106 protein-coding genes, 1 other RNA gene and 1 pseudogene are annotated in these 105,554 nt (G+C 41.1%); 22 read left to right on the top strand and 86 right to left on the bottom strand.

Annotation, left to right across the window (positions count from 1 at the left end; all coding sequences use genetic code 11):
• Nucleotides 1-327: 327 nt before the first annotated feature.
• Together WFH04_RS03545 and istA are read right to left on the bottom strand one after the other, a co-directional pair.
• On the bottom strand, nucleotides 328-885 hold the full coding sequence (locus tag WFH04_RS03545; protein WP_336822680.1) for an ATP-binding protein: 558 nt from the start codon (nucleotides 883-885) through the stop codon (nucleotides 328-330).
• A 4-nt stretch (nucleotides 886-889) separates the two neighbouring features.
• The gene (gene istA / locus WFH04_RS03540; protein WP_408020160.1) at nucleotides 890-2,140 is read right to left on the bottom strand and encodes an IS21 family transposase; all 1,251 of its coding nucleotides are present in this window, start codon (nucleotides 2,138-2,140) and stop codon (nucleotides 890-892) included.
• 474 nt (nucleotides 2,141-2,614) lie between these two features.
• Here istA and WFH04_RS03535 point away from each other — a divergent pair, with 474 nt between their 5' ends.
• Nucleotides 2,615-3,097: a DinB family protein gene (locus WFH04_RS03535; protein ID WP_336822679.1), complete on the top strand. Its 483-nt coding sequence runs from the start codon at nucleotides 2,615-2,617 to the stop codon at nucleotides 3,095-3,097.
• A gap of 315 nt (nucleotides 3,098-3,412) precedes the next feature.
• On the opposite strand, the gene WFH04_RS03530 is transcribed toward WFH04_RS03535, so the two are convergent.
• Both WFH04_RS03530 and menC read right to left on the bottom strand, forming a co-directional pair.
• On the bottom strand, nucleotides 3,413-4,204 hold the full coding sequence (locus WFH04_RS03530; RefSeq protein WP_336822678.1) for a DUF6612 family protein: 792 nt from the start codon (nucleotides 4,202-4,204) through the stop codon (nucleotides 3,413-3,415).
• 102 nt (nucleotides 4,205-4,306) lie between these two features.
• Nucleotides 4,307-5,431, bottom strand: a complete 1,125-nt coding sequence (gene menC / locus WFH04_RS03525) for an o-succinylbenzoate synthase (protein WP_336822677.1) — start codon at nucleotides 5,429-5,431, stop codon at nucleotides 4,307-4,309.
• A gap of 113 nt (nucleotides 5,432-5,544) precedes the next feature.
• On the opposite strand from menC, the gene WFH04_RS03520 reads away from it, so the two are divergent.
• On the top strand, nucleotides 5,545-6,084 hold the full coding sequence (locus WFH04_RS03520) for a transcription repressor NadR (protein WP_336822683.1): 540 nt from the start codon (nucleotides 5,545-5,547) through the stop codon (nucleotides 6,082-6,084).
• Between the two features lie 36 nt (nucleotides 6,085-6,120).
• On the opposite strand, the gene WFH04_RS03515 is transcribed toward WFH04_RS03520, so the two are convergent.
• A complete protein-coding gene (locus WFH04_RS03515; protein WP_336822676.1) occupies nucleotides 6,121-6,747 on the bottom strand; it encodes an HD domain-containing protein in 627 nt (208 codons plus the stop codon).
• 129 nt (nucleotides 6,748-6,876) lie between these two features.
• On the opposite strand from WFH04_RS03515, the gene WFH04_RS03510 reads away from it, so the two are divergent.
• Nucleotides 6,877-7,086 (top strand): cold-shock protein, encoded by a 210-nt coding sequence (locus tag WFH04_RS03510; protein WP_336822675.1) that lies wholly within the window; start codon nucleotides 6,877-6,879, stop codon nucleotides 7,084-7,086.
• A 210-nt stretch (nucleotides 7,087-7,296) separates the two neighbouring features.
• On the opposite strand, the gene WFH04_RS03505 is transcribed toward WFH04_RS03510, so the two are convergent.
• The gene (locus WFH04_RS03505; protein WP_336822674.1) at nucleotides 7,297-7,485 is read right to left on the bottom strand and encodes a zinc-finger domain-containing protein; all 189 of its coding nucleotides are present in this window, start codon (nucleotides 7,483-7,485) and stop codon (nucleotides 7,297-7,299) included.
• Between the two features lie 77 nt (nucleotides 7,486-7,562).
• Between WFH04_RS03505 and WFH04_RS03500 the strand changes: the two genes are divergently transcribed.
• Complete coding sequence (locus tag WFH04_RS03500; protein WP_336822673.1) at nucleotides 7,563-7,958, top strand: ribonuclease HI family protein; 396 nt, start codon at nucleotides 7,563-7,565, stop codon at nucleotides 7,956-7,958.
• Nucleotides 7,959-8,034: 76 nt separating this feature from the next.
• Here WFH04_RS03500 and WFH04_RS03495 read toward each other — a convergent pair whose 3' ends face one another.
• Genes WFH04_RS03495 through WFH04_RS03485 form a run of 3 tightly spaced genes read right to left on the bottom strand, consistent with a single transcriptional unit; the run spans nucleotide 8,035 to nucleotide 13,081 of the window.
• On the bottom strand, nucleotides 8,035-8,631 hold the full coding sequence (locus WFH04_RS03495; RefSeq protein WP_336822672.1) for a metallophosphoesterase family protein: 597 nt from the start codon (nucleotides 8,629-8,631) through the stop codon (nucleotides 8,035-8,037).
• A 16-nt stretch (nucleotides 8,632-8,647) separates the two neighbouring features.
• Nucleotides 8,648-9,475: a sulfurtransferase gene (locus WFH04_RS03490; RefSeq protein ID WP_336822671.1), complete on the bottom strand. Its 828-nt coding sequence runs from the start codon at nucleotides 9,473-9,475 to the stop codon at nucleotides 8,648-8,650.
• Nucleotides 9,476-13,081, bottom strand: coding sequence for a dynamin family protein (locus WFH04_RS03485; RefSeq protein WP_336822670.1), 3,606 nt, complete (start codon nucleotides 13,079-13,081; stop codon nucleotides 9,476-9,478).
• A gap of 192 nt (nucleotides 13,082-13,273) precedes the next feature.
• On the opposite strand from WFH04_RS03485, the gene WFH04_RS03480 reads away from it, so the two are divergent.
• Nucleotides 13,274-13,732, top strand: coding sequence for a chemotaxis protein CheX (locus WFH04_RS03480; protein ID WP_336822669.1), 459 nt, complete (start codon nucleotides 13,274-13,276; stop codon nucleotides 13,730-13,732).
• 54 nt (nucleotides 13,733-13,786) lie between these two features.
• Here the strand turns inward: WFH04_RS03480 and WFH04_RS03475 are convergent, their stop codons facing one another.
• From WFH04_RS03475 to WFH04_RS03445, 7 genes are all read right to left on the bottom strand, one after another.
• The gene (locus tag WFH04_RS03475) at nucleotides 13,787-15,691 is read right to left on the bottom strand and encodes an ATP-dependent DNA helicase (RefSeq protein WP_336822668.1); all 1,905 of its coding nucleotides are present in this window, start codon (nucleotides 15,689-15,691) and stop codon (nucleotides 13,787-13,789) included.
• Between the two features lie 356 nt (nucleotides 15,692-16,047).
• Nucleotides 16,048-17,175, bottom strand: a complete 1,128-nt coding sequence (locus WFH04_RS03470) for a THUMP domain-containing class I SAM-dependent RNA methyltransferase (RefSeq protein ID WP_336822667.1) — start codon at nucleotides 17,173-17,175, stop codon at nucleotides 16,048-16,050.
• Between the two features lie 148 nt (nucleotides 17,176-17,323).
• An RNA gene (gene rnpB / locus WFH04_RS03465) (RNase P RNA component class B) lies at nucleotides 17,324-17,700 on the bottom strand.
• A 65-nt stretch (nucleotides 17,701-17,765) separates the two neighbouring features.
• Nucleotides 17,766-18,062: a cell division regulator GpsB gene (gpsB, locus tag WFH04_RS03460; RefSeq protein WP_336822666.1), complete on the bottom strand. Its 297-nt coding sequence runs from the start codon at nucleotides 18,060-18,062 to the stop codon at nucleotides 17,766-17,768.
• A gap of 99 nt (nucleotides 18,063-18,161) precedes the next feature.
• On the bottom strand, nucleotides 18,162-19,418 hold the full coding sequence (locus WFH04_RS03455) for a ribonuclease H-like domain-containing protein (RefSeq protein ID WP_336822665.1): 1,257 nt from the start codon (nucleotides 19,416-19,418) through the stop codon (nucleotides 18,162-18,164).
• The gene (locus tag WFH04_RS03450; protein ID WP_408020161.1) at nucleotides 19,408-21,633 is read right to left on the bottom strand and encodes a DEAD/DEAH box helicase; all 2,226 of its coding nucleotides are present in this window, start codon (nucleotides 21,631-21,633) and stop codon (nucleotides 19,408-19,410) included. The genes WFH04_RS03455 and WFH04_RS03450 overlap by 11 nt, the downstream gene beginning before the upstream one ends.
• 31 nt (nucleotides 21,634-21,664) lie before the next feature.
• Nucleotides 21,665-22,054: a YppE family protein gene (locus tag WFH04_RS03445; protein WP_336822663.1), complete on the bottom strand. Its 390-nt coding sequence runs from the start codon at nucleotides 22,052-22,054 to the stop codon at nucleotides 21,665-21,667.
• 157 nt (nucleotides 22,055-22,211) lie between these two features.
• On the opposite strand from WFH04_RS03445, the gene recU reads away from it, so the two are divergent.
• Together recU and WFH04_RS03435 are read left to right on the top strand one after the other, a co-directional pair.
• Entirely contained in the window at nucleotides 22,212-22,844 is a 633-nt protein-coding gene (gene recU, locus WFH04_RS03440) for a Holliday junction resolvase RecU (RefSeq protein ID WP_336822662.1), read from the top strand.
• A complete protein-coding gene (locus WFH04_RS03435) occupies nucleotides 22,841-25,507 on the top strand; it encodes a PBP1A family penicillin-binding protein (protein ID WP_336822661.1) in 2,667 nt (888 codons plus the stop codon). The genes recU and WFH04_RS03435 overlap by 4 nt, the downstream gene beginning before the upstream one ends.
• A 68-nt stretch (nucleotides 25,508-25,575) precedes the next feature.
• Here the strand turns inward: WFH04_RS03435 and WFH04_RS03430 are convergent, their stop codons facing one another.
• The 7 genes from WFH04_RS03430 to dinG all read right to left on the bottom strand — a co-directional run bounded on the left by WFH04_RS03430 (nucleotide 25,576) and on the right by dinG (nucleotide 33,401).
• Nucleotides 25,576-25,899, bottom strand: coding sequence for a YpoC family protein (locus WFH04_RS03430; RefSeq protein WP_336822660.1), 324 nt, complete (start codon nucleotides 25,897-25,899; stop codon nucleotides 25,576-25,578).
• Nucleotides 25,892-26,542, bottom strand: a complete 651-nt coding sequence (gene nth, locus WFH04_RS03425) for an endonuclease III (protein ID WP_336822659.1) — start codon at nucleotides 26,540-26,542, stop codon at nucleotides 25,892-25,894. Before nth ends, WFH04_RS03430 begins: the two co-directional genes overlap by 8 nt.
• A 10-nt stretch (nucleotides 26,543-26,552) precedes the next feature.
• The gene (locus WFH04_RS03420) at nucleotides 26,553-27,260 is read right to left on the bottom strand and encodes a DnaD domain-containing protein (RefSeq protein ID WP_336822658.1); all 708 of its coding nucleotides are present in this window, start codon (nucleotides 27,258-27,260) and stop codon (nucleotides 26,553-26,555) included.
• Nucleotides 27,261-27,291: 31 nt separating this feature from the next.
• Nucleotides 27,292-28,587 (bottom strand): asparagine--tRNA ligase, encoded by a 1,296-nt coding sequence (gene asnS / locus WFH04_RS03415; protein ID WP_336822657.1) that lies wholly within the window; start codon nucleotides 28,585-28,587, stop codon nucleotides 27,292-27,294.
• Nucleotides 28,588-28,624: 37 nt separating this feature from the next.
• A complete protein-coding gene (locus WFH04_RS03410) occupies nucleotides 28,625-29,818 on the bottom strand; it encodes a pyridoxal phosphate-dependent aminotransferase (protein WP_336822656.1) in 1,194 nt (397 codons plus the stop codon).
• Between the two features lie 253 nt (nucleotides 29,819-30,071).
• Nucleotides 30,072-30,551, bottom strand: coding sequence for a cell wall elongation regulator TseB-like domain-containing protein (locus WFH04_RS03405; protein WP_336822655.1), 480 nt, complete (start codon nucleotides 30,549-30,551; stop codon nucleotides 30,072-30,074).
• A gap of 33 nt (nucleotides 30,552-30,584) precedes the next feature.
• Nucleotides 30,585-33,401, bottom strand: coding sequence for an ATP-dependent DNA helicase DinG (gene dinG / locus WFH04_RS03400; protein WP_336822654.1), 2,817 nt, complete (start codon nucleotides 33,399-33,401; stop codon nucleotides 30,585-30,587).
• Between the two features lie 265 nt (nucleotides 33,402-33,666).
• On the opposite strand from dinG, the gene WFH04_RS03395 reads away from it, so the two are divergent.
• On the top strand, nucleotides 33,667-33,909 hold the full coding sequence (locus WFH04_RS03395; protein WP_336822653.1) for a DUF2626 family protein: 243 nt from the start codon (nucleotides 33,667-33,669) through the stop codon (nucleotides 33,907-33,909).
• A gap of 45 nt (nucleotides 33,910-33,954) precedes the next feature.
• On the opposite strand, the gene WFH04_RS03390 is transcribed toward WFH04_RS03395, so the two are convergent.
• On the bottom strand, nucleotides 33,955-34,587 hold the full coding sequence (locus WFH04_RS03390) for an MBL fold metallo-hydrolase (protein ID WP_336822652.1): 633 nt from the start codon (nucleotides 34,585-34,587) through the stop codon (nucleotides 33,955-33,957).
• A gap of 159 nt (nucleotides 34,588-34,746) precedes the next feature.
• Here WFH04_RS03390 and WFH04_RS03385 point away from each other — a divergent pair, with 159 nt between their 5' ends.
• Complete coding sequence (locus WFH04_RS03385; RefSeq protein WP_336822651.1) at nucleotides 34,747-34,929, top strand: DUF2759 domain-containing protein; 183 nt, start codon at nucleotides 34,747-34,749, stop codon at nucleotides 34,927-34,929.
• A 56-nt stretch (nucleotides 34,930-34,985) separates the two neighbouring features.
• Here the strand turns inward: WFH04_RS03385 and WFH04_RS03380 are convergent, their stop codons facing one another.
• The 5 genes from WFH04_RS03380 to rpmG form a co-directional block, all read right to left on the bottom strand.
• Entirely contained in the window at nucleotides 34,986-36,089 is a 1,104-nt protein-coding gene (locus WFH04_RS03380; RefSeq protein WP_336822650.1) for a YqgU-like beta propeller domain-containing protein, read from the bottom strand.
• 80 nt (nucleotides 36,090-36,169) lie between these two features.
• Nucleotides 36,170-38,047 (bottom strand): LTA synthase family protein, encoded by a 1,878-nt coding sequence (locus WFH04_RS03375; RefSeq protein WP_336822649.1) that lies wholly within the window; start codon nucleotides 38,045-38,047, stop codon nucleotides 36,170-36,172.
• Nucleotides 38,048-38,191: 144 nt separating this feature from the next.
• On the bottom strand, nucleotides 38,192-38,383 hold the full coding sequence (locus tag WFH04_RS03370) for a YqgQ family protein (RefSeq protein WP_336822648.1): 192 nt from the start codon (nucleotides 38,381-38,383) through the stop codon (nucleotides 38,192-38,194).
• Nucleotides 38,380-38,958: a 5-formyltetrahydrofolate cyclo-ligase gene (locus WFH04_RS03365; RefSeq protein ID WP_336822647.1), complete on the bottom strand. Its 579-nt coding sequence runs from the start codon at nucleotides 38,956-38,958 to the stop codon at nucleotides 38,380-38,382. The genes WFH04_RS03370 and WFH04_RS03365 overlap by 4 nt, the downstream gene beginning before the upstream one ends.
• A gap of 60 nt (nucleotides 38,959-39,018) precedes the next feature.
• Nucleotides 39,019-39,168, bottom strand: a complete 150-nt coding sequence (gene rpmG, locus WFH04_RS03360) for a 50S ribosomal protein L33 (RefSeq protein ID WP_060210366.1) — start codon at nucleotides 39,166-39,168, stop codon at nucleotides 39,019-39,021.
• Between the two features lie 171 nt (nucleotides 39,169-39,339).
• On the opposite strand from rpmG, the gene WFH04_RS03355 reads away from it, so the two are divergent.
• Nucleotides 39,340-39,693 (top strand): DUF433 domain-containing protein, encoded by a 354-nt coding sequence (locus tag WFH04_RS03355; RefSeq protein ID WP_336822646.1) that lies wholly within the window; start codon nucleotides 39,340-39,342, stop codon nucleotides 39,691-39,693.
• Nucleotides 39,690-40,163 carry an endolytic transglycosylase MltG gene (locus tag WFH04_RS03350; RefSeq protein WP_336822645.1) on the top strand — a complete coding sequence of 158 codons (474 nt, stop codon included), beginning with the start codon at nucleotides 39,690-39,692 and terminating at the stop codon, nucleotides 40,161-40,163. Before WFH04_RS03355 ends, WFH04_RS03350 begins: the two co-directional genes overlap by 4 nt.
• A 73-nt stretch (nucleotides 40,164-40,236) precedes the next feature.
• Here the strand turns inward: WFH04_RS03350 and WFH04_RS03345 are convergent, their stop codons facing one another.
• From WFH04_RS03345 to WFH04_RS03330, 4 genes are all read right to left on the bottom strand, one after another.
• Nucleotides 40,237-42,420, bottom strand: coding sequence for a peptidoglycan D,D-transpeptidase FtsI family protein (locus WFH04_RS03345; RefSeq protein WP_336822644.1), 2,184 nt, complete (start codon nucleotides 42,418-42,420; stop codon nucleotides 40,237-40,239).
• A 106-nt stretch (nucleotides 42,421-42,526) separates the two neighbouring features.
• Nucleotides 42,527-43,129 (bottom strand): superoxide dismutase SodA, encoded by a 603-nt coding sequence (sodA, locus tag WFH04_RS03340; RefSeq protein WP_336822643.1) that lies wholly within the window; start codon nucleotides 43,127-43,129, stop codon nucleotides 42,527-42,529.
• Nucleotides 43,130-43,213: 84 nt separating this feature from the next.
• Nucleotides 43,214-43,699: a DUF456 domain-containing protein gene (locus WFH04_RS03335; protein WP_336822642.1), complete on the bottom strand. Its 486-nt coding sequence runs from the start codon at nucleotides 43,697-43,699 to the stop codon at nucleotides 43,214-43,216.
• 86 nt (nucleotides 43,700-43,785) lie between these two features.
• Nucleotides 43,786-45,417, bottom strand: a complete 1,632-nt coding sequence (locus WFH04_RS03330) for a Na/Pi cotransporter family protein (protein WP_336822641.1) — start codon at nucleotides 45,415-45,417, stop codon at nucleotides 43,786-43,788.
• Nucleotides 45,418-45,620: 203 nt separating this feature from the next.
• On the opposite strand from WFH04_RS03330, the gene WFH04_RS03325 reads away from it, so the two are divergent.
• The 4 genes from WFH04_RS03325 (at nucleotide 45,621) to WFH04_RS03310 (ending at nucleotide 48,287) form a co-directional block, all read left to right on the top strand.
• A complete protein-coding gene (locus tag WFH04_RS03325) occupies nucleotides 45,621-46,124 on the top strand; it encodes a DUF1189 family protein (protein WP_336822640.1) in 504 nt (167 codons plus the stop codon).
• Between the two features lie 45 nt (nucleotides 46,125-46,169).
• Nucleotides 46,170-46,496, top strand: a complete 327-nt coding sequence (locus WFH04_RS03320; RefSeq protein WP_336822639.1) for a hypothetical protein — start codon at nucleotides 46,170-46,172, stop codon at nucleotides 46,494-46,496.
• A gap of 85 nt (nucleotides 46,497-46,581) precedes the next feature.
• Nucleotides 46,582-47,706 (top strand): flavodoxin-dependent (E)-4-hydroxy-3-methylbut-2-enyl-diphosphate synthase, encoded by a 1,125-nt coding sequence (gene ispG, locus WFH04_RS03315; protein ID WP_336822638.1) that lies wholly within the window; start codon nucleotides 46,582-46,584, stop codon nucleotides 47,704-47,706.
• Entirely contained in the window at nucleotides 47,703-48,287 is a 585-nt protein-coding gene (locus tag WFH04_RS03310; RefSeq protein ID WP_336822637.1) for a 5' nucleotidase, NT5C type, read from the top strand. The genes ispG and WFH04_RS03310 overlap by 4 nt, the downstream gene beginning before the upstream one ends.
• A gap of 206 nt (nucleotides 48,288-48,493) precedes the next feature.
• Here WFH04_RS03310 and WFH04_RS03305 read toward each other — a convergent pair whose 3' ends face one another.
• From WFH04_RS03305 to WFH04_RS03295, 3 genes are read right to left on the bottom strand one after another with little or no spacing between them, the layout of a single operon-like run.
• Nucleotides 48,494-48,910 carry a Fur family transcriptional regulator gene (locus tag WFH04_RS03305; protein WP_336822636.1) on the bottom strand — a complete coding sequence of 139 codons (417 nt, stop codon included), beginning with the start codon at nucleotides 48,908-48,910 and terminating at the stop codon, nucleotides 48,494-48,496.
• On the bottom strand, nucleotides 48,907-49,773 hold the full coding sequence (locus WFH04_RS03300) for a metal ABC transporter permease (RefSeq protein ID WP_336822635.1): 867 nt from the start codon (nucleotides 49,771-49,773) through the stop codon (nucleotides 48,907-48,909). The genes WFH04_RS03305 and WFH04_RS03300 overlap by 4 nt, the downstream gene beginning before the upstream one ends.
• Nucleotides 49,770-50,540 carry a metal ABC transporter ATP-binding protein gene (locus WFH04_RS03295; RefSeq protein WP_336822634.1) on the bottom strand — a complete coding sequence of 257 codons (771 nt, stop codon included), beginning with the start codon at nucleotides 50,538-50,540 and terminating at the stop codon, nucleotides 49,770-49,772. Before WFH04_RS03295 ends, WFH04_RS03300 begins: the two co-directional genes overlap by 4 nt.
• A gap of 154 nt (nucleotides 50,541-50,694) precedes the next feature.
• On the opposite strand from WFH04_RS03295, the gene WFH04_RS03290 reads away from it, so the two are divergent.
• A complete protein-coding gene (locus WFH04_RS03290) occupies nucleotides 50,695-50,943 on the top strand; it encodes a hypothetical protein (protein WP_336822633.1) in 249 nt (82 codons plus the stop codon).
• Between the two features lie 57 nt (nucleotides 50,944-51,000).
• Here WFH04_RS03290 and WFH04_RS03285 read toward each other — a convergent pair whose 3' ends face one another.
• Nucleotides 51,001-51,903, bottom strand: coding sequence for a deoxyribonuclease IV (locus WFH04_RS03285; protein WP_336822632.1), 903 nt, complete (start codon nucleotides 51,901-51,903; stop codon nucleotides 51,001-51,003).
• A complete protein-coding gene (locus WFH04_RS03280) occupies nucleotides 51,890-53,194 on the bottom strand; it encodes a DEAD/DEAH box helicase (protein ID WP_336822631.1) in 1,305 nt (434 codons plus the stop codon). Before WFH04_RS03280 ends, WFH04_RS03285 begins: the two co-directional genes overlap by 14 nt.
• 113 nt (nucleotides 53,195-53,307) lie before the next feature.
• Between WFH04_RS03280 and vrrA the strand changes: the two genes are divergently transcribed.
• Together vrrA and WFH04_RS03270 are read left to right on the top strand one after the other, a co-directional pair.
• The gene (vrrA, locus tag WFH04_RS03275; protein WP_336822630.1) at nucleotides 53,308-53,772 is read left to right on the top strand and encodes a VrrA/YqfQ family protein; all 465 of its coding nucleotides are present in this window, start codon (nucleotides 53,308-53,310) and stop codon (nucleotides 53,770-53,772) included.
• A 64-nt stretch (nucleotides 53,773-53,836) separates the two neighbouring features.
• A complete protein-coding gene (locus tag WFH04_RS03270) occupies nucleotides 53,837-54,814 on the top strand; it encodes a 4-hydroxy-3-methylbut-2-enyl diphosphate reductase (protein WP_336822629.1) in 978 nt (325 codons plus the stop codon).
• Nucleotides 54,815-54,862: 48 nt separating this feature from the next.
• Here WFH04_RS03270 and WFH04_RS03265 read toward each other — a convergent pair whose 3' ends face one another.
• The 9 genes from WFH04_RS03265 to ccpN form a co-directional block, all read right to left on the bottom strand.
• Entirely contained in the window at nucleotides 54,863-55,981 is a 1,119-nt protein-coding gene (locus WFH04_RS03265; RefSeq protein ID WP_336822628.1) for a Nif3-like dinuclear metal center hexameric protein, read from the bottom strand.
• Nucleotides 55,978-56,676 (bottom strand): tRNA (adenine(22)-N(1))-methyltransferase, encoded by a 699-nt coding sequence (locus WFH04_RS03260; protein WP_336822627.1) that lies wholly within the window; start codon nucleotides 56,674-56,676, stop codon nucleotides 55,978-55,980. Before WFH04_RS03260 ends, WFH04_RS03265 begins: the two co-directional genes overlap by 4 nt.
• 126 nt (nucleotides 56,677-56,802) lie before the next feature.
• The gene (locus tag WFH04_RS03255; protein ID WP_336822626.1) at nucleotides 56,803-57,174 is read right to left on the bottom strand and encodes a c-type cytochrome; all 372 of its coding nucleotides are present in this window, start codon (nucleotides 57,172-57,174) and stop codon (nucleotides 56,803-56,805) included.
• Nucleotides 57,175-57,582: 408 nt separating this feature from the next.
• On the bottom strand, nucleotides 57,583-58,722 hold the full coding sequence (locus WFH04_RS03250) for an acyl-CoA dehydrogenase (RefSeq protein ID WP_336822625.1): 1,140 nt from the start codon (nucleotides 58,720-58,722) through the stop codon (nucleotides 57,583-57,585).
• Between the two features lie 93 nt (nucleotides 58,723-58,815).
• Entirely contained in the window at nucleotides 58,816-59,364 is a 549-nt protein-coding gene (locus WFH04_RS03245; protein WP_336822624.1) for a hypothetical protein, read from the bottom strand.
• A gap of 97 nt (nucleotides 59,365-59,461) precedes the next feature.
• Complete coding sequence (rpoD, locus tag WFH04_RS03240) at nucleotides 59,462-60,637, bottom strand: RNA polymerase sigma factor RpoD (RefSeq protein WP_336822623.1); 1,176 nt, start codon at nucleotides 60,635-60,637, stop codon at nucleotides 59,462-59,464.
• Nucleotides 60,638-60,673: 36 nt separating this feature from the next.
• Entirely contained in the window at nucleotides 60,674-62,488 is a 1,815-nt protein-coding gene (dnaG, locus tag WFH04_RS03235; RefSeq protein WP_336822622.1) for a DNA primase, read from the bottom strand.
• A gap of 445 nt (nucleotides 62,489-62,933) precedes the next feature.
• Nucleotides 62,934-63,746 (bottom strand): pyruvate, water dikinase regulatory protein, encoded by an 813-nt coding sequence (locus WFH04_RS03230; RefSeq protein ID WP_336822621.1) that lies wholly within the window; start codon nucleotides 63,744-63,746, stop codon nucleotides 62,934-62,936.
• Between the two features lie 37 nt (nucleotides 63,747-63,783).
• Nucleotides 63,784-64,413 carry a transcriptional regulator CcpN gene (gene ccpN / locus WFH04_RS03225; protein ID WP_408020159.1) on the bottom strand — a complete coding sequence of 210 codons (630 nt, stop codon included), beginning with the start codon at nucleotides 64,411-64,413 and terminating at the stop codon, nucleotides 63,784-63,786.
• A 383-nt stretch (nucleotides 64,414-64,796) separates the two neighbouring features.
• On the opposite strand from ccpN, the gene WFH04_RS03220 reads away from it, so the two are divergent.
• The gene (locus WFH04_RS03220; protein WP_336822619.1) at nucleotides 64,797-66,176 is read left to right on the top strand and encodes a glycine--tRNA ligase; all 1,380 of its coding nucleotides are present in this window, start codon (nucleotides 64,797-64,799) and stop codon (nucleotides 66,174-66,176) included.
• A 34-nt stretch (nucleotides 66,177-66,210) separates the two neighbouring features.
• Here the strand turns inward: WFH04_RS03220 and recO are convergent, their stop codons facing one another.
• The 26 genes from recO to gpr all read right to left on the bottom strand — a co-directional run bounded on the left by recO (nucleotide 66,211) and on the right by gpr (nucleotide 93,902).
• Nucleotides 66,211-66,996, bottom strand: coding sequence for a DNA repair protein RecO (gene recO / locus WFH04_RS03215; RefSeq protein ID WP_336822618.1), 786 nt, complete (start codon nucleotides 66,994-66,996; stop codon nucleotides 66,211-66,213).
• Between the two features lie 46 nt (nucleotides 66,997-67,042).
• On the bottom strand, nucleotides 67,043-67,960 hold the full coding sequence (gene era, locus WFH04_RS03210) for a GTPase Era (RefSeq protein WP_336822617.1): 918 nt from the start codon (nucleotides 67,958-67,960) through the stop codon (nucleotides 67,043-67,045).
• Nucleotides 67,941-68,354 (bottom strand): cytidine deaminase, encoded by a 414-nt coding sequence (locus WFH04_RS03205; RefSeq protein WP_336822616.1) that lies wholly within the window; start codon nucleotides 68,352-68,354, stop codon nucleotides 67,941-67,943. Before WFH04_RS03205 ends, era begins: the two co-directional genes overlap by 20 nt.
• 22 nt (nucleotides 68,355-68,376) lie before the next feature.
• Nucleotides 68,377-68,727, bottom strand: a complete 351-nt coding sequence (locus tag WFH04_RS03200) for a diacylglycerol kinase family protein (RefSeq protein ID WP_336822615.1) — start codon at nucleotides 68,725-68,727, stop codon at nucleotides 68,377-68,379.
• Nucleotides 68,728-68,733: 6 nt separating this feature from the next.
• A complete protein-coding gene (gene ybeY, locus WFH04_RS03195) occupies nucleotides 68,734-69,204 on the bottom strand; it encodes an rRNA maturation RNase YbeY (protein ID WP_336822614.1) in 471 nt (156 codons plus the stop codon).
• 21 nt (nucleotides 69,205-69,225) lie between these two features.
• On the bottom strand, nucleotides 69,226-71,364 hold the full coding sequence (locus WFH04_RS03190; RefSeq protein ID WP_336822613.1) for an HD family phosphohydrolase: 2,139 nt from the start codon (nucleotides 71,362-71,364) through the stop codon (nucleotides 69,226-69,228).
• 70 nt (nucleotides 71,365-71,434) lie between these two features.
• Entirely contained in the window at nucleotides 71,435-72,391 is a 957-nt protein-coding gene (locus WFH04_RS03185; RefSeq protein WP_336822612.1) for a PhoH family protein, read from the bottom strand.
• Nucleotides 72,392-72,397: 6 nt separating this feature from the next.
• A complete protein-coding gene (locus tag WFH04_RS03180) occupies nucleotides 72,398-73,483 on the bottom strand; it encodes a sporulation protein YqfD (RefSeq protein WP_336822611.1) in 1,086 nt (361 codons plus the stop codon).
• Nucleotides 73,476-73,727 carry a PDZ domain-containing protein gene (locus WFH04_RS03175; RefSeq protein WP_336822610.1) on the bottom strand — a complete coding sequence of 84 codons (252 nt, stop codon included), beginning with the start codon at nucleotides 73,725-73,727 and terminating at the stop codon, nucleotides 73,476-73,478. Before WFH04_RS03175 ends, WFH04_RS03180 begins: the two co-directional genes overlap by 8 nt.
• A gap of 48 nt (nucleotides 73,728-73,775) precedes the next feature.
• Nucleotides 73,776-74,291: a hypothetical protein gene (locus WFH04_RS18300; RefSeq protein WP_381479635.1), complete on the bottom strand. Its 516-nt coding sequence runs from the start codon at nucleotides 74,289-74,291 to the stop codon at nucleotides 73,776-73,778.
• 37 nt (nucleotides 74,292-74,328) lie between these two features.
• Nucleotides 74,329-75,333, bottom strand: coding sequence for a flotillin-like protein FloA (gene floA / locus WFH04_RS03165; protein WP_336822609.1), 1,005 nt, complete (start codon nucleotides 75,331-75,333; stop codon nucleotides 74,329-74,331).
• Between the two features lie 14 nt (nucleotides 75,334-75,347).
• Complete coding sequence (locus tag WFH04_RS03160; protein ID WP_336822682.1) at nucleotides 75,348-76,628, bottom strand: NfeD family protein; 1,281 nt, start codon at nucleotides 76,626-76,628, stop codon at nucleotides 75,348-75,350.
• Nucleotides 76,629-76,866: 238 nt separating this feature from the next.
• Entirely contained in the window at nucleotides 76,867-77,040 is a 174-nt protein-coding gene (gene rpsU, locus WFH04_RS03155) for a 30S ribosomal protein S21 (RefSeq protein ID WP_336822608.1), read from the bottom strand.
• A 183-nt stretch (nucleotides 77,041-77,223) separates the two neighbouring features.
• Nucleotides 77,224-77,895, bottom strand: coding sequence for a deoxyribose-phosphate aldolase (gene deoC / locus WFH04_RS03150; RefSeq protein ID WP_336822607.1), 672 nt, complete (start codon nucleotides 77,893-77,895; stop codon nucleotides 77,224-77,226).
• Nucleotides 77,896-78,228: 333 nt separating this feature from the next.
• Entirely contained in the window at nucleotides 78,229-79,569 is a 1,341-nt protein-coding gene (mtaB, locus tag WFH04_RS03145) for a tRNA (N(6)-L-threonylcarbamoyladenosine(37)-C(2))-methylthiotransferase MtaB (protein ID WP_336822606.1), read from the bottom strand.
• Between the two features lie 16 nt (nucleotides 79,570-79,585).
• Entirely contained in the window at nucleotides 79,586-80,326 is a 741-nt protein-coding gene (locus WFH04_RS03140) for a 16S rRNA (uracil(1498)-N(3))-methyltransferase (protein WP_336822605.1), read from the bottom strand.
• Nucleotides 80,327-80,329: 3 nt separating this feature from the next.
• Nucleotides 80,330-81,274, bottom strand: coding sequence for a 50S ribosomal protein L11 methyltransferase (prmA, locus tag WFH04_RS03135; RefSeq protein WP_336822604.1), 945 nt, complete (start codon nucleotides 81,272-81,274; stop codon nucleotides 80,330-80,332).
• Between the two features lie 15 nt (nucleotides 81,275-81,289).
• Nucleotides 81,290-82,423: a molecular chaperone DnaJ gene (dnaJ, locus tag WFH04_RS03130; RefSeq protein WP_336822603.1), complete on the bottom strand. Its 1,134-nt coding sequence runs from the start codon at nucleotides 82,421-82,423 to the stop codon at nucleotides 81,290-81,292.
• A gap of 220 nt (nucleotides 82,424-82,643) precedes the next feature.
• Complete coding sequence (gene dnaK / locus WFH04_RS03125) at nucleotides 82,644-84,473, bottom strand: molecular chaperone DnaK (protein WP_336822602.1); 1,830 nt, start codon at nucleotides 84,471-84,473, stop codon at nucleotides 82,644-82,646.
• Between the two features lie 45 nt (nucleotides 84,474-84,518).
• Nucleotides 84,519-85,118 carry a nucleotide exchange factor GrpE gene (gene grpE, locus WFH04_RS03120; RefSeq protein WP_336822681.1) on the bottom strand — a complete coding sequence of 200 codons (600 nt, stop codon included), beginning with the start codon at nucleotides 85,116-85,118 and terminating at the stop codon, nucleotides 84,519-84,521.
• A gap of 11 nt (nucleotides 85,119-85,129) precedes the next feature.
• The gene (hrcA, locus tag WFH04_RS03115) at nucleotides 85,130-86,182 is read right to left on the bottom strand and encodes a heat-inducible transcriptional repressor HrcA (RefSeq protein ID WP_336822601.1); all 1,053 of its coding nucleotides are present in this window, start codon (nucleotides 86,180-86,182) and stop codon (nucleotides 85,130-85,132) included.
• Nucleotides 86,183-86,277: 95 nt separating this feature from the next.
• Nucleotides 86,278-87,411: a radical SAM family heme chaperone HemW gene (gene hemW, locus WFH04_RS03110; protein WP_336822600.1), complete on the bottom strand. Its 1,134-nt coding sequence runs from the start codon at nucleotides 87,409-87,411 to the stop codon at nucleotides 86,278-86,280.
• Between the two features lie 335 nt (nucleotides 87,412-87,746).
• The gene (gene lepA, locus WFH04_RS03105) at nucleotides 87,747-89,570 is read right to left on the bottom strand and encodes a translation elongation factor 4 (protein WP_336822599.1); all 1,824 of its coding nucleotides are present in this window, start codon (nucleotides 89,568-89,570) and stop codon (nucleotides 87,747-87,749) included.
• A gap of 187 nt (nucleotides 89,571-89,757) precedes the next feature.
• Nucleotides 89,758-91,758, bottom strand: coding sequence for a methyl-accepting chemotaxis protein (locus WFH04_RS03100; RefSeq protein WP_336822598.1), 2,001 nt, complete (start codon nucleotides 91,756-91,758; stop codon nucleotides 89,758-89,760).
• 199 nt (nucleotides 91,759-91,957) lie between these two features.
• A complete protein-coding gene (gene spoIIP, locus WFH04_RS03095; protein ID WP_336822597.1) occupies nucleotides 91,958-92,809 on the bottom strand; it encodes a stage II sporulation protein P in 852 nt (283 codons plus the stop codon).
• Nucleotides 92,810-92,852: 43 nt separating this feature from the next.
• The gene (gpr, locus tag WFH04_RS03090; RefSeq protein ID WP_336822596.1) at nucleotides 92,853-93,902 is read right to left on the bottom strand and encodes a GPR endopeptidase; all 1,050 of its coding nucleotides are present in this window, start codon (nucleotides 93,900-93,902) and stop codon (nucleotides 92,853-92,855) included.
• Between the two features lie 166 nt (nucleotides 93,903-94,068).
• Between gpr and rpsT the strand changes: the two genes are divergently transcribed.
• Complete coding sequence (gene rpsT / locus WFH04_RS03085; RefSeq protein ID WP_336822595.1) at nucleotides 94,069-94,320, top strand: 30S ribosomal protein S20; 252 nt, start codon at nucleotides 94,069-94,071, stop codon at nucleotides 94,318-94,320.
• Between the two features lie 54 nt (nucleotides 94,321-94,374).
• Here the strand turns inward: rpsT and holA are convergent, their stop codons facing one another.
• Nucleotides 94,375-95,379, bottom strand: coding sequence for a DNA polymerase III subunit delta (holA, locus tag WFH04_RS03080; protein WP_336822594.1), 1,005 nt, complete (start codon nucleotides 95,377-95,379; stop codon nucleotides 94,375-94,377).
• A gap of 148 nt (nucleotides 95,380-95,527) precedes the next feature.
• Between holA and WFH04_RS03075 the strand changes: the two genes are divergently transcribed.
• Nucleotides 95,528-95,665, top strand: a complete 138-nt coding sequence (locus WFH04_RS03075; RefSeq protein WP_336822593.1) for a YqzM family protein — start codon at nucleotides 95,528-95,530, stop codon at nucleotides 95,663-95,665.
• A 53-nt stretch (nucleotides 95,666-95,718) separates the two neighbouring features.
• On the opposite strand, the gene WFH04_RS03070 is transcribed toward WFH04_RS03075, so the two are convergent.
• From WFH04_RS03070 to WFH04_RS03020, 11 genes are all read right to left on the bottom strand, one after another.
• A complete protein-coding gene (locus WFH04_RS03070) occupies nucleotides 95,719-97,932 on the bottom strand; it encodes a DNA internalization-related competence protein ComEC/Rec2 (RefSeq protein WP_336822592.1) in 2,214 nt (737 codons plus the stop codon).
• A 74-nt stretch (nucleotides 97,933-98,006) separates the two neighbouring features.
• The gene (locus WFH04_RS03065; RefSeq protein WP_336822591.1) at nucleotides 98,007-98,573 is read right to left on the bottom strand and encodes a ComE operon protein 2; all 567 of its coding nucleotides are present in this window, start codon (nucleotides 98,571-98,573) and stop codon (nucleotides 98,007-98,009) included.
• A gap of 22 nt (nucleotides 98,574-98,595) precedes the next feature.
• A complete protein-coding gene (locus WFH04_RS03060; protein WP_336822590.1) occupies nucleotides 98,596-99,267 on the bottom strand; it encodes a helix-hairpin-helix domain-containing protein in 672 nt (223 codons plus the stop codon).
• Nucleotides 99,268-99,324: 57 nt separating this feature from the next.
• The gene (locus WFH04_RS03055; protein ID WP_336822589.1) at nucleotides 99,325-100,065 is read right to left on the bottom strand and encodes a class I SAM-dependent DNA methyltransferase; all 741 of its coding nucleotides are present in this window, start codon (nucleotides 100,063-100,065) and stop codon (nucleotides 99,325-99,327) included.
• The gene (gene rsfS / locus WFH04_RS03050; protein WP_336822588.1) at nucleotides 100,062-100,406 is read right to left on the bottom strand and encodes a ribosome silencing factor; all 345 of its coding nucleotides are present in this window, start codon (nucleotides 100,404-100,406) and stop codon (nucleotides 100,062-100,064) included. Before rsfS ends, WFH04_RS03055 begins: the two co-directional genes overlap by 4 nt.
• 29 nt (nucleotides 100,407-100,435) lie before the next feature.
• A complete protein-coding gene (gene yqeK, locus WFH04_RS03045; protein ID WP_336822587.1) occupies nucleotides 100,436-100,996 on the bottom strand; it encodes a bis(5'-nucleosyl)-tetraphosphatase (symmetrical) YqeK in 561 nt (186 codons plus the stop codon).
• Nucleotides 100,989-101,555 (bottom strand): nicotinate-nucleotide adenylyltransferase, encoded by a 567-nt coding sequence (locus tag WFH04_RS03040; protein WP_336822586.1) that lies wholly within the window; start codon nucleotides 101,553-101,555, stop codon nucleotides 100,989-100,991. The genes yqeK and WFH04_RS03040 overlap by 8 nt, the downstream gene beginning before the upstream one ends.
• Nucleotides 101,556-101,567: 12 nt before the next feature.
• Nucleotides 101,568-101,855 carry a ribosome assembly RNA-binding protein YhbY gene (gene yhbY, locus WFH04_RS03035; RefSeq protein ID WP_336822585.1) on the bottom strand — a complete coding sequence of 96 codons (288 nt, stop codon included), beginning with the start codon at nucleotides 101,853-101,855 and terminating at the stop codon, nucleotides 101,568-101,570.
• Nucleotides 101,855-102,685: a shikimate dehydrogenase gene (gene aroE, locus WFH04_RS03030; protein ID WP_336822584.1), complete on the bottom strand. Its 831-nt coding sequence runs from the start codon at nucleotides 102,683-102,685 to the stop codon at nucleotides 101,855-101,857. Before aroE ends, yhbY begins: the two co-directional genes overlap by 1 nt.
• Nucleotides 102,686-102,697: 12 nt before the next feature.
• The gene (gene yqeH / locus WFH04_RS03025; RefSeq protein WP_336822583.1) at nucleotides 102,698-103,813 is read right to left on the bottom strand and encodes a ribosome biogenesis GTPase YqeH; all 1,116 of its coding nucleotides are present in this window, start codon (nucleotides 103,811-103,813) and stop codon (nucleotides 102,698-102,700) included.
• On the bottom strand, nucleotides 103,801-104,316 hold the full coding sequence (locus tag WFH04_RS03020) for a YqeG family HAD IIIA-type phosphatase (protein WP_336822582.1): 516 nt from the start codon (nucleotides 104,314-104,316) through the stop codon (nucleotides 103,801-103,803). The genes yqeH and WFH04_RS03020 overlap by 13 nt, the downstream gene beginning before the upstream one ends.
• Before the next feature lie 178 nt (nucleotides 104,317-104,494).
• Between WFH04_RS03020 and sigK the strand changes: the two genes are divergently transcribed.
• On the top strand, nucleotides 104,495-105,196 hold the full coding sequence (gene sigK, locus WFH04_RS03015) for an RNA polymerase sporulation sigma factor SigK (RefSeq protein WP_336822581.1): 702 nt from the start codon (nucleotides 104,495-104,497) through the stop codon (nucleotides 105,194-105,196).
• 263 nt (nucleotides 105,197-105,459) lie between these two features.
• On the opposite strand, the pseudogene WFH04_RS18435 reads toward sigK, so the two are convergent.
• Nucleotides 105,460-105,554, bottom strand: a pseudogene (locus WFH04_RS18435) (transposase); the annotation flags it as partial.

Here is a 105,554-nt window from a genome sequence, read left to right as displayed (position 1 = left end):
GATGAAGCGCAATGCCTATGGTTTTAGGCGCTTCGATCACTTTAAAGCAAAGATATTATTAAACATTAGATATAAAGAAATTGGGGTTCATTTAGGATAAGAATTATTTGAATACAAAAATCGGTATAAAAGAGATTCGTTGATTGGAGCGAAAGGCGGCGACTCCTGCCGGAATAGCATGAGCTGAAGACCCTGGACTGAGCAAAGCGAGGGAAGCGGCTGAAGCCATGCCGGCGGAAAGCGTCCGCCCTGTAGCGCAAATCAACATTACTCAGCGGTACCTAAGTAAAAGGGTGACGTGCAAATCACATCACCCCAACATTTGATTTAGAACCGAAAAAACAGATTGGCAGTGACTTCGTCAAAGTCGAAATATCCGACTTCATCCAAAATAATGAGATCTGGTTTACATAAACGCTTCATTAAATACGATAGTGTGCCTTTTTGTGAAGCCTTTTGACATTGCTCTCCTAACTCATTGGCCGTAATAAACAAGACGTTGTAACCTTTGGCTAACGCTTCTAACCCAAACCCGATGGCGAGATGTGTCTTTCCCACCCCCGGTGGGCCGAGTATGATGCGGTTTTCTCCATTTGCGATAAAACGGCAGGTACAAGTCTCTTTGACGCGTTGCTCACTAATACTAGGCTGAAAGCTAAAGTCGAATTCATGGATCGTTTTTGTATACGGAAATTTTGCTTTGCGAATTCGTTTGGCCAAAGCCTCTGATTCTCGATGTTCCCATTCCTGTTTTACCAGGGTGTCAAGAAAGTCAAAATATGATAAAGTATTGGCAGAGGCACTCTCGACTAGTTCATCTAGTTGCTGGGCTGTCTGCTGCCACCCGAGCGCTTTTAAGCGTTCTTCGAGTATTGATGAATGCATAACCTTATTCTCCTTCCTCGAGCGCAGCGTATATTGCTAACGATCGACTTTCAACGGTCGGTATTGGAGTAGGGGAATCTGGGGTCGCCAAACCATGTAGATTCTTTTCCTGCTCTTTTTCTGTTCCCGGTAGCCCTTGATAATGCTCGGCATTCATAGTCACTTGATGTCTGCCATCTAGTAGCGGATGTACGGCTATCCGTTCATACTCGTCGTATAGTTCAAGCATTCCTTCATTCGTTTCATGTACCTTCACTTGCTGTCCCGCATATCGATACGGCACTGAATACTTATTCTGCTGATAGGAAATAAAACAATCCTTACTCACTTCCCGGAGTTCCCATTGTCTTACTTGATACAGCGGTTTTGTATTCCATGGAATCAAAAGCGCACGCTCTTCCTCGAACCGATCACATGGGCGTTGTTGCGTCGTTTGATTGCGTTTTTTGTGAACCACCTCATCCAGCCATTTACGCACTTCTGAATTCAAATCTTCCAGGTTTTCAGGTAGGCGACGCTTAAGGAAATTTGATTTTAAATAAGCTACAGCCCTCTCTACTTTTCCTTTTGTCTGCGCCCGATAAGGCTTGCAGGCTTTCGGAATAACTCCATAATAGGATAGAAAATCCTCGAACTTTTTGTTAAAACGAATCTGGCTGACACTGTGTTTCGTGACGACAGTTCGCATATTGTCGTAAAGAAGTTGCTGGGGAATACCATTGAAATAGCTAAAGGCATTCATATGACATTTCATTAGCGTTTCCTGCGTCATATCCGTTGTAAACTCAATGTATCGTTTACGGGAATAACTTAGGATCATAAGAAAGGCGTACAACGGACGCTTCAATCCATCTACAAAAAACTCACCGATATTCTCTTCCCAATCTACTTGCGCCTGTCGTCCAGGAATCGTTTCAAATCGGACAGTTGCTTGTTTCTTCGGCGCCTCCCGAAAGGGTTGGACAAATTCTCGAAGAATGGTGCTTTTTCCTTCGTAGCCTTTCGCTCGGATTTCTTCTATTAAAACTGCACAATTTGTAGTACCTTCTTTAATTCGTTCTAGCAGATACGGCTTGAATGGATCCAACTTACTTCCTCTTTTAGCCCGTTTTTCTGAATACGGTGTAGCTTCTGCCTTTAAATGTTTCCTGATGGTTTTTCGATCAAATCCTGTTTCCCTTGCAATCGCACTGATTGTCCAGCCTTTCTGTTTCAATTCTCTTATCATAAAAAAGTCCTCCAACAATAACGTCATTCCCACACTTCCAATCTATCTCTCTCAAAATAGATTATCCGTAAAAACTGGGGAATTTTAAACCGTTATTATTGAGGATTTTAACACCGATATTCACAGGCATATCCCAATGCAAATTATTCGTCCAAAAAATATTGATTTTTAAATACTATATCCCTACCTACGCTCGCAGAATCTCCATGCGAATCCCTAATAAGCGACGAATATTTACCTATATTATGTAATTCCATTATTTCAATGGCTTGATTGCCAAATATAGATTTTGGTATGATGTAATTCATATATTGTTGAATTTTCCCTCAAATTAAAAAACATCTTTTATTCTAACATGAAAAAATAGTCTATAATGTTGGTTCGGAAATTAATTGAGCTCCAATTGAAGTGACAAAACCAACTTCATATTAATAGAGGGATTTTTGTAGTAGCCATACAGAATAGAGCTTGATATTGTACCAATTTCAGGAGGGAGATCAAATGTATTTAAAAACACCAGAAGACCAAAAGCTAATTGAATCATACAAAAGTGCACCGAGCGAACTTATGCAAGCAATTGCAGGCTTAAATGAGTCTGACTTGAATCAGACAAGAGCACCAGGTACATGGTCAATCAGGGAAATTGTACATCACATCGTAGACTGTGATATGAATTATGTTCAATTTAACCGATACGCCTTAGCGGATACAGGTAAAACCTATTTTTTTAATGAGTTTAATGGAGATAGTTGGAACTTCAAGATGGACTATAAAAACCGTTCCATTGAATCAGAATTAAAGCTTTTCACGATGATGAGGGAATATATCGCATATTTATGTATCATTTTAAATGATTCACTGGACAGGGTACTTGTACATGAGCACGGAAAGGCTACCGTACGAGATGCTCTTCGGCATGATACTCAACATGTTTTACATCATATCGAGCAAATCCTTGAAACCCGTAGAATAAACAACATTTAATCGTTTTTGGGATGAGTTACAAAAGGTAAATGAATTGGGAAAGACAAAATGAAGGGAACTATTGTTCAGTTATGTGCTAAATTATTTATTAGTTCCATAGTTACTTGTGATTTTCACCCGCCTACAGAACCCGTTTGATTGGGGTCTTGTGGCTTGTAGATCATATGTAGGAATGAATCGATTTTCCTTCTTGAATTTTCATTCCTAATTATCGCCTCATATTGAATCCCTTTTTTGATTACGCAAGGTAGTGATAACTTATAAAGTTGAAAAACAGCACCTCCATAAGGAAAGATGCTGTTTTTTTTGATTGATTCATTTCGAAGCAATTTCCTGCACTTCTTTCGGAATTGCAAAATCCTTAATGTCATTAAAATAACTGTATGTCGCATTCATTTTTTGTCGGGAGCGGTATGAATTCCCGTCAGCGAAATGGCGGACATCTGATGACATTTTGAAGCTCGTTACGTATGAAGTGCTTTTATTAAATGTAATGACAAGCTCCATTTTATCGACAATCCTAAAACCATCGTTTACTGGCCCTGCATCTGGAAAGACTTTTTTAAACTCTTTGAATCCATTTCGGTCTAAAGTCAATTTCAGTGCATAACCATATTCGATCGGTTCCAATATGAAATCATCTTTAAATGGTTCAAATTTGGATAAATCAAGCGTAGGATAGACAGCGTCAACAAAGCTTCCGTATTGTTCTTCAATCGTACCGACTTGTTGCCACTCCGCATCGTCCGCTTTTTTAACGATATTCTTGCCGCTTATATTATAAAAGTTTTCTTCATACTTTTTTATGCCTCGTGGCGCAACCGTAGCAGTATGTTTCACTTTTTCAGGATCCAAGTATGCGTCAACTTGCAAGTCGTAAACGACGCCTGCTTTTTCGGGATTTTCAATATCACCGTTATAAACGGTTACTGCATAATCATCAAAATTGATATGGGCATGAACCGATTTTAGCGAGGTCTCTGTCGCTTCATTGGATTTTGCCATTAATTTTTCAGCCGTTAGCTTGTCCTGCGCCTCACTCGAATTACAAGCAGATAGTAAAAGCGCAAGCGAACCCGCCATTACGGCACCGAATATTTTTTTCACAAAAAACTCCCTCTCTTAAAACATACCTTCATTTTACGGTAAAAATCGTTCTTCTTCAATCCATTGGACGGAAATGTCTACGGAAAAGTTCCAAATGATGCCTCAGCTTATAAAATCATTTCGGTTAAACTGCCAAATGCCTGTCGTAAATTTCTCGACCATTTCAATATTCGGTTCGTAGCCAATGCCAAATGCAGTTGGCACTGATATATAACCATCTTCCACTACTACTTCCGGTTGAATAATATCTTGATCCCAATAACGGGAAGATCCAGCAGTATCTCCAGGAAGAATGAAATTCGGAAGCGTCGTCAACGCAATATTATGCGCACGCCCGACTCCTGCTTCAAGCATGCCGCCGCACCAGACTGGAATGCCATGTTCAAAGCAAATATCATGGATCTTTTTCGCTTCCGTCAGTCCACCTACTCTGCCTATTTTAATATTGATGACGCCTGCACTTCCTATTTCAATCGCTTTTCTTGCATCTTCCAATGATGTGATGCTTTCATCTAAGCAGATTGGCGTTTGAATCATTTTTTGCAATTTTGCATGATCGATAATATCGTCATGTGCCAATGGTTGTTCAATCATTAATAGGTCGAGAGAATCCAGCTGTTTCAGCTTCTCCGCATCAGCAAGCGAATAAGAGGAGTTAGCATCTGCCATAAGGGGAACATCTGGAAATGCTTTGCGCAATTGCTTCAACACTTCAATATCTGCATCCGGTTTAATTTTCACTTTTATCCGTTTGTATCCTTCATCTATATATTTTTGGACGATGCTGATTAAATCGGACAAGCTTCCTTGAATGCCTATGCTTATACCAACTTCGATACGTTTTCGCTTGCCGCCCAAAGCTTCTGCCAAAGTCGTGCGATTACGCTTTGCATAGGCGTCCCAAATCGCACCTTCAACTGCAGCTTTCGCCATATTATTTCTTCGAATTGGCGAAAACCGCTCGCTCACATCATCCGGATGCTCAATATGGCAATTAAATAGTATAGGTACCAAAAAATCTTTTATTATATGAAAGTTCGTGTCAACGGTTTCTTCTGTATACCACGGTGCGTCAAATGCGACGGATTCACCCCATCCTCTATTTCCTAATTCATCGATTGCTTCTAATAATAAAAAATGTTTATCGATCATTGTGCCAAAGCTTGTCGTAAAAGGAGTTTTCATTCGCATTTTCATTCTGCGCACAATTATTTTTTCAATCTGCATATATGCTCTCCCCCTGCAATTCAATCCATATTTATTATACACTTATATCAATGATGGAACATACTCAACTGCAAAGGCAAATATGGTAAAATAAGAGGAACGGAGGGATGAAATTGAGTGGAAATGACAGACTTCCGGCAGAAGAACGCCGGAAATGGATACTTGATAAGTTAAAATCTTTAGGGGTACCAATGACGGGCAAAGAACTTGGCGAATTGACGAATGTAAGTCGACAAGTTATCGTCGGCGATATAACACTATTAAAAGCGAAAGAAGAACCGATTATCGCTACGAGTCAAGGCTATTTATACTTGAGCGAACAAAATGGGCCTAACAAGATTGAAAAAACATTCGTCTGCAAGCATGCATCCGAGAAAACAGAGGATGAGCTAAATATTATGGTTGACCATGGATTGACTGTAAAAGACGTAAGAATCGAGCACCCCGTGTACGGTGATTTAAGCGCGTCCATTATGGTTTCCAATCGTCAGGAAGTGAAAGATTTCATTCGACGGATTGATATAGCAAATGCCGTCTATTTATCCAAGCTTGCAGAAGGTGGCATTCATATGCATACAGTTTTATCAGATAATGAAAAACAAATTGCTGATGCAGAGCAAGCGTTAAAAAATGCAGGTATCCTACTTGAATAAGGATACCTGCATTTAATTTGCCGTCAAGTTGGTCATTTACATTATCTCATTTTCCAACTGTTGCAAAAAACTGACCATGAAGTTATGGCGTTCTTTAGCTAATCGTTTCCCTTCGTCTGTCACCATTAGATCTTTTAAAAGTAAAAGCTTCTCATGAAAATGTGTAACTGACGCGGTCTTCTTCGACCGATATTCTGCCTCGCTCATGGAAGATCGGGCAACTTCCTCCACATCATATAATTTTCTCCCTTTCGCTCCTCCATATGCAAAAGTTCTTGCAATGCCAATCGCCCCAATCGCATCCAACCGATCGGCATCTCGAACAATTGCCCCTTCGATTGAAACGATCTCCTTTTCATTGCCCCCGCTAAATGACACACTTTCAATCGTTTTCATCACATCTGCTGCCAGGTGATCGTCCAAATCGATCTTTTTTAAAATTTCCATTGCAGACATATTGCTTTCCGATTGATATTTCGGATCGTCAATGTCATGGAGCAATACAGATAATCGAACAATATCTTCATCGACTTCCTCAACCGTTTTCATTATTTTTTCAGCATTTTTCATCACTCTGTCAATATGATCAAAGTCATGGCTGGCATCAAAGTTGTTGTAAATCGTTTTGACGATATGCTCGCATTGTTGAATCGTCTCTTTCATTATATGTACATCCTTTCAGTCGACAGAAAATTTAGGCATGTCATTGACGTTTTCTGTCGATTCATGTATAGTATATGCATCCATGTTAATAATGGGGAAGACATCGAAACGCCGAGGGAGGAAAAAATCATGTACCAAGGTAAAGTAAAATGGTTCAGTAATGAAAAAGGGTATGGTTTTATCGAAACAGATAATGGAGAAGATGTATTTGTCCACTATACCGGCATTGTTGCAGATGGCTTCAAAACGCTAGACGAAGGACAATCTGTCACCTTTGAAATCATCGAAGGTAATCGGGGCCCTCAAGCGGCGAATGTCTTAACCATATCAGAAAATTGACGTTCAACTATCAATCGTGCCTCAACGCAATTGCGTCAGAATTTTTCGATCGTTTCCGAAAAGTTCTCTACTATAGAGGCTTTACATTCAATCGGCGGAATTCAGATTTCCTTTGATCCGTCGATCTAATTTACTGCTACAGATGGTTTAGCATAGATTCATTCACTGAATCCAATTCAAAATCCCGCCAGTGCTTCAAATGGCGGGATATTATTTTGTCATTTTATTCATTTCATTACCTAAAAAACGTAGTTGCTCCCCAATTGTACATGTTGCAATACAAAATTGGTGGGCGCCTGTTTTGCCAAATTCTTTAATATGTTGCTTTTTAATAAAGCAACCTTCACAATACGTATCCAAAACATCATTAATTTCATTCATGACGGTTAATTTATCCATATGAACCTCCTAACGAACCGTTTCTTTATTTTATTATGAAGGGTAACAATATGCAACTATTGAGAGGATGAGAAAATTTGCTTGAATTATACGTAGACGGCGCAAGCGCCGGTAATCCCGGCAAAAGCGGAATCGGCATTTTTATTAAAGGCGAAGGACATCAAGCGAAAATCTCCGAACCGATTGAGCCGACAAATAACCATACGGCAGAATTTATCGCACTATGCCGAGGTATGGAAGAAGCCGCCAAACTGACTAATGGCATTGTTTCAGCCCGTTCCGATTCGAAAGCAGTCGTATCTGCGGTGGAAAATGAATATGTGAAAAATGAACTTCATCGAACCTATTTGAATAAAATACTTTCCATCGCGAAATCATTTGATTACTTTTTCATCAAGTGGATTCCAGATACAGAAAATAAGGCTGCTGATGCACTTGCGCGTGAGGCAATTCGCATTCAATCCAAACAATAAAAGCATCTGCCATCAGCCTTATTGGCTGTTGGCAAATGCTTGAATGCTTATTGTATCCTAAATTCAAAAGTACATACTAATTCGCTTTCATAAACGTAACTGTAGCTACGTCATCATCAAACAAAACCCATTCCTGATCGTCAACCACTGCGCCGACATTGACTAACGTCGTTCGGCTATCAATAAGATAGGGTTTTCCAAATTCAATTTTTGCTTCCGTTTGTCCATCTCGCATCAAACCTGATTGATGGCTATGACCATAAAAAGTCAATGATTTTGACGGCTCAGCCTCCAAAAGAGACCACGGTTCGCCGCCCCATTTCCATTGATGCCCATGGACAACTTCCGCTCGACCTGCATTAAGCCGTTCCGGCAATGCTTGCAAAAAAGACCGAAGTTCCTCATCAGAATCTGTTATATACAAAATCCGCTCTTCTTGATTCCCTATTACTGAAGGAAATGTCAGCAGCTCTTCAAATCCTTCAGGAAGAATCATTACTTCTGACAGTTGGCTGTATGTACGATCATTAATAAACCGTTTACTAATCGTACATTCAAATAAGTCGCCAGTTCCTATAATCGTTGCTTGTGGAGCGGTTTTTTGAATATGAGATAATACTCGTTGTAAGTCTTCGATCGATGAATGGATATCTCCAATTATTGCAAATTGCATACGTTACAGCACCCCGTTATAATTCGTTTGTCTTCTCAACTGGAGCATCAGCTTTTGAAATCCAATCGCTAAAACTCCCGACATATAGTTTAACATGCTCATAACCATTATGTTTCAGCAATGCATATAAAGGAGCAGCCGTTACTCCGCTGCCGCAATAGACAGCAATATCTTCATTCTTTGAGACGGTCTTCTCTAATTGATCCTTCACCTCTGAACCGAGGTTAAAAGAACCATTTAGCTTTAATTGTTCCCAATCGAAATTCAAAGCGCCTGGTATATGTCCCGCTACTCGGTCGATCGGTTCAACTACACCACGATAACGTTCAGCCGACCGTGCATCCAACAAAATGGCACCCGTTTTGCCTGCAACAGTTTCCTCAATAAAAGAGCGTGGAGCATGAATAGTTTCGTTCCATACAGGAACAACTTCAGTAGGAGGGATAATTTCGTTTTCTGTAGAAATTGGCACACCCGATGCTTTCAACTGCTCAAATCCTTCGATTGCAATAAAAGCGTTTTGAAATCCTGCGTAGCGTAGCAGCCACCAAGCCCTTGCAGCAAACGGACTGCCTCCGTCATCATAAACAATAATGTCATCGTTCAACGATAAACCGCTCTTTCTAAAAAGTGCTGTCAATTTTTCCTTATCAGGGAGCGGATGGCGACCAGCTTTTTTTGTCATATCAGATAAGTCCTCTTCCAAATCCCAATAGACAGCTCCTTCTACATGTCCTTTTGCGAACTTGCGCTTGCCCTCTTCACGGTCATTGAGGGAGAAGCGGGTATCGACCCACTTCACCTTTCCGTAATCAATTTCTTCAATTGATTTGAATACGTCCATTCACACCATCTCCTTTGTACGTATTGAGTCGTAAATTTTACGCCATTCTTCCAATTGTTCCGTACGTTGAAGCAATGTCCTTTCCGATTCGATTTGCTGGATGCTTTGCAATAATAAATGTTGGCGAAGCCCTTCAGCTTCACTATCGATCCATTGGTTCGCCCATTGTTCGATATGCTCTTTTTCTTTTCCTAAATAGTGAGATGCATCCACTTTTAGCCGTTCTTCTAATTTCTCTTTTAAGACGAGACGCTCGCCTTTTTCAAAAAATGCTTTTTGGTTTTTAAAAAGACGGTTTACATCCTTATACACATTGACATCTGTAAATGGCGCACTGAATGACAGCATCTGAGCATCTTCAGGCTCATATGGCGAAGGTGACAGTGAGCTGTCCTTTTCATTCAAAAATCGCATTTCAATATGTTGGCGTTCTTTTAATAGCTTCGTCATGAAATTCAGCATCCTAAGGTTTGTTACTTTCAATTCTTGCGTTAAATCAAACCCAACCATTTGGACAGTTTCTGCCAATGCGATGCTTAAAGCTTTATCGGTTTGATAAGTCGCAAAAGTTGAAGGGCTATACCCTTCTTTGAAGAAATCGCCGAAACGTAAAAACACCCGTTGCAACACATAATAGAGCAATTCATTCAATTCATTGTCTGCCGCTTTACGGATCACTTCTGTAAAGCTTTGTCCGTAATGGATGCGAATGGCCTGTTCTATTTGGTCTAACTCTGTCAATCGCTCAGCTTTGCGAGTCATATTTTGCTCTGTTCGTTCGATTAACGTTCTAACTCGCTCAACAGTTTTAACCGTCTCTTCTGTCAACGCTTGGACAGACAAACCTTTCAAATCATTTTTCAGGAAATGCGCAAAATCAGATTCAAATCTCTCCATGTCACGATTTGCTGTTCCATCCAACTTCGATTGCAAGGCTTGTAAACTGGAAATACCGTGAACACGCGGATTACGTATTCCAAACGTAAGCAATTGCTGTTCAACAAACGATTTGACCGCATTAGCCTCTTCATTGTCGGTAGCTAAATCAATTGCATTGACAATGAAAAACATTTTATCTAATTCAAACGCATCTTTTACACGGCCCAATTGGATGAGAAATTCACGGTCTGCTCTTGCAAATGCATGGTTGTAATACGTGACAAATAGGATTGCATCGGCATTCCGTATATACTCGAAAGCGACATCTGTATGCCTTGCATTAATCGAATCAGCTCCCGGCGTATCAACAAGCGTAATGCCTTGCCTCGTTAAAGGACAGTCAATGAACAGATCGATCGAATCGACAAAACAGCTCCGTTCCTCTTCCGCCACAAAACGCGAAAATTCATCCTGATTGACGTTCATTGTTTGACCAAGTGATTCACTGTAAGTGCTATACCCTTTATGGAATGCACGGATAAATGATTTATGAATGTGCAAGCTTTCATCGACCAATTCCTTCTGGACGACCTCTTCCGCCAAGCGATAAGCTTCATCCAATGAAGAAATCTGTTCGCCTAAAGCTTCAAATGATAATGCAACGTCCTCCGTCATTTGCTGCTCGTTTTTCAAATGGACATCCGCCGTTCGATCTTCTTTTCCTTCAGCAACAGGGCGAATACGATTAATGGCCGCTGTCGTCGGGTTAGGAGAAACAGGCAACACTCGATCGCCGATCAAAGCGTTGGAAAAAGATGATTTACCTGCGCTGAATGCGCCGAACAACGCAACTGTGAATTCCTGATTTTCCAGTCTTTTCGCTTTGTTTTTCAAGTACTGGGCGCTTTCCATGAAGCCTTTAATCGAGCTTACCGCATTTGCGACATGCAACGCGGATTCGATTGTAGAATTTGTATCAAATTGAGCTACTTCGTCGTTATCTTCCCTTTTGTTTTCTGCTACCTTTTCGGAGATTTCAAGGGAAGATGCCTCCTCAAGCTCAGGCGTCAATTCAATTTTTTCGATTTTCGTTTCTTTTTTCCACTCGCTTAGCAGTTCATTGCGTTTACGCAATAGCTCTGTAGGCGGTGAAGCAATCCATGCATCTATATGATCCAATTGCGTATTAAGTTCATTCACTTGCTCAATTGCAGCAACTTTCTCCTCTAAAATACGAATTGATTGCATTAACGGTTCAGTTTTTTCATTGCCTGAAGCAGATGCAATAGAAGACATTTCCTTTTTCCACGGATCCGTCAGCTTCTTATAAAGCGATGCAACAGCCGTTTTCATTTGCTCGGCCATATTTAAAATCGTATCGCCCGTCATAACATCGGCGCCTATTAAATGTTGATCAATTTCCTCGAAAGGAATCCTCATATCCATGCTGTCTATTTCAATTGATCGTTCATCAGTTAACAATCCCGCATTTTTTAAAGATGTTTTCATTAGCGACTTCAAATGCGTTTCAATTTGTGAATGCAACAGCTTCGATAAATTATCTGACAAAGCTTGCTTACGTCTTACTTTCTCTTCAGCTGTCTTTTTTGCTCCAAACAGCAAACCCACTTTAAATTTCGGGGATTTCGCTTCTAAATGGTCTTTCAACAATTCTCGTGTTTCAAAAGGCGTTATTGAGGCATTCCGCAACAGTTCACTTCGATTGCTTTCAAAGGTAGCATAAAATTCGTCTCCCGATAAGAGGGTCAACTGATTTTTTTGAGCAGCCAATTCTTTTTTCAATTCATTGACCTCTGACCACTCATGTTCCGCAACAAGTTGCTCGTATAAAGATTTTCGATCGTCTATTTCTGTTTGAAGGTAGATCGTATGCTCATCTTTCAGCTTCGCTAACGATTGGTCTGCATTGTAATAAAATCGTTCCTCATAGTTTTCAATTGATCCTTCTACAATTTCTTTTACCTTTTCAAAATCATTATACGGGTGATTTTTATCGCGCAATGATGTATAAAAAATGCCTTTTGGATAAACGCCCCAAAGTTCAAATGCGTCTTTCACCGACTTTTTGAAGTCCTCAAATGACAATTCACTATCTCGATGCTTATCGATCATATTTATAATTAAATACATATTCTCATTATATTTCATCAATTCTTTAGTAAATGTGAAATTCAACTCAGATTGAACATGGTTGTAGTCCATCGTGTAAAAAACGAGATCAGCCAAATGGAGTGCGGATTCAGTGGAAAGCCTATGAGCATCATCAGTTGAATCAACCCCTGGTGTATCCATCACCGTAATGCCCTCTGGCAAATGTGATGCAGTATGTCCGATTTCAATTTGATAAATCTCGGCCCCGTCCTTACTGAAAGATTTGATCGCCTCAGGAAAACCATGCCCTTCATATTTCAAGACAGACCCGTCTGTACGGTGAATTATCGCAAAATCTTCATTGGATTTTTTGATTTTAACGATATTGGCGCTCGTTGGAATCGGACTAGAAGGTAAAAGATCCTCCCCTGTTAGCGCATTGATCATAGAAGATTTTCCCGCAGAAAAATGTCCAGCAAATGCGATTACATATTCCTTATCTATAATCTTTTTTGCTAATAACTCAGCCTTTTGCAGTCTTTCATGATCATGGCTTTCTTTAAATATTTGGCCATATGTGGCCGTCTTTTCCAAATAATTATGTTGAGACATCATTTTCGATCCTTCCCCTACGTTGTCTTCCCTATCATACCATTTTTCAAGATTGTATCGGAATTTAATTTAATTTGCTAAGAGAGCCTATACTTTGTTACTTTACTCATGGTATTATAGTACTGTATTCAGTATACTAATTATTATTTGGCTGCATTTGCTACATATCAATTATAGAATGAGGGGAGTGTCGTTATGAGTACGGCTATAAACATACAAAAAATCTTAAATAGCACAATCACATCCTTGAATAATGTTGTACCAGTCAAATTTGACGTTTTATCGCCTGTCCTAACTGCACAACCTTATGAGCAGAAGGAAATTGGCGTCCTTATTAGCCTTGTCGGTGAAGTTAAAGGTCGATTGATCCTTGAGACGACCTACGATGTTATTGATGTAATTGGCCAGTCGATGTTTGGCATGAATATTGAAGGTGAAATGGTAGAATCATTTACTGGAGAGTTAGGAAACATGGTTGCCGGTAACCTATGTACAATTCTTGAAAAAGATCGTTTTTCTCTCGATATTTCCACACCTACCATTATGACAGGATCAACGAAATTTTATGGTTTCAAGCAGGCATTCAAGCTACCGATTCGCTTCGAAAGCGGATCTATGCTCAATATCTTATTAACAATCGATGAAGCATCATAATAAAAAGGAAAGCTGACATGCATAAGAACAGTTGCGTGCCAGCTTTTTATTGTTTTACTTTAAGGATGCTACGTGCGCTTTCACAGGAAACGCTGCTTCTATTTCTTTTCGCAATTTCCCTTCTTTATGATCTAACAGGACATGGATCGTTCCAAAGTCTTCCGAAGTTCTAATGAGACGGCCAGAGCCTTGGCGAAGCCTTAACAGCATGAAAGGTAGGTCAACATCTTTAAACGGATCCTCAGCTTGATTGCGCTTTGCGTTAAAGAGCGGGTCAGCTGGAGGGAAAGGCAAATCATAAATAATAACACGAGTTAACGCATCTTGTGGAATGTCTAACCCTTCCCATAAATGATACGAACATAGATTCATCATTTCTTTTCCTTGAAAATCACGGATGATCGACGATAGTTCCCTTTCTCCTTCAAAACCAATTTTTCCAACCCACTCAATTGGCAATGAAGCTTGAAAGTCTTTCATCGATTGCTCAGATTTAAACAAGATTAGTGTCTGTTCTTCTTCACGCAACATATTCAGTACATATTCTGCTTTCTCTTCCTTTTTCATTTCAGCAATGAACACTTTCATCACTTCTTCATAATCAAATGGAGATTCAACTGAAAATGATAAAAAATCATCAATTCCAAGACTATCCAATAAGTATGTGAAATCTTTACCGACAGAAAGCGTTGCCGATGAAAAAATGATCGGTAAATTTGCGGTAAATAGCTTCTCTTTTAAAATATCAGTAACGAGCCGAGGCATAATGATCAATGTCGTTTCGCCATGCCGCTCTTCCAGCCAATCCACCGCATCATTTTCTGAAGTAAAGAGTTCCATTGAGAAAATATATTGTTCTAAATATTCTTCGACCATTTTCAAGTCGTATTCTGGAATGACAAACAATTCACCTTCAAAAACAAATTCCTCTAATAACGCTGTCGAAATGGAAATCGCTTCTTTACCTGTAGATAAAAGAGCTGCACTTTTTCCGATACTTTTTCTTTCTTCCGTTTCACCGATTGTGCACTGATGCAACAGGCGGAAAAATTCTTCGTGCACATCAATTAATCTTTCCATAAGCTGCAATGTCTCTTCTCGAATGCCATCGACCATAATCCGCTCTAATAATTGAAGAAGAGTGTTGCTTTGCACTTCGTAAGTAAGTGCCCGTTGAGCCGAATATTCAAGGAGATGACCTTCATCAAATACAACCATAGAAACTTCAGGCAGCAAAGGTAGCTGGCCTTGGCGTTTTCGGGAATCTTTCGTCCAAATATGTTCCATATAGAAATCATGTGAACAAATGATCAAATCTGCAGCTTCCCGATAATGATTCCGATGAATTGTCTGACCGCACCGATTGCGAAGATCACAAGCGGCACATTGCTGGATGGGATGGAAATTTATCATTTTCCATTGATCATCATTCAAGTCGGGATAATCGGATCGGTCACCATATGGCTGAATCGACTGCAAAGAAGCATTCCCGCGGACAAAATCAGGCAATGACGATTCCACTTCTTCCGCAAATTCATCATCCGACTCTTCTAATCGCTTCAAGCAAAGATATTGGTCGCGAGCTTTCGCTAAACGGACATCAATGTTCATTTGTAAAGCATCGCTCAGTTTTTTAATATCCCCTTCTTCTTTTACCAATTGGTCGATCAACGTTTCATCGGCACACGAAATAAGCGCTGGTTTTCCGGTATAACGCGCATAAGCGATCGCTGGCAATAAATATGCGATTGTCTTCCCCGTTCCTACCCCTGCTTCGGCAAGCAACACTTTCTTTTCTTTCAACGCTTGCTCAATTTGAAACGCCATGAAAATCTGTTCATCTCGACATTCAAATCCTTTTTCCGTCAGCTCGTCATACAATGTGTCGCCAATCCAGTCATTCAATGATTCATAGAAGGATTTTTCTTTCGATAAGGCGAACGGCATTTTACTTTTCACCGGAATAACTCCTTTCCACATACAAACGGAAGAGGGGCAGCCTCTTCCGTCAAATTTCATAACCTTTTTCTTAATACAATTAAATCATCAAACGAAACGGCGTTCTCCGCTTTTGTTATCATCCAGACCCCGGGCGGCAGCTCCTCGGGTCGCTTAGGCCTGCACGATGCAGGTCATGCAGTCGTTGTCGCAGGACGCGACGGTTTTAGACTGCCTTCCTTTTTCATAAAGCATAAGCGCCTTATGTTCAAGCTCTCCGACATACAGGACGTATTAGTGCCGACGTTGCCGCAGGACGCGGCGTTCTTAGTCGGCCAACGCCTGTAGAAGCTAAACGCCGCCCTCATCTTTTGGTATCATGCTCGTTTTCCCCAGAATTGGTAGTAATCTGTGCGAATGAAGCCGTTGAATAGTTTGCGTTTCTTTGTTGCTTTTTTTCCATACATCTCTTCGAAGTTTTCCAATGAAGAAAGCATATATACAGACCAGCTTGGATACTTTTCCATTATATGTCCCAATACCCGGGCAAGTTCCTCAGCTTCTTCGATTTCTCCAAGACGTTCTCCATATGGAGGGTTTCCGACAAGGACGCCATTCAAACCTTCAAGTGATAAATCTTTGACATTGCGCTGCTGCCAAGTAATCAAATCCGCGAATCCCGCTTCAATCGCATTTTGCTCTGCGATATGCACCATTTTTTGATTGACATCAAACCCTGTAATATTTAAAGGCTGATCATATTTGGCAATGTCTTCCGCTTCTTCTCTAACGCGATCGTATATCGCTTTTTTCATCCATGGCCAATGTTCACTGCTGAACTCTCGATTATAGCCAGGGGCGATATTTTGACCGATCATTGCCGCCTCAATCGCAATCGTTCCAGACCCGCAAAACGGATCGACAAACGGACGATCTGGATTCCAACGGGTTAGCTTTACAAGTGCCGCAGCCAATGTTTCTTTTAACGGTGCATCACCTTGCCCGACACGGTAGCCTCTCTTATGGAGCCCTGTGCCGCTTGAATCGATCGTCAGTGTGACTTTATCTTTCAAAATCGAAACTTCCAATTTAAATAAAGGACCCGATTCATCTAAAAAGCCAATCCGTTTATAAGCCATTTTCAATCGTTCTACAATCGCTTTTTTGACGATCGCTTGGCAATCAGGAACGCTATATAATGTAGATTTCACGGATTTACCTGCTACCGGAAATGCAGCATCAACAGGCAAATATTGTTCCCATGGTATCGACTTTGTCTTTTCAAAAAGTTCATCAAATGTCGTTGCAGTGAATTCTCCCGCAACGACACGTACACGGTCCGCCACACGCAGCCACATATTTGTTTTGGCAATTGCTGTTTCGTCGCCTTCAAAAAATATTTTTCCATTCTCAGTCTGTGTTTCGAATCCTAATTCCTTCACTTCATCAGCTACAATGGATTCTAAACCCATGGCAGATGTAGCGACTAGTTTATATTTCGCCATATCTATTCACTCCTATAACGGACATTCAATACCTTTTGCCTCTATGTAGTTTGATGATCGCCCATACAATTCATACAATCCATATAACGAAGAAATGCTCTCCAAACGAGAAGGAGAGCATCGATTGCTATGTCAAAACCAATGTAAATTCGATAAGCCATGTTTTGTTCCCGTGTACTCAAACAGCTATCGCCTCGTACTTAGGGTGGTAATCATCTATCTACAGAATCGTTCTGTCCCTTCCTCCGTTCAATTCCTTTGGAAGAGCGCCCCTACCATAATTTGGGTTTCTCGCTCGTGGGGTTTACCGCGTTCCACCCGGACCGTTTCCGGACCGGCTACGTCACTGTGGCACTTTTCAGGGAACCTCATCCATATCCAAAAGGACTTAGGACTTATTCCCGCCGTCATCGCAATGCGAGCCTCGGCTTATTTTTTCGCCGAGCACGAACACTACGGTCATCTCAGAACCGTGCGAGCATGGACTTTCCTCTACAACAAATGTTGCAGCGATTACCTGAATTCACATGATGGCTTTAACAGTATACAGCATCATCGTTCTATTTTCAATGAAATGTTACAAATGATTGTTATTCTGTGTCATATAGTTTACTGCCAAAAACGTGCTTTTCCAAATTGGAGATCCTCTTTAGAATATCGAAATTTGTCGTATTCGTATTGCTCGGCATCGGCCGTTTTTGTTGGGTTGCAAGTTCCTCTTTCAGTTTTTCATTCTCCGTGCGCAATTCAGAGATCATTTTTTTAAATGTTTCGTAATCTTGGATGATTTGATCGAGAAATAAATCAACATCTTCCTGATTATACCCTCGCAAGCCCGTCTTAAACTCTTTTTCAAGAATTGTTTTCGAGTCGAGTTTTATTTCCATGAAATGACGTCCTTCCATCTGTGATTACCTTACGTTATTATATCATATTTTGTACATCCTTGTCCTACTATTTATCCGTTTGAAGCCGCAATTTGTCGGTTATTGCGCTTCCCCGGGAAATAGTTTCTTGTTAAGCCTCATTTCCCGATTTGCAAGCGATATTTCCATGCGTAATTTGAAACGTTCGGTAAGTTTTTCCCTTTTCAATAAATGAATTGCTTCTCTTGTAATCGACAAGGCCTTTTGCGACTCTTTCAATTTATGTTCAAATAGTTTTGCCAATTCCTCGTATGCTATGATCCGTTCTCGCCCATTTAACCCTTCCGCAGCAATTGAAAATGACATGGCAGCTTTCTCAAACTCTTCTTCTTTTTTGAATAAAAACCCTAAATGATAATACGCCAATGGATGGCGGGTTTCGGATTGTGAAATGACTTGTTCAAGTACCGCTTTGCTTCGATCGAATGATTTCAGATCGGCAAACCACTTTCCAATATTCGTACCGATTGTTTCAGTCGAGTAGTTTTTTTTGTTTAATAGAAGATCGGTCGAATGAATATACAATGTTACGAGGGATAATATATCCCATTCATTGTGATGAAGCACTTTCATCAAAAGCTCTGCTCTACCATTTTTCACTGCGTCTTGATAGATGATAGGCGCCATATGTCCTGGAATATCGCCGTCACGAAAAAAGCCTAATTGCTCCTCTTCTACTGTAGTTAACTTAAACGTATCCATTTCGTTTTTCCAAATACGTTTTGACCCATGTAGCAAATCAATTTCCGTATGGCGAAGCAAAGGGGGCAATTCATTACGATTCATCGTCCATCTCGTTTCTACCATCGGCATATCAAAGCTTTTGCCGTTATACATGACGATTGATTTCTGTTCCTCCCAAAACTTAGTTGCATAGAGAAATGCGGCCTCGTGCTCAGGGCCTGGTAAAACATATTGAGTCAGTGTAAAAGCACTTCCCGTATATTCTATGAAACCAATTAAAAAGATAAGTGTACCGGCACCTTTTAATCCAGTCGTTTCCGTATCAAAAAACAGAAGCGGTTTGTTCAAATCCGGAGATAGCGGATGTGAAAGCTTTTCTTCTTTCCACCGCTCAAGAGTTTGCTGTAATCCTGACAAAGTGAAGTGGCCATGTCTATAATTTGCAGGATACGTAACGACTCTTTTATAAACAATGCCAAGATCATTTTCTTCTTTTAGTAAACCGGCACGGAGCCATTGCTCTTCATACTGAGGAGACTGAATTTTTCTTTGCGATGGTACTTCCGGTATTTTTTGAGGCTGATCTTTTTTCAGCAATTTCTTCATTTGCATTAATTTCGCTTCATACGACATCAGCAGCTCCCCCATTCAATTGCTGAAGAAGAGCAATCACTTCACCTTTCATTTTCACACCAGCCTCTTGGGCCCCGATGCAAACCGGGCAACCGTTCTCACAAGGACATCTAACAACATGTTCTGCTGCTTTTTTCAACAATGCTTCCCACCGGTCGAAAAGCTTCTCGCTTAAGCCGATGCCACCTGGATAGCTATCATAGATAAAAATCGTCGGCTTCTGCGTATGGATTGCCTTTACTTGCGGTACAACATGGATATCTGTTCGGTCACAACGAATGAAAAGCGGGATGAAAGATTGAATTGCATAGGCGGCTCCCGTCAATGCATCCGTCAATTCGGATTCTTTCCAGCCAGCTGGTGCATCAAATGCATACCAAGTTGAAGAAGTATGAAGTTCTTCAGCTGGTAGGGAGATCGGTCCAGAGCCGATATTGTCGTGAGTGTCAAAACGGATTTTTTTAAAAATCGTCGGAATCGCCAAAACTGCAATATCTCCGTACGCTGCCTCCGCTTCCCCGATTGATTTACTATCATCCTCGCTCATCACTTTCAGCTCAACAGCCAAATTGGCATCTGTATAATAGTCGACATCTACATTCGTTACGTATGCTTTCTTTTCTTCCCAATCCAGCTCTTCCACTTGATATTGCTTTCCTTGGTGCAAATAAATGGCTTCCTCATGCAATAAAGTCATTGCGCTATACCGGTCCATTTCACCGATGACGGTCGTTTCTTTCGGCATCGTTTTGTCAATAATTACGACGTTTTCCTGTGAAGCGGACCGCAAGCTTATTTCACTTGCCGGGAATCGGTCTGTCATCCAGTGCCATTTCTCAGAAGTTTCCAATAGAATGCCTTCATTTGCTAAAAACGACAGCAGCTCTTGCACTTCGAACTCTCCATAGCTCTCCGTCCTTGTAAATGGCAATTCAAAAGAAGCGCATTTCAAATGATCCATTAAGATGAGTATATTATCCGGATGGATCCTTGCTTCTTCTGGCGTCTGCCCTAACAAATAGTCAGGATTTTGAACGACATATTGATCCAACGCCATAGATTGGGCAACGTAAATGATTAAAGCATCATCCTGCCGCCTTCCTGCCCTTCCTGCTTGTTGAAAGGCACTTGCAATGTTTCCTGGATAGCCCGTCATAATACAAGCTTGCAACTGTCCAATATCAATTCCTAATTCCAATGCATTCGTACTGACGACTGTACGGATTTTCCCTTCCCGCAATTTCCGTTCAATCGACCTTCTTTCAGACGGTAAATACCCTCCCCGGTAACCCATAATTGTTGTATCGAACAGTTTCTTTTTCGTCAGTTCTTTCATATACGTAACGAGCATTTCGACACGCACTCGGCTTTTTGCAAAAATAATCGTCTGTATTCCTTCTCGATAGAGGAAGGATGCGATATCACGCACTTCTAATACTGCGCTTCTCCGAATGCCAAATGTCGGATGGATGACCGGCGGATTATAGAAAAGAAAGTGCTTTACTCCGGATGGCGCTCCGTTGTTTGAAATGAGCTCCATTGGCGTATTTGTTAATGATTCGGCCAATTCCTTCGGGTTCGCAATCGTCGCCGACGTGCAAATAAAGACGGGATCACTGCCATAATAGTTGCAAATCCGTTTCAACCTGCGCAATACATGAGCAACGTGCGAGCCGAACACCCCTTTATACGTATGCAATTCATCAAGGACGATATACTTCAAGTTTTCAAATAAAGAAACCCATTTCGTATGATGCGGCAAAATGCCTGAGTGCAGCATATCTGGGTTCGTCAAAACAATATGGCCAGATTTCCGTACCTTCGTTCTTAAGCCCGGCGCTGTATCCCCATCATATGTATAGCTTAAAATCGACTCGCCGCTCGCTTCAATTAACTCATGCAAATCTGCCAATTGGTCTTGCGCCAATGCTTTTGTCGGAAATAGGTAAAGCGCTCTTGCAGCATCATCATTCAAAACACTTTGCAGCACCGGTAAATGATAGCAAAGAGACTTTCCCGAAGCGGTCGGAGTGACAGCTGTAAATGAAGCCCCTTTTTCAGACAGATCATACGCTTGGCGCTGATGGCTATATAATTGTTGGATTCCTTTATGATTCAATGCCTTTCTAATGGATGGATGCAATGAATCTGGAAAAGAGGCATACGAAGCGGATTTGCCTTCTATCGTTCGGTAATGAAGGATATTCGGTCCAATTTCAGGATCAGCTCGTAAAAGATTGACAACATCATGTACGTTCGTTTCCTTCAACCCTGCTGCCTCCTTCCTCCATTAAAGCTTCTTTAACAGTTTTTAATGTATACATAGCTGAATTGATCGACAGTATAAAACGTTTCTTGCCAGTTTTTGCGTAAAATGACTGGACAATGAATTGTTTCATTGCCTCATTCATTTGTTCAACTTGATGCGGATGAACATATTTCGGATTTTTCTTACGGATATAGGAAAGCACCTCAGCGGACCATTCATCCAACAACTGATGGTATTCATCTGCATAAGGCTTTACATCTTTGAAAAAATCAGGCTCTATGTCAAATTCCCTCATGTGGGCATGTCTTGTTATGCAATCCTCGCATGCTTTCAAAAGTCGTTCTGTTTTCTCTATTAAAGTAGACAACGTATCTCTTCTCCTCTACGATCTTTCTTATAGTTTATCAAACAATTATCTATATACCAAACATGAACGAACGTGCATTCTTTCAAAAAGACGGCAACTTTTAAATCGATAATCCGTCCAATCATTATGGTATGATAAGAATTGCGAGGTGGTGGTCATGACGATTCGGTATCCGAACGGCAAAAAATACGTTCCGAAGGCTCAGGCGGCAAGCCGTAATAAGACCGATATTTCATTCAGCAATAGGGGAAAAACATTAGAAGACGAGTTGAATGAGACAAATGAGTATTATGTTAGTAATGGCATCGCTGTCATCCATAAAAAGCCGGTTCCAATACAAATCGTTAATGTGAAATATCCGGCAAGAAGTGCTGCAGTCATAACAGAAGCATACTTCAGATCCCCTTCTACTACCGATTATAATGGTGTATGGGAAGGAAAACATATAGATTTTGAAGCAAAGGAAACGAAAAATAAAACGTCATTTCCTTTGCAAAATATACACGAGCATCAAGTCGAGCATATGAAAAACGTTTGTAAACAACAAGGCATTGCGTTTTTAATTGTGAAATTCAGCACGTTGGACCGATATTTCATCGTACTTTATGAAAACTTTGCAAAAAAGTGGCAGAGAATGATAGACGGTGGACGAAAATCAATTACACTTTCCGAAATGGAAGAGATTTCAATAGAAATTAAACCAGGCTATCGGCCAAGACTTGATTATTTACACGCATTAAAAGAAAACCAAATAACGGTTGAAACGATTGAAAGGCAGGAAAAACTATGAGTGAACAAACAAATTCTCGAGCTGCCCGTCGTCAAAAATTGGAGGCGGAACGCAAACGGAAAAAAGGCAGTTCTCCGAAACGGTTCGGGAGCATTTTGAAAAAAGTGATTATGGCTATAGTAATAGCCGGTCTGGCGTTATTTGTCGGCGGTGTTGGGCTATTCGCTTTTTACGCCAGCACAGCACCAGATTTGGATGAAAATCTTTTAAAAGATCCTTTAACATCTCAACTATTAGATAAAAACGGCGATGTCTTTGTAAAATTAGGAGCGGAAAAGCGCGAATACGTTCCGTATGATGAAATACCGGATATGATGGAGCAAGCGATTTTAGCGACTGAAGACGTACGTTTTTACAAACACCACGGAATGGATTTCTGGCGCCTCGGTGGTGCCATATTAGCGAACCTAAGAGGCGGATTTGGTTCTGAAGGAGCTTCAACATTGACACAGCAAGTCATTAAAAACTCTTTCCTTACCGATGAAAAAACGTTAAAGCGGAAAGCACAGGAAGCATGGCTGGCCTTCAAATTAGAAAGAGAATATTCAAAAGAAGAGATTTTTGAGATGTATTTCAATAAAGTTCTTATGGGACGGAATATTTATGGATTTGGAACAGCTTCTCAAGAATTTTTTGGCAAGGACTTAGATGAATTAAGCTTAGAACAATATGCGTTATTAGCGGGCATGCCGCAATCACCTAATGCATACTACCCTTTCAGAAACCCTGAAAGAGCTGAAAAAAGAAGAAATATTGTTCTTACGTTAATGGAGAAACACGGTAAAATTTCGAAAGCGGAAATGGAAGCAGCGAAAGCGACACCTATTGCCTCAACCATTCTTCCTGAAGATGAAAGAAAAGAGATGGAAAACAACAAATATCCAGCTTATGTTGATGTCGTATTAGATGAATTGGAAGCTGCCGGAATGATGGATCTCGTTGCAGAAGGTGTTACCATTCAGACAAACCTTGATCCAAAGGCACAGGAAGCAGTTGAAAGAGAAATCAACTCTCCTATTTATGAATCAGACGAAATGCAAGCTGCAATGACGGTGCTCGATACAAAAACAGGTGAGATCGTTGCAGTCGGCGGTGGACGGAACTTTACTGGCAGAAATACAAACTTCGCAACGAGGGATAATCCTCGCCAGCCTGGTTCTGTAATTAAACCGATTTTATCGTACGGACCGATTATTGAAAATAAAGCTTGGTCAACAGGACAAATTATTGTCGATGAGCCTTATAAATATAAAGGCACAGACATTTCAATCCGAAACGTGGACGGCGGATATGCGGGCCCTATTACGATTCGAGAAGCGCTTTACAATTCCCGAAACATACCAGCCATCAAAGTTTTTGAGGAAGTAGGGACGCAGAAAGCACGTGATTTTGCAGGCAAATTAGGCTTGAACTACAAAGATATGGTATCGTCCGAAGCAATTGGCGGAGGATCTAATGAATTCTCTACAATCGAAATTGCTGGGGCTTATTCCGCTTTGGGCAACGGCGGTATTTATACAAAACCGCATACAGTGAAAAAAATCATTTTACGGGACGGGAAGACTGAGAAAAATATGGTGCCCGATCCTGTAACAGCAATGAAAGATTCAACAGCATATATGGTAACTGACATGCTGCGTGATGTTATGACAAAAGGAACAGGCAAAAAGGCAAATGTATCTGGATTAGATATCGCAGGAAAAACGGGTACAACAAACTATTCGGCTAAAACAATTAAAGAACGTGGATACAAGAACACTTACGTCCCTGACAGCTGGTTTACAGGCTATACGACCAACTATACAATTTCAGTGTGGGGAGGCTATAGTAAAAATGAACCGATTAAAACATACGATAAAGGTCGGGATGTTCCTAAAATCCTTTTCCACAACGTTATGAGAGAAATTTCTTCGAACAAGGAGACAGCACGCTTCAAACAGCCGAGCTCCGTTGAAGAAGCAAAAATTTTAAAAGGATCGAATCCCATCGTTTTAGCAAGCCCATCAACACCGGCAGCTTTAACAAGTACTGAATTGTTTGTTCGAGGTACAGTACCTGAAGAAATGGCTGAAGAAGAACTAACAGAATTGGCGGCACCAAGCGATTTAACTGCCCAATATGATGCAGATTCAAATTCCATTACTTTAAGCTGGAATCATGAAGACCCGAATGAAGAATTAATTGATGGTGAAGTACAATTCAATGTTTTAGTAAGCGTCGATGGCAGTGAACCACAAAATATTACAACAACAGCCGAACATTCTGTCACCTTCCAAGGTGTTGAAATAGGAAGAACCTATGTATTCTCCGTCACAGCTATTGCAAACGACATAGAAAGCAGCCCAGCCTCGACATCACTTATGGTAGAAGGCAACACAGATGAAGATCCTGTGGATGAAGAGGAAAATGAAGACGATTATAGTGACAATGATCATTGGAATAATGGCGGGGAAAATAACGGAGACAACAACAACGGAAATGGTAATGGTAATTGGAACAACAATGGCAATAACGGAAACAATCAGAACAATGGCGACGGCAGCGGGAATAACGGCAATAACAATGGAAATTGGAACAACAATGGCAATAACCCAGGATCATCAAACGATAAGGACGATGGATCAGACAATAGCGGTGAAGAAAGCAGTGATGATACGGAGTAATTTGTTATCGTCATATGCAACTAAAAAAGAGACCAGGTTTGAAAATCCTGGTCTCTTTTTATTGTTCTTTAGCCAATTGCAATTATTTGAGCGGCCTTCTTTTTCGCTTCCGTATATAATGCATCTAACTGAATGATCGCATAGCGCTTATGCAACGTCTTCTCTACAAATTGTAGCCGCTCTTTGCCATTTAAAGGCTCAATGCGCAATATAGGAGTTGCAGTAGCATGTTGGTCGGAATAACCGAAGGCTATGAGCAGTTCTTGATAATTCTTAATCGCCTCTCTCATAACGAGTGTAAAGTCTGCCTTCGCATCCTTTATTGTATGCAGCTTCTCTTTCATTGCTTCCCACCGGTCTATATACAAATACAATGTTTTTCGGTCAGGCAAGAGCTTTCATCCTTTTCTTCCCTTCCCTGCATACAGACAGTAGAGGACATTCACTGCAAGCAGGATTTTGTGCTTTGCAATGGTATCTTCCGAAAAAGATCAATTGATGATGCGTGTCCGTCCATCTCTCTCTCGGCGTCCAACGCATTAACTTCTCTTCAACCGCTATTGGCGTGTCTTTCCAACGGTTCATGCCAAGTCTTTTCGCCACCCGTTCGACATGTGTATCAACTGCTAATGCTGGAATTCCAAAAGCATTCGAAACGACAACGTTCGCTGTCTTCCTTCCAACTCCAGGCAACGTCATGAGGATGTCGCGATCAGCTGGCACTTCCCCGTCGAATTGCTCAATCAATATTCGGCTAAGCGCTTGGATATTTTTAGCTTTATTGCGATACAATCCGATGGAACGAATATCCTGCTGCAATTCTTCTATATCAACTGATAGATAATCTTCTGGCTTTTTGTATTTCTTGAACAGATCAGCAGTTACACGATTTACCAATACATCTGTGCATTGTGCAGAAAGCAAGGTAGCAACTGTCAGCTCAAATGGATTGTCATGTATTAGTTCACAATGAGCATTCGGAAACATTTTTTCAATTTCATCTAAACAAAATGCCCATTCTTTTTTTGTCAACACAATCTATCACCTATTCTCGTTCTTCCAACCAGTTATAAAACGGTACTTTTTTCACGAAAACATCTTGTTTTTGCTCTGTTTTGTACGTGGATGACCTAAAGGATTTTGTTTGCATTTCTACGTCGGTTAATGTTTTCACATTCTTTTTCTTCCATTCAAATAAAATACGGTCAATATATCGTAAACTCATTTTTTGAGCTAAAACAGCCTCTTTTAATGCAGCACGGATAATTTGTACGGAATGTCCATCATCATCAAGCCACATTGCAATTGTCTCACATTCCATTGGAGAAAGCAGCCTTCCAAATTCCTGTTCGAATAATGTATAGATTTCTCCCTCTTCTTCTTTTACACTTTGTTCTTCTTTGTCGCTCACCATTGAAAGGGCTACATCCGACAACCTGTTCCAAAGCGGTTGCATCGAAAATTGCTCATAGATGACACCATTTTGGTCCTCATCTTGGTTGATTTCCAATAAACCTCTTTGCATTAACCGTTGAAGGATTTCAGACACTTCGTTCTCCGTCAAATGCATTTGCCTAGCAAAGTCGCCTGGTGTCGGGAATTGTGATCCTTTCGCCTGAAAAGCGACCATTTGCAAAATGAGCATAGCATCTATATCTTGGATTCCAATTTTTTTATAATGTTGAAAAAAGAGCTGGGAAATGTTTACATTTCCCTGCTCAATCCAAATACGGAGCCGTTCTTCATCTGACACTTAGAACACCTCCTACTAATCATCACGCAAATCAAGGGTACAAACGGTTCAATAGACGAGGGAATGGAATTGTTTCACGAACATGTTCGACACCAGAAATCCATGCAACAGTCCGTTCAAGCCCTAAGCCGAAGCCAGAGTGCGGTACAGCGCCGTACTTGCTTAGTTCCAAATACCACTCATACGCATCTTCATCCAAATTATGCTCTTTAATTCTTTGCTTCATTAATTCGTAATCATGGATACGTTCGGAACCTCCGATAATCTCTCCGTATCCTTCCGGTGCGATCAAGTCAGCACATAGTACGACGTCGTCACGATCCGGATGCGGCTGCATATAGAAAGGCTTTATGCCGATTGGGTAATGTGTAATGAATACAGGCATATCATAGCTTTCTGCGATTGCTGTTTCATGCGGAGCACCGAAATCATCTCCCCACTGAATATCGTCAAACCCTTTTTCATGAAGGAATTCGATCGCATCATCGTATGTGATCCGCGGGAATGGCGCTTGAATTTTTTCAAGCTTGGAAATATCACGGCCAAGACGTTCCAATTCTAATGGGCAGTTTTGAAGGACAGATTGAACGATATGCGCGACATATTGTTCTTGAACTTCCAAGCTCTCCTCATGCTGTACGAAAGCCATTTCAGGCTCGATCATCCAAAACTCGATTAAATGACGGCGTGTCTTAGATTTCTCTGCACGGAAAGTCGGCCCGAATGAAAAGACCTTTCCTAACGCCATTGCAGCGGCTTCCATATAAAGCTGACCGGATTGCGACAAATAAGCATCTTCATCGAAATATTTCGTATGGAATAACTCAGATGTCCCTTCAGGTGAAGAGCCTGTTAAAATGGGCGGATCAATTTTGACAAAGCCATTCATATGGAAAAACTCATATGTTGCCCGAATAATTTCATCACGGATTTTCATAATCGCGTGCTGCTTGCGTGAACGAAGCCATAAATGGCGATTATCCATCAAAAATTCCGTTCCATGCTCTTTCGGTGTAATTGGATAATCGACAGCCTCATGGATTAATTCAATATCTTTCACTTGCAGCTCAACGCCAAATGATGAACGTTCATCTTCCGCTACTTCAGCTGTAATATATAAAGAACTTTCTTGATGGAGCGCTTTTGCTTTAGCAAAAATCTCCTCGCCGACAACTTCTTTTACGACAACACCTTGGACGAAGCCCGAGCCGTCACGTAATTGTAAAAATGCGATTTTACCGCTCGACCGTTTATTGGCAAGCCATGCACCTATTTTTACTGTTTCCCCAACATGGTCGGGCATTTCATGAATCATAATCGTTTTCATACGTACCTCCGAAAAAATGAATTATATGTTCTGTCTTTTATTCTTTCCAATTGTCTTCTACAAATTTACGGATTCTCTTAATTGCTTCTTCGATCAGGTCGATGGATGTTGCATATGAAAGGCGGATCGTATCGGGAGACCCGAATCCCGACCCCGGAATGACTGCGACCTTAGCTTCTGTCAACAAAGCTTCTGCGAAATCATCTACATTGTCATAGCCTGTATTTTTAACAGCTTCCGATACTTCCGGCAGCAAATAAAAGGCGCCCTGCGGCTTAATGACATGGAAACCAGGGATTGCAGATAGCTGCGGATAAATGCGCTCCAATCTTGATTCGAAGTCTTTCCGCATCTCTTCAACAGCTTCTTGTGGCCCATTGTAAGCTTCAAGAGCTGCGTATTGGGATGTCGTCGTTGGATTGGATGTTGAATGGCTTGCCAAATTGGTCATCGCTCCAACAACTTCTTCATCGCCAGCAATATAGCCAATGCGCCAACCTGTCATAGAATGTGATTTTGAAACACCATTAATAATGAAAGTCCGTTTTTTCGCATCCTTGGACAGCTGTGCGATTGAGACATGGCGTTTTTCACCATAAATCAGTTTCTCATAAATTTCATCGGACACAATCCACAGATCTGCCTCTTGACAAACATCTGCGATTTTGGAAAGCTCCTCCCTATTATAGATCATCCCTGTCGGATTCCCAGGCGAATTAATGATGACCGCTTTCGTCTTCGGCGTTATTGCATTCCGAATTTGTTCAGCTGTTACTTTGAAGTGAGATTCTGCTGTCGCTTCTACGATGACAGGAACACCACCCGCAAGTTTAATCTGTTCGGGATAGCTGACCCAATATGGAGAAGGAACAATCACTTCATCGCCCGGGTCCAAGATAGCTTGAAACAAAGTATAGAGGATATGCTTTGCCCCAATTCCAATCATAACTTCCTTGCGAGAATATGTAAGATCCTGATCGCGTTTTAATTTGTTAATAACGGCATCCTTCAAAGTTGGTAAACCGCCCGAAGGAGTATATTTTGTTTTTCCTTCTTTCATCGAATTATAGGCGGCAGTCAAAATATTTTCAGGAGTATTATAATCTGGCTCCCCCGCTCCTAAACCGATCACGTCTATGCCGGATTCTTTCATCTCTTTCGCTTTAGCAGTAATCGCTAATGTTGTAGAGGGTGTTAACGTGCTCACTCGTGCTGATAGTTTTTTCGTCAAATGAATCGCTCCCTTTAGACTTTACATGAATATGTATGGAATCCATTATCCCTTCTCAACATTGCATCTATCTTTTGAAGGAACTATCTTTCAAAATTTAAAACAGCTGCTTCATGTACCTTGATTACGATCGTACTGAAAGCGAAAGGTCAGCCGCAAATGAGATGGCCTTCCGCATAATGGCATACTTTTCACCTAACATTGATGACACGATGGGCAAAAATCGACATTTTCAGTACAGTTATAATCAAAGTTAAAGGTTTAATATTCGCTTCCACCACTCACCATTTTCAAAAAACACATACACATAGTTTAGTTTACCGTTTTCACTCTGAAAAGCCACTTCCCAAACTGGATGGTCTTCCTCTAATCCGAGTGAAACATGAAGGAGCTTATGCACCTTCAACTCTTTTTTTACTGTTTCGATCGCAGCATCGGGTTGGATACCTTTCGACAAAACAACTTCACCAAGCACTTCATTCGTTTGAACATCAACGAATAATGCTTTTTCTGTCCCCTCTTCGTCCTTTCCGTAGACAGTAACCATCGATATTGTGCCATTGTATACTTCCGACTTATCAATCGAAATGAGCTGCCCTGTTTTCTTTACAGCTTCAATAGCAGTCTTTTGAGCATCATAGAAAGGTTTGTTGGCATTATAAAACACGATGGCAGTAATGACTATGAAAAGTGAGAGAAGGAAAAACGCTATAAATTTAATCCAATTCAGCATAATGATTCACTTCCTACATGGGAAACGACAAAATTACTGTTCTTTCCCATCCAACTTCCCCCTAAGTTCCTCTCCATTATAACAAGCTTCGAGCTCATTCACCATATGTTGCAAAGATAGTTTCTTCACGGGCACATTCGGGAGTGCATCTATAAAACGTTTACCATAAGATTTAGTTTCAATGCGCCGATCCAAAATGATGAAAAAGCCCCGATCTTCAGAAGATCGAATCAACCTGCCAAAACCTTGGCGCAGACGCAAAATCGCTTCTGGCAGCGCTAAATCCGTAAATGAGTTCTTCCCTAACTTTGTTAATCGATCTGCTTGGGCTTTGAATACAACATCTTCTGGAGATGAAAAAGGCAGACGAACGATAATGACTGCTGATAACGTCTCTCCTGGCACATCTACTCCTTCCCAGAAACTATTTGTTCCAAAAAGGACTGATTTCTCAAATTGCCGGAACGACTTCAATAATTTCAAACGGCTACCAGAGCTCACCCCTTGGGCAATGAGCGCATAATCATCCAAAAGTTCACTTTCCATAATGAGTTCATATGTTTTTCTCAGCATATCTTGCGATGTGAATAAAACGAATAAACGGCCTCCAGTCGCAATGACCGTTTGAACGACCGCATCCGCAACTGCTTCTATATAGTCGTTCTGGCTTACTTGTTGGATGGACGGCATATCTTCCACAATAAAAATAGTGGATTGGCTATAAAAATGTTTTGGCGCATCGAATGTAAGCAATGGCACTTCATCATCAATGCCTAATTGCCTTACGACAAACCGTTCATCTTGTTCGATTTTCATTGTACCTGAAGTCCAGATGACTCCAACGGATTCCTCTCTAATATGCTCCATGAAGTCCTTCAATAAAATAGAAGTATCCACAGGGCTTTTGACAACTGTCAAACTTCCCGGCAAGCTTCTTTTATCCTGCTCGATATAGACCGTAAAGTTTTCATTGTCGTTATCCAAAAAGATTTCTACCCACTCACCCGCTTTAATTGTTAATTCGCGTATCCAGTAATTCCATTCAGCAACAAATGCCTTTTCTTTCTCTGACATTTGATTCAAATGAATTGCCAAATCGTCTGATATCGAGTGGGCATTGGTAATATGCTCTGACAATGCTTCGGACAAGAGTGAAAATGTTCGTCTCTCTTCCTCAACTTCACTCAAGCTGAAAACAATTCTATTTCCTGATTTCCCATTTGCACTACTATGCTTATGAGTTGTCAACACTGTCGCAATGCGGTCAAATTGTTTGGAAAAACGGTCGAACGACGAGGATAAACGATGAGCGATATACCGGCTATTGCCACAAAACCTTTCATGCAACTGAAGGATCTTGTACAGCAATTGTCCTTCAGTATCTGAGCTTATTTGGCCCATTACATATTTCCAAGTCGTATACGAAAACACCGTTTCATTGGCACGCGCTGCAGTATGGATGAACTGATGGGCTTCGTCCAAAATGATACCCGAAAAAGAGCGGAAAACCCTTTTTTCACGATTTAAATCCGATAACAACATCGAATGGTTCGTAATGATAATGTGTGAATGAATGCTTATTTCCTGCATTTTTAGATGATAATCTACAATCCGCTCATCATCCTTTAAATAATTGGACCCTTTTCGAATCCGATCGATAAATAGCTGCCCGCCACCGGATACATTCAATTCATTTACATCACCAGTTTTTGTTTCCGTTAGCCAAACTAAAATTTGCATGATTGTAAACGTCTCATCAAAAGATTCATCTGTTATTTGTAATAGCTCTTCAAATTTACCTAAAGATATATATTGCTCTCTCCCTTTTAAGACCGTTCCATTAACGCGATAACCAATCATTTTACGCACTTTCTCTAACTCGTCGTTCATGATTTTATCGACAAGATGATTTGTAAACGTACTAATGATGACAGGTTTGCCTGTCTGCAATGCATGAAGAGCTGCGGGCAATAAATAACCGATCGTTTTGCCGACTCCTGTAGGAACTTCAGCGACGACTTCTTTGCTTTTGGTCAGGCTTTGGAAAACAGTGTCCATAAAAGATAACTGAGCTTCCCTATGCTCATAAGCTAAAAATGCTTTTTTAAGCAAGGCAATTTTTTCTTCGGTTTCTATTGGATAAGGGACTGCCCTTCCTTCTGCTGTTTCCTCCCAGTTCGGTTGACGATAGGGGATGCCTCGAAACAATGGCAGTCGATTGACTCCAATACTTTTTTTCCTCACTTCCTTCAATGCATCATATATGAGCCCGGATAGGTCAGAACGCAAGGAGAATGATCGCCTATGAAGCAAATTTAAAGTCTCTTCAGGCAATGTGCGAAGTTTTTTAAGGGCAGCAAGCAATAAATGAGCCGTCGCTTCTGCATCGTCATCTGCACGATGAGCAGCGGGCAGTGCGATGCCTAACTCATCAGAAAGGTCTTGTAATCGATAACTGTGAGATGTTGGAAAAAGGATCTTCGATAATTCAACTGTATCGACTTTTTTTCCTATGAACTGCGGCACGCCACATCTTTTAAATTCACTTTGCAAAAAGGACAAATCGAAATCTGTGTTATGTGCAACAAAAACTGCGCCTTGAAGCATTTCTGAAATGGACGTCGCAATCTCTTCAAAACGCGGCGCATTTTTCACTTCTTCATCAGTAATCGCTGTCAGTTGCTGTATGAAGACCGGAATTTCCCGTTCAGGATTTACAAAGCGCGCATATTTTTTTATAATCGTTTCATTTTCAATGAATACTATCGCAATTTGGATGATGCGATCCCCTTTTGCCGGTGAATGGCCGGTCGTTTCCAAATCTACGACAGCATATGTACAATTATCCATTCAATCATCAACTTCCTGTAATGAATACTACAGCAGATTGTATCATATTCGTGCCTACCAATGCCCGTCTATTTGTTTAGCCTTCGAATAACAATTTTATTGATAACATTTCCATTTAAGGCATTCTATTCAGCCGTTCATTAAAATCTGCTTATATCATCCAATTGTCACAATAAGCATCGGATAGGAGTTTACTTTTGCGGCAGCAATCCATTATAATGGGTAGGAGATTGTTCTATTGTTTTGTTTAAGGAGGGACGCACTTATGGATAATATGTTCAAGCTTTGCGGTTTCTGGACAGGTATTTTCGCGGTGATGTTCTTTGTCGGCGACATGCTTCCAGCCACTGTCATTTTTGTAGCAAGCACTATATTCTTCCTGTTGCTCGGATATTTAAATCTTACGGAGCGTATGTATATGTACATGTTCGGAGCTTACCTGATGATTTTCATGGTAGGATTCAGCTACTATGCTACATTCATCCATGTGCCGGGCGCTGGCCATTAAAAACGTACATACAAAAAACAGCCTATTCGGGCTGTTTTTTGTTTTTTAGAAACCATTAAGAAACGGATTATGATCCTTCTCATCTTCAATGAAGGTAAACGGTCCATGGCCTGGATAGATTGCATAATCGTCATCCAATGACAGCAGCTTGCTATGAATCGAGTTAAGCAATGTTTGCGTATCTCCTCCGATTAAATCTGTCCTGCCGATGCTTTCCTTAAATAATGTGTCCCCGACAATTGCCAAACGATCATTGTCAAAAACGAATGATAGGCTGCCCGGTGAATGACCAGGAGTATGTTTCACATCAAAAGTGAATGGTCCGATTGATACGGTTCCTTCTTCAATGAAATGATCGGCTGCTCTGTTCGATACATTCGGTAGATCCGCATATTTGCCCGATCCATTCAAATTCGGATTTGAAAGCCAATCCGCTTCTTCTTTATGCATATAAACAGGAATCGAATAATGGTCCCTTATATAATCGACAGCGCCGATATGATCGAAATGTGCATGTGTCAATAAAATCGCAACAGGCTTCAACCGTTTCTTGTCTATTTCCTTTCTTAGACGCGCACCTTCATCTCCCGGATCGATAATAAGTGCATCTCCATTTTCATTGCTAAGCACATAGCAATTCGTTTGAATCAATCCCAATGGATAGATGTCAATTTTCACGAATCCCACCTCCCACTTTCGATCATAATGAAGTTGTCGATGCTTTTCAAACAATCGTCATTAATTAACCTCGACAAATTTTTGTTTAAACAGTACAATAGAAGAGGAATATTGCTATATCGGCATTCATTTTTTCTCTGTTGAAAGGAGTGTCATCCCATGAACATTTTAATGGTGATTTTTGGCCTTGTTGCAATTCTTTCAGTTTTTGGTACAGTACAAGGATTTAAAGAGCGCAATATTTTGAGCATCGTGTTCAACGTGGCATCTGTCGTCATTTTTGGCGGTTTCACAATTGCGACAATCATCTACGCAGGATACCCGCCAGTACTTGAAAAATGATCCACAATTTCTATTGTATAAAAACATCCCCTGGCTTTGCCACGGGATGTTTTTATTTATTCTTCAATTTGAATCCAATTTCTCCGCTCGCCAGTCTCCATATGAACCATTTCCTCTTTTGTATAGCCTACCATGCACAGTTTTCCATCGCTTGAACAATTCATTGGATTCCATTCCAAATCCTTAGCAATTGGGATCGCGTTCCCGTCACTTACATGCATCAGCTGGAACGGAGATGTCAATTGATCGAGCTGACCACCCTCTTGAGGAGCCAATAAAAAGAATTCCTTTTCATGAATCCATTCGACTTCCGGCACAAGCCACTCCGAATAATTGCTAATTGCCGGCATGTTCATTAAAACCTTCTTTTCTCCTTTAGAGTCTATCAACGAATAAGAGGATATACCATCTTGCGGCGCTTCAACTACGAGCATAGAATCTTTAAAAGTATCAAAGAAGATTGCATTCTTTATACCGATCTTTCTGCTTTTTAGCGTTTTGCTATCTGTTATCGTTATTTCACCACCGTCAAGTGGATGCTCAAAGTCAGCGCTGGCGATCTGACCATCACCAAACCATTTTGGGAAAGGATCGTCTAATAATAATAAATCCAATGATTCACTATGCCCATCGAAGACGAACAGATCAAAGGACCAGTCTTCGTGGAAAGCTGTGAATAAAACTTTCTTCGGATCAATCGCATTCCACTCAATGGAAAGTTCAGTAGACGAAATTTCAATTTCATGCTCCAATGTACCATCTAACTTGATGATTTTCACTAAGGCTGAATCATTATTTTCACTCGTATGTATAAGTAAATGCTCACTATCCGGATGAACAAAAACATCCGTGATGAAGGCTTCATCCTCATATATGACTTCGCTTTCACCAGTAGTAATGTGAAAAGATTTTAATTGATAAAAATTCCCCTCTTTTTCTACATATAGAATACGGTCATTCGCAAGAAATGTAGCAACAAAATGGAAAGTTGATGGATTTACATGTAATATTGGATCATTTTGTGGAGTCTCTTCCTTATGCTCTACCGGTTCATTATCATCTATAGGTATGATAGGAGGCTTCTCAATAGCAGGCTCCTTCTTTGTGCACCCAACAAGAAATAAGGATATTATCAATGCCAAAATCAAACTTTTATTCACAGCTTCCCTCCTTCCAATCCATAAAAATAGCCTGCACGGAAAAACCCGTGCAGACTTTGGTCAACTATGATAAATGCTATCTATTGATCATCTTTATCGTCTTCATCTTGAAAACGGAGCAGATCGCCGTTTATGATCAAATCTGAATAGCCAAGTTCGGTTGCTGTACGTTCAATGAACGGTTCACAAGCCTCTCCGTCAGTCGGTTCTCCCGTATTGATATCATAGCACACTTCATGAGCATAGATGTTATCTGTAGTGATGAATCGTCCATCTCGGAAAATGACGAACGGTTCGTGGTCTGGCGAGAATAAGTCTGCACCGAATTGCATGTCATCTTTCGTATCAATCCCAAGCAGATGTAGAACTGTCGGACGAATATCCATTTGTCCGGCTAATTCATCAGATACTTCTCCCTTGCCATATCCAGGTATATGGATAAAGAATGGAACTTTTTGCAATTCAGCATTGTCAAATGGTGTAATTTGTTTATCCATATACATGCCCATCGCTTTGTTATGGTTTTCGGAAATTCCGTAATGGTCACCATACATAACGATGATTGAATTGTCATAAAGTCCATTCTTCTTCAATTCATCAAAAAAGACTTTAATCGATTCATCCATGTAACGAGTCGTTTGGAAATACTTATTTAGCGTGTTCGAATTCGAATCGTATGGAGGAATGATCATATCTTCCTCATCAAGATCGAATGGATGATGGTTCGTCAAAGTGATCATTCTTGTTGCGAATGGCTGAGGGAAGTCTTTCATCAATTGAACGGATTGTTCAAAGAACGGGATATCTTTCATACCCCAGTTAACCGCTTCACCTTCGCCGATTTCGTAGCTTTCCACATCGTAAAACTTATCAATACCAAATGCCTGGTACATAATGTCTCGATTCCAGAAGCTGCGGTTATTGGCGTGCATTACACTTGTAAAATAGCCGTTATCACCAAGGCGTTCAGACAAAGAGTGGAATGTATTTCCGCTATTTGTAAAGAATACAGCACCGCCATTTCGTCCGTAAATTGAATTTTCAACAATAAATTCAGCATCTGAGGTTTTACCTAAGCCAGTTTGGTGATAGAAGTTGCTGAAATAGAAAGTATCAGGATCACGAGTCAGCTCATTTAAAAACGGAGTGATTTCATGGCCCTTCATTTCATTATTAATGACAAAGCTTTGCAAAGATTCTAAAGAAATAATAATCAAGTTACGATCTTTCGCTATACCGAACATTTCTGGATCCGGCTCAGCATAGTTTGCTGAAATATAGTTTTTCACTTCTGTCAGCTCACTACCGTCCGCCAATGCTCGTTGTGCATGTGTTTTCGATTGAATGAACAAATCATAAATATGGTAGTTGTACGTACCTAAGTTTTTCACTAACAATTCACGGTCAAAGCTCCGGGTAAGCAATTGTGGACGCTGTGATTCTGCTAAGCCTAAGTTGACCATCAAAATCATAGCAGTCACGACAAAATACAATTTCCGGCCAATTTTTCCATGATGAATGCTTTGTTCCCTTTGGGGAATAAATTTGATTGCCAATCCGATAATAACTACGTCAGTAAAGAAGAAAATATCCATCGCATGCAGGCTCGCAAATACAGATGAAGACAAATCTCCGAAATTGTTCGTTTGGAATAACAATGGCAAAGTTATAAAATCACTGAAAAATCGATAAAAGACCGCGTTGCTAAACATAATGATGGATGTGATTAAACTTACCGAGAAAATATAGATATTCCGTCGTTTTGTCGTTTTAATGAATAATGCGATTCCATAAATGAATAATAGAAAACTTAAAGGATTAATGAACAAGATGAATTCTTGCATTACATTATCTATTTTCATATTAAAAGAAGCTTTATAGCCTATATAAGTTGTAAGCCAAGTTGCAATGATGGCTATGACTAGTACTGAATGTTTGGGCCAAATTACTTTTTTCAATGCTAATCTTCCTTTCTTGATGAAGGTAATTGTAAATTCACCCTATCATTTGTACATGCACTATATAGTATAGACGGGTTTATGTGCAAAAGGTTTCATTTGAAGAACAATTAAGTACTAAAGTAATAGTCGATAGGTGAATCCTCATTGAACTTCACTTAACTCTTTCTTTAAAATAACCATACCTGTCAAATAATCCTCTTTCATGATCAATCCATTGTCATATAGGTCTTTCAACTCTGCAATCATTAACTCAATGTCTGTTCGTCGATCACCTGTATAGATAAAGGTTCCAAACCTTTTTAATAGCTGGAGAACACTGAAGAAGTCTTTCATTTCACATCACTCCTGCAGATGATTATGTCTTCATCTGTCAAAATCGCCCCTATCGGTAGATCATGCTGCTCAACGGGGAGTTCATGGCCAGTTTGCTCTTTGAAAGCGATTGCGACTGTATCGCCAGTGAAGTGGGCTAAATAGCGATCGTAATAGCCTCCGCCAAATCCAACCCGAAAGCCTTCATCCGAAAAAAGGACTCCTGGAACAATTTGCAAATCAATATCATCTTTGATGGCCTGTTTAGTACGTGAAACGGTTGGTTCCAATAAATCCATATAGTCCGATGTCACATCGGCCCATGATGTGATGAAGCGAAAATCCATTTCCCGTGTGGCAGGAATGCATTTTGGAGCGGCAATGCGTTTACCGTCCTTCCACGCCTGCTCGATGAATTGCCGTGTATCCACTTCAGGAAATCGCGAAATCGTAACACCTATAGTATGCGACTGCTTATAAAACTCCGATGACAGCAGCCGTTGAATAACTTGTTTCGATTTTTTTTCGTATTGCTCAGAAGAAAAATTTTTCATGGTGGATAGCATTTGCTTCCTAACCTCTACTTTACTCTTCATTTCTATTCCCCCATCCTGAAATAAAAAACCAAAACCCGTGAAGAGTTTTGGCATGAGCAATTATTTCGTTTCACGGTGTAAAGTTTGTTTCTTTTCACGTGAGCAATATTTTTTCATTTCAAGACGTTCCGGATTGTTACGCTTGTTTTTCTTTGTAATATAATTACGCTCTCCACATTCCGTGCAAGCAAGTGTAATATTTACGCGCATTGTTGTCCCTCCCACTCATTTCGGTCTTCAATTTACTATGAGCATGATTTATACGACTTTTCAATTGTACCATATCACGCGTGTATGTAAAGAAGAAAGTTTCAAATTCCTTTCATTGAACCATTATGATAATATGGGAACAAAGTAATCTATTTCCGGAGGCGTCGCAAATTGGATTTAGCACTCATTTTACTGATCATTGGAATAATCTTAGTCATTTTGTCATTTTTCTTTGACAGGTCCCCAAAAAATGAAGAGGATATTGAAAACATATCCATCAGTCTACACCAGGAAATGCATCAGTTGAAAAAACGATTGAAAACGGTTGAGGAAGAATTGCTCATTGGTGTTCCTACAGTTGGCCATACAAAAAAAACGAAGGCAAAGCCGATCCATGAAATCATCGTCAATCAAATTTTATCGCTGCATGCCCAAGGGTATTCTATTAGCGAAATCGCTAAGCGCTCATCATTACCGGAGACGGATGTAGTTGATGTGTTGAAATCGAGGGGTGTATTCGTATGATACGTGATCTATTTCGAGCGGTCGGAATCGGATGTATTATATCAGGAGGCATTTTGTATGTTGCAGATACCTCACCTTCTTCAAATCCTACAGAGTCTTCCGATTCATATAAAGAACAATTGCAAGCCGCGGAAGCTGAATTGGCAAAGGTGAAAAAGGAATTGGCGACTGCTCAAATTTCTTCAGCAGCCGACAGTGTCGATACAAAGAATTCCAAAACTGAAACGCAAAATAATGATGTTGTTTCTTCCGATCCGATTATGAAAACGATTTTAACGATTGAAAGAGGCTCAAATTCTTCTGATGTCGCATCAAAATTGGAACGTGCAGGGCTAATAGAGAACGCCCGAGAATTCGAGCAATATTTAAGAGAACAACATCTTTCGGGACGGATACAAATTGGCGAATATGAGATCGACTCTACGATGGATATGAAAAAAATCGCATCCCTTATAACAGGGGCTCAATAAATTGGTTCTTCCAAAAATAGGAAAAGGCTATCGGGCAATAACAATCTACTGCCCAATAGCCTTTTTTGCTAATTTATTTGCTGTTTGAATCATCTTGGTCTTTTTCTTTAATAATTGGCGGTTCAGTGGAATGAATGATTCCTTCTTTTTCACGCTTCTTTTTCAACTCAAAATACGTATCCAGCGCACTTTTCGCCAAATCCGTTGCAGCTGGTGGAGGAGATACATTCGGGTTCGTCGTAATGTACGGAACTACAACAGCATATGCAACCTCGGGATTATCCGCGGGAGCATAGCCTACATGCGTCAAATTGATTGTTCTTGTTCCGTATTTACTGCGGTCGTCACCATAATAGGAAGATTGGGCTGTACCTGTCTTCCCTGCCGCTGTATACGATTTACCTTGTAAAAATGTTGACGCTGTTCCACCGGGCTGATAAACAGCAATCATTCCTTTTTTCACTTGCTCTATTTCTTTTTCGTTGTTTTGGATACGATTTAATATTGTTGTTTCAGATTCTTGAATAAGAGGACCTAATGTAACACCGTCCTCGGATGGCTCCCGAATTTCCTTTAAAACTTTCGGTGCAATGCGATATCCTCCATTTGCGACAGTCGATACATATTGCGCAAGCTGTAATGGCGTATATGTATCAAATTGTCCAATTGCAAAGTCAAGCAGCTTACCCGATATCGTATCCGTACCAGTAACGCCTGCATATTCACCAGGTAAATCAATTCCAGTTTTAACTCCTAATCCGAACGAAGCGTACGCTTGTCGTAAACGATCAAATGCCCCGATATCGATTGGCAACGGAGCATGCGGACGGTAAACTGCATTACCCATAGCCATCGCAATTCTGAACATATAAACGTTTGACGACTTCGCCAAAGCGGTCACATCATTCACCGCAACACGGCCATTTCGGTTGAACAGCGACCGTTTAGGATTTGATCCGGCAATATAAATCGGTTCATCGATTTTCACATCGCCAATATTTAATACACCTTCATTATAACCGATTAATACTGTTGCCAATTTTACCGTGGATCCGACCTCATAAGCGGAAGTGAATGTACCGAAGGCATAATCTCTCACTTCCCATTTGCCTGTATCTTTATCTTTCTCCAGTCTTTTGCCGACGAGCGAAAGTACTTCCCCATTATTTGGATCCATCATAACGACGAATGCGCGGTCAAGCAAACTTGCACTTGGGCTTCTCTTCAATTCCAATAATTTGTTTGCAACAATTTCTTCAAGTGATTCTGTCAGTTCACTGTCGACTGACAAGACAAGATCTTTGCCAGGTTCCCCTTCCCGAACGGTTTTCGTTTCCACGACACGACCTGTACGATCTTTCACATTTTTCACAATGGTTTTTTGGCCTTTTAGCAATTCTTCATAATACTGCTCAAAATAACTTCTTCCTACCCGATCGTTCCTCGAATAATCTCTTGATAAATAATAGTCCAAGTGCGACCTTGGTATTCCTTCAATTGGCGACGTCGTCGTACCTAAAATAGTGCTGTCGGAATATTTCACTCGTTCCCAGTCGGTTGTCGTATTGACGCCTTCAAGATCTCCTAAACGCTCTGACACCCTCGCAAACTCCTCTTCCGTCACATCCCCGCTTTTAATAATTTGCGGTGAATAGGCATAGCCCGACATCATTTCACGATAAATCGCTAGCACTTCTAATTCATGATCTGTAAATGAGTTCAACTCTTCATCAGTAATCCGTTCACGCGTCAGTTGGTTCACTTTCCGTTGGACATCTTTATTCGAAAGTGTGCTATCACTTTCCTTTATTGCTAACTCTTCCTTCGCAGAAACTTTCTCTTTCGCTTTTTCAGGATTTAATAAAATCCAAAAATCCCTCTTGTCACCGATTGTCACTCTTTTTGTATCCTGTTCAATCAATGTGGACAATGTCTCAGCAATTTCCAACATTTCTTGAGCTGTTGTAGATGATGTTTTCGTATAAGTAATTGCATTTTTCGGTTCGTTATCTACTAAAACCTTGCCAAAACGGTCATAGATTCTGCCTCTTGGCACACTTGTATTGACCGCAATTTCCTCTTTCTGCTCCAATAACCGTTTATAGTCTTCTCCTTTAACGATTTGTAAGTATCCAAGCCTGAAAATGAGCAAAGAAAACAGAATGAAAATCGCGAAAAAAAGCAAGTTCATCCTAAATGCTATATGTTGACGTTGTCGTATTTTCGCTTGATCCACTTTGCGCATCGGCTTCTTCATCTTTATTTCTCCTTCTTATGTAGTCCAATCTGCATTATATCATCACAGAAATAAAAAGCATACATCTTGACGTACAAGATGTATGCTTAGTTGCATTAATAGGAGATTACTTGCCGTAACGTTTTGCAACTTCATCCCAATTTACTACATTCCAGAATGCTGCAATGTAATCAGGACGACGGTTTTGGTAATTCAAATAGTAAGCGTGCTCCCAAACGTCAAGTCCGAGAAGCGGTGTTTTACCTTCCATAATAGGAGAGTCTTGGTTTGGTGTAGACATAACTTCCAATTCTCCATTATTGGATACAAGCCATGCCCAGCCAGAACCAAAGCGTGTAGCTGCTGCTTTAGCGAATTCCTCTTTAAATGCATCAAAGCTACCAAACTTTTTATCAATCGCTTCAGCAAGTGCGCCGGATGGAGCTCCGCCGCCATTTGGCGAAATGATTTGCCAGAAGAATGAATGGTTTGCATGGCCGCCACCATTGTTACGCACTGCTGTGCGAATGTTTTCTGGAACAGCATCAAGATCTGCAATCAGTTCTTCAACTGATTTAGCTGCTAAATCAGCATGCCCTTCCAATGCATTGTTCACGTTCGTCACGTAAGTATTGTGATGTTTCGTGTGGTGAATGTTCATCGTTTCTTTGTCGATGTGAGGCTCGAGCGCATCGTATGCGTATGGTAGTTCTGGTAATTTGTAAGCCATTTGTCATTCCTCCTCAATTGATTCATAATTTATCCTACACTATAAAGATTATCAAAAGAATGTCATGCATTCAATTGAAACGAACTAAAGAAGAACAAATAGTATAAAAATAAAAATCATGATTAACATAATGGCTCCCTTTGCAAAAACGGAAGTGAAAAAGCCGACTAAAGAGCCGATTCCTGATTTTAAAGATTGTTTGAAGCTACTGCGGGTTACGACTACCTCACCTAAAACTGCCCCGATAAAAGGACCCAATAATATACCAGCAACAGGGATAATAAACGGTCCTAACAATAAACCGATCGTGCTCCCCCACATACCGGCTTTCGAGCCCCCAAACTTTTTAACACCTACAAGATTCGCCAACGAATCTGCCACAAAGAGCAAAATGACAAATAAAATTTGTATGACCCAGAAAAGCCAACTTAATTCATCAAATGAGACGATCCATCCGTAAAGAAGAAAGCCTGCAACAATGAACAAAACAGAGGGGATGATGGGATATACCAACCCGATGAATGCTATGATGAACATTATGATCGCAACAATCCAACCTATCCATTCCATGCATCCCATCTCTCTTTCCTTATAATTTAATATCAGCCACCGCTCATTGAAGCGGCGGCTTGTGTAAAGAAGGATTACTCCAAGATTTAAACTCGCTTCCCTAAAATCGCTTCTGCAATATTTACGGAATGGTCGCCAATCCGTTCCAAGTTCGAGACGATATCAACGAATACCATTCCTGCTTGCGCAGAACATTGACCGCCATTTAGTCGGACAATATGATTTTTACGGAATTTGCGTTCCATTTTATCGATCAAATCTTCTTGTTCAGCTACCGTTCGTGCTAATGCAGTATCATTCATATTCAATGATTGAATCGCTTTTTGCAACGTTTCAATCGTCAAAGTAAACATCTCAGACAAATCTTCCATCGCATCTTCCGTCAATTTAACGCGGTTCACTTCCCGAAAATCGATCAGTTCGATAATGTTTTCAAAATGGTCACCAATTCGTTCGATATCCCGGACAGTATCCATAAGCATTACATGCCTTGCAGACTCTATAGGAGAAATGTTAACCGCTGAAATTTCAACTAAGTAATCGGTAATTTTGCGGTCCAAATTATTAATGGCGTCTTCGATTTGATAAGCCGTTTCAGCGTGCCTTTTATTGCTTGTCTTTAAATACTCATAGGTTTCTTGCATGCCTTGCACTGCAAAGTCACCCATCCGGATGATTTCCTCTTTCGCTTGTCCAATTGCAACCGCTGGCGATTGATTAATGAAATTTGGGTCAAGATGTTTCGGTTTATATTCAATTGTGACATCTTTTCCTGGAATGAGCTTCGTCACTAAAAATGCCCATACACCGATTAACGGGAATTGTATAATGGTGTTGACGACGTTGAACGTTCCATGAGCGAATGCAATCTGCATCTTCTGTTCAAGATTTAAGAGATTGGAAATCCATTCAACATACATTGTAAACGGATAAAGCAGCAGCATGAAAATGATTGCACCGATAACATTGAAAAGGACATGCGTTGCAGCTGCTCTCCTTGCAGCTACAGATGCACCTAAAGCCGCTAATACCGCTGTTATTGTCGTACCAATATTATCACCGAATAATACAGGAAGTGCAGCTTGCAATGAAATCAAGTTTTCAGCATATAAGCCTTGCAAGATCCCAACTGTCGCACTCGAACTTTGAACAACAAGTGTAAACACCGTACCTGCAACGACGCCTAATACTGGATGATCACTCATTATGACGGTGAAATCCGAAAATGCATCGAGAGAGCTCAACGGCTTCATACCTGAACTCATCAATTCTAATCCTAAAAATAAACCGCCGAACCCAAACATGACTTCACCAATGTTTTGAATTTTATTCTTTTTAATAAAGAAGATCATGAATGCACCTACAGCCATGATCGGCAATGCGTAAGCACCAACGTCAAGACCAATTATGAACGCAGTAATGGTTGTACCAATATTGGCACCCATAATGACACCGATCGCTTGCCGCAATGTCATGAAACCTGCACTGACAAGGCCGACAGTAATGACCGTTGTTCCTGAGCTCGATTGTATTAAAACAGTGACGATGATCCCGACAAGAACGCCCATGAATGGATTTGTCGTAAACCTATCTAATATAGCGCGCAGCCTATCTCCAGCCGCTTTCTGAAGGGCATCTCCCATGTATTTAATGGAGAAGAGAAAGATTCCTAACCCTCCGACAAATTGAAAGAGCATTTCCATCCAGTTGACTTCCATTAACCAGTCGACCTCCATCATCCTTTATGTATGTTTAGCACCCTATTATGTTTGCAATATGAACAGATTGTAAATAGAACTAGCAAAATCTTTACATTCCCTTAACAATACGTTCGATAAAAGTCATAATTCTGTCGGAATTCGGCTTCTACAATCCGCTTGAAGAAAATGATAAACTATTGGTATCTAAAGGAGGATGCCAAGTGAAATTCCATCAATTATTCTTAGCTGCTTTCCATGAACCGAAAAAACTTGCGGCATTCCGTTTATTGCCCATTGGAAAAGTGATGCGCTACATATTCATCTTTATCTTTGTCATGACTTCTCTCTCATTCTTACGCTTCACATTCGGTGATTCAAATTTATTTGAAGCCTCTCCAGAATTGATGGAGTACAGCAAGACAATTGGAGGACTTATCTATCCAATGGCTTTCATATTTCAATTGGTCATTTCCACTTTCTATCTCTTTGTGCGCATTAGCCTCTTCGCTTATTTAGGAACCTTGACCGCAAAACTTATGAAAAGACGTGCAGAATTCCGACACGTTTGGAGGACTGCCGCGATCGCTATTACTGTTCCACTCATTGTTACGTTAGCAATTGATTTCCTGCCTTCTTTCAAAACTGCAGGAATCATCATAACGTCTATCGTTCACCTTCTTTATATTGTTTCAGCTATAAAGTACTATCCAAAATCCGCACGATGAATACTTCCCCTCTTCGGACATATATTATTTGAAGGGGGGATAATCATGCGAACATTACTAGCTGCACTTGCCATTTTCATCATCTTTCATATATTACGCATCGACTTTTCAAATGGGACAATCCCGCTTGCGGCATTTTACGGAGAGGAAGTGCCCTGTGATCGGAACCATACTGAAGTCATAAACGTCACAACTGTTACAGGAGATACAATTGAGTCACTTTTTGCGCTTTATCCGGATCCACATACGACATTTGTCGATCGATTATCACTTTTTTATTCCCTTAATCCTCATTTGCAAAACCAACCGATCGTCGGAGGTTTGTCCGTCAAATTACCGCTAGCAGATCCAACTGAAAAGCTTTGTGATTAGAAGAAAGAAGTACTCTTCCTTGTCTTTTCTTGTAGATGATTGATAAAATAGAAGATAGTTATGAGTTTTTAAGGAGAGAATGACCATGAGCGAAATGATACACAGATCCAAAACACGCCCGGTTCGCGTCGGCAACTTGACTATCGGTGGCAGTGATGAGTTATTCATTCAAAGTATGACAACTACGAAAACACATGATGTAGAGGCGACAGTCGCTGAGATTAAACGACTAGAGGAAGCCGGTTGCCAAATCGTCCGTGTTGCATGTCCAGATGAACGCGCTGCATATTCAATCGGAGAAATTAAAAAGCAAATTAACATTCCACTTGTAGTTGATATTCATTTTGACTATAAATTAGCTTTAATTGCAATTGAACAAGGCGCTGATAAAATTCGGATCAATCCGGGCAATATCGGTCGGCAAGAAAAAGTGGAAGCAGTCGTTAAAGCAGCAAAAGAAAAAGGAATCCCGATTCGGATTGGCGTGAATGCTGGATCCCTTGAAAAACATATTCTTAAAAAATATGGTTACCCAACTGCAGACGGCATGGTTGAAAGTGCACTCCATCACATTAAAATCTTGGAAGATCTTGATTTTCATGACATAATCGTCTCTTTAAAAGCTTCCGATGTAAATTTAGCGGTCGAAGCTTATAAAAAGGCAGCAGCTGCTTTTGACTATCCATTGCATTTAGGCATTACAGAGTCTGGTACAATCTTCGCAGGCTCTATAAAAAGCGCAGCGGGCCTTGGAACGCTTCTATCTGCAGGAATTGGCAACACGATGCGCGTTTCTTTAAGCGCTGATCCTGTCCAAGAAGTAAAAGTAGCACGTGAATTGTTAAAAGTATTCGGCCTTTCATCGAATGCGGCAACACTTATTTCTTGCCCAACATGCGGTCGCATTGAAATTGATTTAATATCGATTGCAAATGAAGTTGAAGAATATATTTCAAATATTAAAGCGCCTATTAAAGTAGCTGTTTTAGGCTGCGCTGTAAATGGTCCTGGAGAAGCACGGGAAGCGGATATCGGCATCGCCGGTGCCCGTGGGGAAGGTTTGCTTTTCATGAAAGGGAAAACAGTTCGGAAAGTGCCTGAAGAAACAATGGTCGATGAGTTGAAAATAGAAATTGACAAATTGGCTGAAGAATACTTCGAGAAAAAGCGGCAAGAAGAATTGCTGTTGCAAAGCGGGTCAGTTGAATGAGGGAAATCCGTTTTGGGATTGATATCGACGGTACGGTCACTTGCCCTACTTCCCTGCTCCCTTTCATCAATGACCGTTTCGGATGCAATCTATGCTTGGACGATATAAAAGAGTATGACCTAACAAAGGCATTTGACGTGGACTCGGAAGCCTTTTATGATTGGTATCGGCAAACCGAAGCGACCATTTATGCCGAATCACCTGCTCAGGAAAATGTTAAACAGATCTTGACAGAATGGCAAAAGCATTATGAGCTTTTCTTCATATCAGCGAGAGGTGCAAACGTACTTGAATGCACACATGAGTGGTTCGCACAACAAAATATCCCATTCGATCATATCGAATTGATTGGTAGCCATTATAAAATTGAAGCTGCAAAACAGTTCAAAGTAGATGCTTTTTTCGAAGACAAACATGATAATGCAGTTGATATTCACGAAGAGCTTACTATCCCAGTCATCCTGTTCGATACGCCTTACAACCGGAAACCGATTCCCGAAGGTGTAATCCGAGTACATAGCTGGCTTGAAGCTGATCACCACATTAAAAAATTATTTCCTACTGGACAGCCTGTAAAATAACATTACACCTACTACTCAAAATAATACCGGATGAGAAAAATGACTCGCTTTTCTCATCCGGTTTTTTGATTTATTTGTAATGACAAGAGATTGAAATCTCCTGTTTCAACTCAAAATTGTTACCCTTTTTCAGGGTGTAGTTCATCAATCAGAATGACAGATTGGTACCATTTTGATCTGCATGACTTTCCATGAGTGGAATATTATTAATTTGCCGTGCACATAGGACATTTCCCATAGATTTCGAACTTATGACCCTCCACCTCGTACCCTGAAAGATTGACAGAGATCGATTCCATAGGACAATGCGGAATATTTCTCGTCTTGCCACATGCTGTGCAAATGAAATGATGGTGATGGGCACTAATATCACATTGCATCCGAAAATGTTTTTCACCGTTCAACTCAGTCTCTTCCAAAATACCAAGATCAGAAAAAGTCGTTAAGTTTCGGTAGATTGTATCAAAACTAATATTCGGATTGTCTTCAAGCATGAATGTCCGCACTTCATTCGCTGTAATATAACGATCATGCTCGGAAAAGTAAGTTAAAATCCTATCTCTGTTTTTTGTTTTTTTGAATTGATTGCTTTGAAGAATGCGCCACGCTTCGTCTAAGGTCATGCCAAATCCTCCTCCCTATTTTGAACCGATTTCTTCCCAATCGTTTTTTTCCATCCAAGGACGACTAGTAAAATAACAATCGATGTAAGAACAATCGTTCCTCCTGGTGCGATATCCAAATGAAATGCAGAAAATAGCCCAATAATAACAGATAGCTCTCCTATGACAATTGAATAAAACATTGCCCCTTTAAAGCTTTTCGCCATTTGAATTGCAGCTGCAACAGGGATGGTCATAAGCGATGAGACTAATAAAATTCCTACAATCCGCATCGAAGCGCCTATTACAAGTGCTACAATAATCATAAAGAGTGTTTGTATAATTTTACCGTTAATCCCAGATACCTTTGCATACTCTGTATCGAATGATAATGCAAATAATTCCTTATAGAAAAAATAAATGCAAGCAATAACAACGATCGCTGTAAAAAGTATAATCCATAAATCTTGCCTGCTTACAGCTGACACAGAACCAAATAAATAACCTACTAAATCAGAGCCGAAACCTTTCGCCAAAGAAATGAAGATCGCACCAAATCCAATCCCAGCTGAAAGGATAATCGGAATGGCAAGCTCTTCAAAATGACGATATGCTCCTCTCAATTTTTCAATGAGCAAAGAACCGCCGACCGCAGTCGCCATCCCTAAATATACTGGATTCAATGCTGAGAAAAACAATACTTGCTGACTTAAATACAAACTTCCCGCAATTCCCGCCAATGCAACATGGCTCAATGCATCAGCTATTAAAGCTAAGCGCCTCACGACTATAAATAGACCTAATAGAGGAGCAATCACTCCGATAATCAAGCCCGATAAAAAAGCGTTTTGCAGAAATTCATAAGACAAAATCGCACTGATCATTCCTCCACCTCCGTGCTGCTATGATGGATTCGCCTTACAGGATGTCCATACCAAGAAGAAATGTCAGCGTCATCCATTTTCTTATATTCCGATTGCACACCGTGGAAATGGATCGTGCGATTTAGGCAAGCGACATGGGATGCTAAATCCGTAACGAGATCGATTTCATGCGTAACGAGTAAAATCGCGATTCCATGTTCACGATTCAAACCCTTTAGCATAGTATAAAAAGATGTGACATTCTGCTGATCTATCCCAACAGTCGGCTCATCCATTATTAATAGATCGGGCTTCCCAACAAGCGCCCTTGCAATGAAAACCCGCTGTTGCTGCCCGCCGGAAAGTTCGCCAATATTTTTCCTCGCAAATTGTTCCATTTTTACGATTCGCAATGCATTCATTGCTGTTTCTTCATCTTGTTTGGAGAATGGTTTAAACAAACCTACTTTTCGCGTTAAGCCACTCTTCACTACTTCTAATACAGTTGCCGGGAAACCCGAATTGAACGCATTGGACTTTTGCGAAACGAATCCGATTCTCTCCCGTTGTTTAAACGACTCAATGTTTTGCCCAAAAAGCTTTACCGTTCCTGTATCAGGTTTTAATAAGCCCAAGATAATTTTAAGTAATGTAGATTTACCGGATCCATTTGGCCCAATTAACGCCCAGAACTCCCCTTCTTTCACTTCAAGTGAAGTATGTTCAAGTACAGTCGAATGCTCGTATGTAAAACTTACATTCTGACATTCAATTATCGTTTTTTTCATTAATAGGATTCCTTCCTTGTAAAAAATTCCGGTTTTATCGTTCCCGGAAATCGATTCACTCATTTTTAAACAGGAATGATTACGATTAAGACTACTGTAAAAGTATAGCGGAATGTTGACAGAAATACAACCCATTGAGAAGGATGGATAAAGATTGGATTTTATACGCTTCATAAATGATTTGAAAATGTCGAGCGATCGCGATGCACAGGCACTTGCTGCTTCTTATGGAGTTCGCTTAAGCATTGAAGAAATTAGAGCTTTGCGGCCCCTTTTGGATGACATTTCACTCCATTGGTTATTTACCGGTGTTCCCCCTGAATTTGTAGAGAAAGTGAAGAGAGCGGTTGGAGAAAGAAAGGGCGAGGAGTTATTCCAATATTATTTAGACTCGCTAAAATAACATTAAAACCGTTGCAGGAAGTTTACTTACAACTTCTTCCTGCAACGGTTTCATTTGTTAAACGCTTGCCATGAGGCGATCAGGTTCAAAAGTTTTTGATCTCAACATTTCAATTTCAACCTCATACGGTGCTTTTTTCTTTTTAGGGTCACTCCCATTGAATGGCGTCTCCAAAATTTTAGGGATCGCTGTAAATTCAGGATGATGCACGATATAACAGAGTGGATCAAAGCCAATATGGCCGAAGCCAATATTTTCATGCCTGTCTTTCATTGCCCCACGCTCATTTTTACTATCGTTCACGTGGATGACTGAAATCCGGTCTTTGCCAATGATTCGATCGAATTCATCTAAAACGCCGTCAAAATCGTTCACAATATCATATCCAGCATCATGGACGTGACAAGTATCAAAGCAAATAGACAGCCTTTCGTTATTCGTCACACCATCTATAATTTTTGCTAACTCATCAAAACTCCGACCGCATTCACTTCCTTTGCCAGCCATCGTTTCAAGAGCAATTCGGACATCTGATTTGCTGGATAGCACTTCATTGAGCCCTTCAATAATTTTTGCAATACCTTGATCGGCCCCTGCCCCAACATGCGCACCTGGATGCAAAACAATTTGATCCACACCTAATGCTGCAGTCCGTTCGATTTCTTGCTGCAGGAAATCGACACCTAATCTGAACGTTTCAGGTTTGGTCGTGTTCCCTATATTAATAATATATGGAGCATGCACAACAATGTTTGACATGCCATTTTCCTTCATATGTGCCTGGCCCGCTTCAATGTTCAGCTCTTCAATCGGCTTTCTCCTCGTATTTTGGGGAGCACCTGTATAAATCATGAAAGTAGTAGCGCCGTAGCCCAACGCTTCTTCACTTGAACCTAACAACATTTTCTTGCCACTCATTGAAACATGCGAACCTAATAATAGTTGATCATTTTTTCCCATTTCTTCGTTTCAATCTCCTTTCCCGCCTTTTAAAATCCTCAATTTCTTTAGACATTTTCTTTTTATATCCTGGTTTTACTTTTGCTGGTTTCCTTACGAAAGATGCCGCTTTCCGGTCTAACTCATCGACTTCTTTTACACGATTCTTTCTCGCATGGCGGTCTTTCACTTCAAACCATTCGCCATTGCGCACATCTTCATGGACAAATGGGATTCCCATTTTTTCGATTTGGACGATTTTGTCGTCTTCCGAAGGCGCATATAAAGTTATTGCAATTCCTTCAAGCCCTGCCCTTGCCGTTCGGCCAACACGATGGATGAAAAACTCCAAGTCATCCGGCAGCTCATAATTGACAACGTGACTTACTCCTGGTATGTCGATTCCCCTCGCCGCAAGATCTGTCGCAACAATATATTGGAACTCAAGATCGCGAATTTGCTTCATCATTCGATTCCGTTCCCGAGGTGTTAAAGCTCCGTGGATCCTGCCAGCTTTAATGCCGTGATCTGCCAAATAATCCGCAACTTCATCTGCATTCTGTTTTGTATTCGTAAAAATGATTGATAGATACGGATTAATAGATTTCAATACGGACAATAATTTCTTTTTCCGATCCATGCTTCGAACAGGAACAAGTGAATAATGCATGCCTTCCGTTAATGGCTTTCTCTTGCCAATTTGGATATGGACAGGACTATCCATATACTTTGAGAGAAAAGGCTTTAGCTTTTCAGGAATTGTCGCTGAAAATACATACATCTCAAGCTCTGCTGGCATTTTTGAAGCGAACTGATCAATATCTTCAATGAATCCCATGTCAAATGCCAAATCAGCCTCGTCAATGACTAAGATGGAAGCAGTATGGATCGGCAATGCCCCTTCTGTTGATAAGTCACGAATACGGCCCGGTGTCCCAACAACAATTTGAGGCGTCGATTTTAATTTTCCAATGGAACGCTGTTTATCCGTTCCACCTATTAGTAAAGCAGTTTTAATTGTTGTCTCAGCAATCAATTTCTTAAGTTCTTCATGCAGCTGCGTTGCAAGCTCCCTAGTAGGGGCTGTAATAACTGCTTGCAGCTCATCTGACTCTTGGTCTATGCGCTCTAATAACGGGATGAGGAAACTATGTGACTTCCCCGTACCTGTATGAGCTTGTCCAATCGCGTTGCTCCCCTTTAAAATCAGAGGAATCATCTCTTTTTGGATAGGAGTCGGTTGTTCGAATCCTAATCGGGCAATCGCTTCGCGGATAAATGGTTTGAATTGATAATCAGTAAATTTGGACATTCATTATGCCTCCTAACGTATTCCTATTGTAGCATGATTCCGTTCCATCGTACGTGATTTTCGCATAGTATATATGTGAAAGTATATATTGACCAAAGGAAAGGGGTTTCATCATGAGATATCAATCCTTCTATCCATTCGCCCGTCAACAGCCGTCACCGTTTGGAATGAGGCCAATGGGCTTTGGCGCTCCAACACAGCAGTTTTTCAATCAGCCGCCAAGAGCGCCTTTTCAAGGGTCGCAAAGGGCTCCGTTCAGGCAAGGACCCGGTCCCGCAGGCATGCAGCAAGGACCGTCAAGGATGGAAATGTACATGCAAACGGCCAACCGCTTTTTAAATACTGCACAGCAATATGCTCCATTAGTCCAGCAAATTGCACCTATGTTCCAAAATTTGCCGGCGATGTGGAGATTATATAAAGGTTTCCAATCTCTGCCGTCGGCAAATAGCGCCACTGCAGCAGCTGGTGGCGCCGGTGGAACTGCAGCCACTGCGCAAAGAGCTGCCTCCGCAGCAGCACGAAGTGCACCAACAAACGCTTCTACTCCAAGGATATTCCAGCCGCCCACTTTATAATTTTGAAACGTACGCCTAACTCCGCTATAATAGGTATAGATCACTTTAGAGGAGTGAGGAACGGATGAAAGTTTTAAAGATTTCCCCACGCGGCTACTGTTATGGGGTTGTCGATGCAATGGTTATCGCAAGAAATGCGGCGCTCGACAAAACATTGCCGAGACCTATCTATATATTAGGCATGATTGTCCATAACAAACATGTAACAGATGCATTTGAACAGGACGGCATTATTACATTAGACGGAAAAAACCGTTTAGAAATTTTAGAACAAGTAGAGAAGGGCACAGTTATTTTCACTGCGCACGGCGTATCGCCGGAAGTTCGTGAATTGGCCCGCAAAAAAGGTCTTGTTTCGATAGATGCTACATGTCCGGATGTTACAAGCACCCACGATTTGATTGAACAAAAAACTTCCGAGGGGTATGAAATTATTTATATCGGGAAAAAGTACCACCCGGAACCGGAAGGGGCAATCGGAGTTGCGCCGCACGCTGTCCATCTTATCGAAACGATAGAAGATGTAGCCTCTTTGAATGTGGAAAGCGACAAGTTGCTCGTTACGAACCAGACAACGATGAGTCAATGGGATGTTGCGCATATAATGGAAGCTCTCAAAGAAAAATACCCTCATATTGAAGAGCATAAAGAAATATGCCTTGCTACACAAGTACGGCAGGAAGCAGTTGCTGAGCAGGCAGGAGAAGCCGATTTGCTAATCGTTGTCGGCGACCCGAAAAGCAACAACTCAAACCGTTTAACTCAAGTGTCAGTTGAAATTGCCAACACGCCTTCCTATCGCATTTCTGACGTATCGGAAATTAACATCGACTGGCTGAAAGGCGTAGAAACGGTCGCTGTAACAGCTGGAGCTTCAACTCCAACTTTAGTTGTGCGTGAAGTGATCAGCTTCCTTGAAAAATTTGATCCGAATAATGCAGATACGCATATACCAGAGCGGAAATTTCAATTGGAAAAGATTTTGCCGAAAATCAAAAATCCTGAACCGGTCAAACGAATTGAACCGTACGCTACATTGTAAAAATACGGACTGCCTTCATCGTCTAACCGAGAGAAGGCAGTCCATTTTTTAAATGAATCGAAATGGCTCTGTATCGATTACTGATTGGATAAAAGTAACCTCATATCCACTCTCTTTACAGAGCTGTTCCATTTTAAGCGCCACGCCTGCAATCATCACTTTTTCAACATGGTGACCAGGATCTATAATCGATAATCCCATCGCTTCTGCATCTTGGGCCGTATGAAAGTCAATATCCCCTGTTACAAATACATCTGCACCTTTCCTTTTCGCAGAATGAATGTATTTGCTGCCGCTTCCACCTAATACTGCCACTTTCTTCACGATTTTATTGCCATCGCCGACAATTCTCAATGCCGGTACGTCCAACGCCTCTTTTACATAATCCGCAAAATCATCGAGCTTCGCTGGTTCTTTGATCGTGCCGACACGGCCTAAACCGTACGCATCCGTCCGTTGGTCCAAAACAAAAAAATCATACGCAGGCTCTTCGTACGGATGGGCATCAAGCATTGCTTTTAACACTTTTTGTCGCAACGGTCCCGGCAATACGACTTCGATCCGTTCCTCTTCAACTTGTTCCATTTTGCCGATTTCTCCGATGAAAGGATCGGCACCGTCTTGTGGCAAGAAGCGTCCGATGCCTGTAGAAGTGAAGCTGCACCCTGCATAATCTCCGATCGCGCCAGCTCCTGCTTTAGACAATGCTGCACGCAATTCATCCGCCTGTTCAACAGGACAAAAAACAGCCAATTTATAAAGCGGGTCAGAATGTGTCACTTCCATCACTTCCAAATGATTCAAACCTAACTTGTCAGCTAATAAATCATTGACTCCACCGGATGCAACGTCCAAATTTGTATGAGCTGCATAAACGGAAATATCATACTTGATACATTTTTCGACCATTCTTCCTTGAGGAGTATCCGTCCAAATATGCTTCATTGGGCGGAAAATCGGTGGATGGTGGGCAATAATTAAATTCGCCCCTGCTTCAATCGCCTCGTCAATAACATCTTCGTTGACATCTAATGTTACTAACACTTTTTCAACTTGACGGTTTAATTGACCGATATGCAAACCGACCGGGTCCCAGTCTTCCGCGAATCTTTTAGGCGACCATTGCTCAAACAAAGATATGATTTCATGTCCATTCACTTTCTTCAATCTGACAACACCTTCCCTATTAATTGGATTCGCTTGCTCAAATGATCTTTTTTCAAACGGATTTCTTCCGTTTCTGCCGCATGCTCCAAAGATAGCAAGACACGTTGCCACTCTAAAACTTCGCGATTCCATTTTTCTAAAAAAGTATCCGAGCGTTGTTGCAATAAAAAAGGTCCTACAGCAATTTCCAAATCATCATATACCGATTTGCCTTTTTCCAATACGATAATTTCATAAATTTTGCCGTCTTCTTTTAAAATTTGCTCATTGACAATCTTCCATCCGTTTTCCATCGCCCACTGACGAATAGAAGAAGCGTGAATATTCGGTTGCGTTATAATCCGTTTTACGGAAAAGAGCTTATCCTTTCCTTCCTGCAGGATAGTAGCAATCAACGGACCTCCCATTCCTGCAATCGTCACAGTATCGACTTGATCATGCTCTTTAATAGCCGACAATCCATTCGCTAAACGAACCGTAATATGATCATCCAATCCTTCACGTTTTACATTTTTCACTGCGGATTCAAATGGCCCCTTGACGACTTCCCCCGCTATCGCTCTCTCGATTTTATGTGCATGAACTAAATAACACGGCAAATAAGCATGATCGCTTCCAATATCAGCAAGAACGGCCCCTTCTTCTACAAAAGACGCTACTGCCGCAAGACGATCAGACAATTTCACAGTATTCAATTAACCGCCACCTTTCCAATTCGTTATATAACTATTGCTTACTTTATCAAAAGCAGGCAGCTTATTGAATTGAAAAGAGTCATCGGAACATCAGCAAGGTGCCGACTTCCGATGACTCTCCACTACTTATTTAAGAGATAGAAGATACTCTGTCAATTGATCGATTTGATCATCTTCAAGCTTGCTGCCGAATGGTGGCATTCCGCCTTGTGTACCATTCTTGATGATGTCGTGAATCTCTTCTGGAGTTTCAGTTAAGCCAACAAGGCTTGGTCCCATGTTTCCAGTCAAGTCATCACCGTGACAAGTAATACATTGGCCTTGGACGAATTCCTCAGGATCAAAATCCTCGGCTGCTGCATTTTCTTCTGTATTTCCCTCTTCATCCGAACCTGCGATTTCATCTTTTTGTTCAATACCGTAAAGAGACATGAAGAAAATAAGTCCTAATCCAAGCGCAAAAATAAGGATATAAGGCACTACAGGATTGTTTTTCATTGAATTACCCTCCTTCACCGGGATCTATTCTGTAAATAATACAGTACACAACTATCATTGTACTGTATTCGATGAAAAACTGAAAGAGTTATCCTTATTCATTTAACCGTTTGTGACAATTTAGACAAACTTTTTCCGATTTTTGTCGGTATCTGTTTTTGGAAATTCGACCATAAACACAAAAATTACTTAAAAGGCTCGATTTCCAAGGAAGCTGCTAAACCGTTCAATAAAATTGGCGTTTGGATTGTGATTTTCCTTTTCATAGGTTCGCAATCATTCTTATCGCTTTCTTGGATAATCGTAATGGATTCCCCACAAACGAAATTCAGCGTTTCGAAGAGAATTGCCGTTGATCGGACAATTTATTATTGGTCTAATGATTTCACAGTATTGAGCTCTTTTCCATTAAACACCAACTTGGCGCGCAATGACCATTCTTTGGACTTCTGAAGTTCCTTCACCGATTTCGAGCAATTTTGCATCCCGCATATAGCGTTCGACTTCATATTCTTTCATATATCCATAGCCACCATGAATTTGGATCGCTTCATCGGCAATTTCCATCGCAATTTCTGAAGCGTATAATTTGCACATTGCCGCTTCCTTCGTAAACGGACGTCCTTGGTCTTTTAACCATGCTGCTTTATAGACCATATTACGCGCTAGTTCAATTTTCATTGCCATATCAGCCAATTTAAACTGAGTTACTTGGAATTCCGATAATGTTTTTCCAAATTGTTTCCGTTCCTTGGAATAGCGTAATGCCCGATCAAAAGCTGATTGGGCAATTCCTACAGCCATTGCACCAATGCCAATACGTCCACCATCTAACGTAACTAAAAACTGGCGAAAACCGTGGCCGCGTTTTCCTAATAAATTTTCTTTCGGCACGCGAACATTGTCCAATACCAATTCCGTCGTATTGGACGCGTTCAGTCCCATTTTTTCATAGTTATCGATAATGGTGAATCCTTCACTATTTGTCGGAACGATAATGGCACTTATTTCTTTCTTTCCATTTTCTTGTCCAGTAATAGCAGTGAGCGCAAGATGCTTTGCATGGCTTGCGTTCGTAATATATACTTTGGAACCGTTAATGACAAATTCATCGCCTTCTTCACGTGCAGTCGTCTGCGTCCCCCCCGCGTCCGAACCTGCATTAGGCTCTGTCAATCCAAATGCGCCGAATGTTTCCCCTTTACATATCGGCGTTAAATATTTTTCTTTTTGCTCCTCGGTACCAAACAAATATAATGGAGCTCCCCCCAATGAAATGTGCGCAGAATACGTGATGCCGGTTGAAGCGCAAGCACGGCTCAACTCTTCTGTGACAATGGCAAAACTAATCGTGTCGCCTCCACCGCCACCGTACTGTTCCGGAAAAGGAAGTCCCATTACTCCCATATCCGAAAGCTGTTTAAAAATCTCTTTCGGGAATTCTTTTGTCCGGTCCCTCTCGATGGCTCCAGGAGCGACAACTTCGTCTGCAAACTCCCGCATCATTTTCCGGATCATCTGTTGTTCATCTGTTAAATCGAAATTCAATTTCTTCATCCCCTTTGTTGTGAACGCTTACATTCTTATTATACCGAATATAGTCATTGATTCACAACATTCTATAGAATGAAGTTTATATTCTCATAGAGATGTTAACAAAAAACCGATAATAAGTAGCAAGCCTGCAGCCCCAGAAATCGTGAAATAGATAAGTTTAAGCATCCTTCCGGCGAATAGCCATAAAACACAATTCAATATAAGCAAAGCAATTAATAACATCGTTTGTCCTTCAAAAAAACTCATCCAAACAACTAATGACATGCATAGCAAAATCATTGCACATAACACATACAAAAAAGGAACGATCCCTTTTTTTAGAAGCCTACTGTTCATACTTCCAATCAACAAAGAGATTACCGTAATCGTAGCGATACTCATTGGAATGAGGGGATTGTCTTTAAAAATGAATAATGATGCGCTAACTGCCAAGCCGATAATTGCCAACCAAATATATTGCATTTTAATTGTTTTCTTTTCTTTTGATAGGATAGCAGAAGAAGGTTTGCTTTCTACCTCTTCTCCCTCTGTATACAGCGTCAGCAAGAAATCGCAATAATGCTCCGGCAATAAATTATGCTGTTTCCAATATTTGATTTCTGTTGTGATGATTTTTTTTCTTTGTACACTCATGACCAAACCAAGCCCCTATTCTTATAAAAAAGGCTGTCCGAAAAGTAATTCGCCACTTTTCGGATAGCCTATCCAATTCGCTATATAAGATTGGAAATTACTCCAAGAAATCTTTCAATCGTTTGCTTCGCGATGGGTGTCTTAACTTACGCAAAGCTTTTGCTTCAATTTGACGGATGCGCTCACGAGTTACACCGAACACTTTCCCGACTTCTTCAAGCGTTCTAGTTCTGCCATCGTCCAATCCGAAGCGAAGTCTTAGAACATTTTCTTCTCTGTCTGTCAATGTATCCAATACGTCTTCCAACTGCTCTTTCAGCAATTCATACGCTGCATGATCAGAAGGGGATTGTGCCTCAGAGTCTTCGATGAAATCACCTAAATGCGAATCATCTTCTTCTCCAATCGGCGTTTCCAGCGATACAGGCTCTTGGGCAATCTTTAAGATTTCACGCACTTTTTCTGCTGTTAAATCCATCTCCTCCCCGATTTCCTCAGGTGACGGTTCACGACCTAAATCTTGCAGCAATTGACGCTGCACACGAATTAATTTATTGATCGTTTCAACCATATGAACCGGGATTCGGATTGTTCTCGCCTGGTCCGCAATGGCACGGGTAATCGCTTGACGGATCCACCACGTCGCATACGTACTAAACTTAAATCCTTTCGTATGGTCAAATTTTTCTACGGCTTTAATAAGACCCATATTCCCTTCTTGAATCAAATCAAGGAACAGCATTCCACGACCAACATATCGTTTTGCAATGCTGACGACGAGCCGGAGATTGGCTTCCGCTAGTTTTTTCTTGGCATTTTCCCCCCTAAAGACGATTTCTTCAAGTTCAGGGTCGGGCTTATCCAATTCGGCAAGCTTTTGTTCCGCTTCCACGCCTTCTTGGATACGGATCGCTAATTTGACCTCTTCATCACCAGTCAATAAATCGACCCGGCCGATTTCTTTCAGATACATGCGCACAGGATCGTTAATTTTGACGCCGGGAGGCACACTTAAATCATTTAGGTCGAATTGTTCTTCTTCCTTTCCTCCGTCTTCATCATCGTCTTTTCGATCCATTTCGATCCCTTGGGCTTCAATCTGATCAAGGAATTCTTCATATTGGTCGGGCTCCATTTCAAATGCGGATAGTTTTTCTGTTACTTCCTCAATCGTTAATTCACCCGATTTTTTGCCTGCTTCTAATAAATTAGCTTTTACTTCTTCTAATGTCATTTCGTTCTCCAATTCTCCGGATTGCTCTTTTTTAGTCATAATACCCGTTCCTCCTTAATTCGCCGGAATACGGCTCTACATTGCCGATAATGATTTCCGGAGCTGTATAATTTCCCTGGCCAGCTCCAGTGCCCGGGTATGATCGTTCATTTTTTCTGCTTCTTTTGATGCATGCATCATCTCTTCAATTTTCTGGATAATGCGTTGCTTGGCCAAATGATGAATACAATCATTCACTTCTTGCTCTCCAGACTCCGGATCTCTATCCATCATTGCCGCTTCCATTACAATTTTACGAAGTTCACGATCCTCGATCGTTTCCGCAAATCTATGAAAATCCGGCTCGCCATGTTGTTCGTAAAATCCGGCTAACTTGACGAAGATTGTCGAATAATCTTCCCGGATGAACATCTCCTGATGATCTTGCCTTACCCTATCGAATAAGGCTCCGTCATTGAGAAGATGGCATAGCAACAATCGTTCAGCCCGATCTATACTCGTCATTTTACGTGGTGCCGCTATTGGTGCAGCCTGTTCGAGTCGTGATTCTTGCCATTGCGCTTTTTCCTGCTTGGCCATTTTGCCTAACCGTTTTGTCAATTGCTCGTGGAGCGCTTCGGCTGATACACCGGTTTCTGCGGATAACTGGCGTATCATTAAATCTTTCTCGATCGGGGATAACTTAGGTGCAAGTTCTTCCAATACTTCATGGATATATTGCAACACATCATTTTCATGTGATAGGTTTTTTGATCGTTTTGCATAAGCAATGATAAAAGACATATATGAATGTGGATTGCCAATTACCTTGTTGACGAAAGCATCGCCTCCAAAGGTAGCAATATATTCATCAGGATCCATTTTTCCTGGCAATAAAGCAATTTGCGGATCCAATCCTTTTTGAATGGATAGATTTGCAAACCGTTTTGCTGCCTCCCAACCTGCATCATCTCCATCGCAACAGATGATCAGTTGATTTGCAATGCGTTTCAATTTCAATAGATGTGTTTCAGATAAGGATGTTCCCATTACTGCCACGCTATTCAAAATTCCTGCACGTTCTGCGGCAATTGTATCCATAAATCCTTCAAATAGTATTACTTTACCCGATTTACGTACATTAAGACGCGCTTGGTGAAAATTATAAAGCAGTCTGCTCTTTTCAAAAATGGGGGTTTCTGGACTATTTAAGTACTTAGCTTCTTCTTTTGAATCAGAAAGACGCCTTCCAGAAAAGCCGACTACATTTCCATTATCGTCATGAAGCGGGAACATGATACGTCCACGAAAACGGTCAAAATAGCCTGTCCCATCTTGTTTCATAATAATGAGACCTGCTTTTTCCATCTCCTTCATATCAAATTTTTTCCGCTGCAATAATTGAGTTAACGTTTCCCTATCTTCCAAGGACCAACCTATACCATACTTTTCGATATGCTCACGGGTAAATCCTCTATTCTCCAAATAATGCAAGGCCTTTTCGCCCTCAACCGTATTAAGTAATAAATGACTATAGAAATTAGCAGCAAATGCGTGCGCATCTAAAAGAGACTGATGCTCATTACTTTTCTTTTGAACAGCTCCGTCTGCGCTAAATGTTTCAATTGCAATCCCTGATCGGCTTGCAAGTTTAGAAACTGCTTCGGTAAACGTAGCGTTTTCAATATCCATAACGAATGTAATGGCATTTCCGCTCGCACCGCAGCCAAAACAATGAAATAATTGCTTTTCTTCAGTAACTGAAAAAGATGGCGTGCTTTCGCCATGGAAAGGACATAAGCCGAAGTAGTTCTTCCCCCTTTTTGTTAGCTGGACGTATTCACCGATCAAATCAACAATATCTGTTTTCGAGCGGATCTCTTCAATTGTCTCTTCTGGTATTTTCGTCATTGAATCACCATTCCACTCTCTTACTGAATTCGAGATAGATTCCGCAAATCCTGCTTTTTCGACAAAATAATTTTTAAGTGATGATTTGTAAATTAATAGAGTGTAGTTAAGCAATTGTTGAAAATCGCCTTTATTTTTTCTAGTTTGACTCAAAGCGTTCAGTATATTCTTCCTTGCTTATTTCGTTTCAAATTATACATCGTAATCTATTATTATGCGAAAAAAAGTATTGAATATACGTAATGACAATTGCAACTCAACTTTCATCTCATCAACTAATCCAACTTACGCACTTAGTAAGCTCTTAACATCATACTATTATTTATCAAATTGACGAATTCAAGTTTTACCAAATAACTATTGTACACATCCGCAAAAGAAGAACCAACCATTTTGCCCGGGTGGTCCTTCCAAAGGATGCTACACGTTCTATGCAAATAAACAATTAAAAGCGATTTGACATTTCGCTCATAATAAGATTTGCTGTTTCTTCAACAGCACGATTGGAAACATCAATCACTTTGCAGCCTATCTTAGAAACGACTTTATTGAAATGATCTAATTCTTGCCTGATCCGGTCGATTTGTGCGTAATTCGCATCATCTTTCAACCCTAAAGTGAGCAGTCTCTCTCTTCGAATCGAATTTAAAACTGAAGGAGAAATGACTAAACCGAAACATTTATTTGGATCGATTTGATAAAGCTCTTCCGGAGGATCCACCTCCGGTACTAACGGCACATTTGCAACTTTAAACCTGCGATGTGCCAAGTATTGCGATAAAGGTGTCTTTGACGTTCTTGAAACGCCGACAAGCACAATATCAGCCTTTAAAACACCTCTTGGGTCCCTTCCATCATCATATTTAACCGCGAATTCAATCGCTTCAATTTTTTTGAAATAATCGTTGTCCAATTGCCTAACAAGTCCAGGTTCTTCGAAAGGCTTCTCAGTAAGCTGCTGACTGATTTTATCGACAATTGGTCCTAACAAATCAATGCATTTCAACTGATGCTTGCGGCATTCTTCCAACAGCTTTTGACGCATATTGCTTTTTACTAATGTATAAATGATAATTGCATCTTGCCTTTTCGCCAAATAAGCGATTTCAGTCAGCTGCGATTCATCTTCAACGTGGGAAAAACGTTTCATCGATACTGTTTCCAAGTCCTGTCTAAATTGGCTTGCTGCTGCTTTTGCAACTAAATCTGCGGTTTCGCCGACAGAATCGGAAACTATGAACAATGTCAATTTCCTCATTTGATCACTCCTACTCATTATGCTTTTGGGTAATTGATCATAATTCATGCTCTTCCGCCAATGAAAGAAAAGCGGCAGTTATATTCGTCTTCGTAATTCTTCCCACTACTTCAAGGCCCTTGCTCTTTTCAATGATGACAGGCAAGGAATCTATTTGTTTATCCATCATCTTTTTTGCTGCATGTATAAGCGTATCTTGCTTTTTGCAATATGTAATATTCGGCATTCGTGTCATAATGACGTGGACCGGTAATTTTTCCAATTCGGTTGTGCCAATACTTGTGCGTAGCAAATCTTTTCTTGATAACACACCTGACAAGCAAGAAGATTTATCAACAACGAAGAGCGTGCCTACATCTTCTAAAAACATTTGACAAATCGCATCATAGACCGATACATTTTCGTTCACGACGACAGGGATTGACTGGAAATCCCCGACTTTCATGCCGATCATTCCATCTGACACCGATTGGGTCGGCTTTTTCCCGGAATAAAAATAACCAACCCTTGGCCTTGCATCTAAAAATCCTGCCATTGTTAGGATTGCCAAATCCGGCCTAATCGTCGCTCTCGCCAATTTCAATCGCTCGGCAATTTGTTCACCGGTAATCGGACCATCCAATTTGACGATTTCAAGGATTTCGGTCTGGCGCTTATTCAATTCCATATGAATCACCGCCCTAATCGTTCGATAATATATCCTTGATTAGTATAGCATTTTGATTCTATTTTTCCTATCCCCGCGGCTTTGAGGAAATAATATCATTCCTTTCATACAAAAGATTGCAGAGATTCAACATCCATGCTACACTAATACAGAATTTATCTACTATGTAATTGAATAAGCGACGACAGGTCTATAAGTAATGCCAACATTAGCGAGCGGGGATTGGTGAAAGTCCGCACCGGCATGAAACGGCAACCTTGAGCTATCGATTTCCAAAGAGGGTTGTTATTCAACCAATCGGGGTGGAACCGCGGGTGAACACGCACTCGTCCCCGGACGTTACGTCCGGGGATGGGTGCTTATTTTATTTGGAGGGATGATCTATGTTGAACATGGAGCAAATTGTGAACTTATCAAAACAGAGAGGATTCGTCTTTCCTGGCTCTGAAATTTATGGTGGGCTGGCGAACACTTGGGATTATGGCCCATTAGGCATCGAATTGAAAAATAATATCAAACGTGCTTGGTGGCAAAAATTTGTCCAAGAGTCTCCATATAACGAAGGATTAGATGCAGCAATCCTTATGAACCCTAAAGTTTGGGAAGCATCTGGCCATATTGGCAACTTCAATGATCCAATGATCGACTGTAAAAAGTGTAAAACGCGCCATCGTGCAGACAAACTGATTGAAGATGCATTGGATGCAAAAGGCATTGAAATGGTCGTTGACGGCATGCCTTTCGAGAAAATGGAGGAATTGATCCAAGAACATCAAATCGCATGTCCAACTTGTGGCGCTATGGATTATACAGGCATTCGCCAATTTAATCTGATGTTCAAAACTTCTCAAGGTGTAACAGATTCATCTGCAAACGAAATCTTTTTACGTCCAGAAACTGCACAAGGTATTTTCGTAAACTTTAAAAATGTTCAGCGCTCCATGCGCAAAAAAATGCCATTTGGTATTGCACAAATTGGTAAAAGCTTTAGGAATGAAATTACACCAGGAAACTTTACATTTAGAACACGTGAATTCGAACAAATGGAATTAGAGTTCTTCTGCAAACCGGGCGAAGATATGAAGTGGTACGAATATTGGAGGGACTTCTCGAAACAATGGCTTCTTGACCTCGGCTTAACTGCCGGCAACATTCGCCTGCGTGAGCATAATGAAGAAGAGCTATCCCACTATTCGAAAGGCACAGTTGATATTGAATATAAATTCCCATTCGGCTGGGGCGAGCTTTGGGGCATTGCGAACCGTACAGATTTCGACCTTTCACGTCATATGGAACATTCAGGAGAAGATTTCCATTATCAAGACCCTGTTACAAACGAAAAATTCATTCCGTATTGCATAGAGCCTTCCGTCGGTGCGGACCGCGTAACATTAGCGTTCCTTTGCGATGCTTATGCAGAAGAACAATTGGAAGGCGATGATAAACGTACAGTGATGCGTTTCCACCCTGCCATTGCACCTGTGAAGGCGGCAGTCTTGCCTTTATCGAAAAAGCTATCTGAAGGTGCAGATGAAGTATATGCGGAATTGAGAAAGCATTTCGTCGTCCAATACGATGATTCCCAGTCGATCGGTCGCCGCTACCGCAGACAGGATGAAATCGGAACGCCATTCTGCATTACGTATGATTTTGACTCCGAAGAAGATCGCCAAGTGACAGTGAGACATCGCGATTCAATGGAACAAGTACGTATGCCGATCGCTGATGTAAAAGAATACATCGAAAAGCACTTAACTTTTTAATAAAATGAAATAGAATAACCCGGAAGAAAAGGACTTAATCATCCTTTTTTTCCGGGTTTTCTCTTTTCGGAAACAGCTCAGGCGTCCTTTCCAACTGGTCAAGAAACGCTCTCGATTTCAATCGGATACCGGTCTGTTCATCATATACTGTGCGGACTAATTTTTTCATAAATTGCTTCGTAGCCCGTTTAAGTGTCAAAGAACCAACTTGCTCAATCGGCACTGTATAAAATGTCCGAATAAGCCTTAGTTGAGTAGGGGTAATACGTATTAAATAAGGATCGGTCGAAAAGCAACGATGACAGAGAAAACCTATCTCCTGAAACGAAAATGCGAATTCCCCTTCTGTCGCTCCACAATTTGCACATTGATGGAGTACTGGATGGACACCTGCTACAGGCAACATTTTCCACTCGACAAATAAGCTGATCGCTTCCGGATCATATCCTTCATTGATGGCATGCAATGCCGCCTGTAATAAGCCGAATACGTTCGCTCGCTGGTCAAGATCATCCGTAAGCTTATCAATCAATTCGACAACATAACTCGCATAAGCGGTCGCTTCAAGATCTTCTCGAATATGACGCATAGAATCAATCGGGTCGCCCTGTTCCAACGTCCCCATTCCCCGACCTGTACGAATAAGAAAATATCCGTGAGTGAAATTTTGCGTAACAGCAGCCAATCTGCTTGCCGGCTTCTTCGCACCTCTCGCCATAGCTGTCATTTTGCCGGCTTCCCGTGTATAAACCGTTACAATTTTGTTGGCCTCGCCATATGGTATGCTTTTGAGAATGATTCCTTCCCATTTATTTAGCAAGGCAACCACTCCTTCTTCAGCTTTGTTTAATCAGTAAACAGCATGATTAATATTCATCCTCGCGGAATCCAAATTCACGGAGCTGTCCGGGTTTATTTCGCCAATCCTTTTGCACTTTTACCCATAGTTCCAAAAATACTTTCGAACCTAACAGCATTTCAATATCACGTCTTGCGCGAGTGCCAATTTCTTTCAATAAAGCACCTTTTTTCCCAATTATGATGCCTTTTTGTGAGTCACGGTCTACAACGATTGTCGCCATGACATTCACGATATTTCGTTCTTCTTCACGATCAATCTTCTCAATGACGACTGCTATCGAATGGGGAATTTCTTCACGCGTCAAATGGAGCACCTTTTCACGGATCAATTCTGAAATGATAAACCGTTCTGGATGATCGGTCACTTGATCATCAGGATAATACTTAGGACCTTCTGGCAAATAATTCGTCAAAGTTTCCATAAGACGTTCTACATTATTGCCGTTTAAAGCCGATAAAGGCACAATTTCCGCAAAATTATACTCTTCCGTGTAAGAAGTAATAATCGTCAAAAGATCGTCAGGATGAACGAGGTCGATTTTATTGATTACTAAAAAGACAGGTGTCTCCGTCTTTTCAAGCATGTCGATAATGAAACGGTCACCGCCGCCAATCGGCTCATTCGCATTCACCATAAACATGATGACATCGACTTCTTTTAACGTATTTCTTGCTGATTTCACCATGAAATCCCCTAATTTGTGCTTCGGCTTGTGAATACCTGGTGTATCGATAAAAATGAGCTGCGAATGATCGGTCGTCACAACACCTTGCACTTTGTTCCTCGTCGTTTGCGGCTTATCGCTCATAATTGCAATTTTTTGCCCGACAACACGATTTAAAAACGTAGACTTCCCTACATTCGGTCTACCAATGATGGAGATAAAACCGGATTTGAATGGATTATTGTTGTCTTGCAGCATATGATAAATCCTCCTTCGTAAAAGCACCTGGAAGGAGTTCGGCAACTGTTGTTTCTTGTACATCACCTTTTAAATTTGTTAAATAGACCGGCATTGAACCGTCACAAAACTCCGCAATCACTTGTCGGCAAGCGCCACAAGGAGAAATAGGACCTTCCGTATTACCAGTAACAGCAAGCGCTTTAAACGTTTTAACACCTTCTGAAACTGCCTTGAAAAATGCTGTCCGCTCAGCACAATTCGTCATACTATATCCAGAGTTCTCGATATTGCAGCCGTGGTACACCTTCCCATCCTCCGACAGAAGCGCTGCTCCTACAGGAAATTTTGAATAAGGCACATATGCCATTTCTCGGGCTTTCTTTGCCTCTAACATTAACTTTTCTTTATCCATAAAAAAACCTCTCTAACGTAATTTATAAAAACCATTTTGGGATGAAAATAATGAGACCGATCATTGCACTTGCGATTGCAAATATTAAAACTGCACCTGCAGCAAGATCTTTTGCTTGTTTCGCCAACAAGTGGAATTCATCGGTCACTAAATCCACTGCCCTTTCAACTGCAGTGTTCATCAGTTCAAGAGCAATCATCCCGCCGATCAACATAATGATGATCAACCATTCCATCTGTGACAAACCGCTTAAAAAACCAAGAACAATCGTCAGTACCGCTGCCGCAAGATGAAACTTCAAATTTCTTTCGGATGCGAATCCATGAAGAATCCCCTTCATCGCATAATAGAAAGACTTGAAAAAACGATGCATGCTACCTCACCTTTCAAGTCCGAATGATGTGAGAATCTCCTTCTGCCTGCCGAACATTTCCTTTTCTTCCTCTTCAGTCATATGGTCGTACCCTAAAAGATGCAGGAAGCCATGAAGCGCCAAGAAACCAATTTCTCTTTGCTCATCATGCCCATATTCCTTCGCCTGCCTTTTAGCTGTTTCTACGGAAATGAGGATATCTCCTAATACAGTCGGCATATCATCTTCAAGAATTATCGCGACTTCTCCTTCAGCCATTTCTTCCAAAGCAAAAGAAATAACATCCGTCGGCGTATCTTTACCGCGGTATTCTGCATTCACTTTCCGAATTTCCTCATCCGTCATAAATGTTACAGACAGTTCAGGATGTCCAGAAAGCCCTTCCATTTCAGCTGCATGATTTAATACGTTTCGTACTAACGTTTCCACTTCTTCTTTTACAGTACCCGTTTCATCATTGAAATAAAGTTCCAGCATTCAATCACCTTCCTTTAAAAGTTATTCTGGATATTCAATTCTGCTATGGAAAATGCCATTCAGCGTCTCACAAATGACTTTTTCAACTTTCCGAAGCTCTTTCATTGATAAATCGCATTCGTCAAACTGCCCGTCATTCAGCTTGTCCGTAATAATTGCTTTGACAAGATTGGCAATTTTTTCAGGCGTCGGATCTTTCATCGAACGGACAGCCGCCTCTACACTATCAGCTATCGATATGATTGCAATTTCCTTCGTTTGCGGTTTCGGACCAGGATAGCGATAATCAGCTTCTTTAACATCTTGTCCCATTTCACGAGCTTTAACATGAAAATATTTTAGCAAACTTGTTCCGTGATGCTGCCTGGCAATATCGATGATTTCAGCAGGCATTTTATGCTTTTTCAGCAGCTCTGCTCCATCAACCGCATGAGCAATAATAATATCCTTGCTCTTATCCGGCGGCAATTCGTCATGAGGATTTTGCCCTCCATGCTGATTTTCAATAAAAAACGTCGGTCGAATCGTTTTTCCAATGTCATGATAATAGCTTCCTACCCTCGCCAATAGCCCATTCCCGCCTACCGACTCACATGCTGCATCTGCCAAGTTCGCGACCATGACGCTATGGTGGTACGTGCCGGGCGTCTCCGTCAATACTTTTTTCAATAACGGATGGTTCGGATTGGACAATTCAATTAAGCGCATATCGGATAATAAACCGAAGCCAGATTCAAAGAAAGGCATGAGGCCAATCGTGAGCGCGCCAGATAATATGCCCGAAGCGATTGCTGCAGCGAAATAAAAAATCAATTCATTCAGCTCATAATTCGATTGTGTCATTAACAAGTAAAAACCTATAAATAAAATATTGGCAACTGCAACCCCTATGCTTGTTCGCAAAATGTTAGAGCGTCGTCCATTATTTCCTAATAAATACAAGCTGAGCAAACCGCTAAATAAAATATAAAGAGTAAGTTCCATCTGCATGATCGCCGCATAACCTTCTTGTAGCATAATCCCAGCTGTAGCAGCAGTTATGATGGTAATCATCAAGGCCATCCGTTCATTCGTTAACAGCTTAATGAGGAGTGGCGCCAACGCAGTCGGAAAAAGAAATGCGACTTGGACGTCAAATTCTTTATCTATTAAACTAATTAATTTCATCATGATGACGAGAATAAAAAATATTGAATAGACGATGAACAAAGCCTTCTTCTTGCGATTTTTATTTTCTTCCCATGTGTAAAAATGCATATACATAATTACAGATAAGAAAAGAACAAATAAAGCAAGTCCTAACATCGGCTTCATAGAGGACTTGTTCGTCAAAAGGCCCGTCAATTCCAATTGCCGGTATATTTCAGAATCAATGAACTGACCTTCCCTGACGATAACTTGTCCTTGCAGAATTCTTGTTGGCTCAACTGCATTCTTTTCCTCTTCAATACGCCTATCTGTCAGTTCACGATTAATTGTTTCCGTTTCTACTACTAACGATCTACCTAACGTAATCAAAGTTTGCAATTGATCGGAAGGAATTGCATCCGACAGCCGCAGCTTTCGTTCCACTTCATATCTTACACTAGCTAAATCTCCTGACCGTATCGGTTTTGATAACTCATCACCAATAATTTTCGTCAGTTCCTGTTGCATATTTCGTAAATCGGAAGGATCTTCCTTCAGTAAGCTAATGATCGCATCGTCAGTCAATCGAAGATTCGGTTCCTCTTCTTCTAATTTCTTCAGCTTTTGGCGGATTTCTTTAATTTGCTCCGACCTGCTTTTCGTTTTGACTTCTGCTCCATCCTCTGTATCAGCAGCACTCTTTTCATTTTCCTCTTTCGCTTCGATTATGAAATCAAATAATGAGGCTGCAATCGCTTGCCTGATTTTAGAAACCTCTTCATTAAACTGATAAAAAGGGGTTACTTCTGCAGCAATCCTCTTCTTTTCTTGCTCTGTCTTCACTGTGTCTTCGACCGTTTTTAATGATCTGACGGTTTTTGGGGATATTTTAAATTCATGCAATTCGTATGTTTCCTGTTTTACATTGCCGTACATCAATAAAAATAGAAGAATAGCTGATAGGCTTATTACAAACAAGGACATATATTTGAACTTCAGCGATTTGAATAGGTTCACAAGCGGTCTGAACAAGAAAACATCCCCCTATCTCTTTCTCTCTATATCTCTGTCATGCCTTGCCATTATGTAAAAAGCAGCCATTTCATGACTGCTCGCTTTCGTACGCTTCGATGATTTTAGCAACGATTGGGTGACGGACGACATCGCCTTGTTCTAAATATTGAAAATGTATGTCCGAAACTTTTTTTAAGATGGATTCCGAAGCAAGAAGTCCAGAATCGACACCTCTTGGCAAATCGATTTGTGTCCGGTCGCCGGTAATGACCATTTTCGATCCGAATCCCAATCGGGTTAAGAACATCTTCATTTGTGCTTTCGTCGTATTTTGCGCTTCGTCAAGAATGACAAATGCATCATCCAACGTACGCCCTCTCATATAAGCCAATGGCGCAATTTCAATAACCCCTCGCTCTATAAGCCTCTCCGCCTGCTCAACGCCTAAAACGTCATGTAAACCGTCGTAAAGCGGGCGTAAGTAAGGATCTACCTTCTCTTTCAAATCCCCCGGTAGAAAACCTAAGCTTTCTCCGGCTTCAACTGCTGGTCTCGTCAAGATAATTCTCTTGACAGAGCCGGTTTTCATTGCTTGAACTGCCAATACAACTGCTAAATATGTTTTTCCCGTCCCTGCAGGTCCGATGCAAAACACGAGATCCTTTTTCCGGATTGCTTGGACGTATTCCCGCTGACCGATCGTTTTAGCTCGGATTACTTTCCCTTTTGCAGTCCTTGCAATTTCCTCATCATACAATTCAGCAAAGTATTCCAACGTACCGCTTTTCACCATTTCCAATGCGGTAGAAATATCGCGTAAATTGATATTAATTCCTTTACGGATTACTTTCAGCAATTGTTCCAATAAAAACTTGCCTGCAATGATGTTCTGTTCTTCACCAGCCAATGAAATTGTGTCGCCTCTTGTTAAAATCGATATATTTAAGTTTTCCTCAATCAATTTCATGTTTTGATCAGAAATGCCAAGAAGCATGACCGCTTCATTTGGTTCTTCAATATGAAGTTGAATTAGTTGTTCACTCAATAGTTTTCAGTCTCCTTGGGATATCGGTCTTTTCGTAGCGATGTTATCATTCATTAAAAACAATATAGTCCCAATAACTGTATCATTTTCAAACGCTAACTGTAAAATGTTTTCATCTTTTATTTTAAGATCCGACTCTGTTTCTGACAAAATTTTGTATTTTATGAGTGGTAATATAACGGTCTCCTCCATTCCCTCTGTCAACTCCAACAGTTGGATACGGTCTTCTCGATTATGTTCGAAAGTAATAAATTTTTGAAACGAAATCCCGCCATTTTTCGATTGAATAATCGGCGATTGCCACTTCAGTTCGACAGTTTCTTCACCTAATGTATGATATTCGATCGTCTTAGGCATTTGAAAACTATATTCTGCCCAGTAATCCGCATATACTGAACCTTCCGCTCCGACTAACGCTTTTTTATTCCCTTGCTCAAGTATGCCTGAAGCAAGGAGATCACCTTTCTTGACCGTTTGGTGGACTCTGGCGACTCGTTCGCCGCTTTTCAGTTGAAAGCCTGTTATAACGCCACCTGTCCTTGCAATTAAGTCGGATGGAGGACCGTCCTTTTCGATTTTCTCATTTAACTTAGGCGAGAGCATCGGAATCACTGTCAACGTGCCACCCGACCGTTTAAACCTAACCCATGAAAGGGCTGGGTCGTCACTCATGAGCAACTGGCGAATCTCTCCTTCATTTGGCAAGCGTTTTAAGAGCTGTAATGGCATAATATTCGCTTTTTCAAATTTCGTTTCAATGCGATCCGCAACTTCCGGCGAATCCGTTTCAATTTCAATTTTCCATAAAAACAAAGATGCTACCAATGGAATGAGACAAGCAATTAAAAAACGGAAAGACGAAAAGATACGCTTCTCTACAGATTCTGTATCCAGATGCTCTATTCTCATTTTTAAACGGTAACGGCGTCTATGGCGACGGATGAACATCATCCCTTTCCGATCCGTCTGAAAGCGAATCATCCCGCCATCTTCCGTTATATAAGATAGTTTTACTCCTTCTGAAGATAGAAAACTAATAAAGCGGGAAAGGTCCGTCTTACCTTTTAAAGTAATTCTAAACCGTTCACGCATAATGGGCACCACGCTTCACTTCATTAATCGTAAAATTTCGTAGAACCTCAAATGAAAGTATAGCTACTTCCTCGGAAAGTGTCTCAATAATGAGTTCATCCCCTAATACTTCAAGAATATAATCCCCGCTTCTGATCACTGCGTAGTCGGGGCCTATTTTCTCTAATGAATACGGACCAGTTATATGGACAGAAACATATTCATCGATTGTAACGGATGAGCCCATTTTAAAAAGTTTTCTCATGACAAAACCCCCTATTCATACCTTATGATTCGAATAGGGGGTCAATGCTTATTGTTTTGATTTTGGAGGTCCTAAGATTTCTGAGAAGATGATACCTTTAATGAGGTCTTCCTCGTTTTTAGGTATCATTTCATGATGCTCAACCGGCGGCGACCACACTTGTTTTCCCTGATGAGCAGATAGCCTCCCTTGATGGGGCTCAACGGATGTTTTATCTCTTGTTGTAGCCAGATCAAGTTTGTCCTTAACTTTCACAACTGGTGCAGTCTCCCGTTTAGGAGAAACTGTTACCTTCGGTTGTGATGCCGGCTTAGCAGGTGCAGGAGCCGATTTTGGCGTCTGTCTGCTTGGAGGCTCTTCGTCGTCCGGCAATTGAAACTCCCGCTCGATTTCCTCAAACAATTCTTTAGACATTTCCTTCAGCTTCCGCATCGGATCTGGCGTGGCAGGCTGATCAGGTCGTGTCATTGCCGGTTTTCTTTCTTTTGTGCTCGGCTGTTCTTTCTTCTTGCCGAAAATCGCACTAATAATACCGATGATCGCTAAAATGATCAACTGCTCCATTTGCGCATCCCCTTTCCGGGAATCAGCAGCTTATGCGTTACTCTTTAGGCTTAGGATTTTGATCTCCGCCAATTTTGCTAATCGAGTCACGCATGCCTGTATCCGCTTGAATATTTTTGTAGTTCATGTAATCCATAATGCCAATATTTCCTGTACGCAACGCTTCTGCCATAGCAAGCGGAACTTCCGCTTCCGAACCGACAACCTTCGCTCTCATTTCCTGAACTTTCGCTTTCATTTCTTGCTCGTTCGCAACGGCCATTGCACGTCTTTCTTCCGCTTTCGCTTGAGCAATGTTCTTATCTGCCATCGCCTGCTCTGTTTGAAGCTCAGCACCAATATTTTTACCGATATCAACGTCTGCGATGTCGATCGACAGAATTTCAAATGCTGTTCCGGAATCAAGTCCTTTCGCTAAAACAGTTTGAGAAATCAAATCCGGATTTTCTAAAACTTTCGCATGGTCGACAGATGCACCGATAGTTGAAATGATCCCTTCGCCTACACGTGCAATAACCGTTTCCTCACCAGCACCACCAACGAGACGATCGATATTTGCCCGTACAGTAATACGCGCTTTTGCTTTTACTTCAATACCGTTAAGTGCGACACCAGCAATAAATGGTGTTTCAATTACTTTTGGGTTAACGGACATTTGAACTGCTTCCAATACGTCACGGCCAGCAAGGTCAATTGCTGCTGCACGCTCAAACGATAATTCAATATTCGCACGATGTGCTGCAATTAAAGCATTGACAACACGGTCTACGTTACCGCCAGCAAGATAGTGGCTTTCCAATTGGTTAATTGAAACATTCAACCCCGCTTTATGCGCCTTAATTAATGGATTGACGACCCTGCTCGGAATTACCCTTCTTAAACGCATACCAATTAACGTGAAAATGCTGATTCGTACACCTGCAGCCATTGCAGAAATCCACAATGCAACCGGAACAAACCGGAAAAACACTGCCAATACGATAATGATGAGAGCAATAAGTATACCTATCATTACTCCACCACCTGTTATTGCTTCTAACATAATTCATCCGCCCCCTATTCCTGAGTTTCCCTTACAACTATACGGGAACCTTCAACTTTTACAATCATAACATGTTTACCTCTATCAACATAACTTCCTTCGGACACTACATCAATCCGCTCGCCATCCAATTCAACTGTCCCGGAAGGACGTAGAGGTGTAATGGTAGTAGCCTTTTTACCTAATAGTTCCAATCTGTTCTCATTGGAAACATAACCGCTTTCCGTATCCGTTGCGTCCATTAATACCATTTTGTTTAGCAGATGCAGACGTTTGCCGAAAAACTTCATAATGATCACCATCCCACTGACGGCTACAGCTATCGCGATCAACACGGAATACGCCATATACATCGGATTGCCGCCCGCCATAATAATGCTTCCAACAACGGCAAGCGCACCTAAAGCTCCAGCTATTCCGCCTGCCACAAAAAACTCCAACACGATGAGTCCTACCCCTACTAAGAAGACGATTAAGGTTTCATAGCCCGCAAATCCAGCTATGAGATGGCCGAAGAAAAACAATAGCAATGCGACAATTCCCATCGTTCCCGGTACGCCGAACCCTGGTGAATAAAGTTCCAATACGAGGCCGAGACCAGCAATCGATAGCAAAATTGGAACGACGACGGGATTGGTTATAAACCTTGCTAAGCCTTCGGAAAATGATACTTCGGTTGAAACGACTTCTGCATTTTCCATACCAATTTTCATCAGCAAATCATTAAATGTTCGAACTGTCCCTTCACTATAGCCGACCTCTTCTGCTTCTTTTGCAGTGAGTGTGAGCAGTTCACCTTTTGGGGCTCGATATTCCTTCATATCAATCTTAGGTTCTGCCATTGCAATTGCGTAATCAGGGTTTCTGTCAGATGATTCTGCAGCACTCTTCATATGAGCAACCCAAGCACTATGCGCTTTGACATCAGCTGCCTTGCCGGACCCTTCAATCACTTGGGAAGCTCCGATTGTTCCGCTAGGCGTCATATAAATTTGATCAGCATGCAATGCGATAAATGCTCCTGCCGATAATGCTTTGTCGTTAATGAAAGCTATGATTTCCATCTTATCTTTGTTCTCTTCCATCAATTTTGCAATTTCGCCAGCAGCATCCGTAAAGCCTCCGGGTGTATCAATTTGAAGGATAAGTGTTTTCGCCCCTGCTTCTTCGGCTTCTGTAAAGGATCGTTGTAAAAATGCAAACAAGCCTTTTTCAACTTCACCCTTTATCGGCACACGATAGACTTTATCCACATTTGCATCTACTGATGAGAACGGTATTATGAAAACAAACATCAGTGACAATAACAACAGGAATGTACCAATTTTCTTCTGCACTTTCGGTTCACCTCACTTACATAAGAACAGTATACCTTCTTTACGTAACAAACTACTAATTGGTTTCATTTTTACAAAGCAAATAATTGATCTTGCTGAAAATAATCTTTTAGTACATAATAAATAAACCGAAAAATCCAAAGGACTTTTCGGTTTATATAAATTACAATCTAAATTTTAAAGAATCGATTTTAAATTAGAATTTACGCTTACGAGCAGCTTCGGATTTCTTTTTCCGTTTGACACTCGGTTTTTCGTAATACTCACGCTTTCTTACCTCTTGTATTGTACCGCTTTTCGATACAGTACGTTTGAAGCGGCGAAGAGCATCTTCAAGCGATTCATTTTTGCGAACGACGGTTTTCGTCATATCTCTTGTCCCTCCCTCCGAACACACTTCGACACAAGGCAAATGTCCTTGTACTAAAAAATTATATCGCACAATGACAATGCGGTCAATAAAAAACTTTCAAAATATCTCATTAAGATAGGCGGAGGGGAAAATCTTGATTCATCGCTATTTCAGTTGGATTTTCAACACTTACATCTCCACTTAATAATCTGAATCTGATTGGAGGCCTTGCATAATTTGCACGCCCGAGCTTGCACCAATTCTTGTCGCGCCTGCATCGATCATGTTCTTCATATCTTCAAAGTTGCGTACACCACCTGAAGCTTTAACGCCCATTTCTGGGCCAACAACAGCTCGCATTAATTTTACATCTTCAATAGTAGCTCCTCCAGAAGCAAACCCAGTAGATGTTTTAACAAAATCAGCGCCTGCAATTCTAGAAAGCTCACAAGCTTTCCGTTTTTCATTGTCATTTAACAATGCAGTTTCGATAATTACTTTTACGATTGCTTTACCCTTCGCTGCTTTGACGACAGCTTCAATATCCTGTTGCACTATCTCATCATCCCCGCTTTTTAAAGCGCCAATGTTAATGACCATATCTATTTCTTGTGCACCGTTTTCAATTGCATCTTTCGTTTCAAAAGCTTTTACTTCCGGTGTATTGGCCCCTAAAGGAAAACCGATAACCGTACATACTTTTACATCCGATCCTTTTAATTGCTCTGCTGCATTTTTTACCCAAGTTGGATTCACGCAAACTGAAGCGAAGGAATATTTTTTTGCTTCTTCGCATAATGCGATGATTTGGTCTTTTGTTGCTTCCGGTTTCAATAATGTATGATCAATGTATACTGCATAATTTGTATTCAATCGAATACCTCCTCCATGATGTACGTACCTCTCTAATCATAACAAAGAAAGGTATGACCTGCCTACTATTTTACATTTTAGGCAACCGATGAAAAACGCCCGCCTTATGGTCAGGCAGACGGGGGTTGATGACAAACTCTCCTATTCATCTTTGAAGCAGGATGCAGCTCAATGCACAATTAAGCGGCTAACCACGTGGCAACTGTTTACTAACCAAGATCGGCAAATCCTCTTCTTTTATAATCCCTGTATAAAAAGATTGTAGACAAAGCAATAAGATACTTTGTCTACAATGTGCATCCACGTAGCGTATAGGTGGATATTTCCATTCAATTATGACAACGCTTTTTCTTCTTCAATGACACGGACAAACTGCCCTTCATTGTAAGGATATCCCGCTTTCACTATTTTCACTTTGACAATTTTTCCGACCATTGATTCATCTGCCGGGAAAACGACTTTTAAATAGTTATCAGTATACCCTTCGTACAATCCACTCTCCGAATCCAGTTTATATTTCTCTTCTGGAATCACTTCAAGCACTTCATCCTCAAAATCAGCTGCATATTCTTTCGCCAATTGATCATTCAATTCAAGCAGTCTATGCACTCTTTCATTTTTTACTTCCTCATCGATTTGGTCTTCCATTCTTGCGGCTGGCGTACCTGTCCGTTTAGAATACGGGAAGACATGCAATTCAGAATAGCGGTGATCGCGGATGAAATTGTATGTATCCATAAATTCCTCTTCCGTCTCTCCAGGGAACCCGACGATAACATCCGATGTTATTGCCAATTGCGGCAATGCTTCACGAAGGCGATCTAAACGCTCCGCGAAAAATTCCATCGTATACTTCCTTCTCATTCGTTTCAATACAGTATTAGAACCAGATTGAATTGGAATATGCAAATGACGAACAATCTTGGAAGAGTTGCGCAGTACATCAATTACTTCATCAGTCAGCTGGCTCGCTTCGATTGAACTGATTCGAAGGCGTTTCAATCCTGTCACTTTCGTTTCAAGATCGCGCAACAGACGCGCTAAATTATAATCTTTCAAATCTTCCCCATATCCACCTGTATGGATGCCTGTTAATACAATTTCAAGATAACCAGCATCGACAAGCTGCTGCGCTTGGCGGATTACCTCTTCAGGATCGCGCGAACGCATTAGCCCACGTGCCCAAGGGATGATGCAAAATGTACAGAAATTATTGCAGCCTTCCTGAATTTTTAAGGAAGCGCGAGTGCGGTCTGTAAACGCAGGAACATCCAATTCCTCATACACTCTGTTTTTCATAATGTTACGCACCGCGTTAATTGGCTGGCGTTCTGTTCGGTATTCATCGATCAAACCTAATAGCTTCGTACGATCTTGCGTCCCAACAACGATATCAACGCCAGGAATCGCCATAATTTCAGCAGGAGATGTTTGAGCATAACAACCCGTTACACAAATGACCGCGTCTGGATTTTGGCGAACTGCACGCCGGATCACTTGACGACTTTTTTTGTCTCCCGTATTTGTTACTGTACACGTATTAATGACGTAAACGTCAGCTTGTTTTTCAAAATCGGTACGATCATAGCCAGCTTCTCTGAAAAGCTGCCAAATCGCTTCCGTTTCATAATGATTCACTTTGCAGCCTAATGTATGGAAAGCTACAGAAGACATCAGCTGCTCACCTCTTTCATTCGAATTCATATGACATTGCGGACAATAGATAAAATGGAGCGGTTTCTGCTCGCAATATGCGCGGTCCTAAAGAAACCGATTGAAAGCCTGCTAATCGCAAAGCTTCCGCTTCTTTTCTCGATATTCCGCCCTCTGGTCCAAAGACAACCATTACCGATTGTTTATGATACACGTTTTTCAATCGGTCTGCAATCTTGTTCGGTTCATCACTTTTTGCATCCTCTTCATCTGCAAATAATAGGACATCGAAATTTCTTGCATGCAGCAATAACTCTTGAAATGATACTGGAGAAGCGATTTCAGGGATAATGGTTCGATGGCATTGCTCTGCTGCCTCTTTTGCAATTTTGCGTAACCGTTCTGTTTTCTTATTGCCCTTTTTAGCATCCCATTTTACAATTGAACGCTCAGCTTCGAAAGGGATAAGCGCAGCCATACCTAATTCTGTTCCTTTTTGGACAATTAAATCCAATTTATCGCCTTTCGGCAAGCCGCATGCAATCGTGACTTGAACAGGCATCTCATTCGAATGGAGCGGTCCTTCCACTTGCTTAACTAGAACGCCCTCATCCGTCATTTCAGTTATCTCTGAAATATAGCCTTCTCCTGAAAATACAGCTACTACATGATCGCCAACGCTCATGCGCATCACTTTTGCTATATGCTTGCTATCTTCACCATCGATTAAAGCATTTCCTGCAACATCAAATGGCGTGCTTAGAAAATACCGTTGCAAGCCTTACACACTCCCTTTGCGGGCGATAATGGCTACCCAATCTTCCATCAATACCGTTTCAATAATTTCAAACCCTTTATCAATCAAGTCTGCTCGAACTTCATCGCGTTTTTGTGAAATAATGCCTGAAGTAATGAACAGCCCTTGCTCAGGTAAAGTGTCATACGCGTCTTTAGTAAATGTCATTATAACTTCAGCCAATATGTTGGCAACAATTATATTAGCCTCGCCATCAACCGAGTCAAGTAAATTGCCATGCATTACATCTACGATATTGTTTACTTTATTTAATGAAATATTCTCCCTGGCGGCAGTAACTGCGACCTCATCCAAATCAAGTGCTTGCACTCTTTTTGCGCCTAATAGAGCTGCTCCGATAGCAAGAACGCCTGAGCCGGTACCGACGTCAATAACAGAGTCTCCTTGTTTTACATACTTTTCAAGAGCTTGCAAGCATAGGACAGTTGTCGGGTGTGTGCCTGTTCCAAATGCCATTCCAGGGTCCAACTCGATGATCAATTCATCTGTTTCAACCGGCACATACTGTTCCCAAGTCGGAACGATCGTAAACCGTTCCGAAATTTTTACCGGATGATAATATTGCTTCCATGCAGTCGCCCAATCTTCTTCATCCACTTCACTCGTCTGAATAAGATTTTTACCAATATCCAAACCGAAATCATTCAAATTTTTTACAGACTCTCTTATTTCACGCATCGTTTCTATCAAAAAGCTATTGACAGGTAAGTAAGCTTTAACAATGACCCCTTCAGTCGGAAAATCTTCTTTTTTCAATTCGTAAATCTCACCAAAACGGTCTTCATGGATGCGATCTGGCTCATTAGAATCTTCTATAATGACTCCGCTTGCGCCTGCCTCATGCAAAATATTTGCAACTGCTTCTGTCGCTTCATGTGTTGTGTGGATGGAAATTTCGGACCACTTCAACTTCGTTCATCCCTTTCAATCGCCTTTTATCGTACGTTTGATTTTATCAAAAAGAGAACTTGAATACTCGTCTGGTGAATTTCCATTGATGGAAGCAAATTCTCGCAATAATTCTTTCTGTTTTTCTGTCATTTTTTTCGGTGTAACGACTTTTACAATAACATGCTGGTCACCCACTCCATGACCATGTACGTTTTTAACTCCTTTACCACGCAAACGGAAGTTTGTTCCAGTTTGTGTTCCAGCAGGTATTTTCAATTTGACATTGCCGTAAATAGTCGGTACTTCGATTTCATCTCCTAAAGCCAATTGTGGGAAAGTGATTGGCAGTTCAAGAAAAATATCATCTTCTTCACGAATGAACTTCTCATGCTGTTTCACCCTGAAGACGATATATAAATCACCTGCCGGGCCGCCGTTCACTCCTGCTTCTCCTTGTCCGGAAACACGTAACCGTTGACCGTCATCAACTCCCGCAGGAATTGTCACTTTAATTTTCTTGCGTTTTGTCACTCTACCAGAACCGTGACAAGTTCCACATTTTTCTGGGATGATTTTGCCTGTTCCTTGACATGTAGGACATGTTCTACGATTCACCATTTGGCCTAATGGCGTATTTTGGGTAATGGAAATTTGCCCACTGCCGCCACACTGTGTACATGTATTAACCGGCGTTCCTTTTTTCGCTCCTGTACCATGGCAAGTATCACATTCTTCCTCACGAGGGACTTCGATTTCCGTCTCTTTTCCGAAAACTGCATCCATAAAATCAATTGTCATGGAGTACTGCAGATCGTTCCCTTTTTGCGGCGCATTCGGATCACGTCTCCGAGTACTGCCTCCTCCGAAAAATGTACTGAAGATGTCTTCAAAGCCGAATCCATCTCCACCGCCGCCACCGAAGCCGCCAAATCCTCCGAAGCCTCCGTTTGGATCAGCGTGGCCATATTGGTCATAATTCGCGCGTTTTGAGTCATCGCTTAATGTTTCAAATGCTTCTGTCACTTCCTTGAACTTTTCCTCAGCACCAGCTTCTTTATTCAAGTCAGGATGATATTGTTTAGATAACTTTCTATATGCTTTCCGAATTTCCTCTTTAGTTGCTGTTTTCGGTACGCCTAATACCTCATAATAATCTCTCTTACTCATCATTCCACGCTCCCATGCTTCTTTGAACTGCTCTTATTGCTATATCATAGACAGATCGGCTGTCATTTGGAACTTAAAAAGCCGGGGTTGCAACTTGCCGACTGTCCATCCGTTCAGATATACACTGCATCGATTCATTGTAACATGCCGGCGACAAAGGAAAAAGTCAAAGCCGGAATATTCGACTTTGACTTTTCCGTCAATCCGTTATTGATTTTATTTAGTTTTTCTTGTCGTCAACCTCTTCAAAATCAGCATCCACTACACCGTCGTCTTGGGACTGGTCAGCTGAAGCATCGCCCTCAGCTTGCGCTTGTGCTGCAGCTTGTTCGTAAAGTTTTACTGAAAGCTGTTGGACTAACTCTTCCAACTTTTGTTTCTTCGCTTTCATATCTTCTAAGTTGCCTGCTTCAACCGCAGCCTTTAGCTCATCTTTTGCTTCTTCAACGTTTTTAACTTCTTCTTCAGAAACTTTGCCTTCCAAGTCTTTCAATGTTTTCTCGGCCATGAAGACAAGTTGATCTGCATCATTTTTCAAATCTGCTTCTTCTTTGCGCTTTTTATCTTCTTCAGCGTTCGCTTCAGCGTCCTTCACCATGCGCTCGATTTCATCATCGGATAGGCCTGAGCTTGATTGGATCGTAATGTTTTGCTCTTTTTGTGTTCCAAGGTCCTTCGCTTTTACTGTAACAATACCATTTTTATCGATATCGAAAGTAACTTCGATTTGAGGAACCCCGCGTGGTGCAGGCGGAATATCTGTCAATTGGAAACGGCCCAATGTTTTATTGTCAGCGGCCATTGGACGTTCACCTTGCAATACATGAATATCTACTGCAGGCTGGTTATCAGCAGCTGTAGAGAATACTTGGGACTTGCTTGTAGGGATCGTCGTGTTGCGTTCGATCAGCTTCGTAAATACGCCGCCCATCGTCTCGATTCCTAAAGATAAAGGAGTTACGTCAAGCAATACAACGTCCTTAACATCACCGCGGATAATTGACCCTTGAACAGCCGCACCCATCGCTACAACTTCGTCAGGGTTAACGCCCTTGAATGGCTCCTTGTTCGTTTCTTTCTTAATTGCTTCCTGAACAGCAGGAATACGTGTAGAACCACCTACGAGAATGACACGGTCAATATCGGAAGGTGAAAGGCCTGCGTCTTTCATAGCTTGGCGTGTAGGCACCATTGAACGCTCTACTAAATGAGCAGTCAATTCGTCGAATTTCGCACGTGATAGCGTCATTTCAAGGTGCAAAGGACCTGCTTCTCCTGCTGTAATGAACGGCAAGGAAATTTGAGTCGACGTTACGCCAGAAAGATCTTTTTTCGCCTTTTCAGCTGCATCTTTTAAACGCTGCATCGCCATTTTATCTTTTGACAAATCAATGCCGTTTTCTTTGCGGAACTCTTGTACAAGATGCTCGATGATTACTTCATCGAAATCATCGCCGCCTAATTTATTGTCACCTGCAGTTGCACGCACTTGGAATACACCATCGCCCAGCTCAAGAATGGAAACGTCAAACGTACCGCCGCCGAGGTCGTATACTAAAATTGTTTCATCGTCCTCAGTTTTATCTAAGCCGTATGCTAACGCAGCAGCTGTGGGCTCGTTTATAATTCGTTCTACTTCAAGTCCTGCAATTGTACCAGCATCTTTTGTCGCTTGTCGTTGTGCATCGTTGAAATAAGCAGGAACGGTGATAACTGCTTTCGTCACCTTTTCGCCTAAGTAGTCTTCCGCATATCCTTTCATATATTGAAGGATCATAGCGGAAACTTCTTGTGGTGTATATTCTTTATCTTCCACTTTCACTTTATAATCGGAACCCATATGTCTCTTCACTGACATAATTGTGTTCGGATTTGTAATTGATTGGCGTTTAGCGACTTCACCAACTTGACGTTCACCGTTTTTGAAAGCGACAACAGATGGTGTTGTCCGGTTCCCTTCCGGGTTTGGAATAACCTTTGCTTCTCCGCCTTCATAAACAGCTACCACTGAGTTTGTTGTTCCTAAGTCAATACCAATAATTTTGCTCATGTAACTTCCTCCTAAATAAATGCGTCATTCATAACCAAACATTTTTCATTCATTCACTTTGACCATAGATGGTCGAAGAACTCTATCTTTCAGCATATACCCTTTTTGCATTTCCTCAAGCACGATGCCGGAATCTTTATCGGGATCGTTATCTGTCATGACCGCCTGATGGAAATTGGGATCGAACTCTTTACCAATCGCTTCGATTTCAACGAGTCCTTCCGCTTTAAGGGAATCGACTAAGTTGCGGTAAATCATCTCGATACCTGTCAACATCGACTGTGCTTCTTCTGTTTTTGTTTCAAGCGAAAGTGCACGCTCAAAATTATCTAATACAGGCAGCAAGCTTGTCATAACACTTTGAGCCTTGTATTTATGCAATGCTTCCTTATCAAGATTCGTTCTTCTTTTGAAGTTTTCGAAGTCTGCCAACACTCGAAGAAGTTTGTTCTCTTCCTCTTGCAGCTTTTCTTCTAACTCCTGAATCAGGGCATCTTTTTCATCGATTTGTTCTTCGGTTGCATCAGATTGCTCCGCTTGTGCCGATTCATTTTCTGTTTCATTTGCCGCTTGTTCACTAGCAGCATTTTGTTGTTCTTCTTCAATCGCCCCTTCTTCGCGGGCCTTTTCTTCAGCTTGTTTCATTTCTTCAGTCACTACTCTTTCCTCCTGTCCGCCCCTCCACCGATTGTCATCTTGGATAAGGCACTCGATAAATCCTCGCTAAGGATGTCAAGCAGCGTGATGACCCTGCCGTAATCCATCCGTTTTGGTCCAACGATTGCAATAGAGCCTGACGTATGATCTCCGACAGAGTAGTTAGCGGTGATAACACTGCAGTCTTCCATAGCAATATGCTTGTTTTCCGATCCAATTCGAACATGGATCCCTTTTGAATCGTCCTGGAAGAACGTCAAAGCAGGTGCGTCATTTTCAATTAGATCAAAAAACTTTTTCATTTTTTGGAGGTCATTGAATTCGGGCTGCTTCATCATGTTCAATTTGCCGCCAAAATAAATTCTTTCCTCTGGCTTAATTGTCATAGCTTGTTGGAAAGAAGCGAACAAATCTCCAGCATGTTGTATATGTCGATCAAAAATAGCTTTTGTCACATGTGCAAGCTTATTTTGAAGCTGGTTCAGCGAAGTCCCAACAAGACTTTCGTTTAAAATATTCACCATCTTCTCGACATCACTAGCTTTTAAACCACTCGGGACATCGAAGACCCGACTTTCGACATGGCCGTTATCTGTCACGATGAGCGCAACAGCTTTTGTTTCATCTAAAGGGATGATCGAAAAACGTTTCACCGAATGAGTCGACATATCTGGACCTAATAATATGGATGTATAATTCGTTAATTCCGAAATGATTTTCGCGGAATTCCGAATCAATTCTTCCGTTTCAACTACCTGATCCTGAAAAATCGATTTCAATTGCAAACTGTCTTCCAATTTCAATTTGTCGGGCGTCAACAGGTGATCTACATAGAAACGGTAGCCTTTTTCAGATGGCACCCTGCCGGATGAAGTATGGGTCTTTTCCAAGTAGCCCAACTCTTCCAAATCCGCCATATCATTGCGGATCGTCGCCGGACTGTAAGGAGCCTCCGGTTTTTTTGATAACTGTCTTGATCCGACAGGTTGAGCGGATTCGATGAAATCGTTAACCGTCAGTTGCAAAATAAGCAATTGTCTGTTTGTCAACATAATCATCACTCCTGTTAGCACTCTATAATTGCGAGTGCTAATGCTACTCATAATTTATCAAATCCCCTGAGATGTGTCAATGAATTGACTCACGTTTACAATAGGAAACGTTGAAATACTTCATTGCCCCTAAATATCCCTTTTCGAGTCAACTGGACACGATCATCCTTTACTTGAATCAACCCCTTTTCGACAAGTTCATCCAATTGCTCGCCATACACCTCTTTTAATGGGGTAGTAAATTTACGTTCGAATTCCGAAAAGGTTACACCTTTCAATTTCCTAAGTCCTAAAAACATTTCTTCTTCCATCTGTTCTTTCTGCGATACTGTATGAATATTGAAAAGTGGACGATTTCCATTGTCGGTTTGCTCCATATATTTTTTCAGCGGACCAATATTCGCATATCGCTCCCCTTTCAAATAGCCATGGGCTCCTGCCCCTACGCCGGCATATTCATCATTATCCCAATAAATTAGATTATGTACCGATTCATATTCCGGTACTGAGAAATTACTAATCTCATATTGTTTTTTGCCTGCTCTTTCCATTTGTTCCATCAGTATTGCAAACATTTCCGCTTCTGCATCTTCCCCAGGCAACGGTAGTTTCCCTTTGTTCATTAAGTTATAAAATACAGTTTTCGGTTCAATGATAAGCGAATACCCTGAGTAATGGGGCAAGTCAAGTGAAAGTGCTTCATCCAATGTATCCTTCCATTGCCCGATCGTTTGGTTCGGTAAACCATATATAAGATCGATACTAATATTTTCAAAGCCGATGCGCCTTGCTTCATCGATAACTCGTTTCGGGTCATTCGCCCCATGCGTCCTTCCGATCTGTTTCAGTAATTCTTCATCGAATGATTGGACGCCAATGCTCAATCGACTCACTCCGCCATTTTTTAATACCGCTAATTTGTCTTCAGTAAGTTCATCTGGATTAGCTTCCGTCGAAAACTCACGAAGCTTTTTATAATCTACAAATGCATTAATAATTTCTAAAAGCCGATCCAATTGTTTTTCAGACAATGAAGTTGGAGTGCCTCCGCCAAGGAACACTGTTTCTATATTGCTAAAAGATTGCCCTTCATTTTGTAAAATAGATAGTTCATGTCCGATCGACTCAATGTATTCATCTACAGGTTGATTTTTAAAAAACACTTTATTGAAATCACAATAATGACAAATTTGATGACAGAAAGGAATATGGATATACATGCCTCTCATTCGCCCTGCTCCTTTCTTGACGGCATCGACGATTAGCGTCGATTCCCCGCATTACAATACCCAAATATGATACCTTATCAATGTTTGCGGTACAAATGATACCCTCCATCCAATCACTTTTTATTCCCCTCTACTTCATAAAATCTGACAAAAACGGATAAATGCTTACCTTATGCGCATAATCTTCGAAACGCACACATAAAAAGTTCCAAAGCCGCATAACTCCTTTTTAACGCGCAGAAGTCGAATAAAAAGCGCATAGACATCCAGTTTGCCTATAAAAACACAAAAGCGATTTCCTATTCAAAGACAAATAGGAAATCGCCATTTTATATTTAGTCTTCATCCATTTTCAAAACAGCCATGAAAGCTTCTTGCGGCACTTCAACTGATCCAACTTGCTTCATGCGTTTTTTACCTTCTTTTTGTTTTTCCAATAGTTTACGTTTCCGGGAAATGTCTCCGCCGTAACATTTTGCAAGTACGTTTTTACCGATTGATTTAATTGTGGAACGGGCGACAATTTTCTGTCCGATTGCCGCTTGAACAGGCACTTCGAACTGCTGCCTTGGAATTAATGATTTCAATTTCTCAACAATCGCTTTTCCGCGCTCATAACTGAAGTCACGGTGAACAATAAAGCTTAACGCATCGACTTGCTCTCCGTTAAGGAGAATATCCATCTTCACTAGTTTGGATTGTTTGTAGCCGATTAACTCGTAGTCAAGCGACGCATAACCTTTCGTGCTTGATTTCAATTGATCGAAAAAGTCGAAAACAATTTCAGCTAAAGGCAATTCATAAATAATATTCACCCGTGAATTATCCAAGTAATCCATCGTGATGAAATTACCACGCTTATGCTGGCATAATTCCATAACAGATCCAACATAATCATTCGGCACCATTATGGACGCCTTGACATATGGTTCTTCAACGTAATCGACTTTTTGTGCATCTGGCATCATTGACGGATTGTCTACTTTTAACTCAGTGCCATCCGTCATCACTACATTATAAATAACGCTTGGCGCCGTAGTGATTAAATCAATTTTGAACTCCCGCTCGATACGTTCTTGAATAATTTCCATATGGAGAAGACCTAAGAAACCACAACGGTAACCGAAGCCCAACGCTTGTGAAGTTTCCGCTTCGTATTCCAATGCAGAATCGTTTAACTCCAATTTTTCGAGCGCTTCACGCAAGTCAACATATTTCGATGAATCGATTGGATATAGTCCACAGAAAACCATCGGATTCATGCGTCGGTAACCAGGTAACGGCTCGCTCGCAGGTTTTTTAGCATTTGTAATCGTATCACCGACGCGTGTATCGGCGACATTTTTAATAGCTGCCGATAAAAAGCCTACATCCCCGACTGTCAGTTCATCACGATATGATATATTCGGTGTAAAAACACCCGTCTCAATTACTTCGAATTCTTTTCCAGTAGCCATCATGCGAATCGTATCGCCCGGTTTGACTGAACCTTCCATTATACGGATGTTGACGATTACGCCTTTATATTGGTCATAATGGGAATCAAAGATTAACGCCTGCAAAGGTGCTTCTGGGTCTCCTTGAGGGGCAGGCACTTTTTCAACGATCTGCTCTAAAATTTCTTCAATGCCAATGCCGGCCTTTGCAGATGCATGGACCGCCTCTGAGGCATCCAACCCAATCACATCTTCAATTTCTTGCTTTACACGATCTGGATCTGCTGCTGGCAAATCAATTTTATTGATGACCGGCAAAATTTCAAGATCATTGTCCAATGCTAAGTATACATTTGCCAATGTTTGAGCCTCAATGCCTTGTGCCGCATCGACTACTAAAATCGCGCCTTCACATGCGGCAAGGCTGCGGGACACTTCGTATGTGAAGTCGACATGCCCTGGTGTGTCGATAAGATGGAAAATATATTCCTCTCCATTTTTCGCCGTATAGGTCAGTTGCACAGCGTTCAGTTTTATCGTAATGCCGCGTTCGCGCTCCAAATCCATAGAATCCAATGTTTGTGATTTCAATTCGCGCGAGCTGACTGTTTCTGTCTTTTCCAAAATCCGATCGGCCAAAGTCGATTTACCATGGTCGATATGCGCGATGATGGAGAAGTTTCTAATATTTTTTTGACGTGCTAATTTCTCATCAAGATTCATCTGTCAGTTCACTCCTATTTCAGCTATTTGCATTATAGCAAATAACTCAGGAACATGTTACAAAATCTTATGTCGCTATGCTATTTTATTGTAAAAATACATCATTTACGGCATGCCGGACACTCTTATCTAAAAAAAGCAAGTGGAGAAACAGATAGCATTCTCCACTCACTAATTACACTTTATGCTAAATTTTAAATTGGCTAATTGCTTTTTGCAATTCATCACTTAGACTTGTCAACGTGTCCGCTGCTTCTGAAACCTCGCGTATCGCTCGAAGTTGCTCGTCCGTGGAGGCGCTAATTTCCTCACTCGCTGCAGCTGTCTCTTCGGCAGTCGATGACATCGTTTCAATCGTTTCAAGAACCTTTTCCTTACGTTCGACGACTCGATTAATCTCATCAAAAACACTACTAATTGATTGTTCAAGCCTCTCCATTAAGTTAGACATATCGCCAAATGTCCGTTGAGTATCCAACACAACTTGTTCCTGTGCATGAAAAGTTTCACCTGTCTCTTTCATTTGCTGCGTCACTTGTCTTGAGCCTTGTTGAAGTTCTTGGACAGTCATTTTCACTTCCTCTGTCGCAAGGGTAGATTGCTCAGCAAGCTTTCTTACTTCCTCTGCTACTACCGCAAAACCTTTTCCATGCTCACCTGCCCGCGCAGCTTCAATACTTGCATTTAGAGCAAGTAGATTCGTTTGTGCTGAAATAGTAGTGATCGTTTCCATCACAACTCCAATCGCGCCTACTTTTGACTCAAGCTGTTCAATGACTTCTGCCATCGATTGTAAATTCGTTTTCCAATTATTAAATGATACTTGTAGTTCATCCACTCGCTTGCTTCCTTCATTATTCGCTTCGTTAGCCTCAAACGCAATGGATGTCATCAATCTTGCTTTCTCTTGTATACCATTAATTTGATCATTTAATTGATTGACGGTTTCGACTGCAAATTCAGTATCATGGGCCGATTTTGTCGCCCCAGATGCAATGTCATCAATTGCTCCAGCCATCTGCTCGCTAACGGCAGTTGTCTCCTCCGCAGATGCGCTCAGTCCCTCTGCAGATAAGCGTACCTCACTGACAGACCGATTTACGACTGAAACAATTTCTCTAACCTTCGCTATCATCATATTAAAGTTTTCCGCTAACTTACCTAATTCATCTTTTGTAGCACCTTCGACAGAGGCATGCAAATCTCCTTCCGCCACTCGGTTTATAGTTCTGCGGATAACGGATAGAGGGCTAATAATTTTTGAAATGATAACCCATAATACAGCCACTGCCACTATTTCTGTTATGATGAAGATGGCTATAATGATCAGTTTCATTTGGCTTGTTGATTTAGCGATAGCATTTTGCTTGAATGCAGCGCCTACCGTCCACCCCAAATGAGGAATTTCACTATGGACACTAATCATCTTTTCTTTGTTTTCGATATACCGTCCAATGCCTTTTTGGTTTTCAGTGCTAAACAGTGTTGTCATATAGGAAAAATCCTTCATCTCTTCTTCCTGAACAATTAAGGGATGTACGATCGCTCCACCGTTGCTATCAAATAAAAATGGATATCCTTCGAAACCGAAGTCACTTTCTGACACACTTTTCGTAACATTGCCTAAACTGATATCTACACCAACTACGCCAACAACCGAACGATTATGAGCAACAGCTTTCGATGCAGTAATGACATAACCACCTGTAGCTGCGTCGACATAAGGGTCCGACCAAACTACTTTATCGGGTTGTTCACTTGCACCTATGTACCAAACTCGACTAGTCGGGTCAAAATTAGGGATTTCAACGTGTGGCACAAATTTAATATTTTTATTCTGAAAACCAAAATACATTAGATCTGCTTCCGGCAATTGCTCCATATAATTTTCGAAGGCTTGTTCAATATTCCGATTGAGCAACTCCTCTTCCTCGACATTTCCATTCTGAGTTTCTATGAATTCTAATACTGCCGGGTTTTTTGTAATTAATTGCAAAGCTTTTTCGTACTGCAACATGAAATTTTCAATGCTGCGCCCCATTTCATCGACGGCAACTTGGCTTTGATCCAAAATGACATTTTCTGAATGCTTGAGCACTTGATTCGTAACAATTACATAAATGACTCCTAAAGAAATTAAAAATAATAAAGATACACTTACAATAATTTTTGCTTTAATCGATTTCATGCTCCAGCCCCCAATACGCGTTTTTTCTTTATATTCAATCCATTCCGACTTTCTTCACTCCATTATAGGCGAATAGTCCGCAACAATAAAGCTACTTTTCACTAAATGTACATATTTTAGAAATTTAACTCATACATATTGCCTAATAAACTTGAAAAGAACTGGAAATCAATTGATTTCCAGTTCAAAACAACATTGCTTATTTACTTTGTTGCTGTGTTTTCTCATTCTCCAACATCGTTGTAGCAGCCTCAGCTATAATCGCTACAGTTCTGTTCAGCTCGTCTTCCGTATTCCCTATGCCTCCCAATTCTATTAAAATGATATTCGGAGACAAATCTTGGTTATACTTTCCATCTACGCCTTGCCCGCCTTTGGGAAGTAAATTTTTTGTAATCCCTGGAATAATTTTATCCATTTCTTTTTTAAGAGTCATCGTTTTGTGCATATTCAATTTATAATTCGCGTGATCGGTGCCCACTACAAAAGATACTTTTGCATACCTTTCTCCTTCATGAACAATCGTCGTTGCTTCAGGGCCAATCGAATCCCGATGAACATCGATTATTAAATCATAATCCTTTTCGCTAATCTTCTGTTTCACGTGCGGTCGTATTTCCTTATATGCCCGCCAATAAGGAATGTTTTTTTTCACCATTTCTTTATTATTGTCTACATCAAGCATATCAGTCTCTACACCGTGTACAATTAATTGATTTTTTAATTTTTCTCCCATCTTCATAACATTTTCTGTTTGATGGGAAACAGCCACTTTTCCATCTGCTGCTTTCGTCATCGGTTCGTACGCTTCCTGTGAATGAGTGAAATATAAAAGCACTTTTGAAGGATCTGTCGCATTGTCGACAGGTTTCACTTCTTCTTCTTCGTCTTTCGGCTCTTCCATTATGTTGGAAGCGTACACGATGAATGCGTTTTCTTTGATGATTTTTGCTGATGACATAGTGGATCCTTCCGGTATAAATTGGATGACTACCGGGAAAAGGAATAGAACGAATACAATTACGGACAAAATTTGCATATTTTTTTTCATATGGCATCCCCCCGTCTTCCAACTATATGCGGGGGATGGTAGGTCAATGACTGGATTTAAAGCTTTCAATCCATTGGGTTATGGAACCTGTCAAAGCTTCTGCATATAACGCAACATAAGAATCAATTTCTTTCGGAGAAATAAATGTGTTCAATTCATGTGAAGACAAAACCTCTTCAAACAACTGAACGCGGTCTTCGTGTGGCCATGAAGACCAATCGCCAAAAATCGGAATTAGCTTCGAACGATCGGCCCCTTCCTTTGCCTCATGGAGCCATGGTGAAACGGATAATCTTGAGGAAGGATGTGACTCTTCCTCAATCTTAGAAGCAATGTAGCCAAACAACGTATTAATTGCATCGGCAATTAATACCGGACCATCCACTACTGTCGGGATGCCGATCGCAAGTACGGGACAACCTAACGTCTCCTTCGATATTTCTTTTCTGCTATTGCCAACTCCAGAGCCAGGGTGGATGCCTGTATCCGTCAATTGGATCGTTCTGCAAAGCCTTGCACTGTCTCTGGCAGCAAGTGCATCAATGACTACTAATAGATCTGGTTTAATTTCCGACACCATTGCTCTTACGAAATCGGCTGTTTCAAGTCCTGTCTGAATCGTAACACCTGGAGAATATACATACAGCTCACTGCCTTCTTCTGTATCCGAATAGTATTCTGGGACGATATCACGCAAGCGATCCATCGTCAATGGTCCGACCGCATCCGGCGTTACATCTCGGTTTCCAAGACCGATAATTAAAATCTTACCTTCTTTCAAATTCGGCATGTTTTCCGTCAGCTCAATCAGTTTATTTGTTAAGACGGACGCCATTTCATTCAGCCCGGATTCATCGGCAACCGTCATTTTAGGAACGGTTAATGTAATATACGTACCAGCTTTCTTTCCAATCCGTTCCTCGCCTCGCTCATCAATCTTGACAGATGTCAAAACGACCCGTCCATGCCTCTTCTCACTAAAATTTACACCTTCCGATTCTTTTAACGTATCTTTTTCGGATTCCGTCCGATGACGTACCATTTCCTCACTTTCAACAAGTAAGTCTGTCCGATAGAAATCAAATTTTTTCATTCCTTTTCACCTCAATCAATAGCTTGCACGTTGTGTCAAGGAAATATTCTTTGCGTATTTTTATTGCGTTCTGCCTGTCACTTTGCTAAAATATTTATGTTGTAAAGAGATATCCGAATGATATAGGGAAACACTCTTGCCTTACCTGAAATTGGAGGTGAATGAAATGCCAAACATTAAAGGTGCAATCAAACGTGTAAAACAAAGCACTGCAGCGAACGAACACAACTCTCAAATCAAAGCTGCTATGCGTACTGCTGTACGTAAAGCTGATACTGCGATCATCAATAAAGAAGAGAACGCTTCTGAACTTTTGAAAGATGCGGTTAAAAAATTGGACACTGCTGCTCGAAAAGGTCTTATCCATAAAAATACAGCAGCTCGCCAAAAAGCACGTCTTACGAAAAAAGCTCAATAACAAACTTAAGGGGCTGTCCAAAATGGACAGCCCCCTTCGTTTAAACAACTCATTTTAAAGCGGCTCCATAAAAAAAACTTCTAATACTCGCTCTCTTTTGCCGCCAGTCGTTTTTAATTTATAATCGATTGCAGCCAATTTCTCCAAAATCAATAAAAGTCGATCCATAGGCGGTACTTGACGATTTTCCATTATAAGTTTGACACGATATGGATGGACATTCAACGTTTTTGCGATTTGCTGTTGCTGGTAACCTTTTTTTGTCAATGACGTGACATGGATCATAAGACGGATTTGCCCAGCTATAAGAGATGTCAACATAATCGGCTCTTCCCCGTTTCTCAATAAGTCATGATAGATGGATACAGTCCGCCTAACATCGCCTCGCATATAAGCTTCCGTCAAACGGAATACATCCATTTCCGGTGTTCTTGGCACTAATAACTCTACAATATCTTTCGTCACTTCTCCTTGACCGTCCATATACATCGCAATTTTGGACACTTCTGCCGATAACATTAATAAATCATTGCCTGCCATATCAACTAAGTATTGTGCAGTTTCTCCGCTTATTTTCACACCATTCGCACTGCATTCTTGCTGTACCCATGTCGTAAGATCCTTTCCTTCTAGCCGGTTTGCCTCGACAACAACTGCCTTCTTCATCATCGATTTTGTTATTTTCAGCCGCTTGTCCAATTTCTCATACGGGGCTAAAAAAACAACTATTGCAGTCGGGGATGGATGATCAAGCCATTTGTCCAATAAAGCTGTATTTTGTTCAATTTTCTCCTTTTTATCAGGTGCTTTAAGGAATGAAGCATTTTGAGCGATAATGAATTTGCGATCCTCCAAAAAAGGCAGCGTATCCGCTTCTTCAATGACCGATTCTATTGGTGTTTCCGTCATGTCAAAGCGGATGACGGAGCTTTCCTCAATCCCATCTATCGCTTTTATGAGACGCTTAATCGTCGTATCCAATAAATGTTGTTCCAGCCCCGTCAATAAATAAACCGGGGCAATTTTTCCCGCATCTATATCTTTCCAAATCGCATTCATATGTATTCCTCCTGTATATCACCACAACTATTATACATCGTCTATGACTAAATTGTGTCGTTTCCATTGTAAAGGCAATTAAAAACTGTTTCATATGGATTTTTTACGTATTATCATCTATACTATATAAGAATCAGGAGGTGTAGCAATGAATGAGTTCGAACAAGACGTACAGTCTAAACGCAATGACTTAATCGATTCTGGAATGGGCTTCATTGTAGCTTTTATCGCATTTTCTGCAATTTTCGTTATTGCTACAATCATAGACTTCGTCTCACAGCATTAATGTCAAGAAGAACAGACAATGCCTTCCTTCCGCGGAAAAGTATTGTCTGTTTTTCATTTGGCTGAAGTAGAAATGTAGTAATCTCCTCGTTTTACAGTTATTGTGATTGAACCTAATTCTGCTGTTGCAGCTGTAAGAACATCGAATTTATCGAATGTATTGATCACTTCGGCATGAGGATGCCCGTAACGATTATTCCGTCCATACGACAATATTGTTAGTTTAGGTGAGAGCATTTCTATAAACGGCTCTGAACTTGACGTTCTGCTACCATGATGACCCGCTTTCAAAATAAGCCGGGAGCCCCAATCTATTTCTCCATATGTACGTATAATCCGCTTTTCTCCCTCCACTTCCAAGTCTCCAGTAAATAAAAACGATACGTCCCCTGTTCGCATATATAACACTAAGGAACTATCGTTTCCATTATAATTCCCATTAGGAGGTGATAAATAGATAAAGTCAATATCTAACAGCTTCCAAGCGTTACCTTCTTTCATTGGACGAATCGGGATCCCTTTTTCCTCAGAAATGCGAATGACGTCTTTCATTGTTGGCTCTTGACTGCTTTCAGGCGAAATATGGATTTCTTTTATTTTCAACTCTTCCATAACCTCGTCCGCCCCTTCTATATGGTCGCTATCCGCATGCGTCAGTAATAGTTTGTCAATTTTTGTAATTCCCTTCCCTTTTAAAAACGGAACGACAATATTTCTGCCAATTTCAAATTGATGGTTTGGCGTTTTCCAGTTCGGTTCTCCAAAGGTCACTCTTCCTCCCGTATCAATTACATACACCCCTTTTCGATTCGGCAGTTCGATAATGATGCTATCCCCTTGTCCAACATCTAAAAAAGTAACACGAAGCGAACGATCAGTATATGGTTGCGCTGCAATAAGCAACACAGGTATTACAATCCAGATGATCGCAGGAAACACCTTCTGTTGCTTTTCAAAAGAAACGAAGAAAGTGATAAGGCAAAAAAACGAAATGATAAGCAGGATAGTGGAAGGCCGACCCGGCGTCCACATTTGATAAGGCAAATCTGATAAAAAGATCGTCAATTTGTCAATCCATTCGCGAAATGGCGTATAGAGCAAAAATAGCATATTTGCAATAAAAGGCAGGGCATACGACAGGAATAGCAGAAAAATATTTGCTGGCAAAATGACGAAAGAATAGAGAGGGACGAATAGCAAATTAACAATAAAAGATGATAATGAAATTTCATAAAAGTGGTAAAGAAGAACCGGACATAACGCCAACTGTGTGATGAATGTAACGAGAAACGAATTTCGTAACACTGATGAAGACTGTGATAAGATGTCCGATGAATAGATGAGCGAAAATGCTGCTAAATAGGACAGCTGAAATCCTGGCTGGAATAGGACAAACGGCTCGTAAAGAATGAAAACGGCTGCACTGATCGAAAGCGCATCATCCATTCTCATCTTCACCTTGCCTGTTGCAGTCAAAAGCAAAATGATGGTTACTGAAACTGCCCGCCATACAGAAGGAGCGCCACCCGCAATGACTGCATACAATGGCAGCAAAATGATCATCAACGTATCAACAGTCTCTATTCTTACTGAAAGGCGGATTAATAGATAGCGGATCATCATTGTCAATAAACCGACATGTAGCCCAGAAATTGCGAACAGGTGAGTAATGCCTAAAGTTCTATATCGCTGTGCAGCAGCTTCATCCATCCCGCTACGGTCGCCAATGAGCAATGCTTCCGCTTCCACCTGCAGCGATTCAGGAAAAACCTTTTCAATATGCTGCTTTACACGCCATCTTTGCAATGAAAGCATCTGCATCATCCCTGATCGGTTGTTCACCCCAACCAATTGCTGTGCCTCAAACTGCCCGACCGCTCCATTCATCCGCAAATATTTACCCATATCAAATGAATACGCATGGGAAGGTATCGCTGGCTCCTTATATGAGCCTGTAAATGCAAATTGATAAGATGGCAGATGAGTATGCATAAATCGGTTTTTTTCCTGTTCATCTTCAAACGAATACAAAACGTATACAGTTTCCCCTGTATGCGTTTTACCGAAACCTTTTAATTTACCTCCATCTATTTTCACTTGATCAGAAAAGGTAATGTGAAGCGTTTCAGAAATACTAACTTCTTTGTCAACAGGTAAAATAGAAAGAATATACCAATAGGAAAGAATTGCAAACGTGAATGAGAGAATTGGTGTAATCCAATCCTTTCTAAGAAGAAAAATGGGGAGTAAGAAAAGGTTGACGAACAATACGTACGCCGAGCCGTAAGCAGCAAAAGCTGAAACGGCAATCGGCACGCAAATATAAATTAATCGGAAGTTTTTTATTTTATCCCAAATAATTCATCCGCCCTTTTTTGATAAGGGACGAGTTCTTCTGACGATGCACCTAAAGAAGCCATTTGTGAAATCAGCTCATCAATTAATGCTAATTTGTCATCCTTTGCAAAATCGATATTCCTTTCATCAAAAGGGATATGCTGAACCGACACACCGGATTGAGCGAATAATTTCATAGCGTATTCATCGTTTTTGTAATCTGTAGCGTAATAAACATGCTTAATTCCAGACTGGATAATCGCTTTCGAACATTGCAAACACGGAAAATGAGTTACGTAGAGGGATGCCCCTTCTACCGGGCTGCCGTATTTTGCACATTGCAAAAGGGCATTCATTTCAGCATGGATTGTGCGCACGCAATGGTTTCCAACGACATAACAACCATGGTCAATACAATGATCGCCTCCAGAAATGGATCCGTTATATCCGCCCGCAATGATGCGATTATCACGAACGATTGTTGCGCCTACTGTAAGTCTTGTACAAGTGCTTCTGACCGCCAACAAATGGCATTGAGCCATGAAAAACTGGTCCCAAGTAATACGCTCCATATGTATGCCTCCAAACTTATTACTACTTAATTGAAATGAATGGTTCAAGCTTTTCAAATGTCTTTTGCCCGATGCCTGAAACTTCCATGAGCGATTCAGTCGTCTGGAAAGGCCCATGATCCGTCCGATATTGAACTATAGATGCAGCTTTAGAAGGTCCGATGCCTGGCAATGTTGTCAATTCCGACTCATCTGCCGTGTTTATATTCACTTTTCTTTCATCAGAAGAATCACTATTAGAAGGCTGCATCATTTGCATATTATCTGAAAGATCGATTTCTCCTTCTTTCGGAACATAAATATACATTTCGTCAGTTAGCTTCATTGCATGATTCAACACACGGGCATCAGCTTCTGGCAAATAGCCACCTGCGGCTTCAATTGCATCGACTACTCGATCACCTTCTAACAAAGTATAGACGTTCGGGTATTTGACTGCCCCTTGAATATCGATGACGATCTTCTCAGGTTCTGTTATTTCTTTTACTTGTCCATCCAAAACTTCTGTCTGCTCTGCCTCTTCAACGAGGCCAATATTGGGAAGTTGTCCGCTTTCGACAATAAACTCATTGTCTGCCTGTCCACGGGGGAAGAACAGGATGGCGGAAACGACAGCGATTGCTGCAATAGGGGTGATGATCCGACGCCAATTACCGGATAGCCATGTAGAAAACAGTTTGTTCACCCTTTCCACAAGGCATCCATATGGAGTCACTCCCACTATATAACATTTCTAAGGGAAAAGAAAGATTCATTTACGTACTTGAAAAAAGATTCTTTCACTTTCTTCAGTCGGCGGTTCATCTTCCCAGTCGGCAAAAATGCGTTCAATCGTAAAACCTGCTTTCTCCAACATTTCAACATAGGCAAAAACCGGCATCGTCCGCTGGTGATGTGCTTCATCAAAACGTTTATATAAACCAGACTCCTGTTTTACAAAGAAAGCGATTTCCGAGTATACATCATGATCCGCTTCCCCTTCAAATGTCTCCCATATGTAAGCAATCCGACCGTTATCAAACGTGAAGGGTCCTTCCATGAAAATTTCATCCGTTTTATATGTCGAATGTACATCGAAAAGAAGATGGCCATTCGGTTTTAATGCATGATAAATATTTTTAAACGTTTGAAATACTTCTTGTGGATCTGTCACATAATTGAGTGCATCTATTGGTATGACGGCTGCATCATAGATTTCACGCTCATTTATTTCTTGCATCAGCTGTCTCTTAAACGTTATCTCCTGATGATGAGCTGCAGCACGTTTCCTTGCAACAGATAGCATTTCTTCAGAAAGATCGATTCCATCGACCATAGCGCCCGCCTTCGTAAGCATTAAGCTTAGAAGGCCGGTGCCGCACCCGACATCCAATACTTTTTTGCCGTCAAGTCCATGAACAGCTTCATCGATCAATTCAACATAAAGGTCATAAGGAATGTCAGACATTAATTCATCATAGACAGCTGCGAATTCTGTGTAAGCGGAGTTCATTGTTCATCCGCCATATTGAGCATTTGTGCATCGCCCCATAACTTTTCCAAGTTATAATAGCCACGCTCATCGCGATGGAATACATGGACAACGACATCCCCTAAATCGACTAAAACCCATCTTCCCGTTTCAAAACCTTCCATACGCTTCACATCAAAACCATTTTCCGCTGCTTTATCGGCAACTTCTCTCGCAATTGCTTGAACTTGTCTTTCAGAGTTTGCATGGCAAATAATGAATTGATCTGCAATAAGGGAAATCCCTTCCATATTAAGAACTACGATATCCTGTCCCTTTTTATCTTCCACTGCGTTATAAGCTGTTTGTAGTAATGTTGTCATTATTTCACGTTTCCTTTCATTGAGGCTGTTCAGTTTGATAGTACATATTCGTTATAGCATTCAAATGAATCCGGAAAAACAGGAACTTGTTTAGATACAAGATATTGAACAGAATGGATAATACATGCTTTCATGCTTTCTTCCAGTGATTTCTCCGCTTCTGTCCTCAATTGCTCGACACCGGGGAATTGCCGATTTGGTTCAATCAAATCCGCAATATAAATCACCTTTTCGATATCGGACATTCCCGCTCTCCCTGTCGTATGATAACGGATCGCATTCAGCACATCCTCATCTGTCACACCGAATTCCTCTTCAGCGATCATCGCTCCTACAGGTGCATGCCATAGCTCGTGATGGTAATGTAAAAGCCTTTCGTCATGCTCGCTCTCTTCCAATTTTTTGCGTAATTTCACAGGCTCCATAAACTTTGCAATATCATGAATTAACGCAGCCTTTTCCGCTTTCTCAACGGAAAGGCCGAATCGGTCTGCAAGTTCAACCGCCGTATGGGCAACTCGTAAAACATGTTCAAATCGGTGGATGGGCAATCTTTTTTTATTTTCTTCAATGAGTCGAGTTCTATCCATACAACTCCTCCTTGCGAATGAATGCTTCCACTCCGTTTGGCAAAAGGAAACGGACTGGACCACCTTCAGCAAAGCGCTTGCGAATAAGTGTAGATGATAAATCGATTTCCGGAATGTTTACTTTGACAATCGGAAATGTTGTTTCACCATTCGAATCCGGCCGATCCACCCCGACGAATGTGACAAGCTTCAAAAGTTCATCGATGCGATGCCACTGAGGCAATATGTCAATCATATCACCGCCAATAATGAAAAAAAATTCATTGCTTGGCTCCATTTCTTTCAAGGCTGCCATCGTATCATACGTATACGATACACCACCACGATCAACTTCAAAAGAAGAGCAAGTTAATCCATCCACGTGTTCCACAGACATCTCGACCATCCGCAATCGCTGCTCAGGCGATGCATCATTCGGATTCATTTTATGTGGGGGAATAGCAGTCGGCATTAAACGGATTTCATCCAATTGAAGCGCATGCCTCACTTCATCTGCAATGAGCAGATGGCCGATATGCGGCGGATTGAATGTGCCGCCCAATATTCCGATCCGTTTCATGGAACCCCTCCTTTATGGAAGAATAATTCTTTTCTTTTCTTTTGATTCTTTATACAAAACGAGGATCTTGCCGATCACTTGCACGACGTCGATTCCTGCTTCCTGCAAGCGGTCAGCAATATCATTTTTGTCTTCTTCGCAATTTTGAAGAATGCTCACTTTAATCAATTCCCTTGCTTCCAACGCCTCTTCGATCTGTTTAATGATCGGTTGCGTCAATCCGCCTTTCCCAATTTGGAAAATCGGCTGTAAATGATGCGCTTCACTTCGTAAATAGCTTTTTTGTTTTCCAGTTAACATCAAATTCCTCCAAGTTGATCTGTAATTGTTCGAATCATTTTTTTCGTATTTGGGTAGACACCAGTCCACTGCTCAAATGATAAGGCACCTTGATGAACAAACATGCCTACACCATTTAACGGTAAACCGCCTTTACTTTCTGCCTGTTCAAGAAATTCCGTGCGAAGCGGATTATAAATAATATCAGCGACAATTGTACCTGCACTTACATTCATCAACTGCAAAGGTATGCCTTCTTTAGCAAAGTTCATGCCGACAGACGTCGTTTGTACGATCAATCCAAAATTTGATAAATTTGCTTCTGCATCCCGTAAAGGGATTGCTGAAGCCCCCTCTATATCGGATGAAAGAAGTTCCGCTTTCTCAAGCGTTCTATTTGTAATGGCAATCGGTCCATATCCTGCTTCATGCAATGCGAACGCAATCCCTTTCGCTGCACCTCCAGCACCGATGAGCAATACATTTTTTCCTTTACCTACCGTACCGTATTTCTCTTCCAATGAACGTACAAATCCGTGGCCATCTGTATTCATTCCGTATAGACGGCCATCTTCCAGCACTTTCACCATATTGACAGCGTTCATCATCCTTGCAGAAGTGTCAATTTCATCCAACAAATCGATAATAGCCGTCTTATGGGGAATTGTTACGTTCCATCCACTGCACCCTAATCTTTTTAAACTTTCGATCGCCTTGGATAGATCCTGCTCCCTTACATGAACAGGAATATAAGAAGCATCGATTCCGGCATCAGAAAACCACTCTTCATGCATTGCAGGCGACATCGATTGCGCAATCGGGTCTCCGATTACCGCATACCATTTTTTCATGAACGCTCCCCCTTAAATTAAAGATGGACGAAGAACGACATTCACCCCACGCGGCGCATGTACTGCGACGACTACATTAGGATGCTGAACTGTAATCCATCCTAATCCCGAAATGACGATATCCGTTTTCGGTTTTTTAATGGAAAACTCATGCCGGACGAGAGGAGGCAATTTTTCTAATGATTCACCGCTCGGCGGAGATAGAAGTTCTCCTAAATGGTTGTTATATAGGTCATCGGCATTTTCTAATTTTGTCCGATGGATTGGCAAAGCATTGGATACGTGGATAGTGAACGAAGAACGGTCACCTCGAATGAAATCAAAACGGGAGAGCCCTCCAATAAACAATGTTTGCTCCGCATTTAATTGGAACACTTTTGGCTTCAATTCTTTTTTCGGTGTAATTGCCTTCAAATCTTCTGTGTCCAAATAATGAGCAATTTGATGATCGTTAATAATTCCCGGTGTATCGTATATGGCTTTACCGTCCTCGAACGGAATTTCCACTAAATCTAAAGTCGTTCCTGGGAAATGGGATGTTGTAATAACATCGCCCACTCCGGTTGCACTTTTAATGATCCGATTAATGAAAGTTGATTTACCGACATTCGTGCACCCAACGACATAGACGTCTTTCCCTTTGCGATAAGCATCGATCGCTTCCATCGCTTCCGGCATTCCCTGTCCTCTATGGGCAGATACTAATTTGACATCTACGGGCTTCAGCCCTAATTTTGCCGATTCAGTTTTCATCCAATGAACAAGTTTGTTGCGATTCACGGATTTAGGAAGAATATCGGCTTTATTTCCAATTAGCAAAATGTCTTTATTGCCTACGAATCGATGAAGACCATTAATCCAGCTGCCATTAAAATCAAAAATATCAACGATTTTAATGATTAAACCTTCTTTCTCTCCAATACCATTCAAGATTGTCAGGAAATCATCGCCCGATAAAGAAACGGGCTGTAATTCGTTATAATTCCGAAGTCTAAAGCATCGCTGACATACGACATCCTCTTTTTCTAAAGAAGATGGAGGTGCGTATCCTTCTAATTTCGGATTATCCGTTTGGATTGGAATGCCGCAGCCGATGCATTTAAGTTGTTCCACGATTATTCCTCCCATTTGATCATGCCGCGTTTTTTCATTTTGCCCATGATCCTTCTTTCAATCATTCGGTTAAATTTCGTTACGAAACCGTCCGAGTTTGCGACAGGGACGACTAATATCGTATGAAGGCCGAAACGGTTGCCTCCTAAAATATCGGTCATCAGTTGATCGCCTACCATGACGACCTCATTTTTTTGAAGTTTCATCATTTCAAGCGCACGTTTAAACGACTTTTGAAGCGGCTTCCGCGCATCGCATATGTAAGGCGTATTCAACGGGCCACAAAAAGTTTGTACACGTTCATTATTATTATTGGACAATATTGTCACTTGCAATCCTGCATCGTTCATCTGTTTCACCCATTCGGTTATTTCCGGTGTAGCTTCAGGGCGATCCCATTCAACGAGCGTATTGTCAAGATCGGTAATAATCCCTTTAATCCCTTTTTCTTTTAATTTTTCCGGTGAAATTTGAAATATATTTTTTACATACTCATCCGGCAAAAAATAATTATACACGACATCCACTCCGTTATCCGCTAATTCAAGATTGATTATAACATATCAGTATCCAATACACTCACTGTTCTCACTGATAGAAAATGGACAGCCTTTCGACCTTGTCCTACGAAAAAACTAGTGATACGCCAAGCCCTGACCGCATATGCTGTCATACAACGACACAGGAGGTGGACCAATGAGCGGATTTGTTATGGCACTCGTCCAACTGTGGGTCGAAATTCCGGCAATGGTCGGTTACATCCGAGGGCAGGCTTTCCGGCGTCCGTTGTCCAAGGCAGAAGAAGCAGACTGCTTAAAACGACTATCTGAAGGCGATGAAAGTGCCAGAGATGAACTAATTGAGAGGAATATGCGCCTTGTCGCCCATGTTGTGAAAAAATTCCACCCTAAACACGAGCAACTTGATGACTATATCTCCATTGGCACAATCGGACTCATGAAAGCAGTGAACAGCTTCACGCTTGATCGTAAAACAAAATTAGCTACGTATGCGGCTAGATGTATTGAAAACGAAATCTTAATGTATTTACGAACTCAAAAGAAAGTTCAAAAGGATGTATCCTTATTTGACCCAATCGGCACAGATAAAGACGGACAGTCCTTGCAAATTGCAGACCTTTTGCAAACCGAAGACGAAGCGCCGATTGAAACGGTTCAGCAAAAGGAACAAAAAGAGAGGCTTTATCGCCATTTAGGAAAATTGGACAGCAGAGAATTAGAAATTATTCAACGCCGTTATGGATTATTGGATGACCAGCCCATGACCCAGAAGGAAATTGCTAAGCAATTGAATATTTCAAGAAGTTATGTATCACGTATTGAGAAACGGGCAATTGTCAAACTGTACCAGCTTTTTAAACACGAATACAACGAATGATAGCCTCCTTACATTTTCCCCACCATTACTGCTCTCAAAACTGTTTGCAATTTCAAGTCGTTTACTAAATAAGAAAAAGGCGTCTCTGCCACAAGGTCAATCCCTGTGATAGATACGCCTTTTTGCTTGCATTTTAATCATCAAAAGGGGCTGTCCAATAAGTCCCTAAAATAGAACAGGTGGCGAAAAACGAATCGTTTTTCGCCACCTGTTCTTGTATTTTTCTCATTCAATACTGAAAGTAGCACGCGGATGCCGGCCACTTTCAGTAGATTGTGGGCCAATGCCACAATTCCGAATTCCGTATGCACCTTTTCGATGCCCCGCAGTGAGAATTTGCGGAACGACCGATTGCCCT

This window comes from Sporosarcina sp. USHLN248 (genome assembly GCF_037144575.1).
Taxonomy (GTDB): Bacteria; Bacillota; Bacilli; order Bacillales_A; family Planococcaceae; genus Sporosarcina; species Sporosarcina contaminans.
This window is presented reverse-complemented; position numbering and strand designations above follow the sequence as displayed.

Excerpts from the sequence above, each read along its gene's own strand:
- WFH04_RS03545 (WP_336822680.1), bottom strand. The coding sequence starts at position 885 with ATGCATTCATCAATACTCGAAGAACGCTTAAAAGCGCTCGGGTGGCAG.
- istA (WP_408020160.1), bottom strand. The coding sequence starts at position 2,140 with ATGACGTTATTGTTGGAGGACTTTTTTATGATAAGAGAATTGAAACAG.
- WFH04_RS03535 (WP_336822679.1), top strand. The coding sequence starts at position 2,615 with ATGTATTTAAAAACACCAGAAGACCAAAAGCTAATTGAATCATACAAA.
- menC (WP_336822677.1), bottom strand. The coding sequence starts at position 5,431 with ATGCAGATTGAAAAAATAATTGTGCGCAGAATGAAAATGCGAATGAAA.
- WFH04_RS03515 (WP_336822676.1), bottom strand. The coding sequence starts at position 6,747 with ATGAAAGAGACGATTCAACAATGCGAGCATATCGTCAAAACGATTTAC.
- WFH04_RS03510 (WP_336822675.1), top strand. The coding sequence starts at position 6,877 with ATGTACCAAGGTAAAGTAAAATGGTTCAGTAATGAAAAAGGGTATGGT.
- WFH04_RS03505 (WP_336822674.1), bottom strand. The coding sequence starts at position 7,485 with ATGGATAAATTAACCGTCATGAATGAAATTAATGATGTTTTGGATACG.
- WFH04_RS03495 (WP_336822672.1), bottom strand. The coding sequence starts at position 8,631 with ATGCAATTTGCAATAATTGGAGATATCCATTCATCGATCGAAGACTTA.
- WFH04_RS03490 (WP_336822671.1), bottom strand. The coding sequence starts at position 9,475 with ATGGACGTATTCAAATCAATTGAAGAAATTGATTACGGAAAGGTGAAG.
- WFH04_RS03485 (WP_336822670.1), bottom strand. The coding sequence starts at position 13,081 with ATGATGTCTCAACATAATTATTTGGAAAAGACGGCCACATATGGCCAA.
- WFH04_RS03480 (WP_336822669.1), top strand. The coding sequence starts at position 13,274 with ATGAGTACGGCTATAAACATACAAAAAATCTTAAATAGCACAATCACA.
- WFH04_RS03470 (WP_336822667.1), bottom strand. The coding sequence starts at position 17,175 with ATGGCGAAATATAAACTAGTCGCTACATCTGCCATGGGTTTAGAATCC.
- gpsB (WP_336822666.1), bottom strand. The coding sequence starts at position 18,062 with ATGGAAATAAAACTCGACTCGAAAACAATTCTTGAAAAAGAGTTTAAG.
- WFH04_RS03455 (WP_336822665.1), bottom strand. The coding sequence starts at position 19,418 with ATGTCGTATGAAGCGAAATTAATGCAAATGAAGAAATTGCTGAAAAAA.
- recU (WP_336822662.1), top strand. The coding sequence starts at position 22,212 with ATGACGATTCGGTATCCGAACGGCAAAAAATACGTTCCGAAGGCTCAG.
- WFH04_RS03435 (WP_336822661.1), top strand. The coding sequence starts at position 22,841 with ATGAGTGAACAAACAAATTCTCGAGCTGCCCGTCGTCAAAAATTGGAG.
- asnS (WP_336822657.1), bottom strand. The coding sequence starts at position 28,587 with ATGAAAACGATTATGATTCATGAAATGCCCGACCATGTTGGGGAAACA.
- WFH04_RS03405 (WP_336822655.1), bottom strand. The coding sequence starts at position 30,551 with ATGCTGAATTGGATTAAATTTATAGCGTTTTTCCTTCTCTCACTTTTC.
- dinG (WP_336822654.1), bottom strand. The coding sequence starts at position 33,401 with ATGGATAATTGTACATATGCTGTCGTAGATTTGGAAACGACCGGCCAT.
- WFH04_RS03395 (WP_336822653.1), top strand. The coding sequence starts at position 33,667 with ATGGATAATATGTTCAAGCTTTGCGGTTTCTGGACAGGTATTTTCGCG.
- WFH04_RS03385 (WP_336822651.1), top strand. The coding sequence starts at position 34,747 with ATGAACATTTTAATGGTGATTTTTGGCCTTGTTGCAATTCTTTCAGTT.
- WFH04_RS03370 (WP_336822648.1), bottom strand. The coding sequence starts at position 38,383 with ATGAAAGACTTCTTCAGTGTTCTCCAGCTATTAAAAAGGTTTGGAACC.
- WFH04_RS03365 (WP_336822647.1), bottom strand. The coding sequence starts at position 38,958 with ATGAAGAGTAAAGTAGAGGTTAGGAAGCAAATGCTATCCACCATGAAA.
- rpmG (WP_060210366.1), bottom strand. The coding sequence starts at position 39,168 with ATGCGCGTAAATATTACACTTGCTTGCACGGAATGTGGAGAGCGTAAT.
- WFH04_RS03350 (WP_336822645.1), top strand. The coding sequence starts at position 39,690 with ATGATACGTGATCTATTTCGAGCGGTCGGAATCGGATGTATTATATCA.
- WFH04_RS03345 (WP_336822644.1), bottom strand. The coding sequence starts at position 42,420 with ATGAAGAAGCCGATGCGCAAAGTGGATCAAGCGAAAATACGACAACGT.
- sodA (WP_336822643.1), bottom strand. The coding sequence starts at position 43,129 with ATGGCTTACAAATTACCAGAACTACCATACGCATACGATGCGCTCGAG.
- WFH04_RS03335 (WP_336822642.1), bottom strand. The coding sequence starts at position 43,699 with ATGGAATGGATAGGTTGGATTGTTGCGATCATAATGTTCATCATAGCA.
- WFH04_RS03330 (WP_336822641.1), bottom strand. The coding sequence starts at position 45,417 with ATGGAAGTCAACTGGATGGAAATGCTCTTTCAATTTGTCGGAGGGTTA.
- WFH04_RS03320 (WP_336822639.1), top strand. The coding sequence starts at position 46,170 with ATGCGAACATTACTAGCTGCACTTGCCATTTTCATCATCTTTCATATA.
- ispG (WP_336822638.1), top strand. The coding sequence starts at position 46,582 with ATGAGCGAAATGATACACAGATCCAAAACACGCCCGGTTCGCGTCGGC.
- WFH04_RS03310 (WP_336822637.1), top strand. The coding sequence starts at position 47,703 with ATGAGGGAAATCCGTTTTGGGATTGATATCGACGGTACGGTCACTTGC.
- WFH04_RS03305 (WP_336822636.1), bottom strand. The coding sequence starts at position 48,910 with ATGACCTTAGACGAAGCGTGGCGCATTCTTCAAAGCAATCAATTCAAA.
- WFH04_RS03300 (WP_336822635.1), bottom strand. The coding sequence starts at position 49,773 with ATGATCAGTGCGATTTTGTCTTATGAATTTCTGCAAAACGCTTTTTTA.
- WFH04_RS03295 (WP_336822634.1), bottom strand. The coding sequence starts at position 50,540 with ATGAAAAAAACGATAATTGAATGTCAGAATGTAAGTTTTACATACGAG.
- WFH04_RS03285 (WP_336822632.1), bottom strand. The coding sequence starts at position 51,903 with ATGGGAAAAAATGATCAACTATTATTAGGTTCGCATGTTTCAATGAGT.
- WFH04_RS03280 (WP_336822631.1), bottom strand. The coding sequence starts at position 53,194 with ATGTCCAAATTTACTGATTATCAATTCAAACCATTTATCCGCGAAGCG.
- vrrA (WP_336822630.1), top strand. The coding sequence starts at position 53,308 with ATGAGATATCAATCCTTCTATCCATTCGCCCGTCAACAGCCGTCACCG.
- WFH04_RS03270 (WP_336822629.1), top strand. The coding sequence starts at position 53,837 with ATGAAAGTTTTAAAGATTTCCCCACGCGGCTACTGTTATGGGGTTGTC.
- WFH04_RS03255 (WP_336822626.1), bottom strand. The coding sequence starts at position 57,174 with ATGAAAAACAATCCTGTAGTGCCTTATATCCTTATTTTTGCGCTTGGA.
- WFH04_RS03245 (WP_336822624.1), bottom strand. The coding sequence starts at position 59,364 with ATGAGTGTACAAAGAAAAAAAATCATCACAACAGAAATCAAATATTGG.
- rpoD (WP_336822623.1), bottom strand. The coding sequence starts at position 60,637 with ATGACTAAAAAAGAGCAATCCGGAGAATTGGAGAACGAAATGACATTA.
- dnaG (WP_336822622.1), bottom strand. The coding sequence starts at position 62,488 with ATGACGAAAATACCAGAAGAGACAATTGAAGAGATCCGCTCGAAAACA.
- WFH04_RS03230 (WP_336822621.1), bottom strand. The coding sequence starts at position 63,746 with ATGAGGAAATTGACATTGTTCATAGTTTCCGATTCTGTCGGCGAAACC.
- ccpN (WP_408020159.1), bottom strand. The coding sequence starts at position 64,413 with ATGGAATTGAATAAGCGCCAGACCGAAATCCTTGAAATCGTCAAATTG.
- WFH04_RS03220 (WP_336822619.1), top strand. The coding sequence starts at position 64,797 with ATGTTGAACATGGAGCAAATTGTGAACTTATCAAAACAGAGAGGATTC.
- era (WP_336822617.1), bottom strand. The coding sequence starts at position 67,960 with ATGCTGCAAGACAACAATAATCCATTCAAATCCGGTTTTATCTCCATC.
- WFH04_RS03205 (WP_336822616.1), bottom strand. The coding sequence starts at position 68,354 with ATGGATAAAGAAAAGTTAATGTTAGAGGCAAAGAAAGCCCGAGAAATG.
- WFH04_RS03200 (WP_336822615.1), bottom strand. The coding sequence starts at position 68,727 with ATGCATCGTTTTTTCAAGTCTTTCTATTATGCGATGAAGGGGATTCTT.
- ybeY (WP_336822614.1), bottom strand. The coding sequence starts at position 69,204 with ATGCTGGAACTTTATTTCAATGATGAAACGGGTACTGTAAAAGAAGAA.
- WFH04_RS03180 (WP_336822611.1), bottom strand. The coding sequence starts at position 73,483 with ATGCGTGAACGGTTTAGAATTACTTTAAAAGGTAAGACGGACCTTTCC.
- WFH04_RS03175 (WP_336822610.1), bottom strand. The coding sequence starts at position 73,727 with ATGAGAAAACTTTTTAAAATGGGCTCATCCGTTACAATCGATGAATAT.
- WFH04_RS18300 (WP_381479635.1), bottom strand. The coding sequence starts at position 74,291 with ATGGAGCAGTTGATCATTTTAGCGATCATCGGTATTATTAGTGCGATT.
- floA (WP_336822609.1), bottom strand. The coding sequence starts at position 75,333 with ATGTTAGAAGCAATAACAGGTGGTGGAGTAATGATAGGTATACTTATT.
- WFH04_RS03160 (WP_336822682.1), bottom strand. The coding sequence starts at position 76,628 with ATGTTTGTTTTCATAATACCGTTCTCATCAGTAGATGCAAATGTGGAT.
- rpsU (WP_336822608.1), bottom strand. The coding sequence starts at position 77,040 with ATGACGAAAACCGTCGTTCGCAAAAATGAATCGCTTGAAGATGCTCTT.
- mtaB (WP_336822606.1), bottom strand. The coding sequence starts at position 79,569 with ATGTCTTCTGTAGCTTTCCATACATTAGGCTGCAAAGTGAATCATTAT.
- dnaJ (WP_336822603.1), bottom strand. The coding sequence starts at position 82,423 with ATGAGTAAGAGAGATTATTATGAGGTATTAGGCGTACCGAAAACAGCA.
- dnaK (WP_336822602.1), bottom strand. The coding sequence starts at position 84,473 with ATGAGCAAAATTATTGGTATTGACTTAGGAACAACAAACTCAGTGGTA.
- grpE (WP_336822681.1), bottom strand. The coding sequence starts at position 85,118 with ATGAAACAAGCTGAAGAAAAGGCCCGCGAAGAAGGGGCGATTGAAGAA.
- hrcA (WP_336822601.1), bottom strand. The coding sequence starts at position 86,182 with ATGTTGACAAACAGACAATTGCTTATTTTGCAACTGACGGTTAACGAT.
- hemW (WP_336822600.1), bottom strand. The coding sequence starts at position 87,411 with ATGAGAGGCATGTATATCCATATTCCTTTCTGTCATCAAATTTGTCAT.
- lepA (WP_336822599.1), bottom strand. The coding sequence starts at position 89,570 with ATGAATCTTGATGAGAAATTAGCACGTCAAAAAAATATTAGAAACTTC.
- WFH04_RS03100 (WP_336822598.1), bottom strand. The coding sequence starts at position 91,758 with ATGAAATCGATTAAAGCAAAAATTATTGTAAGTGTATCTTTATTATTT.
- spoIIP (WP_336822597.1), bottom strand. The coding sequence starts at position 92,809 with ATGAAAAAAAATATGCAAATTTTGTCCGTAATTGTATTCGTTCTATTC.
- gpr (WP_336822596.1), bottom strand. The coding sequence starts at position 93,902 with ATGAAAAAATTTGATTTCTATCGGACAGACTTACTTGTTGAAAGTGAG.
- rpsT (WP_336822595.1), top strand. The coding sequence starts at position 94,069 with ATGCCAAACATTAAAGGTGCAATCAAACGTGTAAAACAAAGCACTGCA.
- holA (WP_336822594.1), bottom strand. The coding sequence starts at position 95,379 with ATGAATGCGATTTGGAAAGATATAGATGCGGGAAAAATTGCCCCGGTT.
- WFH04_RS03075 (WP_336822593.1), top strand. The coding sequence starts at position 95,528 with ATGAATGAGTTCGAACAAGACGTACAGTCTAAACGCAATGACTTAATC.
- WFH04_RS03065 (WP_336822591.1), bottom strand. The coding sequence starts at position 98,573 with ATGGAGCGTATTACTTGGGACCAGTTTTTCATGGCTCAATGCCATTTG.
- WFH04_RS03055 (WP_336822589.1), bottom strand. The coding sequence starts at position 100,065 with ATGAACTCCGCTTACACAGAATTCGCAGCTGTCTATGATGAATTAATG.
- rsfS (WP_336822588.1), bottom strand. The coding sequence starts at position 100,406 with ATGACAACATTACTACAAACAGCTTATAACGCAGTGGAAGATAAAAAG.
- yqeK (WP_336822587.1), bottom strand. The coding sequence starts at position 100,996 with ATGGATAGAACTCGACTCATTGAAGAAAATAAAAAAAGATTGCCCATC.
- WFH04_RS03040 (WP_336822586.1), bottom strand. The coding sequence starts at position 101,555 with ATGAAACGGATCGGAATATTGGGCGGCACATTCAATCCGCCGCATATC.
- yhbY (WP_336822585.1), bottom strand. The coding sequence starts at position 101,855 with ATGTTAACTGGAAAACAAAAAAGCTATTTACGAAGTGAAGCGCATCAT.
- aroE (WP_336822584.1), bottom strand. The coding sequence starts at position 102,685 with ATGAAAAAATGGTATGCGGTAATCGGAGACCCGATTGCGCAATCGATG.
- yqeH (WP_336822583.1), bottom strand. The coding sequence starts at position 103,813 with ATGGGAGGAATAATCGTGGAACAACTTAAATGCATCGGCTGCGGCATT.
- sigK (WP_336822581.1), top strand. The coding sequence starts at position 104,495 with ATGAGCGGATTTGTTATGGCACTCGTCCAACTGTGGGTCGAAATTCCG.